Below are 113,515 nucleotides of genomic sequence, written 5' to 3' on the forward strand. Positions count from 1 at the left end.
TTATACTGCTGGAAATAGGTCTCCTGGAAGCGCTCGTGATCGCCCCAGACGGTGCGCATCTGGCCCGGCCAGCTGTCCTTGATGCAGAGCACGCCTTCGGTCGCGGTCTCGGGCAGTTCTTCGCCGGAGGTGGCATCCAAAATGACCGGCTGCACGCCGAAGAACGGTTTGGTCGCGGAGCCCGGCTTGGTCGGGATCGCGCCCGGCAGCGGGGTCAGCAGGTGACCGCCGGTTTCGGTCTGCCACCAGGTGTCGACGATGGGGCAGTTTCCTTTGCCGACCACGTCGTTGTACCAGTTCCAGGCCTCCGGGTTGATCGGTTCGCCCACGGTGCCCAGCAGTTTGAGCGAAGACAGGTCGTATTTCTCGACCCATTCGTTGCCCTGCCCCATGAGCGAGCGCAGCGCGGTCGGCGCGGTATAGAACTGGTTGACCTTGTGCTTTTCACAAACGGCCCAGAAGCGGCCTGCGTCGGGGTAGGTCGGCACGCCTTCGAACATCACGGTGGTCGCGCCGTTGGCGAGCGGACCGTAGACGATGTAGCTGTGACCGGTGACCCAGCCCACGTCGGCGGTGCACCAGAAGACGTCGCCGTCATGGTAGTCGAACACATATTTGTGGGTCAGCGCGGCATAGGCGAGATAGCCGCCGGAGCTGTGCACAACGCCCTTCGGTTTGCCGGTGGACCCAGACGTGTAGAGGATGAAGAGCGGATCTTCGGCGTTCATCGGACGCGGCGGGCAGTCCGGAGACGCGTGCTCCATCAGGTATTTGACGTCGACATCGCGGCCCTGCACCCAGGAGATCTGGTCGCCCGTGTGCTTGACGACGAGGCAGCGGACCTTGTCGGAGCAGTGCAGCAGGGCGGCGTCGGTGTTGGCCTTGAGCGGCGTGCGACGGCCCCCGCGCGGCGCGGTGTCAGAGGTGATGACGAGCTTCGCGCCACAGTCGTTGATGCGGTTGGCGAGCGCGTCCGGCGAGAAGCCGGCAAACACGATGGAGTGGATCGCACCGATGCGGGCACAGGCGAGCATCGCATAGGCGGCCTCGGGGATCATCGGCAGATAGATCACCACACGGTCGCCGCGCATCACGCCCTGCGAGAGCAGAACGTTGGCCATGCGGTTCACCTTGTCGGAAAGCTCCTTATAGGTGATGTGCTGCGCCGGTTCATTGGGATCATCGGGTTCGAAAATGATCGCGGTCTGAAGGCTGCGCTTGGCGAGATGGCGGTCAATACAGTTGGCAGAGACGTTCAGAACGCCGTCCTCATACCACTTGATGTCCACACGGCCGAAATCAAAACAGGTCTTCTTCACCTGCGTATACGGCTCCATCCAGTCCAGAACCTTCCCCTGCTCCGCCCAGAAACTCACCGGATCCTCAACAGAACGACGGTACATCTCGTCGTAGGTCGCGGCGTCGATATGCGCTTGTGACGCGAAGGATTCCGAGGGTGGGTAAGATTGGTCGCTCATAAAGTGCTCCTCCCAAAGCCTGTGCAGCCGCGTTTTGTGGTCTGCAGTGTCAACCGGCTGTCCCGTCCGGTTCGCCCGGGGACCTGCTCCGCCGGGTGGGAGGATATTCGGTCCTCATTGTCCGGACCTCAAGTGCTTCTTTTGGAGAAGAGCGTCTAAGACGTCAGTTTCTGAAAAAACACAAAAAACGGGAGGGCCACGGAGGTGAACACCTCCCGTCAGGATGCCAACTACTGGGGGTCAGATGGCGAGGTATTCGGCGCGCAGGGCCTCGTTTTCGAGGACTTCTTTGGCGCTGCCGTCATAGACAACACTTCCGGTGTCGAGGATCACGGCGCGGTCTGCGAGGTTGAGGGCGCGGACGGCGTTTTGTTCCACGAGAACGGTTGTGATGCCCTGATCCTTGATGATCCGGAGCGTTTTCTCGATCTCATCCACGATCACCGGCGCGAGGCCTTCGTAGGGTTCGTCGAGCAGGAGCACTTTGATGTCGCGGGCGAGTGCCCGAGCGATGGCGAGCATCTGTTGTTCGCCGCCGGAGAGCGTCACGCCCTCCTGTTTGCGGCGTTCGCGCAGGCGCGGGAACAGATCGTAGAGCCGGTCGAGGGACCATCCGACGGGCTCCACGATCTGTGCAAGTTGCAGGTTCTCTTCGACGGTGAGGCCGGGGATGATCCTGCGATCTTCGGGAACGAGCGCGATGCCTTTCACAGCGGCCTCATAGGAGGTCATCGTGTGCAGGTGCTCGTGATCGAGCCAGATTTCACCGTGGGTGACGGCTGGCTCGTCGAGACGGGCGAGAGCGCGCAGTGTCGAGGTTTTGCCAGCCCCGTTGCGCCCGAGGAGGGCGAGGATTTCGCCCTCATGGATGTTGAAGGTGACGCCCTGCACGATGTAGCTCTCGCCGTAGTAGGCGTGAATGTCCCATGCCGAAAAGAACGCGGGTGCGGTCGTGGCGTGGTTGGCGTTCGGGTTGAATGCTTGTGTCATATTCTGTCCTCACACCTGCTGAGTTTCGCCCAAGTAGGCTTCTTTGACTTTGGGGTTGCCTTTGATGTTGTCCGGCGTGTCCTCGACGAGCGGCGTGCCCTGTGCGAGCACGGTGATCCGGTCGGCGAGAGAGAACACCACGTGCATGTCGTGTTCGATGATGGCGATGGTGATGTCGCGCTTTTCCTTGATCTCCTTCAGAAGGGCGATCGTGTTGTTGGTATCAGCGCGGGCCATGCCCGCCGTTGGTTCGTCGAGGAGCAGGAGTTTCGGCTCCTGCACCAGACACATCGCGATTTCGAGACGCCGTTTGTCGCCGCGGGACATGGAGGAGGCGATCATGTCGCGTTTCTCCAGCATGCCCACGTCATCGAGCATGGCTTCTGCCTTGGCGATCAGGTCGCGCTCGTTCTCCATCTTTTCGACAGCATGGAGGCGGAAGGATCCGTCGCGTTTGGCAAAGCAGGGGATCATCATGTTTTCCATCACCGTGAGATCACCAAAGATCTCGGGGGTCTGGAACACGCGGGAAATGCCCATCTGGTTGATCTCGTGCGGTTTGCGGCCCAAGACACTGTTTCCGTTGAACATAACGGATCCGGTGTCGGGGATGAGCTTGCCGACGAGACAGTTCAGGAGCGTCGATTTGCCGGCGCCGTTCGGGCCGATGATGGCGTGAACCGTGTTTTCCTGAACGGAGAGGTTCACGTCACCGAGGGCTTGCAATCCGCCGAACCGTTTGCCCACGCCTTTGACTTCTAGAATACCCATTCGAATTCTCCTTACGCGACGTGTTTGCTGGCTTCGGGGCGGTGTTCCGGATCGGGATCGTCATACTTGTCGCGTTTCTGCGAGCCGTGTTTGATCCGTGTGGAAATCCGCTTGAGCCCTTCGACAAGACCACCAGGCAGGAAGGTCACGACGAGCATGAAGGTCACACCGAGGGTGAGGTGCCAGCCTTCACCGGTGAAGCGGGCGAAGACCCAGATCACGACGTCTTCGATGCCATCGGGCAGCCAGTGGAACCAGCCGTGCAGCACGGTTTCGTTGATCTTTGAGAAGATGTTCTCAAGGTATTTGATCACACCCGCGCCCAGAACCGGCCCCATCAGTGTGCCTGCGCCGCCGAGGATGGTCATGATCACGACCTCACCGGATGCAGTCCAGAGCATGCGGTCGGCCCCTGCGAGCGGGTCCATGGCAGCCAGAAGCCCACCGGCGAGACCTGCATACATGCCGGAGATGACGAAAGCGGCAAGGGTGTAGGGTTTCGGATCGAGACCGGTGTAGGTCATGCGCTGCTGGTTCGATTTCACGGCGCGGAGCATCATCCCGAAGGGCGAGCGGAACAGGCGGATTGCGACATAGAAGGCGATGATCGCAATGAGGGCGCAGAAGTAGAAGCCGACGTTGAAGGTGAACACGCGACCGAGGGCTTCGAGCTTGTAGGAGCTGTTCATCGCGATGCCGAAGATGTTGGTCACCGGCAGGGATGTTCCCTCCATGGCGCCATCGAGGATGCGCGGATCGTCGAGGCTCAGCTGCAGACCGGTTTCACCGTTCGTCAGCGGAGTGAGCACGGAGTAGGCCATTTTGTAGGACATCTGCGCAAAGGCAAGCGTGAGGATCGAGAAGTAGATCCCGGAGCGCCGGAGCGAGACATAGCCGATGGCGGCAGCAAAGAGGCCGGAGACGATCATTGCGAGCAAGATGGCCGGAATGACGTTCATCGTCAGGAGCTTCATCATCCAGACGGCCGCATAAGAGCCGATGCCGAGGAAGGCTGCGTGGCCAAAGGACAGGTAGCCCGTCAGACCGAAGAGGATGTTAAAGCCTACGGCGAAGATGCCGAAGATCGCGATTTTCTGCATCAGGTCCGGATAGCCGCCGTTGAATTGGGCGAGCTCGGAGCCTTCGGCAAAGGGTTGCAGGATGATCGGTGTCGCGATGGTGAGGGCGATCACGATCAAGAGGAAGGTGGTGTCTTTCTTGTTCAATCCAAGCATGTCTTACTCCTCCATCACGCCTTTTTTGCCCATGAGACCGCGCGGACGGGTCAGCAGGATCACAATGGCGACGAGGTAAATGATGATCTGGTCGATGCCGGGCAGGATGGACTTGATCGCGTTCATCGAAGCGAAGCTCTCAAGAATGCCCAACAGGAAGCCTGCGGCGACAGCGCCCGGTAGGGAGCCCATGCCACCCACAACCACGACGACGAAGCACAACACGAGGAAGTCCATGCCCATGTGGTAGTTTGGCGACAGGATCGGCGCATACATCACGCCCGCGAGACCTGCGACAGCGGCGGCGAGGCCGAACATAAAGGTGAAGCGGCGGTCGATGTTGATGCCCAGAAGGCCCACGGTTTCGCGGTCCGCCATGCCGGCGCGGACGACCATGCCGAAAGTGGTGAATTGCAGGAAGCTGAACACAGCGCCGATGACGACAGCAGCAAAGCCGAAATAGATCAGGCGCCAGTAGGGGTAGATGATCATGTTCGGATCGAACCCGAGCATTGCGCCAAAATCGAACGAGCCTTTGAACGCGTCAGGGGCAGGGGTCGAGATCGGGTTTGCGCCGTAGAAGTACTTGATGACTTCTTGCAGAACGATCGCGAGACCGAAGGTCACGAGGATCTGGTCGGCGTGCGGACGCTTGTAGAAGTGTTTGATCAGGCCGCGTTCCATTGCAAAGCCCACGGCGATCATGATCGGGATCGAGAACAGGATCGCGAGTGGCACCGCCCAGTCGATCAAAGCGCCGCCGAACTCGGGACCGAACCAGGCCTCGACATAGGGGGTTTTGATCTTGGCAGGGTTGCCGAGGAAGTCGAGTTTTTCCGGGTCGATGGTCTCGAAAGACCAATTGAGGATGCGCGATAGGGTCACTGCGCAGAAGGCACCGATCATGAAAATCGCGCCATGGGCAAAGTTCACCACGCCGAGGGTGCCGAAGATGAGCGTCAGGCCGAGCGCGATGAGCGCATAGGCCGAGCCCTTGTCCAGCCCGTTGAGCAATTGAAGAAGGATGGTTTCCATGGTCCCACCTGTTGGATGTTCCGAAGGGTTTCGGCCACGCCTTCCCAGCGCCCGCGACCTCGGGAGGTGCGGGGGAGGGAAGGGCCGGACACCTCGCGCGTCCGGCCGTCAATGTGTTGGGATGGGGTGTCCGCCGCTTTTGCGGTTCGAACACCCCGAGTTGCCTCTCGGAAGTCACGCGGCGCGGTCGATGCGCGACGTTTCTTCCGTGCGTGGGGTCGGCTTAGCCTGCGTTACAGGCGCCCAGTGCACCACCTGCGAACATCGGGTGATCCGGTGCGTAGGTGACTTGGGATGCCGGAGTGACTTCGACCACTTCGAGAAGGTCGAACTCGGACGTCGGGTTCTCTTTCCCGCGCACCACGAGCACGTCTTTGAAGCACTGGTGGTCATCGGCGCGGTAGAGGGTCTTGCCGTTGCCCAGACCGTCGAACTCATAGCCTTCGAGGGCTTCTGCGACGGCACAGGGGTTGAAGGATCCGGCACGGGCCACAGCGTCTGCATAGAGCAGGGTCTGCACGTAGCAGGTGTGTGCGGCCTGAGACGGCGGGAAGCCGTATTTGGTGCCGAAGGACTTCACGAAGGCTTTGGAGCCCTCATCTTGCAGCGACCAGTGCCAGTTGGTGGAGCCAAGAATGCCCTGGATGTTTTCACCTGCACCGCGGGCCATCAGACGGGAGAAGAGCGGGACAACAATTTCGAAGTTCTTGTTGTTGACCATCTTGTCGCGCAGACCGAACTGAACAGCGTTGGTGAGCGAGTTCACCATGTCGCCGCCGTAGTGGTTCAGGATCAGAACGTCTGCGTCTGTCTGCAGCACCGGCGTGATGTAGGAGCTGAAGTCCCCCGCGCCGAGCGGAGTGCGGACCTTGTTAACCGTGTTCCAGCCGAGCGCCTCGGTGGCGGCTGCGATGGATTCTTCCTGAGTCCAGCCCCAAGTGTAGTCTGCGGTGAGGTGATAGGCATTCCGGTCGGTGCCATAGCGTGCTGCAAGCACAGGCGCGAGCGCCGCGCCGGACATGTAGGCGTTAAAGAAGTGACGGAAGCCGTTGGCTTTCTTGTCTTTGCCGGTGGTGTCGTTGGAGTGGGTCAAACCGGCCATGAAGATCACGCCAGCTTCCTGACAGAGCCCCTGAACCGCGACAGCCACGCCGGAGGACGAGCCGCCGGAGATCATGATCGCACCATCTTTTTCGATCATGGATTTTGCAGAGGCGCGGGCCGCGTCGGATTTGGTTTGGGTGTCGCCGGTGACGAACTCGACTTTCTTGCCGAGGATGCCGTTTCCTTCGAGCGCCTTGGAGCTGAAGGTGTTCAGCATACCGCCATCGCCCATGCCGTTGAGGTGCTCGACTGCGAGCTGGAATGCGCGGAGTTCGTCTGCGCCCTCGTCTGCATACGGGCCGGATTGCGGCACGTTGAAGCCCAAAGTGACGGAGCCGCCCATCGGTTCGTTGGTGAATGCGTGTGCACCCGAGGTGAAAATGGTCGGCAGAGCAAGACCTGCGCCTGCGACAGCCCCGGTTTTGAGGACGCGACGGCGCGTCAAGTCGATGTTGGACATGAAAATTCCTCCCTGATGATTTATACGGAACGCCGCCCGAACGTCCTCCCCGATGTCCGCACGGCGCTCGTACCCTGTCACAAATGACTCTGTTAACAAGATATCCGTATTATTGGGGGGCTTAGGAAAATCCTTCAACAAGTGCTTTTAATTTAACAATTTTTCTGTTAAAAAATTCACGATACAATGGTATACATTGTAAACCGATTTTCCCGCAGGCGCAGAAATCCTATTTTGCGGTCGCGGAAAGGTCCTGAAATTACACCGGATTTCTTTTCGCATGTGAAGCATGAAATTGGGAGGCGAGCATGTCACGGTCTGCACTCACGGGCACCCGCATTCGCGAGCGGCGCACTTTGGAGGGGATCAAGCAGGCGGATTTGGCCCGCACGGTCGAAATCTCGCCCGCCTATCTCAATCTCATCGAACACAATCGCCGCAGAATCGGGGGCAAACTCCTGATCGACATTGCGCGGGCTCTGAACATAGAACCCTCCGCCCTGACAGAAGGCGCAGAGGCGCCTTTGATGGAGGGGTTGCAGGACGCGGCGAGCAAAATGCCGCAGCAGAAAGACGCAGGTGGCAAGGTGGCCCCAGCACCGGAGACCGCGCGGAGTGAGGAATTCGCGGGCCGCTTTCCGGGGTGGGCGGCGCTCGTGGTGGAGCAGCGGGACAGGATCACGGCCTTGGAGCGCCGCGTCGAGGCTCTCAATGACCGTTTGGCCCACGACCCGTTCCTCTCCGATAGTTTGCACGAAGTCCTCTCCACCGTGACGGCAATCCGGTCTACGGCGGGCATTCTGAATAACGCAGGCGAGATCGACCGCGACTGGCAGGCGCGCTTTCACAGGAACCTCTATGAAGACAGCCAACGTCTCGCGCAGGGGTCTCAGGCTCTTGTGAGTTATCTGGATAGTGTTGGGAAATCCGAAGACACGCTGTCCTCACCGCTGGAAGAGGTCGAAGCATGGCTCGCCGATCGAGACTTTTTCCTGCATGAGTTGGAGCAGGGGCAGATGCCGGATATTATGGACGCGCCTGCACTGCGCTCCGCATCGGCAAAACAGCTTGCGCGGCGCTGGGTTCTTCGCGCACGGGCCGAGGCGGAAAAGATGCCGCTCTCTATGGTTGAGGCGGTGGTCACGGAGCAGGGGCCTGATCCTGCAGCACTAGCACAAACTGCAGGTGTCGATTTGCCCGCGGCCATGCGCCGGTTGGCGTCTATGCCCGCCGGTGGCAGTTTTCCCCCGATTGGACTGGCTATGTGTGACGGTTCGGGTGCGCTCATCTATCGCAAGCCTCTGGACGGGTTTGCCCCGCCGAGGTTCGGGGCGGCGTGCCCCCTTTGGCCGCTCTATCAGGCGCTCTTGCGCCCGATGGTGCCGATCCGGCGCGTCCTCGAGCAGCACGGCCAGCCCCCGCGCAGGTTCTTGGCCTACGCCATCGCTCAGCCGCTCAAGCCTACGAGCTTTGAAGGGCCGGAGATTGTCGAAGCGACGATGCTCTTTATTCCGCTGGACCGCATCGACCTGACCCCGCGCGAAAACGAGGTGCTCGGCGTAGGCACGTCCTGTCGGGTCTGCGCGCGCACAAACTGTCTCGCGCGGCGGGAGCCCTCTCTGGTCCTCGAAGAACCCGAGGAGGGCTGAGCCTCGTGCCGGTTACTTCTGGATGCTCTCGAGATACATCGCGAGCGATAGAATGCGACCTCGTGTCTCGATAACGGCGCCGACTTCCTCCAGATCACCGGTGGTTTCGGTCATGAAGACTTCGCCATAGGTTGGCATGGTGCCACCGTGGGCCCGCACACCGGTGCGACCGTCGATCACATGGATGACGCGGAGCAATGGAAATTCACCTGGTGCGGCGACGTTATCCGCGGAAAGCTGCGTAAGATCGGCCGGCGTCATCGTGAGCAGTTCTGCAAGCGGGCCTTCACCCGTGCCATCCACACCGTGGCACGTCGCGCAGTACTGCGTGTAGAGCTTTTCCCCGATTTCCGGATTTTGCGCTGTGGCGGCCAAAGGCAGGCAAAGCGCGGCGATGTAAGTGAAAATGTTCAATGCTTTCATTTCCTTATCCTCCCCAGTAATTATATTATCAAAATAAGATCATTTTTAGAACGTGTATCCGTGAAACATGTTTCTTTGCGCAACATTGGAGTTGGGAGCCGGACTGAGGTCGATGGCCCGCCCGTCAGGACCATTGCGAGAATTGTTGTGGCGCTAGAGACGGTTCGGGCGGTTTTGACGCGGCGACACGCTCACAATTTTTTGACAGCGACGCGCCAAAGCGCCATAAGGTTCTGCACGTAAGGGGAGAGAGGTTATTATGGGGAAGCGCGTGCTCTTGATCGAGGACGAGCCGAACATCATCGAGGCGATTAGGTTCATCCTGTCGCGCGATGGATGGACGGTGGAGGTTCATTCCGATGGTGCCTCGGCGGTCGATGCAGTCGATCGCAAGCAGCCAGACATTGTCATTCTCGATGTGATGCTCCCGAACAAATCCGGTTTTGACATTCTGCGTGACCTGCGCGCGGCCCCTGAACACGCCGCACGTCCCGTGCTCATGCTCACGGCCCGCGGTCAGAAAAAGGACCGCGATATGGCCGAGGCTGCCGGTGTGTCGCACTTCATGACGAAACCGTTCTCGAATTCGGAGATGCTCGACGTCGTGCGTGGGTTGGCGCAGCAGCCAACGGATGGTGGCGATGCCTGAGAGGCGCATGCCCCTCTATCTCGCGCGCGCCTCTTACCGGCGGCGGCGTCTGATTGACGCGCTGCGACTTCTGCCCTTTTTGCTGTTCGGACTTTGGCTCCTTCCGCTTTTGTGGGGCGGCGCAGGGACCGATACGCCCGTCGGTGCAGGCGGACGGTCGTTCGTACATGTCTTTGTGGTCTGGGCACTTGGAATTGCGGTGGCTGCGTGGCTCGCGCGTCGTTTGCGCCGTGCGGAAGGACCCATTGAACCACTGAGCGCCAAGGATATTGCAGAGGCGCAAGAAGAGGGGCGCCGCTGATGCTCCGGTTCAACATTCTCGTCTTTGCCTGCCTGACCTACGCGACCCTGTTGTTCGTCGTGGCCTTCTGGGCGGAAAAGCGGGCTGAGGCGGGGCGTCTCGGCTGGTTGCGCTCTCCCATCGTCTACACGCTGTCGCTCTCGGTCTACTGCACGGCTTGGACCTTTTACGGGGCGGTTGGCTATGCGGTCAGATCGGGCCTCGAATTCGTATCGATCTATCTCGGTCCGTCACTGATGATGATCGGCTGGTGGTGGATCTTGCGCAAACTCGTCCGGATCGGACGCACACACAGGATCACCTCGGTCGCGGATCTGATTTCGTCACGCTACGGCAAATCTACGACGCTCGGGGTGCTGGTCACCTTGCTCGCGGTAATCGGAACAACGCCCTATATTGCGCTGCAACTTCAATCTGTTGCGACCTCTTTTGCGGTTTTCGGTGTCAATGATCCGACTGGCGCGGTGCAGACAGACCTCGACAAAACCGCGCTCTGGGTGGCGGCGGGGCTTGCGCTTTTCACCATTCTGTTCGGCACGCGAAACCTCGACGCCAACGAACGCCACCACGGGGTTGTGACGGCCATTGCATTGGAGGCCGTCGTCAAGTTCTTCGCGCTCGTCTGTGTCGGGCTTTTCGTCGTATGGGGCCTCACGGACGGATGGGGCGATCTGATCGACCGGATCGATGCGTCGCCTGTGTCGAGCCATCCGATCTCCGGCACGCGGTGGATCACGATTACGATGTTGTCCGCGGCGGCACTTATCACCCTGCCGCGCATGTTTCAGGTGCTTGTGGTTGAGAATTCCGACGAAAACCACCTGTTTACAGCGGGTTGGTTCTTTCCCCTCTACCTTTTCGGGATGTCGCTCTTCGTTATTCCGATTGCGGTCGTGGGACTTCAGGTTCTACCGGACGGGTCCAACCCTGACATGTTCGTGCTCACGCTGCCGCTTCATTATGATCAGCGTTTCCTGGCGACGTTTTCTTTCCTCGGCGGGTTTTCATCGGCGACGTCGATGGTCATCGTGGCCGCGATTGCGCTCTCTACAATGGTATCGAACCACATCGTGATGCCGATCTGGCTCAAGGCCCGCAAGGGCGGGGCGACGGTGTCGGGAGATGTGCGGTCTGTCGTGCTCTACGCGCGGCGGTTGTCGATTTTTGGCGTGCTGGCCCTTGGCTATCTCTATTTCCATTTCTCGGGCGGGTCCGAAGCGCTCGCCTCCATCGGGATGATTTCTTTCACAGGCGTGGCGCAGGTGTTGCCGGCGATGCTTGGGGGCATCTTCTGGCGCGGGGCGACGCGGGTGGGCGCGATCCTCGGAGTGGTGATCGGATTTGTGATCTGGGCCTATACGATGTTCTTGCCTTCCTTCGGCGAGGCGGCGGGGTTCACTGCTGAACTGATGGCCGAGGGGCCGCTCGGGATCGGGCTGTTGCGCCCGCAGGCTCTCTTTGGTGTGACGGGCGTCGATCCGGTTGTGCACGCAGTCGCGTGGTCACTGGCGATCAATACGCTCGTGTTCCTGCTCGGCTCGCTCTTTTCTTTCCCGCGTCCGGTGGAGCGACTGCAGGGGGCGCAATTCGTCAATGTGTTTGAGCATTCCGGCACCGCGCGCGGTTGGTCTCACGGGTTCGCGGAGACTGAGGACCTCTTGGTCATGGCGCAGCGTATTCTCGGTGCGAGCGAGGCGCAGGCGCTCTTTCATGCGGCGGCTGCTGAGCAGGGGAAAGAAGGCTACCTGCCCGACGCAACGCCGGAGTTCATAGAGCGTTTGGAACGCAAGCTCGCCGGGTCCGTGGGGGCTGCGACGGCGCATGCGATGCTCGCGCAGATCGCGGGCGGTGTTCTCGTGTCTGTCGAGGACCTTATGGCCGTGGCAGACGAGACCGCGCAGATGATGGAATATTCCAACCAACTGGAAATGAAGTCCGAGGAACTGTCCCGCACGGCCCGCAAACTCCGCGAGGCCAACGAAAAGCTCACGCAGCTGTCGATCCAGAAAGACGCCTTCCTAAGCCAAATCAGCCATGAGTTGCGAACGCCGATGACATCGATCAGCGCCTTCTCCGAAATCCTGCGATCTGCTGGGCAGGAGGGGGATCTCGACGCGGAGAGCCTCGAGCGGTTCTCGTCGATCATCCATGACGAGGCGCTGCGTTTGACGCGATTGCTCGACGACCTGCTCGATTTGTCCGTGCTGGAGAGCGGCTCTGTGAGCCTGAATTGGACCCGCACCAACCTGCACGATGTGATTGACCGCGCAATGGGAGCGGTGATGCAAGGACGCGATGGGGTCGGCATCCGGATCGAGCGAAACGAGTTTTCCGAACATATCGCGATGGAGACCGATGCGGACCGGCTCTCGCAGGTGTTCATCAACCTGATCACCAACGCCCGCAAATATTGCGATGCGGAGCAGCCGACGCTCAAAATTCAGGTGCGCAGGATCGGTCAGGATGACGTGCAGATTGACTTCATCGACAACGGCACCGGCATCCCGGCCGACAAACAGACCGTGATTTTTGAGAAGTTTTCGCGGATCACCGATCACGCAAAGGCAGGGAGTGCGGGTCTCGGCCTTGCGATTTGTCGTGAGATCATGGCCAATCTGGGCGGTACGATTGCCTATCTGCCGGGGCAGGGCGGAGCAGCCTTCCGGCTTGACCTCCCGCGCGTGCGGACGCGCTAACTCTTTCCCTTTCAACGATTTGTTTACCTTCTTCATGGAAAAAGAGGGACACGCCCGTATTCCTGAGGATGATGGTTTACCGCCATGCCTACCATCAGTTCCGACGCAGATGTCATCTCCGCGATGCGCCGCAAGGCGGGCAGCGGACGCCCCCCGCCCGAAGTGCAGCCGCTGTCACCGGAGAAGGCCTTGCGCCTCTCTATCGCAAAGGCAGCGGAGGCGGTCCTCGGGCTCGCTGTGCACGTCTGTGCGGTTGAGGAGCGCCGCGTGGTTCTGGCCGATTTGCAGGGTCTAATCCCTGCCTATGCGCTTATGGGACTGCTTGAAGGGCCGGAGCCGAGTTTCGGCCTTGCGGTTTTTGACCGGCCCACGGTGGCGGCGGTTGTAGAGCAGCAAACAGCGGGAAAGGTTCTGTCCCTGCCGCCGGAAGAGCGCGCGCCGACCGCGACCGACGCCGCGCTCTCTGCAGAGCTTTGCGACCATATCCTAACACTGTTCGAACAGGGCGTCGCGGACCTCACCGAACCGCCGCCCGTCTCTGGATTTCGCTATGGCGCGCAGTTGCAGGAGACGCGGTCCATTGCGATTGCCTTTGAAGATGTGTTCTACCGCGTGTTCCGCGTCGATCTTTCCCTCGGTTCCGTTGCCCGCGCGGGACAGATGCTCTTTGTGTTTCCGTGGGAGAAACCGCGCCCGCCAGTGACCGTTCCGGATGAAGAGACATTTTCGACGGCGTTGCAGTCCGTAGTGATGGAGAGCGAGGCGGTTTTGGACACCGTGCTCCACCGGATCGGACTCTCGGTCGGGGAGGTCATGACGCTTGAGGTCGGAGCGCAAATCCCGATCCCGCGCGAGGCGATCTCACAGGTCGAACTCCGCGCAGACGATAGGCTCGTGGCCCACGCGCGCCTTGGCCAAGTGAACGGAAAACGCGCCCTGCGGATTACAGTCACTGGCGATCTCGTGGATCAGGATCCGACCTCGATGGCGTCGGACATGGACTACGGGATCGAGACGCTGGTATCCGGGCCCGAGCCACTTGCGCCGTTGGATGTAGGGGGTCTCGGGCTTCCCTCAATTTGAGACCCTTTGCCGCGCATCACTGTGCTCTGTTGATGTGAATCAAGGCTCAATCCGCGTTTTCGGAGGATCATTTCTCTCTAGGAAGGTACTTCAGGAGGCGCGACATGATTGATCTAGACAGCAGAAGAGGCCAGCTTCTCGCGCGTAAAGAGGAACTCACAGTTCGTCTCCGGGAGATCGATGCAGAGCTTGATGCGCATCAGTCGAAAGACTGGGAAGAATTGGCAACCGAACGCGAAGGCGATGAGGTGCTTGAGGGGATGGGAGCCTCCGGCAAAGCCGAGATTGCGATGATTAATGCTGCATTAGAGCGCATTTCCGAGGGTGAATACGGTTTTTGTGCCGTTTGCGGCGAAGAAATCAGTGAAAAGCGCTTGGATGTGCTACCCTACACCCCTGTGTGCAAAGATTGCGCCGCGCGCAACGCCGCACGCAGTTAGAAAGGTCTTGCAAATGGGAGGTGCAAATGACCCGAGACAAACGTGTCGATCAGGAGATCGATCGCATTGTGGATGAAATCGTAGAGGACGAGAAAACTGCGGATGCGCTGAAGGACAAGCTGCATCACAGTTTCGATGCGTCTGACACCACATACGGACGTCCGGAGGCGAACACTACCGATGACGGTGATATGTGGGACAACATGCCGGTTTGAGCCTGTGTAAGTGTCCCATACAGTTGCGGGTGAAGGCCCGAAGGAGGAGCAATGGCTTTTGAAGCGTTGAAGGCGCAAGTCTATATGATCCTTGATGAAATCGCGGCGCGTCCGAAAGATCGTCACATCCTGCAGGAAAATCTGAGAGAGAAGCTCGCTGAACTATCTGCCCTCGGGCTGCCATTGCCGGAGGATCTTGTCCGGCTTGAAGCAGAGCTGGAACGGCAGGATGCAGACGAGGTCTATCCTGTGCGGTCTTGAGGATCGCATCTCTGTCTGAGGCTGATTTCAATTCTAAAAAACTGGAAAAAGAGGAGCTGTCTTGCCAAGCAAGGCAGCTCTTCGCATAATGTGCAAAAGGGTGTGGATAACCTGTGCAAAGTTTGCCCGATCCGGACGTGACTCTGTTGGGTCAAAGACGGAACTGAGGCCAATAAAACCACGCCCGAACTGGGGGCGAAAATGAGCAGCGCGGACCGAAGCAGATCGGACTGGAAATTGACGGCGGGTCAGCTCGTGCAATTCCTGAGAGAAGACCGCGTCGGTATCATCCGCCTGAATAATCTTCCGTCGAATATTCTGACGCAACCGCTGCGACAGGCCCTCTCGGACGCGCTGAAAAAAGCCATCAAAGATGACGGTGTCGAAGCGATCATCCTTACGGGGAGCGGAGCTTCGTTTTGTTCGGGCTTTGATCAGGAGGACCTGCTGGCTCGTGATCCGGAGCCGAGCCTGACCAGCCTCTGCGAACAGATTGAAATGTCGCCAAAGCCGGTGATTGCCTCTCTCCACGGCACAGTCGTCGAAGCAGGTCTCGCACTGGCGCTCTCGGCGCACTACCGGATCGCAGGGCGTGCAGTGCGTCTCGGGACGCCGGAGGTGACGCTCGGGCTCGTGCCGTCCGGCGGGCTAACGCAGCGATTGCCGCGCCTCGTCGGGGCGAAGGCCGCGCTCGATATGCTCCTTTCGGGCAAGACGATCACGGGCATGTATGCGCATGAAATCGGTCTCGTGGACGAGATCGCGACCCATCGGGGGCAAGAAGAGATCGTGTTTGCGCGAAATCTGCTCGCGGAAAATCGTGGGCCGCGACGGACGCGGGACAGTCAGGTGGGGACGGCGGACGGTGTGGCCTTCGCGCGCACCATTGCGACGCGGCGCGCCGAAGTGCGCAATGGCCGCATCGAAGCGCCGGAACAGATTGTAGCCTGCGTCGAGGCCGCGCTGCTCATGCCGTTCGACGTCGGTGTCGCACGTGAGGCCGTGGCCCGCGACGATTGCTTTGCCACGCCAGAGTCCCGTGCTCTCCGTCATGCGGCGTTGTCGGAACGGCGTGCGGCGGAATTGCCGGAGGTCGGTCATGTCTCGCGTCTGTCCGTACGGACGCTCGGGATTATCGGAACAAATGCTGCAGCGCTTGGCGTCGCCATGGCCGCGCTCGATAGCGAATTGAGGGTGCTTTTGATCGGGACGTCAGCGGCGACGCTGGAGCAAGCAGAGAACCTGTTGCGCGGCATTTACGCGCGAGCTTTGAAAGAAGGCCGCTTGCCAGAGCGTATCGTCGAAGCGCGGCTTGCATCACTCGAATGCAGTCTGAAAATCGCGAGTTTGTCCGAGGCTCAGCTCGTCTACGATCTGACCGGCATCGCCGTGGATCAGCGCGCGCGCTTGTTGGCCCGTGTAGAAGCAATACTTCCCGAAGAAATCGTTCTCGCGACGGGGGCAGACCGCGGTTTCGCGCGCCTTCGCAAGGATCTTGTGTATCCGGAGAGGTTCATAGGGATTCACACGTTCGCCCCTGCGCAAACAACGCGCGTGGCGGAGCTCGTCCGTCTCGAGGGCGTCTCGGACCGGACGCTTGTGACCGCGCACGGGTTTGTGCAGCGGATCGGGAAAATTCCTGTGACAGTCGGTGCACAAGACGGGTTGATCGCCAACACCCTGCAGGACGCTGGCCGCGCTGCGGTCGATGTGCTCATGTTGATGGGCGTGCGTCCGGCGCGGATTGATCAGGTGATGCGCGACTACGGATTTCCGATGGGACCGTGTGAGGTCATGGACACTGTTGGCCTCGTACGGATGCGTGGCGCGGTGCCGCAATATCTCTCCTCGCTTGGCCACGGAGGTCGTGCTGCGGGGCAGGGGTTCTACACTTACTCAGAGGACGGTCGCGGGTCTGATGATGTCGCAGAGACGGCGCTCGCGAAGTTACGGGAGCAGGCAGGCTTGCGTCCTGTCGCCCTGTCGCATCAGGAGATCGTGGAGCGGATTATACTTGCCGAAGCGAATGCCGGGGCCGGTCTATTGGAAGCTGGCGCCGTGTCTCGGCCCGAGGACATCGATGTGGTGATGATGCTCGCGAAGGGCTACCCACGCTATCGCGGCGGGCCGATGAAAGCGGCCGATATCATCGGGATTCTCGGGGCCGAAAAACGCCTCAAGGGATTCGAATCTGCGGCCCCTGATATCTGGGCGCCTGCGACACTCTGGCACACACTCTCGAAGAATGGCGCCAATTTCGAAAAAATGAACCAAATCTGACCTTTAAATAGGCATTTTGGGGGTGAAAACGGCCGGTTTCCGGCCCTTTTTGCGCGTCGGGCGCCTCGTCAATAACATGCTCTGACACCCCCTTGATCGAGATCAAAGTTTTCGCCGACTCGCTGTCCTATTCATTCTCTCGAGCGCAGTGATCCACACGTCAGCAGTCAGACGCGGACCACTGCATTCCTCCCGCGGGCACTCCTTCCGATCGCCCGCGCCGTATCCTGCCTTTTGTGCGTGGGCAGAATACCATACTGGCGTCGTAGGGTATGCGTTTCTCCTACGACGCCTCTTTTTTTTGCCCGATTGAAAAATCCGCGATGATGCCCGTTTGAGCATTCGTCCCTCGCTTTCCACATTCCCGTTATGCAGGTGCAGAAAACTGATCGGGGTCACAGAATCTTATGACATTCTGTCAGAGGGTTGCACCACACGGTTTTCCACCTCCTCCCATAAGGAAACGTCATGTCCCTCCCGCTCTCTGACGTCGCGCTTACCACACTTGCTTTGTCCATTGCCGGATCGCTCGGCCTGCTCTTCGGGCGGCTGCAAATCCGAAAGGTCGGTCTCGGGATCGGCGGCGTTTTGTTCTCCGGTATCCTGATCGGTCATTTCGCCTCACTTTGGGGCGTCGAGTTCAACGCCGAAGTGATGCATTTCGTCCGTGAGCTTGGCCTCATCCTCTTCGTCTACACAATCGGGATTCAGGTCGGTCCGAGCTTCTTTGCGTCTTTCGCGAAGAGTGGTTTGGCTTTTAACCTCGCGGCGGTCGGCATCGTCCTGACAGGTGTCCTGATGACGCTTCTGATCTTTGCTGTGACAGATGTGCCGCTACCAGTGTTGGTCGGTGTGATGTCGGGCGCCGTGACAAACACGCCGGGCCTTGGAGCCGCGCAGCAGGTGCTCGGCGATGTGGGCTTCGGAGCGTCTGATGTCGCGCTCTCGGGCATGGGCTACGCGATGGCCTATCCGTTCGGCATTCTCGGCATCCTGACATCTATGTTCGTGCTCAAGGCGCTGTTCAAGGTCGTGCTGGAACGAGAGGAAGCCGCCTATGAGGCGGAGACGAAGACAGGCGCGCAGTCGTTGCCCGCGATGGATATTGAAGTCACGAACGTGAATTTTGACGGTCGTGCGCTCTCAGAGGTGCCGAACCTGTTCGGGGAGGGGATTGTGCCCTCGCGTATGAAGACGGGCGGGGACCTCGTCGTGCCGACGCCGGACACGGTGCTCCATGTCGGGGACTGTCTCCATCTCGTTGGTCCGGCCGACCAGCTCGAAAGCATGCGTCTCGTTCTCGGGCGGGAGATTGATGTGCCGCTGACGACGAAGGGGACGAAACTGACATGGAAGCGCCTCGTCGTGACGAAGGAGAAGGTGCTCGGGCAGAGCCTGCGTCAGCTCGCCTTTCTCGAAGCTCATGGCGTCACAATCTCGCGCATCAACCGTGCCGGTGTCGAACTGCCTGCGGGGGCGTCTTCGAGCCTCGCGTTCGGGGATATCGTGACGGTCGTCGGTGCGCCGGATGATATCGAAACCGTCGCGCGGCAGTTGGGCAATGAACATGCGCGTCTGCAGGAGGTGCAATTCCCTGCGCTCTTTTTCGGAATCGCACTGGGTGTGATTCTGGGATCTATCCCGCTTGCGATCCCCGGTTTGCCTGCGCCGCTGAAACTTGGGTTGGCAGGTGGGCCGCTCATGGCCGCGATCCTGTTGGGGCGTCTGGGGCATTGGGGACCATTTACGTGGTATATGCCGCCGACGGCGAACCATGCGCTGCGAGAGTTCGGGATCGTGCTGTTTCTGGCCGTGGTGGGCATCGTTGCGGGAGACCGCTTTGTCGAGACCCTGATCCACGGCGACGGGCTCATCTGGATGGTCTACGGCATTCTGATCACGCTGACGCCATTGGTGATCGTCGGCGCGATTGCGCGGATTGTTGGCAAGATTAACTACCTGAGCCTCTGCGGTATCCTCGCTGGTGCGATGACCGATCCGCCTGCGCTCGCCTTCGCCGTGTCGATGAGCAAGACAGGCGCGGCCTCTATGGCCTATGTCGCGGTCTACCCGATTGTGATGTTCCTGCGTATCCTCGCACCACAGGTCATCGTCCTCATGCTGGCGAGCGGGATTGGCGGATAAAGAAAACCCCCGACTTTGGAAGGTCGGGGGCAATTATCTCTAAATAAGGCGAATTTCTTAGCCTTTGGCTGGAAGCGGCCCGATCATCATGACCATCTGGCGGCCTTCCATCTTCGGCATGTTCTCGACCTTGCCGATTTCCTTGATGTCTTCAGCCACACGTTGCAGCAGGTCACGACCGAGATCCTGGTGTGCCATCTCACGGCCACGGAAGCGCAGGGTGACTTTCACCTTGTCGCCCTTTTCAAGGAACTTGAAGACGTTGCGCATCTTGACTTCGTAGTCGTGCGTATCGGTGCCAGGACGGAATTTGACTTCCTTGATCTCGATGATCTTCTGCTTCTTACGCGCCTCAGACTCCCGCTTTTGCTGTTCATATTTGAACTTGCCGTAGTCCATGATTTTGCAAACGGGCGGCGTCGCGTTCGGAGAAATCTCGACGAGATCGAGGCCGGCCTCTGCTGCCATGTCCATGGCTTTTGCGGGGTGAACCACCCCTACGTTTTCACCCTCTGCGCCGATCAGGCGGATTTCCGGTGCGCGGATGCGTTCGTTGATACGCGGTCCGGTGTCACGGGTCGGCGGGGCATTATGCGGTCTGCGGGCTATGGGAAGCTCCTGTCTGTGGTTATAAATTAGGTTGCGGAAAAATAGTGCTTAATGCGCTGTCTTTCAAGACGCTTTCGGCGACTTCTTGCGCGGGGGGAAATACCTCTGTGGCATCCCCTTTAAACGGCAATCGGGCTGCTCCATATGACGCTGTGTTCTGGGCGATTGCCCAGTTTCAATAGGAAGGACCAACCAATGACCACCCGACTTTTGACCGGCGCACTTTTGACCGGGCTCGCGTTCACGCTTGCAGCCTGTAAGGAAGAGGAGAAAACCGCCGAGGAGACTTCGGCGCCATCCGTTATCGAGCAAGCCTCCGAGGCAACGACCGACGCTGCGGCAGCGGTTTCTGATGCTGTGAGCGACGCGGCCGAGGCCGTTTCTGAGACCGCGACCGACGCAGCAGAGGCCGCTGAACAGGCTGCGGCGGACGCTGCAGAGGCTGCGTCCGAGGCGATTGAAGACGCAACTGATGCCGCTATGGCGGCTGGTGAAGGCGCCGCAGAGGCTGCGTCTGAGGCGGCAGATGCGGCTGTGGACGCTGCGGTAGAGGCCGTGGAAGCCGCCGGCGAGGCGGCTGAAGACGTCGTGGATGCAGCAGGCGATACCGCGACGGCTGCCGAGGAAGAAGCTGTGCAAACCGCAGAAGATGCGGCAGAGATGGCAACTGAAGCTGCCGCAGATGCCGTCGACGCTGCAGCGGATGCCGCAAGCACTGTGGAAGAGACCATGACCGAAGAGACCGCGCCGCTTGATCGCGCCGCGATCGCCGAGGCGTTGACGGTCGAAAACTTCGATTTTGATCAGGCTGTGGAGGCGATCAATGCGTCCAATTTGTCTGAGGACGTGAAGGAAACGCTGATCAGCGGGCTGGACAAGGCGAAAGACACGCCGCAGCTGCTCGAAGCAATTCTGGAGCGCGCACGCGACCGTATGGGGCTCTGAGGTCCTGATCGCCTCACGCGAACAAAAGAAAACCCCGCCGAAAATTCGGCGGGGTTTTTTGTAATCCGGGGGGGATGACCGATCAGTCTACGAAGGCTTTCTCGACCACGTATTCCTTCGGCTCGGAGTTCGCGCCTTCGCGCAGGCCGAAACCGTCGAGGATTTTCATGATGTCCTTGTTGAACGCGAGGTTGCCGCAAACCATGCCACGGTCAGTTTCAGGGTTCATCGGGGCGATGCAGAGGTCCTCGAACACCTTGCCGGAGCTCAGGTTGTCGGTGACGCGGCCCATGTGGTGGAATTCCTCACGGGTCGTGGTCGGGTAGTAGCGCAGCTTGCCCTGCTCGATCTCGGAGAGGATTTCATCGGACTTGATGTGCTCCACCAGCTGGCGACCATACTCAAGCTCGGACACTTCGCGGCAGGTGTGCATCAGGATGACTTCGTCGAATTTCTCGAAGACTTCCGGTTCGCGCATCAGGGACGCAAACGGTGCGATGCCGGTGCCGGTGGCGAAGAACCACAGACGCTTGCCCGGAAGCAGCGCGTCAACGACGAGCGTACCGACCGGTTTGGGACGCAGGATGATCTCGTCACCCGGCTGGATGTGCTGAAGACGCGAGGTCAGTGGGCCGTCCTGCACTTTGATCGAGTAGAACTCGAGGTGCTCTTCCCACGACGGCGACGCAATGGAGTATGCGCGCAAAAGCGGTTTTTGCTTGCCCGTCTTCGGGTTCACATCACCCATGAGGCCGATCATGACGAATTCGCCGGAGCGGAAACGCAAGGATTGCGGGCGCTCTACCTTGAAGGAGAACAGGCGGTCATTCCAGTGTTTCACCTCGAGCACCTTGGCGGCGTCGGGCAGGGTGGGGACGGTTTTTGGTTTTGCTTCGGTCACGTGCATCACTTGGGGGCTCTGATCGGTCATCTCGGTGTCTCGCGCCATTTAAAAGAGTATTTCGCATGTGCCTTTGATCTAAATCAGAGGCTATTCAAGATACAGGCGCGGAGTTCGCGCCCTTTGTGGCCTTCTGACACCTGTTTCGCAAGCGCCATCTCTGCAAACGGGGGCAGACGCCTTTTAGCGGGCCTGCCGCAGTCGGGTCTGGTAGTCGTGCGCACGCCAGTCCGCACGGGCGAGCCATTGGGCCTCCGGCTGACGTTCTGCGAGGTCTTTGGAGACCTCAACCTCGTCAAAACCGGACCGGCGGGCCATCGCGTATTGATCGGCGATCACATGGCCGGTCGCACGCAGGCGGCCCTGAAAGCCGTTGGTGCGGAGCAGACGGCCGAGGGTGAACCCGCGCCCATCTGCGAAGGACGGAAATTCCACACGGATCGCAGGGGCATTCACGAACTCGGACAGGGTTGCCGGATCGGTGTCAGAGGCCAGAGTGACCCACTCAGCGTGATAATCCTCGGAGACAAAGCCCTCATCGCGGATAATTACGGTCATTTTGCTTCTCCTGTGATCGGTCCACGAACGAACTTGCCGTTCACAAAGTGGATGCCGCATTCTGTTTTTTCTTCACCGCGCCAGCGGCCCGCACGCGGGTCTTCCCCGTCTTTCACTTTCGACGTGCAGGGTGCACAGCCGATAGACGGATAGCCCTGTGCCACGAGCGGGTGGCGGGGCAGGCGGTTGTTCAGCATGTAGTCCTGAAGGTCGCTGGGTGCCCAATGCGCCAGAGGATTGATCTTGATCCGGCTGTCATCTTCGTTCTCGAAGAAATCGAGGGTGGCCCGCGTCGCGCCCTGAAAGCGTTTGCGACCCGTGATCCACGCATCAAAGTTTCCGAGCGCTTGTTGCAGCGGCACGGTTTTGCGCAGCTCGCAGCAGGCATCCTTGTCGCTCTGATGGAGCAACCCGTCAGGATCATGCGCCGCGAGTGTCGCCGGACGCGGGCGGATCCGGCGCACATCGCGCAGGTCCAAACGATCGATCAGCGTGAGCTGATAGTCGATCGTTTCCTGAAAGAGCATCTCCGTGTCGATGAAGATCACCGGCGTGTCCGGCTTCATCACCGAAATCATGTGGAGCAGGACGACAGATTCTGCGCCAAAGGACGACACGAGCGCAATCCGCCCCAACTCACGCTCACGGAGCGCGAGTTCGAGGACAGATGTCGCTGAGTGATGCTTGTAGCGCGCGTTGAGCCTTGCGACCCTGTCCGACACGGTGCCGAACTCGTCGCTGAGCGCGAGACTATGCTGCATTCGCTTTTTCCTTCGGGGCCGTCTCTTCTTTGGCCGGATAGAGCGCAGCCTTGAACGGAGCCATGCCAAGGCGGCGGTAGGCTTCGAGGAAGGTTTCGTCCTCATTCAGGCGCAGGGCCAGATAGGTCTCTACGATGCGCTCGATGGCCGGCACGATTTCGTCGTAGGCAAAGCCCGGTCCGGTGCGGTCGCCGATCACCATGGTCTCGGTGGCGTCGCCGCCGAGGGTGATCTGGTAGTTTTCGACGCCTGCACGGTCAAGACCGAGAATGCCGATGTGGCCGACGTGGTGGTGACCACAGGCGTTGATGCAGCCGGAGATCTTTATCTTGAGCTCACCAATGTCGTGCTCGATGCCAAGCTCTTCAACGCGGGTCGCGATGCCTTGAGCAACCGGAATGGAGCGGGCCGTCGCCAGCGCGCAATAGTCCATGCCGGGGCAGGCGATGATGTCCGAGGCGAGGCCGACGTTCGCGGTCGCGAGGCCCGTTGCCTTGAGGATCGCGTGAATGCGCGGCAGGTCAGATTTGTGGACATGCGGCAGGATCACGTTCTGCTCGTGGCTGATGCGCAGCTCGTCATGACCGAAGTCGCGGGCCAGACCGGCCAGCGTGCGCATCTGATCGGCAGACGCATCGCCCGGCGTGTCGCCCGGCTTCTTGATGGAGATCGTCGCGATGGCATAGCCGGTCGCCTTGTGCGCGGACAGGTTGGTGTCTGCCCAGGAACGGAATACCGGATCTGTCTCATAGGCTCGGTCGAATTCATCGGTCGGCGCATTGCGGAATGCCGGCGGCGCGAAATGCGTTTCGATTTCGGAGAGCATCTCACGGTCGATGCCGCCAAAAGCCGGTTTGATCTGGGCAAAGCGCTCTTCGACGCGGGCGCGAATGTCGTCGATGCCATGCTCGTGCACGGTGATCTTGATGCGGGCCTTGTATTTGTTATCGCGACGGCCGAGCAGGTTCCACACAGACACCGTGGCTTCGAGGTAAGGCAGAAGGTCCTCGAACGCGACCCACTCTTTGAGCACCTTGCCAACCATCGGCGTGCGGCCAAGTCCGCCACCGACGATGATCTGTGCGCCAAGCTCGCCGTCCTGCTCACGCAGGTAGATGCCAACGTCGTGGGCTTTGATCACAGCGCGGTCAGCGGTTGCGCCGGACACAGCGACTTTGAACTTACGCGGCAGGAACTGGAATTCCGGGTGATCGGTGGACCACTGGCGGATCAGCTCGGCCACCGGACGCGGGTCGGCAACTTCATCGGCAGCAGCACCGGCGAAATGGTCCGCGGTCACGTTACGGATCGTGTTGCCGGAGGTCTGGATCGCGTGCATTTCCACATCGGCCAGCTTTTCGAGAATAGCAGGCACATCCGGCAGCTTCGGCCAGTTGTACTGAATGTTCTGACGTGTCGTGAAGTGGCCGTAGCCACGGTCATAGGTCTCGGCGATGTAGGCGAGTTGATCCATCTGACGCGAATTGAGCGTCCCGTACGGGATCGCGACGCGGAGCATGTAGGCGTGCAGCTGCAGGTACAGACCATTCATCAGACGCAGCGGACGGAATTCATCCTCGGTGAGGCTACCGTCGATGCGGCGGGCGACCTGACCGGAGAATTGCGCAACGCGCTCGCGGACGAAAGCTTCGTCGAAGTCGTTATACTTATACATTGGCGGCGACTCCGTTGGTGGTTTCCTGTTTGCCGTGGAAATAGTTGGACGGGCCCGTGCGACGGAACTCTTCGCGGAAGTGCGTCGGTTCCGGACCATGCTCGCCGAGTTTCACGTCGGTGAGGTATGCGCCCACTACCATGCCGTCTTTGGACGCGGTCGCGAGAGCGGCCTCGGCGGCGTCCTGTTCCGTGAACGCGCGGGCTGCGCGCAGGTCGCGCACCCACTGTCCATCATGGGACAAATAGATGACATCGCCTTCGAGCAGGGCGTTTGCAGTGATGGCTTTGGGCGTGAATGGGCGCGGCATAGCTTTTTCCAACTTGCGATTTCTTGCGCTTAATTTAGAACATTATCCCAAGTTCGGGCTATGGGGTCGGACAAATAAGGATGATTGTTCCTCTCTGATGAGGGCGTCAGACCGGAATTCTGCAAATGCGAGGAAAAGCGAAATGGCATACCAGATCGACGCAATGGATCGGAAAATCCTGAGCGAGCTTCAGGCCGATGCGAGCCAGTCTCTGGACGAAATCGCCCGTAAAGTCGGTTCTTCCAAGACGCCTGTCTGGAATCGCATTCGTAAAATGCGGGAGACCGGCGTGATCGGCCAGCAGACCGTGATCCTCGATCCGGAAAGCCTCGGGCTTGAGGCCTGTTTCTTTGTCCTCGTGCGGACGAATGCCCATGAGGCAGGGTGGCAGGAGAAGTTCCTCCAAGTGCTACAACGACGCCCCGAAGTCTTGGAGGCACACCGCCTCGCGGGGGAGATCGATTACATCCTCAAAGTGCGCGTGAAGAACGCGAAGGCCTACGACGAGTTCTATCAGGCGCTCATCGGGGAAGTGTCGATCTACAACGTCACCGCGCTGCTTTCGATGGAAGAGATCAAGTCGACAACGGAATTGCCGCTCTGAAGGCAAACGTCGTCTTTTTCGTGATTTAAATACTCAAACGGTGCGCGGTTTGAAACCTGCGCACCGAGTGTATTTGTATATGAGTATTTGGGCCAAGAAGAAGACGGGGCCCTTACCGATTCCCCGACCGCGTGAACAGCCCCGCATCTTCCGCAGCTTTGCGAAGCGCGTTGGATTTGTTGACGGTCTCCTGGTATTCACCCTCGGGCGAGCTGTCGTAAACGACGCCGCCGCCTGCTTGAATGTAAAGCTTTTCGTCCTTGAGGACGGCGGTGCGCAGTGCGATGCACATGTCCATGTCGCCGCCTGCAGAGAAGTAGCCCACACCGCCACCATAGACGCCGCGTTTTTCCGGCTCCAGCTCGTCGATGATCTCCATCGCACGGACTTTCGGCGCGCCGGAGACTGTGCCTGCCGGCAGGCCCGCGAGCAGGGCGGAAAGAGCGTCTTCGTCGTCGCGCAGCTCGCCCACCACGTTGGAAACGATATGCATGACGTGGGAGTAGCGCTCGATGATGAACTCTTCGGTCGGGTGCACGGTGCCGATTTTGGACACTTTGCCCGTATCGTTGCGCCCCAGATCGAGAAGCATCAGGTGTTCGGCGAGTTCCTTTTCATCGGACAGCAGATCCTCTTCGAGGGCTTTGTCCTCCGCAGGTGTCGCGCCGCGTTTGCGGGTGCCTGCGATGGGGCGGATTGTGACTTCGCCATCGAAGACGCGCACGAGGATTTCTGGTGAGGCGCCGATGATCTGGAAGCCGCCGAAGTTGAAGAAGAACATGAACGGCGACGGGTTCGTGCGGCGCAGAGAGCGGTAAAGCGAGAAGGGCGGGAGCGGGAAGTCCTGTGTCCAGCGTTGCGCAGGCACGACCTGAAAGATGTCGCCGGCCTTGATGTATTCTTTCGCCTTCTCGACAGCAGCTTTGTAGCCTTCGTGCGTGAAGTTCGAGGTCGCCGGGGGGGCGACGTAGCTCTCACCGAGATCGTGGGAGGCCTCGGCAGGTGCGCGTTCCAGATCGCGCAGGGCATCCATGACGCGTTCTGCGGCTTGGGAGTAGGCAGCCTTAGCAGACAGACCGGTGTTGGCCCACGCGGGCGACACGAGGATCACGTCACCTTTGACGCCGTCGAGGATTGCAATCACGGACGGGCGCACGAGCACCGCATCCGGCAGGCCGATCGGATCGGGGTTCACATTCGGCAGGTGCTCGACCAGACGGATCATGTCGTAGCCGAGATAGCCGAAGAGGCCAGCCGCCGCGCCCGGAAGTTCGTCGGGAATGTCGATGCGGCTCTCGTCGATCAGGGCGCGGATGGAGGCGAGCGGGTCTTTGTCGTCTTTCACGAAGGCCTCGGCATCAAAGCGCGCGGAGCGGTTGATAGAGGCCTCGGTGCCATCGCATTTCCAGATCAGGTCCGGCTTCATGCCGATGATGGAATAGCGACCGCGCACTTCGCCGCCGGTGACAGACTCGAGCATGAAGGTGTCCGTGCGGGCGCCGCCGAGCTTGAGCATGATCGACACGGGGGTGTCGAGGTCAGCTGCAACTTTCGCGTACACCAGTTGGTTTTCGCCAGCCGAGTATCCTTTTTCAAAGTCTTCAAAAGAAGGAATGAGCGTCGCCATGTCGTCTGTCTTTCTTACTGCATCTGGCTGTGAACGGCGTTGAGCGTCACCTGATTGACTGTGACGCCATCACGCGCACGGAGCGCGTCTCCGAAAGCGGCTATCACGTCTGTCGCGGCACCTTGAGCGGCGGACGCGATGTAGCTCTCTGCGATGGCTGCGTTGTCTTCGGTCTCTTCCGGTGCCTCGATGGCTTCAAGGCGGGCAATCACGACGCGACCGTCGCCGGCGATGAGAGTGGTGCCGCCGGCCTGAAGGCCGGGCGCGAAAACGGCGTCCATAAAGCCGTCCGGCATCGTGGAGATAAAGTCCTGACGCGTGATCGCATCAAAGGTTTCGACCGGCAGGCCGAGCTCTGCAATCGGCTGACCTGCGGCGACGTCGGTCTCAAACGCTTCGGCACGGGCCATGAGCGCCTGTGTCAGGGCGTCTGCTTCAAAATCGGCTGCGACCTGATCGCGCACCTCATCCAGCGGCTTGACGGCGCTATCGACGATTTCATCGAGGCGGAGCGCGAAGACGCCGCCGTCGGAAAGCTCGATGATCTCCGGATAGTCATCACGCGTTACGGTGGCTGCGGCCTGTTGGAAAGCGGTGTAGGCGGCGATGCCCGCCTCGCTCTCGGTCGTCCAATCGACGGTCCCGAGTTCCAAATCCGTTTCTGCAGCGAGTTCTTCGAGCGTGTAGCCCTCTGCGAGGTCATTGTCGAAGAGTTCGATTTGATCCGCAATGAGGCGCGTTGCGGCATCCACGGACATCTGGCGCGCGATTTCTTCACGGGCTTCTTCGAATGGAACTTCGGTGCCTTCAAAGGTGCCGTTTACGCGGAACAGGGCGGGGCCGAGATCAGTTTCGACGGGACCGACCACACCAGTGCCCTCGAGTGCAAAGACATCATCCGCAGCAGAGCCAAGTTCGGTTTTAGACACATCGCCCATGTCGACGTCGAGCAGGTCCAGACCTCGCGCACTGACCTCATCCTCGAACGAGGTCTCTCCGGTTTCGATCCGCGCGGCGGCGGCGGCAGCCTCATCGCTCGAGCTGAACACAAGGCGTTCCACCAGACGGCGTTCCGGTTGGACGAAACTGTCGATATTCGCATTGTAAATTTCGAGCAGAGCGTTTTCGTCGAGGTCAACTTTGTCGCTCAACATCGCGGGTGTCAGCCATGCGTAGGTAATCCGGCGCGCTTCCGGTGCCGTGTAAGCCTCCGGATGCGTGTCATACCAGGACAGGATGTCGCTTTCCGAGGCGATCGGCGTGCCTGTCTCGAGGTTCTCCGCAGAGAGAATAGCCACGGACACTGTGCGGCGCTCGCCGAGCCAGTCGACGACAACCTGACCATAGGCCGGAGGCATCGTTACGCCGGTTGCCAAAGCCGCTGTCAGAATGTCACGCGCAGCGCTCTGACGAAGGTCTGCTTCGAAGTCCTGTTCCTTGAGGTTGTTACGGCGCAGGAGGTCTTTGTAGGTCGCTGTGTCGAACGATCCGTCAATGCCCTTGAACGCATCCATCGCGAGCAGTTCGCGGCGGACAGCCTCATCTCCGACTGACAGCCCGATCCGCGTCGTCTCTCCGTTGAGGGCAGCTTCTGACAGAAGCTGTTCAAGCACCTGCTGGCCAAGCCCGAATTCGACCGCTTGTAGCGCTGTGAGGGGCTGGCCTGTCTGGCTCTCGATGACATTGATCTGGTTCGAGAGGGCCGTCGCATAGGTGTTTGCGGAGATTTCTTCATCTCCGACGCTTGCGACGTTGGTCATGCCTCCGCTGAAGCCCACCGTGCCGAAGCCGAAGAGACTGACGGTCATCACGCCCAGAAGCCCGAATGCCACAATCTGTTTGCCGCTCGCCATATGCTTTTCTCCCGTTCAATTGGGCAACTGTGTAGGGGGTGAGACAGGGGAGGGCAAGGCGGATCAGAGCGCCAGAGCGGCCAATCTTTCGAAAAGCTGTGTGATCCCGGAGGTGTCGATATTCGCGAAGGCAATCCGGAGCTGTTTCTCCGCACGCGGGTCGCTCTTTGGCATAAAGCTCGTGCCAGGGAGAAGAAGGATGCCAGCTTCCTTTACGAGACGTGGTGCGAGTTCGGAGGAGGGGATATCGAACGGGTGCTCCACATAAGCAAAGAATGCGCCGCAGCCGAGGAGTTTCCAGCCCTTTTCTTCTAGCTGGGAAAAGCCCGACATGATGGCATCGCGACGCGACAGAATTTCCGCCCGTTCACCAGCAACCCATTCGTCGAGGTTGCGCAGCCCCCAGAGCGCCGCCCGCTGCGCGATCTGGTTGGGGCAAATGGTAACGGTGTCGAGGTATTTTTCGGTCTGATAGAGACGCTCTTCGGAGGCGATCACCGCACCGATACGATGCCCGGTCAGGCGGAAGGACTTCGAGAAGGAATAGAGATGGATGAGCGTGTCCTGCCAATCCGGTTGGCGGAAGAGGATGTGAGGCACGCCCTCACGGCTGTCGAAATCGCGATAGGTTTCATCCAGCACGAGCGCAATTTTATGCTCGCGGGCCAGTGCGTAGAATTTCGTCAGGAGTTCCGAAGGATATTCCACGCCACCCGGATTGTTTGGTGTAATCAGCACAATCACCCGCGTGCGCGGGGTGATCAGACGCGCGGCGGTTTCCAGATTGGGCAGGAGGTTGTCGCCCGTCGGCAGCGGCACAGCCGTGACGCCCGACATGTCGCACCACATTTTGTGATTAAAATACCAGGGGGTTGCGAGAATGATCTCATCCCCCGATTGCGCAAGCGTCGACATCACAGAGGTAAAGGCCTGATTGCAGCCGGAGGTCACGGCGACCTCACTGGGCTTGATCTCCGCATGATAGCGGTCGGTCCATCGGGTCGCGATTTCAGCGCGGAGTTCGGGTAGGCCGAGCACCGGCCCGTAGAGATGTGCTGACACGTCTTCGAGCGCGACACGCGCGATTTCTTGGCGCAGAGGTTCCGGCGGGGCCTCCATCGGGGCGGCTTGGGAGACGTTGATCAGTGGGCGTTCGGGCGGGAACTCCACCCCTTCGATCCAGCGTTTCGCGTCGACGATGGGGGACGCAAATGTGTGCTTCATATGAGTTGCGAGCGGTTCGACCACGGGTGCCTCCTGAATACGTTCTAGATCGAACTTAGGAACTGTCGGAGCCGATTCATAGATGCGATCACGCGATCACCCTGTGGTTGAGGTGGGGGGAAGATTTTCACTTGGTTAAATGCTAAGCAAACTGATCAAACTCTTTGCATACACGCACTGGTGAGCGGAAAGTGAGGTGGGTTTCGGAAGTTATTAACTATTTCTGCACGGCGGCGGCGTGTAATCGAACCTCATCGTCCCAGATTAAAAAAGAGCGGACGAGTCGAAGGCAGAAGACAGGCATCGTTTGTATTATCTGTTGTGATCTAAGAGGTTGAAATGGCAATTGAAACACCAACGGCGTCGCAGCGTGCGCACCTCCTGATGAAGGACCTGAACTCGGCAATTTCGGCCGCACGTGCAGGGGATTGGGTGCGCGAAGAGGCGATGACTGATCATATCCGAGATATTTCCTACTCGGTCACTCCACGTTACGCAGGGTATCAGCTCCGCTCGGCCTGTGGCGCAATTGATGCGGCACAGCGGTCTCAGGATCTTGAGGGCAGTCTTGCCTTTGCCGAACATGAAGTCGAGAAACTGCGCGATATCTTCTTGCGCTCCGGTTGCGCCTCCGACGCGGCATAAGTCATCGATTGCGTCCTCCGCGCAGGCTATCTGACATAAAAATAGGGGCCCGAAAGCCCCGTATTTTTTCGCGTCTTCGTGCGAGCGACCGGATCAATCCTGACCGCGATACGGTTTGACGTATTGCATCGCCATATCCCACGGGAAGAAGATCCATGTGTCCTGCGACACTTCGGTGATGTAGCTGTCCACCTGCGGGCGGCCTTTCGGCTTTGCGTAGACGGTTGCGAAATGCGCTTTGGGATACATGGAACGCACGAGTTCGAGCGTCTTACCGCTATCAACCAGATCGTCGATCACGAGAATGCCGGTTCCATCGCCCATCATGTCCTCGTCCGGAGAGTTGAGCACGACCGCGTCAGACTGGCTCTGGTGGTCGTAAGACTTCACGGAGATCGTGTCTACGGTGCGAATGTCCAGCTCTCGCGCGATGATCATCGCCGGAGCCATGCCGCCACGGGTGATGGCGACAATCGCACGCCACGCGCCGTCGTCGGGGCCTTTGCCGTCAAGGCGCCAAGCAAGCGCGCGGCTGTCGCGGTGAATTTGGTCCCAGCTGATGTGAAACCCTTTCTCGTGCGGAAGGCGGTCGGACATCTATGTAACTCCTCTAAACTGGCGATGCGGGCGAATTAGCCGAGCGCGATACGGGTGCCGAATAATGCAATGGCACCACCGAGCACGCGATCGGTCCAAAGCTTGGCTCGCCCATATGCTTGACGAGCTTTTTGCCGCGAAAAAAGCCGCGCGACAATCACATACCACAGGGTTTCGTCCAAAAAGACAAAAAAGACGAGCAGCGCTTTGACAATCGGCGCGGTCTCTGGCGGCACGAGACCTGCGAACACTGCGCTGAAGAACACTGCGGGCTTCGGGTTCGACATCTGCGTCAGGAGCCCGAGACGAAGCGCGTTCGCCAGCGATCTCGGCTGCGTGCCCGACGTATCAGGGTTCGGAAGTGGCGCGCATGCGTACCGGATCGTTTTCACACCGATCCAGATCAGAAATAGCCCGCCGATGATCTTGAGGGCGAGATAGGCGGAGGGGAACAGTTCGAACAGGAGCGAGAGGCCGGAGATCGCCGCCATTGCCCAGAGCGCCGCCCCGAGACCGAACCCCATCGCGAGACCAAAGGCAGGGCGGAACCCCTCCGCCGCCGAGAGCCGCACCGAGACGACGAAGGAGGGGCCGGGGCTCATGGCGGCCAACAGATGAATTCCGAGGATGGAGAGGAAAATGGTGAGGGTCATCGCACCTGTCCTAAATGCAAAACGGGAGCCCGAAGGCCCCCGTTGAAATAACTTTGTCCGAAGGCGCTGACTTAACCCTTCGTGATGTCCGGCGCGTCTACGGCTTTCATGCCCACGACGTGGTAGCCTGCGTCGACGTGGTGGGTTTCACCGGAGACACCTGCGCCCAGATCGGACAGGAGATAGAGCGCGGAGCCGCCCACATCGTCGATGGTCACGTTGCGGCGGAGCGGCGAGTTGTATTCGTTCCACTTCATAATGTAGCGGAAATCACCAATGCCGGAGGCGGCGAGAGTCTTGATCGGGCCTGCGGAAATGGAGTTCACGCGGATGCCGTCTTTGCCGAGGTCTTCGGCGAGGTAACGCACGGAAGCTTCGAGAGCGGCCTTGGCAACACCCATCACGTTGTAGTGCGGCATGACGCGCTCTGCGCCGTAGTAGGTCATGGTGAGCATGGAGCCGCCGTCGGTCATCAACTTCGCCGCGCGCTGTGCAACGGCGGTAAAGGAGAAGACAGAGATGTCCATCGTCAGGTTGAAGTTGGAGCGTGAGGTGTCAACGTAACGGCCGCGCAGCTCGCCTTTGTCGGAGAAGCCGATGGCGTGCACGATGAAGTCGATCTTGCCCCATTTCTCTTTAATGGCTGCAAACAGCGCGTCGATGGAGGCCTCATCAGAGACGTCACATTCCATCACGAAATCAGAGCCGAGGCGTTCTGCAAGCGGATCGACCCGCTTTTTGAGTGCGTCGCCTTGGTAGGAGAAACAGAGTTCCGCACCGTGTTCTGCAAGTGCTTTTGCGATGCCCCAGGCAATAGACTTGTCATTTGCAAGTCCCATGATCAGCCCGCGTTTGCCGTCCATCAATTTGGTCATGGTTGTTCCTCAACCCGCTTTGTCTGTAATTGAGGAAGGCTTTAGGGGTTTTCCATGGTCCGATCAAGTCTACGGAATTTCTTTCGTGACGTGACGTCATTGCGGAAACGCACACCCCATTCGCAGTAGGTTGGCGCCTCTTGTCGACTTTTCGCCCTAGGGGTAACCATTAAACAGACTGTGAAGGAGAGAGCAGATGGTGCCACGCAAAGGGATATTTGCCGGCGATAATCCGTTCGAGATTGCCCGTAGCTGGCTCGCGGAAGCCGAGGCCAAAGAGATCAACGACCCGAACGCGATGGCGATCGCGACGGTCGATCCGGATGGTTTGCCGAATGTCCGGATGGTCCTACTTAAAGAGATAGCGGATGATGCGTTCATCTTCTTCACGAACTACGAAAGTGCCAAAGGCACCGAACTCGACGCGTCAGGCAAAGCGGCTTTCGTGATGCATTGGAAGTCATTGCGGCGTCAGGTGAGAGTTCGGGGGCTGGTCACGCGCGAAAGTGATGAGGCGTCGGACGCCTATTATCAGTCCCGCGCTCTCGGGTCGCGCATTGGCGCATGGGCCAGCAAGCAATCGCGCCCTCTGAAATCGAAGGCGAGTTTGATGGAGGCGGTGACACGGGAAGGGCTCAAACACGGGCCAAACCCGAAACGGCCGCCGTTCTGGGGTGGGTATCGCATCGCGCCGGTTGAGATCGAGTTCTGGGCGGATGGAGAATTTAGGTTGCACGACAGGTTCCGTTGGCGTCGCGCAACTGTGAAGGATGACTGGGAAATTGTGCGGCTGAATCCGTGAACAAGTGTTTCGAAAGTAAGGGGAATTTTTCTATTATTTCGAAATTGTCTACAGTAGGGACTTGAACCTCCCCGCTGATTGTCACAGGGTCGCACTGGGATGAGGGGTGTACGCCCCAAGGAATTGGCTTCAGCCGGAGGGCTGGGGCCGTATGAGAATGAGAGAATGAATGTGACTGACTTGGGTGACGTGGTCTCGGGTTATGTGAAATGGTTTGACCCGACACGAGGCTTCGGCTTCGTGGTTTCGCATGACGGCGGCCCGGATATCCTCTTGCATGCCAATGTGTTGCGGAACTTCGGGCAAAGCTCGGTTGCGGATGCAGCCGAGATTCGCCTCATCGTTCAACGCACCGATCGTGGCGTTCAGGCCGTCGAGGTTTTGGAGATCGCACCGCCGTCGCAAGGGGCGGGGCATGTGCTTGAGGACCTTGAAGAGATTGACGAGGACAGCCTCAAGCTTCCGCTCGAACCTGCGCGTGTGAAGTGGTTCGACAAAGGCAAAGGATTCGGATTCGCGAATGTCTTCGGTCGTCCCGAAGATGTCTTCGTGCATATCGAGGTTCTGCGCCGCTCCGGTCTGGCTGACCTGATGCCGGGCGAGGCCGTAGGTCTTCGCGTGATTGATGGCCGTCGTGGCCGGATGGCTGCGCATGTGACCGCATGGGACGCAGCACTGCGTGAAGCTACGCAAGTTGCTCAGGATGAGGATGCCTGACATCACTCGGCCCTTTCTATGGGCTTTGGGCCTGTCGCTCCTAACGGGGGCGGCAGTCGCCGAGACAGCATGTCGCGCAGATGAAGTCATCATTACGGGTGACGGGCAGGAAACACGTTTCTCGGTGGAGATCGCCGATGACGCTGGAGAACGCTCTCTGGGTCTGATGCACCGTGAGGAGATGGCTCGCGGGCACGGCATGCTCTTTCTCTATGAAGAACCACAGCCGGTTGCGTTCTGGATGGCAAACACGCTTATCCCGCTCGATATGATCTTTGTCGATCATCGTGGTGTCGTCGTGAAAGTTCATGAAAATGCGGTGCCGCTGGACCGGACTCCAATTCCGGGGGGCGACTCGATTTTTGCTGTTCTGGAGATCAACGGCGGCTTGGCAAAGCCGCTCGGGATCGGTCCTGGCGATGTTCTGCGACACCCCGGCTTTGGCTCTGATGCCGCTGATCCATGTTCTGTCGAATAGGGCTTTTCATCCGCGTTCTTACAGGTTAGGAACGCCGCACGGTCGGGGCGTGGCGCAGTCTGGTAGCGCACCTGTTTTGGGTACAGGGGGTCGTGAGTTCGAATCTCGCCGCCCCGACCACTTTCCAAACATATGATAGTGAATGGCGCCGCTTGCGGCGTTTTTGTGTTTTCTCGCCACTTGTGAGCGTCGCGCGCCGCCTGTGCGTGTGCCTGACAAAGTGCCTGCGATCACCGTTTTGCGCGGACTGTGATTCTTTTTTCCGGGTCGAGCGGGGTTTCGAGGGATTCGGAGAGTTAGTGGCGCGGAAATCATCTCTAGGTTGTGTTTTGTCCCAATATACTTGGGACTTGCCCCCAATTTTCGCAGCAATTGCCTAGCTTTGAGCCACAACATCTAGTGTGCTGACAGATTGTGCAAGTGGGTCACAGATGCAGGTGCAGCGACGTTTTTTTGGGTTGTCCACATATCCACAGAAGCTCGTGTATAGAGTGAGATGGCTGCCTGAAAGGCATGGAAAACAAAGGAAAAATCCGACCTCGTGAAGTGGACGAATCGGAGGGGCTTGTGGGCAAATTCCGTCAATTGGTTTTTGGTATCTAAAAGGTAAAAAATGCCGTTGACCAAACGGGGGAGAACGCTGCACATTGTGGGAACCGGATGGGCGGCACACTACATTTAGTGGCTCTCACACGGTGAGGGGCAAGGGTCCCGTGGGAGATATCGAAACAGAGAGCCAGCGGGATCAACGCAGAATATGCGTAAATCCCGTTAAATTCGGCCAAGAGATACAGAGATATCCCGGCGGAGATCAGACCGTTCAGGACGTAAAACATGAGCCAACCGATTCTGCGTTTGTGCGGGGTCGGGCCAGTGGTTTTGTGCGTTTGAACAGAGGTCCTTCATCGACACGAGGCCACAACATGTAGCCACCTCTGGTAGTCGCAGGTGCCTGTGTCGGGGGCGTTGCGATCGGGTCGAGACAAATCGCGGGGCAGGTCAGGCATCGCGGTTTTACGGAGGTCAGGGGCCGAGGTTGAAAACCGGGTCCGTTTTAAAAAGGTTGGTCGGGGCACAATGAAGATCGAACGCAAATTTACGAAAGCTGATCAGGACGCATACGCGGCGCTGGAATTTTCCATCACATCTTCGGAAATTCGAAACCCTGACGGGACAGTCGTGTTCAAACTCGACGAATGCGAAGTGCCGTCGAAATGGTCGCAAGTCGCGTCTGACGTCATCGCCCAGAAATACTTCCGTAAAGCCGGCGTTCCCGCCGCTCTGAAAAAAGTGCGTGAGAAGGGCGTTCCGTCCTTCCTGTGGCGCTCTGTGCCCGACGAAGCCGCACTCGCCAAACTGCCGGAAGAAGAGCGTTTCACTGGTGAATCCTCTGCCAAGCAGGTCTTCGACCGTCTTGCAGGCGCTTGGGCGTACTGGGGCTGGAAAGGTGGCTACTTCACCTCCGAGGACGACGCACGCGCCTACTATGACGAAATGCGCTTCACTCTCGCGTCCCAGATGGGCGCACCGAACTCTCCGCAGTGGTTCAACACCGGTCTGCATTGGGCCTACGGCATCGACGGGCCGGGGCAGGGGCACTACTACGTGGATTACAAATCCGGTGAGCTGACCCGCTCCACCTCTGCTTACGAGCACCCGCAGCCGCACGCCTGCTTCATTCAATCCGTCGCCGACGACCTCGTGTCTGACGGTGGCATCATGGACCTCTGGGTGCGTGAAGCCCGTCTGTTCAAATACGGTTCCGGCACTGGCACGAACTTCTCGTCCCTCCGCGCGGCAAACGAAGCGCTGTCCGGCGGTGGTAAATCCTCCGGTCTCATGGGCTTCCTGAAAATCGGTGACCGCGCGGCTGGCGCCATCAAATCCGGCGGCACCACTCGCCGCGCCGCGAAGATGGTGATCTGCGATATGGATCACCCGGACATCGAAGAATTCATCAACTGGAAAGTCATCGAAGAGCAGAAAGTGGCGTCTATCGTCGCTGGCTCCAAAATGCACGAGCGCCAGCTCAACCAGATCTTTGATGCCATCGGTACTTGGGACGGCGCAGAGGCAGATGCCTTTGACCCCAAAAAGAACCCGTCCCTGAAAGACGCGATCAAGTCCGCGAAACAGGTCGCAATCCCAGAGACCTACGTCAAGCGCGTGCTCGATTACGCAAAGCAGGGCTACTCTTCCATCGAGTTCCCGACCTATGACACCGACTGGGATTCAGAAGCCTACGCTTCTGTTTCCGGCCAGAACTCCAACAACTCCGTCCGCGTAACTGACGCCTTCCTGAAGGCCGTCAAAGACGACGCCGATTGGGAACTCCTGCGCCGCACCGACGGCAAAGTCGCCAAGACCGTGCGCGCCCGCGATCTCTGGGACGACGTTGGCCACGCCGCATGGGCCTGTGCCGATCCGGGCATCCAGTTCCACGACACCATCAACGCGTGGCACACCTGCCCGGAAGATGGCGAAATCCGCGGCTCCAACCCGTGCTCCGAGTACATGTTCCTCGACGACACGGCCTGTAACCTCGCGTCCATGAACCTGCTGACCTTCCTCAAGGACGGCAAATTCGACGCTGAAAGCTACATGCATGCGACCCGCATCTGGACCCTGACGCTCGAAATCTCCGTGATGATGGCGCAGTTCCCGTCGCAAGAGATTGCGCAGCGGTCCTACGACTTCCGCACGCTGGGGCTCGGCTACGCCAACATTGGCGGTCTGCTGATGAACATGGGCTTCGGCTACGATTCTGATGAGGGCCGCGCCCTTGCGGGTGCTCTGACCGCGATCATGACCGGTGTCTCCTATGCGACGTCTGCCGAGATCGCAGGTGAGCTTGGCGCGTTCGACAAGTTCGAGAAAAACCGCGACCACATGCTCCGCGTCATCCGCAACCACCGCACCGCAGCTTACGGAAAAACCACGGGTTATGAAGGGCTTGAGGTCAAGCCGGTTCCGCTCGATCACGCCAACTGCCCGGATGCGCATCTCGTTGAGCTTGCGAAATCCTCATGGGATGAGGCTCTGAGCCTCGGTGAGAAAAACGGCTATCGCAACGCGCAGGTCTCCGTGATCGCGCCGACGGGCACCATTGGTCTCGTGATGGATTGCGATACGACGGGCATCGAGCCGGACTTCGCCCTCGTGAAGTTTAAAAAGCTCGCTGGCGGCGGCTACTTCAAAATCATCAACCGCTCCGTTCCGGCTGCGCTTGAGAAACTCGGCTATTCGTCTTCGCAGATCGAAGAGATCGTGTCCTACGCCGTGGGCCACGGCACCATCGGCAACGCGCCGGGCATCAACCACACCGCCCTGATCGGTCATGGTTTTGGTCAAGCACAGATCGACAAGATCGAAGCTGCGCTTCCGTCCGCCTTTGACATCCGTTTTGTCTTCAACCAGTGGACCCTCGGCGAAGAATTCTGCACCGGCACGCTCGGTATTCCGGCGTCCAAGCTGAACGATCCGTCCTTCGATCTCCTGCGCTCGCTCGGCTTCTCCAAAGCCGACATCGATGCAGCCAATGATCACGTTTGCGGCACAATGACGCTCGAAGGGGCGCCATTCCTCAAAGAAGAACACTATAACGTCTTCGACTGTGCAAACGCCTGCGGCAAAAAAGGCAAGCGTTACCTCTCCGTCGAGAGCCACATCACCATGATGGCTGCGGCGCAATCCTTCATCTCCGGCGCGATCTCCAAAACGATCAACATGCCGAACGACGCAACCATCGAAGACTGTCAGAAAGCTTACGAGCTGTCCTGGTCCTTGGGCACCAAAGCCAACGCGCTCTACCGCGACGGCTCCAAACTGTCCCAGCCGCTCGCAACCGCGCTGATCGAGGACGATGAAGAGGCCGAGGAAATCCTCGCCACCGGCACCGCTCAGGAAAAAGCGGCTGTTCTGGCCGAGAAAATCGTCGAGAAGGTCATCATCAAAGAGGTCGCACGCGGCCGCGAGAAGATGCCTGACCGCCGTAAAGGCTACACACAAAAAGCCAACGTAGGTGGCCATAAAGTCTATCTGCGCACAGGTGAGTATGAAGACGGCTCCCTCGGTGAGATCTTCATCGACATGCACAAAGAGGGCGCAGGCTTCCGCGCGATGATGAACAACTTCGCCATCGCTGTGTCCGTGGGTCTCCAATACGGTGTGCCGCTCGAAGAGTTCGTGGATGCCTTCACCTTCACCAAGTTCGAGCCCGCCGGCATGGTTCAGGGCAACGACTCGATCAAGAACGCGACGTCGATCCTCGACTACATCTTCCGCGAACTCGCTGTTTCCTATCTGGACCGCACCGACCTCGCGCATGTGAAGCCGCAGGGCGCAGCATTCGATGATCTCGACAAGGATGCGGCAGAAGGTGTGTCGAATGTGAAAGCCCCGTCTGAGGCGGCGTCTGCAAAGTCCATCGAAGTTCTGAAACAGATTTCTTCGACCGGCTACCTTCGCAAGCGTCTCCCGCAGGAACTCGTTGTTTTGCAAGGCGGAATGCACACGGGTGCGGTTGCGCTCGACGGCTCCATCGATGCGGAAACGGCGCTTCAGACCCTCGTGCCGGAAACCAAATCGGCGCCAGTCGCCGAGACGGCTCTGTCCACGGGTACAGTCTCTATGTCGGCCCGCGACAAGGCGAAAATGCAAGGCTATGAGGGTGATCCCTGTGGCGAGTGCGGCAACTACACGCTGGTGCGCAACGGCACCTGCATGAAGTGCAACACCTGCGGCGGCACCTCGGGCTGCAGCTGATCAAAATAGGATAGAAAAACCGCAATGGAACTCGCATTTCATATCAAAGGCCACACATGTGTCGCAGAACGTGTCGCAATGCGCGGCAACACGATCGAGGCCGATTTCGGGGCTGACATGGCAGGCGTTCTCAAAGACGCTTTCTATGGCGCCGATGTGGTCGCGGTTCCGGGGCTTTCGGTGACCTATTCTGTCCAACACCTGCGCACCGGACTGGCGCGCGGCTGCACGGCGACTTTTTCGGTGAACTCAAGCACGGGTCGCGTGTTGCACTAACAAGAATTTGTCCCGCCGCCCTCTACTCGGCGGGGCAGGGAACGCTCTTTCCGCCCCCCGGATGGAGCGTTCATGGGAGGGTTCGAAAGAATACCTTTTCCGGAGCGGATGCGTTCGCTCCAGACGCGGATCGGGCCGCAGGCATAAAATCTACCGGGCGGTATCAAATATGAGCCTGATTTCGCGAGACTGGAGGTCCCTAGGGGCCTCCTTTTTCTTTTGAAAAAATATCTGTAACGTATTGATACGCATAAAAAAGGCCCCGCTCGGGGGCCTTTTGGACTGTGATGTTGATTTGGCTTATTCGGCCTGACCGCGGGCCAGTGCCGCAACACCCGTCCGTGCGGTCTCAACGAGACCGAGAGGACGCATCAGATCGGCGAAAGCGTCGATTTTTTCGGATGTGCCAGTCATCTCGAACACAAAGCTGCCGAGCGTCGAGTCGACCACGTTGGCACGGAAAATCTCTGCGAGGCGCAGAGCTTCGATCCGCTTGTCGCCGGTGCCTTCGACCTTGAAGAGCGCCAATTCCCGTTCGATCGACGGGCCTTCGACGGTCAGGTCGTGAACTTCGTGCACGGGCACGATGCGGCCAACCTGTGCCTTGATCTGTTCGATCACGTCACGGGTGCCTGTGGTCACGACGGTGATGCGCGACAGATGGGTGTCGTGGTTCACTTCGGCGACGGTGAGGCTTTCGATGTTGTAGCCACGGCCGGAGAACAGGCCGATGACGCGGGCGAGAACGCCCGCTTCGTTGTCTACCAGAACAGCCAGCGTGTGCTTTTCGACCACATCGGCATGATAGTCGCGGAGGTCATAGGCGGAGTGGCTCGTGGAGCCCTGTTGGATGCGAAGAGCAGACATGTTCAACCCTCTCGGTTGGCCGCCATCATGGCGAGATCAGTGTTAAGATGCGCGATCATCCGGCGAGCCCCCATGTGGCGACCAGAGCGGCGACGATCGCGCGCAGTTTGTCGGCGAGGTGTTTCATTAAACCAGAACCGCCCCGTCAGATTTGATTGCGCCCTCCGTAGAGGCGTCGCCCAACAGCATTTCGTTGTGCGGTTTGCCCGACGGGATCATCGGGAAGCAGTTCTCGTGCTTCTCGACGAGGCAGTCGAAGATCACAGGACCGTCGTGCTTGATCATCTCCATGAGCGCGTCATCGAGATCTTTCGGATCGGAACAGATAATCCCTTTCGCGCCAAAGGCTTCGGCGAGTTTCACGAAGTCGGGCAGGGCCTCGGACCAGGACGAGGAATAGCGCTCGCCGTGCAGCAGTTGCTGCCACTGACGGACCATGCCGAGGCGTTCGTTGTTCAGGATCAGCTGTTTCACCGGCAGGCGGTATTGGATCGCGGTGCCCATTTCCTGCATGTTCATCAGCCACGATGCTTCACCCGCGACGTTGATCACGAGGCTCTCGGGATGTGCCAGTTGAACGCCGATGGAAGCCGGGAAACCGTAGCCCATCGTGCCCAGACCACCGGAGGTCATCCAACGGTTCGGGTCCTCAAAGCCGAGGAACTGTGCGGCCCACATCTGGTGCTGGCCGACCTCGGTCGTGACGTAGCGGTCCATGCCCTTTGTGAGGGCTTCGAGACGCTCCAGCGCATACTGCGGTTTGATCACGGTTTCGGAGTTCGTGTAGGACAGGCAACGCACTTCGCGCCATGCCTTGATCTGCTCCCACCATGCGGCGTGATCGGCGGTCTTGCGCCCGCGCGATTTCCACACCTTCAGCACGTCTTCGAGCACATGCCCAACGTCGCCCAGAACCGGTAGGTCCACGCGGATGATCTTGTTGATCGAGGATGGGTCGATGTCGACGTGCACCTTTTTGGAGTGCGGCGAGAAATCCTGAATGCGGCCGGTGATGCGGTCGTCGAAACGGGCGCCGATGTTGATCATCAGGTCACAGCCGTGCATCGCGAGGTTGGCTTCATAGGTGCCGTGCATGCCTAGCATCCCGAGCCAGTTCTCACCGGACGCCGGATAGGCGCCGAGGCCCATCAGCGTCGAGGTGATCGGAATACCCGTCGAGTCCACCAGTTCACGCAGCAGTTGGGACGCAGCCGGACCGGAGTTGATCACGCCGCCACCCGTGTAGAACACCGGACGCTCTGCCTTTTCCATCAGTTTCACCAGATCGGTGATTTCCTCGATGGAGGCTTTCATCTTCGGCTGGTAGTGGCTGACCTTCGCCTTCGCCGGCGGGGTGTATTCGCCGTCAGCAAACTGTACGTCTTTCGGCAGGTCGATGAGGACGGGACCCGGACGGCCGGAGCGCGCAACGTGGAATGCCTGATGGATGACGCCGGACAGCTCGTCCGTGTCCTTCACAAGCCAGTTGTGCTTGGTACAGGGGCGGGTGATGCCGATTGTGTCCGCTTCCTGAAAGCCGTCCGTGCCGATCATAAAGGTCGGAACCTGACCGGAGAAAACCACCAGCGGAATGGAATCGAGCAGCGCATCGGTCAATCCGGTCACGGCATTGGTCGCACCCGGTCCCGACGTCACCAGCGCAACGCCAACCTTGCCCGTGGAGCGCGCATAGCCCTCGGCAGCGTGAATCGCGGCCTGCTCGTGGCGCACCAGAATGTGCTGGATGTCGTTCTGCTGGAAAATTTCGTCGTAGATCGGAAGGACGGCGCCCCCCGGATATCCGAATACCGTGTCCACACCCTGATCCTTCAGGGCTTGAACAACCATTTTCGCTCCGGTCATCTGACGTGTCATCTTACTCTCCGTCTCACGCGTCATATCTGTGTGCCCGTTTTGGGCGGCTCGCAATGGACCGTTTGGTCAGTGCTCATAGAGGTTTCGGCTACAAAAAAGCCCCCGGAGTGAACTCGGGGGCGCATGGGATCCAATATGGTTTACCGTCACCGGCCCATGCGCGTCTTTCCTACTACAAGTACAATAGTGCCAATCATGGCAAACGATCCTTCGCTGTGTGTGCGGGGACATTATGTGCACCCGCAGAAGGCGTCAACCGCAAAAGGATGCCTCCCGTGAATAAAATGTCGCAATCAGGGGGTGTGCGCGAAATAATGTTAAAATGACTGACCTATTTGGGGGTGAGTTCCGGACACTTTTCTAAAGGTCTTGCTCTTTTAAACAGCCTCCTGGTTCCTTTCATCAATCCTTTACGCACCCGTCACATCTCTGTCGCGCGTCTTTGGCAACTATTCCGCCGACGGGACGCGCCGAAAATGAGCGCGCTCGCACGCACAAAATTTCCGAGCCAATGGAGCCAAAGATGAAAGATCAGGATATCGTAGACCTGTCTTGGGACGAATTTGACGAACTGCGCGACCCGCGCGCGTCGACCAATGATTTCGACGCTGTCGTAGAGCGCGCAATCTCGCGCCGCGGCTTCCTTGGCGGGGCGCTCGCATTCGGCTCCGGCGCGCTCGCGATGGGTGCTGGCCTCATGTCCTCCACGACCGCCGCCCGCGCGGACGGTCACATGGGTTTTGCGTTCAAGCCGATCGACATCGCCACCGACCACGACATCCACGTGCCGGACGGCTACAAGTGGAAAGTCCTCGTGCGCTGGGGCGACGCGCTCTTCTCCGACGCCGCGAATGCCTACTCGCCGGAAACCGGCGTGGACGTCTCCATGTCCGACCGCGTGTTCGGTGAAAACACCGACGGCATGGAAACCTTCGTCGATGGCGATAAGACCGTCCTCGCGATCAACTCCGAATACGTGAATCCGAAAATCAACCTGCCGGCCGCCTCCGAGGGCAAGCCGCAGTCCGCTGACGAAGTCATGATGCTCAAGAACATGCAGGGCGTGACCGTCATGGAAGTGGCTGACACCGGCAACGGTTTCGAGGTCGTCGTCGACAGCCCCTACAACCGCCGCATCACCCATGAGACCGTGATGACCATGGACGGTCCGGCGGCTGGGTCCGATCTCGTCAAAACCAACGCCGATCCGGAAGGCATGTCGCCCAAAGGCACCATGAACAACTGTGGGTCCGGTAAGACGCTCTGGGGCACCTACCTGACCTGTGAAGAGAACTTCAACGGCTACTTCGGTGCGACCGGTGCGTACGAAGAACGCGCTGACTTCAAACGCTACGGCATTGGTGGCGAAGGCCGCTATGCCTACGAGAAGTTCGACACCCGCTACGACCTCTCCAAAGAGCCGAACGAACCCTACCGCCACGGTTGGGTCACCGAGATCAACCCGCTCGACCCGTCCTCCACGCCGATCAAACACACCGCTCTCGGCCGTTTCAAGCACGAGAACGCCGAGATGGTGCAGGCCAACGACGGTCGTGTGGTGGTCTACATGGGCGACGACGAGCGCGGCGAGTTCATGTACAAATTCGTCTCCAACGGCACCTGGACCGAGGGCGGCTCCACCGAGGGTCTTCTGTCTGACGGCACGCTCTATGTCGCCAAGTTCAACGACGACATGACCGGCGCATGGCTCCCGCTCACACCGGAAACCACGGGCATGTCCATCGAGGAAATCCTCGTCTTCTCCCGTATCGCAGGCTCCAAAGTCGGCGCGACCACCATGGACCGTCCGGAATGGATCGCAGCCAACCCGCTCAAGTGCGAGGCCTACTGCGCCCTGACCAACAACAAGAACCGCGGCATCAAAACCAACGCTGGTGGCGATGAAACCCCGGTTGGCGGCCCGAACCCGCGCGAGGCCAACAAATACGGCCAGATCGTGCGCTGGACCCCGACCGGCGAAGACCACGGCTCCGAGACCTTCGCATGGGATCTCTACGTTATGGCCGGCAACCCGAACGTCCACGACAACGCCTATGGCGGCTCTGACAACGTCACCGCCGGCAACATGTTCAACTCGCCGGACGGCATGGCCTTCTCCTCCGACGGCTACCTCTGGATCCAGACCGACGGCGACGACAGCAACGAAGGCGACTTCGCAGGCCAAGGCAACAACCAGATGCTCGTGGGCAACACGGAAACCGGCGAAATCGCCCGCTTCCTCACCGCCCCGAACGGCGCAGAAGTCACGGGCCTGTGCTGGTCCGCGGACAAGAAAGTGGCTTTTGTGGGCATCCAACACCCGGGCGGCGCTTGGCCCGACGGCGCCGGCAAACCGCGCTCTGCCGTCATCTCCGTGTGGCGCGAAGACGGCGCCACCATCGGCTAAGCCGACACGGGATTTAACCCCCAAGAATTTTATCAGGCGAGGGGCGCGGCGAAAGCTGCGCCTCTTATTTTGTTAGGGAGAGCATTACGTTGATGGTTTCCTGAGCAGAACTTCTCGATGTTTCTTTCCATTTGCAAAGATTGGCCTTTGGGCTTGACTCAAATCTTAGCGGTTCCCATTCGTAGATCGTGTCGAGTTATTTCCCTTGTGAGAGGTTTTAAAATGGAACGTATTATAATTGTTCTGGTTTGCTTGTTCGCAGGCGCTGCCGGAAGTTATTTTTACTTTGATAATTCTACGACAACTGATGCGGAAGTTATAATTGGCGCCCCAAGTTACCAAAAATTTCTTAGAACAGCGACTGTTCCCACCTCTCTCACGATTATCGCAGTACACGAACGCGATAATGGAAATAATGCCGTCGCAATGGTCAAAGCCGAGGCCAAAACGCTGATCGGTGTAGATTTCAGTAATTTTGATTGGACCAGATTGTCAGGGGTCGGAACGTCTATAAATTCTAGCCATCTGGAAGGTGATGCAAAAATTCAGATTAAGGGCATTTTGCCGGACTTAAAGGTGGATTTGCATCTTGAAGACCCACATACGAGTGAAGTCAAAATCCTAAGCTATACGAGACATATTAAGGAGGAAAAACTTCGTGAGTTCGCAGAAGAGAAGAAAAGAGCACTGACGGACTGCATCCAAGATAGAGCTCTTTACCAAAAAGATATTCTAGAAGATGCAAAAAACACCGTGATTGCAATGCTTTCTGCGGTCATTCCCTCAAAGCCGAATGGCGAAAGCCTAGTTGAGTTCGATCTTTCATTCGGAAACGAGACCGAGTTTTTGGAGCGGGCACGACAGTTCGCTGATGGCGAGGTCGCAGAGTGTTCAGCAGGCATCTTCAAATACGATGAGTCTTAAAGCGCAATCACTGCACGCCGCCTCCATGTCCACGATCAGGGTCTCTCACAAATACCAAGCCACCACATAGGCCAGCTCTGCGCCCCGATAGATCGGCAGGGCGATCATGGACGTGTACCCTTTCGGCAGGCCCGTCCTAATTAGACCGAGCCTCATCCTCCTCCGTCCCCCCATGTTCCGCAGACCACACGCCAGCGGCTTCGACGGCCACCGCGGAGCTCGAGGGCAGGACGTTCAGGTAGCTCTCGGTGTCCTCGACCGGCACGGCTGCGCGTTTGACGATCCGGTAGGCGGCGTAGAGCGCGATTGCGACAAAGGTGACGCCGGTTACGAGCCAGAAACCGTTGGGACCGAGCGCCTCCATCACCGCGCCGGTCAGCAACGGACCCGCAATCGCGCCGACCCCGAAGGTGAACACCAGCCCTCCGGACGCAGCGGGCATTTCGTCCGGCGACAGCGTGTCATTCGCGTATGCGAGGAAGAGGGCGTAGAGCGGTGTCGTGACCCCGCCCGCGACAAAGGCCGTCGCCATCAAGAGCCAGATGTTGTCTGCCATGATCCAGCCAAAGCCGCTTGCCGCAGTGCCGATGGCGGCTGCGCCGAAAATGACCTTGCGCCGGTCGATTTTGTCGGAGAGCCAGCCAATCGGGTATTGGAACGCCAACACGCCCGCGAACAGCATGGCCACAAACAGCGCAATTTCGGATGCGCTCAGCCCGATCTGCGTGCCGAAGACCGCCCCCATGCCGGACTGTGTCGCGTAGATACACCCGAGCAGGAAAATCCCGACCGTGCCCAAGGGAGAGCTTCGGAAGAGTTTGCGCAGCGGCATCGGCTGTGCCACCTCGACCGCTGGCACTGGCGTGACCGACAGGAGAATGGGCGCGAACGAGATCGAGACGAGGATCGACGCCCCGATAAACAGAACCGATGTGGCAGCGTCGCCGAGGGTCAGAAGGCCCTGCGCGCCGATGATGCCGAAGGTCTGCGCCAGCATATAGGCCGACAATACCTTGCCTCGGGTGTCATTCGTCGCGGAGTGGTTGAGCCAGCTTTCCGCAGTCACATAAATCCCCGACATGCAGAACCCGATCAGGATGCGCAGCAGCGTCCACGCCCATGGCTCCGTCAAAAGGGGCAGGGCGATCAAGGCCGCTGACATGAAGCTCCCCAGCGCCGCAAACACGCGCACATGCCCCACACGGCGGATCATCTTCGGCGTGATCTGCGCGCCGGACAGGAACCCGATGAAATAGCCGGAGGTGACGACTGCCAGCTCGGTCGCCGAAAACCCTTCGATCGCGCCGCGCAGGCCGATGAGGGTGAACTGCATCCCGTTGCCGAGCATCACCAGAAGAATGCCGAGAAGGAGAGCCCAAATGCTCGTCAAGACAGATATCATGCGTGGTGCTTTCTGTTCGAGGCGCGTCAAAGCGATCTGCGCCTGTCTCTCGTCGTAAACGCAGGTTCAGCGCGTCGCTAGGATGAGAGCGACGTTAGCGCAGGACATTCTTTACGCTACGCGAGGGACGCCCAAGCACGCAAGACTTTGAGCTACCACAGACTGCTTCTGTGGTGTTCACCCCATCACCGGCGTTTCCAGCGCCTCCACCGTCTCGAAAATCTTCGCCCTGAGCCAGCGGTGGGACGGAGAACGGTCGTGTCGGCGGTGCCAGTAGAGACGGAGTTTCTGATTGGGGACTTCGACGGGCGGACGATAGATCGAGAGGCCCAGTTTTCCCGCCACGGCCTGTGCGGTCTGTCCCGGAATGGTGGCAATCAGGTCGCTTTGGGCGGTCGCGACGGCGACGGCGTGGAAATGGGGAAGGGCGAGGGTCACCCGACGCTCCCGACCCGCACGCGCGAGGCAAGTGTCCACGATCCCACTCAGACTCCCGTCGATGGACCGCAGGGCATGTTGCAACTCGCAAAACAGATCAATCGGCATCATATCCCCCGGCCGCACGCCAGCATCTACAATTTCCGGATGATCCCTGCGCGCCACCACGAGGAACTGTGACTCCATGAGCGCCGCGCTCGACACCCAGTCTGCCTGCATCTCCATATCCCGCTCGAGCGCCATGTCGATCATGCTGTCCCGCAAGAGCGTCGCCACATCCCCCGTCGCCCCCTCAATCATTCGAAGCGTGACCGCTGGCGCGATGTGGGACACGCGGGCAAAGAGGCGGGGCATCACCAGAGTCGCGAAGAAGTCTGCACCACAGAGCGTAAAGGCACGGTCCAACTCCGCAGGGTCAAAGGTCTCTTCGTCGTTGATCGCGCCTTCGAGATCACTCAGCGCCCGCTGGATCGTCTCCGCGACAATCTCTGCGCGCGGCGTCGGGATCATCTCGTTTCCGCGACGCACAAAGAGCTCGTCCGAGAGGTGATGCCGCAGACGCGAGAGCGCGTTGCTCACCGCAGGCTGGCTCAACCCGATGAGGTCGCCCGCCCGCGTCACGCTCCGTTCGCGCATCAAGGCGTCGAACACGCGGAGCAGGTTGAGATCGAATGACGCAAAATTCACGAGAGTGATGGACCCCATATCGTTTCAAAATTCGGTTCTGAGCGGCCCCTGAAGTATGAAGAGGATGGGGGGAATAAAACAAGCCCCACCCCATGAAACCACGGATCAATACCCCCGACAGGGCGCTAAAGAGGCGTCTGTCGGCACGGGAGAGGAGTGCGTTATGCCGAAACTTTGTGATGTAGAAGCCATCTGGATGCTGGGCGGAGTGTTCCGCAGCTTTCGTCAGGACGGAGCGCCCCCCGGCGGCACATACCTATTGGAGCAGGTTTTGCCGCACGGCTTCTCCCCTCCGCGCCATATCCACCATAACGAAGACGAGACTTTCTACATGTTGGCAGGTGAAATCAGTTTTCTCGTTGGTGACGAAATCGTCAAAATCCGCGCAGGTGATGTTTTATGCGCCCCGAAGGGCGTTCCGCACACTTTTGTCGTGACGAGTGAGGAAGGCGCCCGCATGCTCACGATTACGGATAAGGGGGAGTTCGAAGCGATGGTCCGCACGGCGGGACACGTCGCGGACTATGATGGATTGCCCCCGAATACGGGGGAACCAACCTCCGAAGACATTTTACGGCTCGAAGCGGCTTGCCGCGCGAATGGAATTGAAGTCGTCGGCCCCCCTTTGGCCGCCGCTGCATAACTGGAGACCTTTGGAATGACTGCATCTAAAATATCTTTTGCCTGTGCCCCCGTAATTGCCCTCCTGGGCATGGCATGGGGGATCGCCATGGCGATCAGCACGGACCACTCAACCGCCCCCGTGCACGCGCACCTCAACCTCTTGGGCTGGGTGTCGCTCTTCCTGATGGGCATCTACTACAAACTGCACGAAGAGATCGACGGCCTCTTCCTCGCCCGCATTCAGGCGATCATCTGGGCGGCCGCCTCCCTCCTGATCGCCCTCGGCATCGCGCTGATCCACATGAACAACCCCGTCGGCGACCCCATCGCCGCAGTGATGTCGATCGTGCTCTTCCTCGACATGATCCTCTTCGTCGTCCTCGTCGCAAAATCGCGGCAGTGAGAGGGGGCCTTTGCAGAGCGAACGATTGAGGCTTCGCTCTGCACTCCCCACTACTGGGTATCAAGGCGCTGTTTTGTGTCCCGAAATCGCCCTCCTGCGCAAATATGCTGCGTGCCCTCTGCATCTCCGCGCAATTTTAGGCGGAATTGTCGCGGCCCGGCCCCTTCAATCTTTCGTGTCCCCTCTGTAGGTTGCGCGCGATTTGGCGCGAGCCTCCTCCCTCGCGCGCCATATGGAGAGTGAAATTATGGACCGTCGTTCTTTTCTGAAAACTTCCGCTTTGGGTGGCTCTGCCGCTGCCGCTTCGACCCTTGCCGCGCCGATGTATGCGCAGGGCCGTCGCACGCTGACCATGGTGTGTTCGTGGCCGCGTGGTCTTGCTGGTGTGTGGGATGCTGTCGAGCGTTTCGTTGATAGCGTGAACACCATGTCCGAAGGCCAGCTGACCATTGACGCGCGGGCCTCGGGCGAGCTTGTGGGTGGTCTCGAGGTGTTTGACGCCGTGACCTCCGGTCAGGCTGACATCTACCACTCCGCTGAATACTACTTCATGGGTCAGCACCCGGCGTTTGCCTATTTCACCACCGCGCCGTTCGGCATGACCGCGCCGGAGATGGCTGTGTGGTACTACGGTATGGGCGGCATGGAGCTGCACCGCAAACTGGGTGAAATCTTCGGCATGCACACCAACATCGGCGGCCAGACCGGCGCGCAGGGTGGCGGTTGGTATCGTCAGGAAATCACCTCTGTCGAAGACTTTAAAGGCCTCAAACTCCGCATGCCGGGTCTCGGTGGCGAAGTGGTCGGCAAGCTCGGCGCCTCCGTGCAGGTGATGCCGGCGGGCGACATCTATCAGGCCCTGTCCTCCGGCGCCCTCGACGGCACCGAATGGGTCGGCCCGTGGTCCGATGAGCGTCTCGGTCTGCAAGAGGTCTGTGACTACTTCTATCCGGCTGGCTTCCACGAGCCGGGCTCCGCGCTCTCCGTGAACACCAACCTCGATGTGTTTGAATCCCTCACCCCGGGCCAGCAGCGCATCATCGACAACGCCGCGGCAGAAGCCAACCAGTTCGACTACGCACTGTTCCTCGCGAACAACGGCCCGGCGCTCCAGCGCCTGATCGCGGGTGGCACCCAGATCAAACAATTCCCGGCAGACGTATGGGATGCGTTCGGTGCAGCCTCCAAAGAAGTGCTCGACCAGTATATGGACGACGAAATCTTCGCAGAAGTCCGCGCCTCCGCAGAGGCCGCGATGGCCGCGACCTCCGGTTGGATGGGCCGCTCCGACAGCTTCTACACCCAACAGCGTAACCGCGTGCTCGGCCTCGACTGATCGGTCTGACAAGCAACAAAAAAGCCGCGCAGAGAGAACACTCTGCGCGGCTTTTCTATTTCGAAATGCAGCCGTGATCAGGCGGCGATATCTGCCTCGGAGACCATTGCACCCGTCAGGCCGGTCGCTTCGCGATACACTTGGGCTTCGTGCTTGGTCAGGGTCGGCAGGCCTGTTTTCTCATGGGCGATGTGCGCCTCCGTGAGATCGCCAAAACGCTCCTCAATCTCATTGCGGTCCCGCGCAGACAGGTTCTCGGACGAAACTTCGCCGAGGAACAGGCTCTCCACAGGTTGCCCGTTTGCGATGATGATCTCGTGCTCGTCAAGCAGCAGGTTATACCAGTGAATCCATTTGCCAGTTTCCTGCTCGGAAGCTTCGATCTCGGACAGGAACTTCGCGGGCGCAAAGGCCTGCTCTGTTCCAAAGAGCAACTCAACCTCTGCGCCGGAGAGTGCAACGCGGTGGTTGATCGACAGGTAGAGATCACGCGTCGGCTGGCCTTCGCCAAAGAAATCCGCCGGAATGCATCGCGGACGTGCGCCGAGTCGATCGGCAGATGCAGTCGTGCGGAACCGTTGATAGGTGACGTAGCGGATCGGCTTTTGCGCGCCTGAGGCCGTCAGGACGAGATCACCCTCTTTCAAGACCTCGATAGGGCGGTCGCCAAAGGGTGTACGGATCAGGGTGCCTTTGAGAAGGCAAATCGCAGTCGGCGTCGGCGTCGTAGTCGCATTATCAATGGCGACCGCGCCGTTCCCGAAGCTATTCATCTCGGCTTCGGTCGCATTGTCATTGGGTAGGAAGTACAGGCGCTGGTCTTTCCCTGGTCCATTGTAGTCGTAGACCGTGATAATGTAGACTTCGTGGCCTTCGTACTGGTCCGGTACTTTGCCCTCGTTTAACGGCAAAGTGCCTGAGACCTCGAATTCGAAATTGTACAAAACCCCGTTGATCTCGACCAGCGTGTCAGGATCCCCTGTACCATTCCCGGAGCTTTCTAGAATGAGGTCACCGTCCGCGCCGTCCGCCACAAAATTCAATTCAACGGCTGCATCGCTCTTGATGTTCAGAGCCGCGTTTTTTGCGTTAAGGCCGTCAGTTCTTGCCCAATACGTGGTGTCAAACGTTGCCATTTTGCCAGCCTACCAATTCGATTACGGATACTACGAGTTTCTCAGTGGAAATTGGCATTTTCAGGGCGTTTCTGTCCAGTCCTTCCTTAAATTTGGAGGGGATTTGTGTCTGTGAGCGCGGGACACCATGTCTCATGTCGCCGCTGCGCGGAGTGCGATATACTTTCTCGTGCGAATATGTAGATGACTTCGCGTTTTTGACCGATTTTTTTGCAAGGCCAGCGGCGACTTGCCGCCGCACTTCAAGAGAGGCGAAACAGAGGAGGGCCGCAGGATGTCGGACCATGTTTCCCGCCCGTTCCACAGTCTGCCTGACCCATGGCGATGGCACATCGGTGTCGCGCTCTTCGTCACGCTTTGGTGGATGCTCTATCGGCAACTTTCTCCGATTGCAGAATGGATCGTTGCCGCGATCCCCGTGGACCGTCACAGCCATACCGGAGAGGCGCTCGCGTTCTTCTTCTATGACGTGCCAAAGGTGATGATGCTCCTGACGCTCATCGTCTTTGCAATGGGGGTGGTGCGGAGCTATTTCTCCGCCGAGAAAACCCGCTCGCTTCTGTCCGGTCGGCGTGAAGGCATCGGCAATGTGTTTGCCGCAGGTCTTGGCGTGCTCACGCCCTTCTGTTCCTGCTCTGCCGTGCCGCTCTTCATCGGTTTCGTGTCAGCAGGCGTGCCCCTTGGCGTGACCTTCTCCTTTCTGATCGCAGCGCCGATGGTCAATGAGGTGGCGCTTGTTCTCTTGTTCGGATTGGTCGGCTGGCAGGTCGCGCTCACTTATCTCGCCTTCGGCCTCGGGATCGCGATTGCCGCGGGTTTTGTGATCGGTCAACTGCATCTCGAAGGCTGGCTCCAGGATTGGGTCCGCGACATTCATTCCGGCGCAAGCGCACCGGATATGCCGGAATGCGAGGGGCGCAGGATGGTGGATCGCTACCGCCTCGGGATTGAAGCGGTGCGGGAAATTTTCGGGAAGGTCTGGAAATGGATCTTGCTCGGGATTGCGATGGGGGCGTTGATCCACGGTTACGTTCCTGAAAACCTGATGGCCTCCATTATGGGCGCAGAGGCTTGGTGGTCCGTGCCCGCAGCCGTCGTTCTGGGCATCCCCATGTACACGAATGCGGCCGGCGTGATCCCGATTGTCGAGGCGCTTTTGGGCAAGGGCGCGGCACTGGGCACCGTGCTTGCGTTCATGATGAGTGTGATCGCCCTGAGCCTGCCGGAAATGATTATTCTCAAACAGGTCCTGACCTATCGCCTTATCGCCGTCTTCATCTGCGTCGTGGGGAGCGGCATTCTCGCCGTTGGTTTCCTGTTCAACCTGATCTTTTGAAAGGAGAGAAGTATGACCACCGTGAAAGTCTACGGGCCGGGGTGCAAGCGATGCGAAACCACCGCGCAGATGGTCCGCGATGCGGCGGCATCACTCGGGCTAGAGGTCGAGGTCGAAAAAGTCACCGACCCGAAATCCATCGCCATGGCAGGCGTCATGTCCACACCGGGCATTTCGATCGACGGCAAACTCGTCCACGCGGGCGGCCTGCCGGATAAAAACAAGCTCGAAGACTGGCTCTCTGCCTAACCCGCGGTCTTTTTCGTGATGCAAATACTCCCGCCGGAGGCGTTCCGCCATCAAACACGAGAGTAAAGGTTTCTACCGGCGTGCCGACAAAATTCCGACACATGTCCGACGTTCTGCTGACAGGCCGGAGGAGGGGGTTAAAACCGCCCCGTGCCCTGCAAAACGCCGTGCTCCATCGCATAGCGCGTGAGGCCTGCCGTGGAGGAAATTCCGAGCTTGCGTTTGATATTTTTCCTGTGAGTCTCGACAGTTCTGACAGAAATCTCAAGTGCCGCCGCCACCTCTTTGTTCGACTTGCCCTGAGCCAGTTCGAGAAGGATCGTCTGCTCCCGATCCGTGAGCGGCTCCCGCCCATCCCGGATCTTCGGCCCAATAGCCGCCTGAGCCCCGTCACACAAATACTGCTCCCCGCGCATGACAGCATCGATGGCGTCTTTGACGTCCTCCGTCGGGTTGTCCTTGAGCACGTATCCCATTGCTCCATGCGATAGAGCGGCACCGATGTATTCGGGGCTGTCGTGCATGGACAGGATCAGAATGCGCGTCCGCGGGCTGCGTTCGAGCAAAAGCTCGGTGGCTGTCAGTCCCCCCATCTGCGGCATATTCAGGTCCAGAAGCACCACGTCGGGCGCAAGATCAATGACCTGATCCACCGCCTCGCGACCATTGCTCAGGGTGCCGACAACTTCGATTTCGTCAAACGTTTCGAGGAGGGCGCGGATGCCCTCGGCGACCATCGGGTGATCGTCAACAATCAGAACTCGTGTCACATTTTCGGTCATCGGGCGTTTCCTATTTCGGATCTCGGGCGGTTTGACCCTGCGGGCGGGAGGATATGCTTGAGTGGGACGGTCGCGTCAATGGCGGTGCCGGGTGACAGGGCGGTAATGGTCAGTGTGCCGTCCAGTTGTTCCATACGCTCCGCCATGTTGCGAAGGCCAATGCCTCGACTGCTCTTTGTTCCGGCGACGGGATCAAACCCGCGCCCGTTGTCTGAAATCAGCAGGGTAGCGCCCTTGCGGTGACCGGCCAGTTTGATCGAGACTTCTGTGGCTGCGGCGTGGCGTTCGATGTTTGTCAGCGCCTCCTGCGCGATGCGGAAGAGCGCGATCCGAGCTTCTTCGTCGAGGCGATTGCGGAAGACAACTGTTTCAAGTTCGGTCGCAATCCCCGTTCGTCTTTCGAACTCCTCCGCGAGGGCCTGAAGGGCAGGGCCGAGGCCGAGATCGTCGAGCACGCCGGGCCGCAAATCCCGCGAAATACGGCGCACTTCGGAAATCGCGCCGCCGAGCATTTCGAAACTCCGATCGAGGCTCGCAGGGGCTTTGGGGTCTTCGTTTTTTAGCTGGCGCCGCGCGAGTTCGAGCGCATAGCGCACGCCCACGAGAATCTGGCTGATCCCGTCGTGCAACTCGCGGGCGACGCGGCCACGTTCTTCTTCCTGCGTGTCGAAAATCCGCTGCGTGAGCTCTTTCAGCTTCGCATCCGCGAGGCGACGTTCGTGGATCGTAATGCTCACGCCCGTCGCGAAAACCAGCAACACCGCCGCCATCGTAATGGCGCCGATATAGGCAAACGTGCGTCGAATACGCGTTTCCACCTCGGCGCGGGCGGCTGCAACCGAGGTCAGGACATCGTCAATAAATACACCGGTGCCAATCGCCCACTGCCAGTCCTGCAGGCCGATGACATAACTCATCATCTGGGCGTACTCGCCGGTGGAGGGTTTCGGCCAAAGATACGAGTGGTACCCGCCGCCGCGTTTCGCCAGTTCGATCAACTCGTCCACGATCGGGGTGCCTTCGGGGTCGGTGAGGCCGAGCCAGTTGCGGGTGATCAGGTCCGTCTGACGCGGGGCCACGAGGTTCGTGCCATCATAATCGTAGACGAAGAAATAGCCCTCTTTCCCGTAGGTCATCGCGGACAGTATCTGCGTGACCTTGGTTTTTGCCTCGGAATCGTCGGGCGGGGCAGGGTTGTATTCGGCAGTGATCGAGGCACGGGCGAGTTGGAGATAGTTCTGCAATTCCTGCTTTTTGGCCGAGATCAGCTGGCTCTCAAGTTCCGCGATCTCCATCTGGGCCATTGTCCGCGATTGATGCGCCACAACGAGCGCAATCGCCGCCACCGAGAGGATCAGCGGCACGGTGGCGAGCAAGAACAATTTGCGCGCATAGGTTAACTCCGGAAAGAGCCGGGTCATCGGGTGCTGGGATCCTCTGGACGATTTGTGCTCACAATAGCGGGCAGGGGAAGCGCGTCAATCATGCGGGAGCGGTTTGCGCGGTAGTAAAGTTACGTTTGGTCATGCAAAAAACTCACAAAAAATCGCAAACTGCGTAGTGTTGGGTATTTCCTCAGCGGGAAGCCGCCGATAACGTTAACGGACGATTTGGCCCAGCGTTCGCTTGTCCACTGATCTGTCTCTGTTTACGCCCGTGTCCGGGGAGCGGCTATTTGCCGTCACATTCGGGAGGGAATGCGTGCGGGAGAGACGGCGGCAGGGTGATGCGGGTTCGAAGACTTTAAAATCGCCATAGACCATCTTGGGAGGAAATTATCTATGGATCGTCGTTCTTTTTTGAAAACGTCCGCATTGGGCGGTGCTTCCGCTGCAGCAGCTTCCACGCTCGCTGCACCTATGTATGCGCAGGGGAAGCGCACCTTGACCATGGTTACGACATGGCCGCGCGGACTTGCTGGTGTGTGGGACTCCGTTGAGCGGGTTGCATCCTCCATCAGCGAAATCTCTGATGGCACGCTCACCGTTGAGCCAAAAGCGGCTGGTGAACTCGTCGGTGGCCTCGAGGTGTTCGACGCTGTGACCGCAGGTCAGGCAGACATGTATCACGGCGCAGACTACTACTTCACCGGTCAGCATCCGGCATGGGCCTACTTCACCACCGTTCCGTTCGGCATGACCGCTCCGGAAATGATGGTGTGGTACTACGGCATGGGCGGTATGGAACTGCACCACAACCTCGGCGAAATCTTTGGTCTGAAACCGTTTATTGCCGGTCAGACGGGCGCTCAGGGTGGCGGCTGGTTCCGCAAGGAAATCAAATCCGCAGCCGACTTCCAGGGTCTCAAGTTCCGTATGCCGGGCCTCGGTGGTCAGGCACTTTCCAAACTCGGCGCGTCTGTTCAGGTGCTTCCGGGCGGCGAGATTTACCAAGCGCTTTCCTCCGGCGCGCTCGACGGCACCGAGTGGATCGGTCCGTGGTCCGACGAAAAGCTCGGCCTGCAGGAAGTCTGTGACTACTACTACCCTGCCGGTTTCCACGAGCCAGGCGCAGCCCTTTCCACCGTCACCAACCTCGAAGTCTTCGAGAGCCTGACACCGGCACAGCAGAAAGCCATCGAAGTGGCTTCTGGTGATGCGCACCAGCACAACTACGCGCTCTTCATGGCGAACAACGGTCCGGCGCTCCAGCGTCTGCTTCAGGCCGGTGTTCAGGCCAAAGAATTCTCTGACGACGTCTGGGATGCTTATGGCGCGGCGTCCAAGGAAGTGCTCGACGGCTACATGGATGACGAACTGTTCGCGGAAATCCGCACCTCCGCAGAGGCCGCCATGGCAGCGACCTCCGGTTGGTCCGGTCGTTCCGACAGCGTTTACACCGCACAGCGTGACCGCGTGCTTGCAAACCTGAAGTAAGCCAATTCACTGAGAAAATGGAAAATGCGCGCGGGTTTCGCGCGCATTTTCGTCCTTTTCGCGTTGTCGTCCCTGCCGCAGAGGCGTAAAGCAGCGCGAATACTGAACAAACGATAAAACACTGGGAACGTGACGCGAAACGCGGATCGGGAAAGGGACAGACGAATGGAAGAGCAAGCCGGCACGTCTTTCCTGGGGCTGGTGGTGGACGCGGTGATCAGCCTCGTCGTTAACCTCGGACTCGGGTTCTGGCACATCATTCAAGCGCTGACGCATCCGGGCCTCTGGCTCGATTGGTCCAACAAGGAAAGCTTGTTGCGCTTTGTCTATTACGGCGGCTCGAAAGAGTTGCTGTTTGTGTTTATCGATCTGGTGATCATTATCTCCGTGATTGGGTTCCTGTATCGCCCCTTCCTCTGGGGGCTCGTGCGCGGGCTGGAGAAGATTTCCAACACGTCCGGTCGCATCGCAGCGTGGGCGGGCCTCGTTATGGTTCTGCAGCAGATCATGGTCGTGTTCCTCCAATCCATTTTCCGTCAGGGCGAAATCACGATTGCGCCCTTCGGCACCGGTTTTACCCAATCGGTTGGTTGGTTCTCCGAGAGCCTCAAATTCGAGAACGCTCTGGTCGTCGCGCTCTGTGTCTCTTATGCCTTTGTGCAGGGCAGCCACGTGCGCGTTGACCTCGTTTACGCGGGAGTGAGCCACCGTGCGAAACGCGTGATCGATATGTGCGGGTCGCTTTTCTTTATGCTGCCGGTTGCCTTGCTCACATGGATGTACGCCTGGTTCTTCCTGTGGCGCCATCTGATCACGCCGAAGGTCTCTGCCTCTGACGTGCTCGACCGGATGCTGATGAAGGCGCGGATCGTGAAATGGAACGTCGAAACCGTGTCCTTCTCGGCCAACGGCTTTAACGGCTATTTCCTGTTCAAAGTGCTGATGCTCTGCTTCCTCGTTCTGGTGATCCTGCAGGCGCTGGCCTTCTTCTACCGCTCCTACCTCGAATTCATTGAGGGCGAAGAGAGCGCAGGCAAATATCTCGACAAAGACACGCTCGGCGAAGGCGAAGAAGCCTTTGAAGGCACGCATTAATTCGGGCGAAGGAACAGACACATGCTTTTCGGACTTGATGGCGTAGAAATCGGCCTCATCATCGTATTCCTTTGCCTCTTCGGTGGTATTCTCACCGGCTTTCCGGTGGCGTTCGCCATTGGTGGTGCGGGGCTTTTGTCCTTCGGGATCATCGCGGCGCTCGATAGCGCGGGCATTCTCGTGCACGAGGCGATCGACTCGGGCTCTCAGGCCTATCGCGACCTCGTAAATTCGGGGGTTAATCCCGCGACGATCTCGCATTTCAGGTTCCCTGATTTGCCCACCTATGCGGAACCCTTGTTCCCCGGCGGATGGGAGCAGGCGGTTGATCGCAACCTGTCCTTCATCGTCAACCGTATGAACGAACGTGTGTTCGCGGGTGCCTCCATCGAGACGCTCCTTGCCGTTCTGATGTTTGTGATGATGGGGATCGTGCTTGAACGCTCCAAGATCGCAAACGACCTTCTGACGACGATGGCCCGCGTATTCGGTCCGCTTCCGGGTGGCCTCGCTGTGTCCGTCGTGATCGTGGGGGCCTTCCTTGCGGCATCTACGGGGATCGTGGGCGCAACCGTTGTGACGATGGGTCTTCTGTCTCTGCCGACCATGCTGCGTCACGGCTACTCGCCGCAGCTTGCCACCGGTGTGATTGCCGCTTCCGGCACGCTCGGACAGATCATTCCGCCGTCCATCGTGATCGTTCTCCTCGGTACGCTTGCAGGTGATCTCTATTCCGCAGCCCAAGAAGCCCGCGCGCAGGCCGTCGGCTGTACCGACGCGCTGACCTATCTTGGCGAACCGGCTGTTGTGTCCGTCGGCACGCTGTTTCAGGCCGCGATGCTGCCAGGGATTTTCCTCGCGGGTCTCTACGCGCTCTATGCCTTCGGCTATGCGATGTTCAACCCGTCCAAGGCGCCGCCGGTGCACCTCGAGCATACCCACCACGAGACGATCACGCGTCGTGAAGGTCTGCTGTGGTTCCTTGCTGTGCCTGTGATCCTGATCGGGGCGGCAATTGTGTCCGGGCAGGTCGGGTTCTCCGGCTCTCAACGGATTGTCGTCAACGAGTTTACCGAAGCCGGCGCAACCGCAAGCCTTCGCACCAACGTGTCTGACCAGTGTCAGGTCGCGATGATCGACCTGCACGGCCAAGAGGCTTGGGACACGGCTATCGCGGAACAACAGGCGATTGAGGCCTCCGGTGGCGTTCAGCAAAGCGTCCAGCGCACACCGGAACAGATCGAGGCTCTGACCATCGAAGTCGTCGAGAACGCCCCGAAGATCGGGTCCGGCCTCCTCACTGTGATGGTTCTGCTGGCACTCGTGATCGCGTTCGGTCGTGGTGTCGCGCCGCATGCAAACCTGACCCCGCTTCTCATCGGGGCAGGCGGCATCGTCGCGGTTCTCGCGCTCGACACATTGTTCGTCGGTCCGCTCACCAGCTCCGGCACAGCCTTTGTGATCTATGCGATCCCGTTCCTCGCGATCGCTTACGGTCTCAAAGCTGCAGCAGGCTATCTCTCTAAGAACGAGCTGTTCCGCGTGGTCTTCCCGCCGCTTGTTCTCATCGTGGCTGTGCTTGGCTCCATCCTTGGCGGTGTCACCAACCCGACGCCTGCGGCTGGTCTCGGTGCCGGTGGTGCGCTGTTGCTCGCGGCCTACCGCAAACTTGCGGATGAGCATAAGACCTCGAAGATCATTATTGGTGCTGCCTTTGCGGTCGTGGTCATGATCCTGATCGGCGCGAACTTTGACCTCCGGATTGGCCGTGGCGATGCTCCTTTCGAAGATTGGGCGGCCTACATCGTTGCTCTTGGCGCCTTCTACTTCGCGATGTTCGGCATCCTCTATGCTTGCTGGGTTCTCGTGCGTGACGGAACGCTAGGTATCGTGGTGCGTGAAACGGCGAAGGTCACGTCGATGGTCTTCACCATCCTCATCGGCTCCCAGCTCTTGAACCTCGTGGTTATCTCCTTTGGGGGCGAGCATTATATCCAGCAGTTCCTGCGGTCGTTCGACAACGAATTCACCGTGTTCCTGCTCGTGATGCTGGTGCTCTTCGTCCTCGGCTTTGTGCTCGACTTCCTCGAGATCATCTACATCGTGGTTCCGATCGTTGGTCCGGTGATTTACGGCGGCACGATGGATCCGAAGTGGGTGACGATCATGATCGCTGTGAACCTACAGACCTCGTTCCTCACCCCGCCGTTCGGCTTTGCGCTGTTCTACCTGCGTGGTGTGGCGCCGAAAGAGGTTACGACCGGGCACATCTATAAGGGCATCATTCCCTTCGTGCTCATTCAAGTGATTGGCATCGGTATGCTCTGGGCCTTCCCGGATATCGTGACCATCGTTCCGAATTTGCTGTCTCGCTAAGGCAGACGCAGAAACAGTCAAAGCCCCGCCAATTTGGCGGGGCTTTTTCGTTTGAGGGGGATTTCACTTGCTATTAGCAATATATCCGATAAAAAAAGTAAGATATTGCGAAATCTATCTGGAGACGCTCCAATGTCCTTTGAAAATGCCCGCCCGATTGACCGTCTGAAGCCTGATGCAGTTCATGATGGGGCGCAGCCCGTTGGGAAGTTGTCTCAGCTAAGCGAGCAGGGGCGGGTGGTCGTTACGCTTTTCCGTGGCTCTGACGCGCTCCTTTGGGGGAGCGATATGGGAAAGATTTTCGCCCAGATGATGATGGTCTTCGACCGCCATTCGCGACGCCCTCTCGTGCATCATGCAATGACGTGCGACTGTCTCGGGGCCGATGAAGCAGTGCTTGCCCAGTTCGTCCAGCACGCCGCCCGTGGCCAGCGCGAAGACGCCTGCCTCATGGCGATGCTTCTCGTCCGTGCCGACATCGCGCCTTTGGCCGTGTCGCTGGCAGAGCAATTGGGGCTCCTGATCGACACGACGCTCCGCACCGACCCACGTGCGATGATGGGCGCGGCGCTGCACTAACCCCAAAGGTAGAAGTCACAGTCTGCCGAGTGCCTCAGAACTCCGAAGAACTCGGTTTTCGTCCCTGCGTGTCCGGCAGGTCAATGTTTGCGACCTGCTGCGCAATCGGCTCTGACTCGAGCGGGTGGTTGTCCGGCGAATAGGACCCCGGATCGTCGAGTTGTTTCCACTCTCCGCCCTCATAGATCTCAAGCGCAGAAAAGCGCGCCTTGTATCCCATCTTCGGAGAGCCCGGCACCCAGTAGCCCAGATAGACATAGGGCAGGCCCGCTTCGCGCGCGATTTCGATGTGGTCGAGAATGACATAGGTCCCGAGCGAGTCCTTGGTCATCTCCGGTTTGTAAAAGCTGTAGACCATCGACAGCCCGTCATCGAGCAGGTCGGTGAGGCAGGTCGCCGCCAGTTCACGTTCATAGCCTTGAGCATCCGGAATATAGTATTCGATGACGCGCGTTTTGATCGGGGTTTCCTCAATCATCGCAGCGAATTCGAACACATCCATATCGGCCATGCCGCCATCCGCGTGGCGCGACTCGAGATAGTTCCGGAAAAGCGCGTATTGCGCCTCAGTTGCCCATGGTGAGGTAGCTGCGCGTTTGAGGTAGTTGTTCTTCCTGATCGCGCGACGCTGGGACTTTGACGGCTCGAAATCCGCCACACGGATACGTGCAGAAAGGCAGGCGTTACAATCGGAACACGTCGGCCGATACAGCACGTTTTGAGAGCGGCGGAACCCCTGTTTAGATAGGCTGTCATTGAGCTGATCTGCGTTCTCACCCTGCAGAGATGTGAACAGCTTACGCTCCATCCGCCCGTCGAGATACGGGCAGGGCTGGGGCGCTGTCACATAGAACTGCGGAGCGAGAGGAAGAGAGTGCCGCATAGCGTCAGTTGAACCGGAAAAGCCTTAAGGACGGGTAATGATTTAAGTTGAAGGTATCACAAGCCCCGAATTTTCCAAGTCTTTCGCATGTCAAAATCGTTCGGGCGTGCGAAAGGAGGGGGGAAAGGGGGGAACGTGCCCCCTCTTTCAGCATCAAAAGCGCGATGGACGATTGATCGCTGCAGTTCCGAGGATCAGGTCTCCGAGTCCCTGAGCGCGCGCCGTTGTGAGCATCAGAACGACCGAGACGACCTGCGCAATGAAGACGCCAAAAGCAATCGTGAAGAGCGTCGTGTGCAAAAGCGCCATACCGAAATCAAATCGTTCGCCGCGCGAGTCCCGAAACTCGATCCCCATGAGCCGCATCCCAAGAGTCGCAGAGGCGTTGGAGATGGTCACGACCCGATAGGCAAAGCCGACAACCGCAAAAAGTAGCGGGAAAAAGAAGATCGCCGTGAATGCGGTAAAGGGCACGATCAGCGCGGCGATGATCGTCGTGATGATGAGGTCCACGACAAAGGCGAACAGCCGCTTCGTCGGAACGGAGTCGTAAAACGCGGATTGCGTGTCGGGGTCAGGAAGGCCCCAGGGATCGTCGTTGTGATAGCTCATGTGTGTCATCATTGTGCCTCGTGTGAGTGCCCGCAAGCCTGCTTTGGACTTTTCCTCGCGGCTGCGGGCGAAAGGGGGGGATCATCCCGCCCGTGAGAGGATCAGGCCTCTTCTTTCTTGTCTTCGTCGCTGTCAACATCGACCGCTGCAGCACGTTTGGCGCGATCTTCCATGAACTCATCGAATTCGGCCTTGTCCTTTGCGGCGCGCAGGCGTTCGAGGAAACTTTCGAACTGCTGCTGTTCCTCTTCGAGACGTTTGAGCGTTTCTGCCTTGTAGGCATCAAACGCGCTGTTGCCGGACGGGCGTGTCGCGGTGCGCATGGCACGGTAGGTTTCAGAGCGGGAGGCGCAACGGTCGGCGCGGGAGGAAGAGCGGCTGCAAGAGAACATTTTTTTACCCCAGATCATGTAGGCGAGAAGAGCGAGGCCGAGCGGCCAGACGAAAATGAAAGCGAGAACCATGCTGGCGATCCAGGCACCTTTGCCTTTGTCGTCAAGCCAGCTCTCCGCACTGCGCAACCAACCCCACGGTTGGCTTTCGCGCGTCATGTGGATTTCTGCGTTGTGGGACATCTTTGAACCTTTGTGTGAACTTGGTGAACAGTTGGACGTCTTGGGTCTTTTGGACTTGCGGTGGCTTGGGATGTAAATCCCTTTCACATTACAAAAATGGGAGGGAAGGGCGTTTTGCGCAAGAGGTTATGTGAATGTTTTTTACATTAACTTTATTTAATAATAAATTTCAGTTATTTAGTCGATATAAAATTCTTGGATCAGGAGTGTTTCGGGGGCGTCAGGCGGTGAAATCCGCCTCTGTCGCGCCGGAAATCCGGAGCAGGTCAGCGGGGTCAATCTCGAAAATATGGCGCGGCGTGCCAGCGGCGGCCCAGACTGTGTCAAAGGTGGCGAGTTTCGGATCAAAGTACGCGTGCGGCGGGGTGAGGTGGCCGACGGGGGATACGCCACCGATGGCGAAGCCTGTAACTTTGCGCACCTCTTTGCCGTCGGCGCGCTCAAGCGGTTCACCCGCGACCGCCGCGGCTTTTTCAACGTCGACCTGATCGCCGCCAGCTGTGATGAAGAGACAGATCGCGCCGCTCTCCACGCCTTTGAAAATGATCGATTTCGCGATCTGGTCGATGTGGCAACCGGCCTGATCTGCGGCTTGCTGTGCGGTGCGGGTCATGCCGTCCATTTCGAGGATGTGAATCTCCAATCCGGCTTCTTTGAGCGCGGTTTCCACGCGTTTCAGACTTTTCGACATGAGAAGCTCCTTGTTTCGCGGCAAAAGACCATGGGATTTCCTCTTGCGCAAGCCTCTGAAAAGGCGTTGCTTTGGGTGAGGAGGACACCATGACAACTGAGACCCGCATCACCCGTTTGCCACATGCCTTTGACGCGGAGCGGGGGGCTGAGGCGCGAGCGGCTGTTCCCGATCTCACGGGCGATCTAGCCGCTCTCGTTGGTGGCACCGGAGGAAGCGCGCCGTATTTGCATGGGTTGGTTCTCAAGGAGTCTCAATGGCTTCCCGAAGCGCTCGCTGATCCGGAGGTGGCGCTCAAAGCGGAGATCGCGCGAATTGAGGCGCTCGCGCCGGATCAGGTCGACGTCGGTTTGCGCGTTGCCAAGCGCCGGGTCGCGCTTTTGGCGGCACTTTGTGATCTCGGCGGGATTTGGCAGCTCGCGGACGTGACCGGCGCACTTTCTTTGTTGGCGGATCGGGCAACCCATGTTGCGATCCGCGCGCATGTCGGGCGCGAGATTACAAAGGGCAAGATTCCCGGCCAGACCGAAGCGGATATCGAAAGTTGTGGCGGCATGTTCGCCCTCGCGATGGGGAAACATGGTGCGGGCGAGTTGAACTACTCCTCTGATATCGACCTCATTTGCCTCTTCGATGAGACCCGCTTTGACGGCGTGGACCGCATGGAGGCGCGCGCAGGCTTTATCCGTGCGACGCGCAAGGCCATGGCGAGTCTCTCTGATCTCAAGGAAGACGGCTACGTCTTTCGCACCGACCTGCGGCTTCGCCCCGATCCTTCCGTGACGCCTGTCTGTTTCGCGATGGATGCGGCGGAGCGGTATTACGAGAGTGTCGGGCGGACGTGGGAGCGGGCGGCCTACATCAAGGCGCGGACGTGCGCGGGGGATTTCGGGGCTGGTGAGCGGTTCCTCGACCACTTGACGCCGTTTGTCTGGCGCCGCCATCTCGACTTTCATGCGATCCGCGAAACCCATGACATGCGCCTGAAAATCCGTGCGCACAAAGGGTTGGGGCGGACGCTCAAGCTCGAAGGGCACAACATGAAGCTCGGCTATGGCGGCATTCGCGAGATCGAGTTCTTCGCTCAGACCCGCCAATTGATTGCGGGCGGGCGTGATCCCGATCTGCGGATCAGGGGCACGGTGCCTGCATTGGCAAAACTGGCAGAGAAGGGCTGGGTCGAAGAGAACGCCGCCGTTCAGCTCAGTGAGGACTATGTTGCGCATCGGGAGGTCGAGCATCGGCTCCAGATGCTCCGCGACCAACAGACCCATAGCCTACCGACCGCGCCAGAGGAATTCGACCGATTGGCCGCGCTCATGGGCAAGTCAGTTTCCGAAATGCGCGCCGAGATTTCCGAGCGCTGCGAACGTGTCAACGCGCTCACCGAGGACTTCTTTGCCCCCGGAGAGGCCGCGCCCGCGCCCGAGTTGTCGCGAGAGCAGAAAGACATCACTGACCGTTGGTCGACCTATCCCTGCCTGCGGACCCAACGTGCGCAGGATATTTTCGAACGCCTGAAGCCGGAGATGCTCCGCCGCATCCAGCAGCTCGACAAACCTGAAGAGGCGCTCGGCCATCTCGACGGTTTTTTGCGTGGGCTTCCGGCGGGGGTGCAACTCTTTGCGCTGTTTGAGGCGAACACTCAGCTCATCGATTTGATCGTCGATATTGTCTCCACCGCGCCGCATCTGGCGCAGTATCTTGCGCGCAATTCCAAAGTGCTCGATGCCGTGATCGGCGGTGGGTTCTTTTCGCCATGGCCGGGGCGAGAAGCCCTGACCCAACTGTTGGAGCGGGAGTTGAAAGAGGCGGGCGACTACGAGGGGAAACTCGACGCCTGCCGCCGGTGGGCGAAGGAGTGGCACTTCCGCGTCGGAGTCCACCAACTTCGCGACCTGATCACCGCCGACGAAGCCGGTGCGCAATATTGTGATATTGCGGCGGCCTGTGTCGCGGCGCTTTATCCCGAGGTCGTCGAGGAATTCTCGCGCAAACATGGCCCGCCACCGGGTCTCGGGGCCTGCGTGCTCGGGATGGGGTCGCTCGGGGCGGGGCGTCTGACGGCGGCCTCCGACCTCGACATGATCGTGATCTACGATGCACAGGGCGTTGATATGTCCGAGGGGCGCAAGCCGCTCCAGTCGCGGACCTATTACGCGCGTTTGACGCAAGCACTGATCACTGCAATGACCACCCAGACCGCCGAGGGGCGTCTCTATGAGGTGGACATGCGTTTGCGGCCTTCGGGGAAACAAGGGCCCGTCGCGACCTCGTTCGAGAGTTTCCAGACCTATCAAAGAACTGAAGCCTGGGTGTGGGAGCATCTCGCCCTCACGCGAGGTCGGACAATCGGCGGCGCGCCCAAGGTTCGGGAGGCCGTGGAAGCATTTCGGTCCGAACTCGTCGAAGAGATGAAGGACGAGGCGCGCATCCGCCGTGAGACCTGCGAGATGCGCGCGCGTCTTGCGGAGGCGAAGCCGGGCAGCATTTGGGATCCGAAAAACGGTCCGGGTCGCATGATGGATATCGAGTTGATGGCCGAAGCTGCTGCACTGATTGCGGGCAGCGCGGAGCAGGATGTCTATGCGCAACTCGGGGCAGGGCGTGCCTGCGGGTGGTTCCGTGCGGATGAATATGCTCTCTTGGTGGAGACCTATCGGCTTATGTGGCGGTTGCAATCTGCGGCGCGGTTGCTCACGGGCGGCGCGCTCGATCCGGAAGCGGTTGGTGCGGGAGGGCGTGCCTTTCTCCTCCGCTCCAACGGGGCCGTGAGTATGGATGCGCTCTCGGAGGAGTTGACGACGCGGGCGACGGCTGCGGCGGCAACTTTGACAGAGCTGCTTGAACGCCCCGTGCCACAGGATTAAGGGCAGGGCATGACAGAGCCAGATTTGCAGATTGATGAGAGCCTCGACCCAGGCGGGTTGATCCGGGAATCCTACCGGATCGAAAACCTTGGGCTGCCCGAGGCGCGGTCGATTTTTCTGGATTGGGCGATCAAACTGGAGCCTAGCCTGAAGCCAGTCATCGCGATCCGGCGTCTGCTCGCGATCTTGGAACCTCGTGCGCCTTATGACCATCCGATGAGCATCGTCTTGCGTGAAGGGCTCGGGAAATTGGCTGGGCCTGCTCAGCGACGGGGCGGCTCTCGCGCGCGCCGCCGCTGAGGGAGTTTGCTTAGCGCGGCAGAACTGCTGCTTCGCGGGCGAGGGTTTCAATGCCTGCCCAATCGCCGCTCTCGACCAGACCGGACGGAGCGACCCAAGAGCCGCCGACGCACATCGTGTTGGAGAGCGACAGGTAGTCATTCGCATTCTTCAATGAAATGCCGCCGGTCGGACAGAACTTCATTTGCGGGAGAGGCGCGCCGATGGCTTTGAGCGCGGGCGCGCCGCCATTGGCTTCTGCCGGGAAGAACTTGGCGACGGTGTAGCCGCGTTCGAGCAGTTTCATCACGTCAGACGCGGTGCATGTGCCAGCGAGCAGCGGCAGGTCGTTGGCCTCACATGCGTCGAGCAGGCGGTCCGTTGCGCCCGGAGACACGCCGAACTTTGCACCGGCGGCCTTGGCGGCTTCGACGTCTTCGGAGGTCAACAGGGTGCCAGCCCCGACAACGCCGCCTTCGATCTGCGCCATCTCACGGATGACATCGAGCGCCACTGGCGTGCGCAGGGTCACTTCGAGCGCGGGCAATCCGCCTGCGACGAGGGCTTGGGCGAGGGGGGCGGCATGGGCCACCTCTTTGACGACGAGAACCGGCACCACCGGGGCAAGCGCGCAGACCTCTGCGCATTTCAGGCTGGCTTCTTGCGGGGTCATGTCCGCTCCTTTTCGAGTGTGGTCTGGATGTTAGATGTGGGTCAGAAGAGAGAGCAGGCGCCCTCGGTCGCGGGGCCTGCGTTCCGACGGAAGTTTTCAAAGAGTTCGCGGCCGAGCCCGAAAGAGTTCGCGGTCAGGTCCACGGTGATGGCCTCACGATCTTCAAAGCCCTCTTCGAGAACTTCGAGTTCGCCGGTGGTCGCATTGACGCGCACCATGTCGCCGTCTTTGAGTTTCGCAATCGGACCGCCAGTGACGGCCTCGGGTGAAACGTGGATACAGGCCGGAACCTTGCCGGACGCGCCGGACATCCGCCCGTCGGTCACGAGCGCCACTTTCAACCCGCGGTCCTGAAGAACGGCGAGGGTTGGGGTGAGAGAGTGAAGCTCCGGCATGCCGTTGGCGCGCGGACCTTGGAAGCGGACGACGACCACGGTGTCCTCGGTGAATTCGCCGTTCTGGAATGCCGTCTTTACGTCGTGCTGATCGTGGAAGATGCGGGCTTTGGCCTCGACAACGTGGTGCTCGGGTTTCACGGCAGAGACCTTCATCACGCCGCGCCCGAGGTTGCCTTTGAGTTCTTTCAGTCCGCCGGTTTTCTGGAACGGATCGCTGGCCGGACGGACGATCTTGTCATTCGCGTTCTCGCGGTCGCCTTCAACAAAGGTGAGGACGCCGTCTTGGAGCTTCGGCTCTTTGGTGTAGAGCGAGAGGCCCGTGCCCGCGACAGTTTTCACGTCTTCGTGCAGAAGGCCCGCGTCGAGCAGTTCGCCGATCAGATAGGACAACCCGCCCGCCGCGTGGAAGTGGTTCACGTCTGCAAGGCCGTTTGGATAGACCTTTGCGAGGAGCGGCACAGCGTCGGAAATGTCGGAGAAGTCCTGCAAATCGAGGATGATCCCCGCAGCGCGCGCCATCGCGGGCAGGTGCAGGACGAGGTTCGTAGAGCCACCAGTTGCCATCAGGCCGACAATGCCGTTCACAAAGGCTTTCTCATCGAGGATCTGGCCCGCTGGCGTATACTCATTGCCCGCCGCAGTAATCTGAAGCGCGCGCTTGGTCGCCTCACGGGTCAAGGCGTCGCGCATCGCGGTGCCCGGATTGACGAAGGACGCGCCGGGGAGGTGCAGCCCCATGATCTCCATGAGCATCTGGTTTGAGTTTGCCGTGCCGTAGAAGGTGCAGGTGCCTTGGCCGTGATAGGCCTTCATCTCGCTGTCCATGAGTTCGCGACGGGAAATCTCACCTGTTGCGAATTTCTGGCGGACCTTTGCCTTTTCATCGTTGGTGATGCCAGAGGTCATTGGACCCGCAGGGATGTAGACGGTCGGAATGTGGCCGTAGGCGGCTGTGGCCATGATCAGGCCGGGAACGATCTTGTCACACACGCCCATGTAGACGGCGGCGTCGAAACAGTTGTGGGACATTCCGATCGAAGCAGACAAAGCAATCGTGTCCCGCGAGAACAGAGAGAGTTCCATGCCGACCTGACCTTGGGTCACACCGTCACACATCGCGGGCACGCCACCTGCGACCTGAGCAGTCGCGCCTTGGGCGCGGGCGACTTCACGGATGATGTCGGGATAATGCTCATAAGGTTTATGTGCCGAGAGCATATCGTTGTAAGCGGTGATGATCCCGATATTGGGCGCACGACCGTCGGCGAGTGTCTCTTTGTCTTCACCCATGGCCGCGTAGGCGTGGGCCTGATTGCCGCATGTCAGGTGCGCGCGCACTGGACCGGCGTCAGCCGCTTTGCCAATCATTTCGAGATAGGCACCCCGTGTATCTTCGGAGCGGGCGCGGATTCTATCGGTGACGGCTGCGATGGTGCTGTTCATAGACATGAGACGGCCTTTCAGATCCTTGGCATGTGCGGCGAGTATTTAAGTTAGCGCTAACTTTTTCGCAAACTAAGAGGTCCCCCGAGTTTTGTCCATGGTGAAGACGGTCGGAGTCATCTTAATTTCGGTGCTCTGCCCGAGATGTAGGGCCATTTTTCTATTTGGCAGGCGTGCAATTCGCTTTTTGCATGGAAGCTATGCATATTCCGTCCGAGGTTTGACATTTGTGCATGGCGGCTCTTCTGCATTAGCTCTCGTTTGGTCACGACCTATGACCTACATTCAAGTCAACGGGAGGAACAACGCAGGTGTTGTTCACCACGTGCTCGAAGAAAGAGCGCGGATGACAAATGGATAAGGTGATCCAAATGAAAGTAGATAACGGTTATATTGACGTCCAGGCGATCGCACACGAAGCGCAGGAAATGCGCGCTCAGATGGTGCGCTCGATGGTTGTTGCTGCAGCTCACTGGATGCGTGGCCTCTTTTCCCGCCATCGCGCGGCAGAAGCTGTCTGAACCACGATGTTCAACAGGGATACCATTTTGGTATCCATCACAAATTAGTGTATTTGAGGCAGCCGCTTAGGCTGCCTTAACTATTTAAGGGCATTTGCTGGACGTGAGTCTCTACGCCTAATATAGGTTGAGGGTAAAGTCGCGGAATTGCTTCGCGATGATCTCAATTCCGCCAGATTTTGTCATAATTTGGTGTGGAAAGTTCTATCACGCCATTGTTTTGAGGCAGCTATGAAAACATCACTAAAAATCGCGGTCGCATTTTCTCTGGCTGCCATTACGAGCGCTTGCACGACAGAGTCGTTAACTCGATCTCTCCCGTTCGAAGCTCCGTTTACGGGCGCGGAAGTCTCGGAGAACATGGTGACGCCTGACTTCCGGGTCCAGAGCCTCGAAGTCATCGTTCCTGAAGATTTGACGGTTTCTGAAGATAACACGATCAAGCCGCGGGTTGATATTGTTTGGCACGAGGATCCGTTCGGCAACCGCTATGCGCAGGTTCAGAGTGTCATGGAAGAGGGTCTTCGGATGGGGACCCGCACGCTGAGAGGCTCCCAGCCGGTGAAGGTTGAGGTCGAGTTGATCCGCTTCCACGCGCAAACCGATCGCGTTCGCTATTCGAAAATTCCCTCGGAGCACGAGATCGAATTCTACATGACGGTGACCGATGCACGTTCCGGCGAGGTTATCATTCCTGCGCGTTACGTGAACGCCACATTCCCTGCGTTCGGCGGTGAAATGGCGCTCGCCGCTGACATCGCGGGTATCACGCAGCGAAAGCGGATCACCGAGCGACTTTCGGATGTCATTGTTCAGGAACTGACCAGGCCAATTCCGGCACCGGCCACAATGTAGATCCTCTTTCCAGAGCGACAAAACAGAGATATGAGGGCTGCATGACGCAGCCCTCTTTTTCGTTCCCCACGATCCGCCTCAAACCGAAATCCAACGCCCGTGCCATTCGCCACGGCGCGCCTTGGGTTTATGACAATGAATTGGTCACTGACCGCCGTACGAAATCGCTCGCGCCGGGATCTTTGGCGATCCTTGAGGACGCAGATCGCAATTTCCTCGCGTTTGTTGGCGTAAACCCGAATTCGCGCATCTTCGCGCGGGTTCTGTCGCGTGATCCGGACGCCGTGATCGACCAGGCTTGGTTCGCGGCGAAGCTCTCTGTTGCACTCGCACATCGCGAAACGCTCTTTGATCAGCCCTTCTATCGCTTGGTCCACGCCGAAGCCGACGGGCTGCCGGGCGTTGTGATCGACCGCTTCGGCGATACCTGCGTTGTGCAGCCGAACGCGGCGTGGGCTGATGCGCTCATTGAGCCGCTTACCGCCGCGCTTCGCGAGGTGACCGGTGTCACAACTGTCGTCAAGAACGGGTCCGGTCGTGCGCGTGGTCTTGAGGGACTTGAAGAAACGGTAGATGTGCTCGCAGGACAGGTCGACGGCCACATTCCGGTGCCAATGAACGGCGCGACCTACATGGCGGACCTGATGGGCGGCCAGAAGACCGGTCTCTTTTATGACCAGCGCCCCAATCATGCGTTCACGCAGCGCCTTGTTGCTGGCAAGAAAGTGCTCGACGTGTTTTCCCATGTCGGCGGGTTCGCCCTCGCGTCGCTTGCGGGCGGTGCGGCTTCTGCGCTGTCCGTTGATAGCTCGGCTGCGGCGCTCGAACTCGCGGAAAAAGGCGCTGGGGCGATGGGGAAGGCGGATGCTTTCTCGACCCGCAAAGGCGACGCATTTGATGTGCTCGCCGCCTTGGCAGACGAAGGTGAAACTTTTGATGTCGTGATCTGTGATCCGCCGGCGTTTGCGCCGTCGAAACCTGCGCTCGAAAAGGGGCTACGTGCCTATGAACGTGTGGCGCGTATGGCCGCACCTTTGGTGCGGGATGGCGGGTATCTCGGGCTGTGCTCCTGCTCCCATGCGGCGGATCTCGAAAAATTCCGCACGGCCTCTAACCGTGGTATCGGCCGTGGTGTCGGGCATCTGGGCCGCTCCGCGCAGCTTATTCACACCGGATTTGCAGGTGCCGATCACCCGCTTATGCCGCAATTGGCGGAAAGCGGGTATCTCAAAGCGCTTTTCTACCGGATCACCTCGTGAAAGTTCTCCTCGACGCCTGTGTTCTGTACCCGACGGTGATGCGGGAGGTGCTCCTCGGCGTCGCGCAGCGTGGGCTTTACACGCCTCTGTGGTCGGCACGCATCCTCGAAGAATGGGCGCGGGCTGCGCGCAAAATTGGGCCGACTGGAGAAGCGCAAGCGCGGGGCGAGGTGGCGCTTGTTCGTGCGGCATTTCCGAAGGCTGAGGTGCGCCGCCATGAGGGACTGGAAGCCCGCCTTTACCTCAAGGATGAGAATGACATTCACGTCCTGGCCGCCGCGATTGCAGGCGGGGCGGATGCGATTGTCACAGTGAATGCACAGGACTTCCCGCGTCATGTGCTCGCAGAAGAGGGGCTGGAGCGGTGGGATCCGGATGGATTTCTCTGGCGGCTTTGGTCGGATCACCCTGATGCGGTGTCTGAGGCGGTTGAAAGCGTGCGACAGGAAGCCGAGCGCCTGTCAGGTGAGGCGTGGGAAACCCGCCGTCTCTTAAAGAAAGCGCGCCTGCCGCGTCTCGGCAAAGCACTCTCCTGAGTCGGGTCAGACCCACTTCGCTTCGTTGCTCTCAATCGCTGCAATCCGCTCTGCCGTTTTCGGGTGGCTCAGGAGCCATGCGGGACTTGAGGCACCGTGCGCGCCGGTGAGGGTTTCGAGCTTTTTGAACAGGTTTTTTTGTGGCTCGGTGCCAATCCCCGCCTTGATCAGAAGCGCGGTCGCATAAGCATCCGCCTCATACTCGTCATTGCGCGAAAGTTTCGCTGCGAGGAGACCCGTCACCCACGTCGCGATATACGCCCCGATCCCGGGCAGAACCCGAGACAGGATCATCGCAAGCGCGGTTCTGAGAGCGTTCTGTCCAGAAAAGTCGATCATCCGCCGTTTGCTATGTCCGAGCGCGACGTGTCCGAGTTCGTGGGCGATCACGGAGGCCATTTCCTCGGCGCTGATCTGGCCCAAGCGGAATTTGTCGTAAAACCCGCGTGTGATGTAGACTTTGCCATCGGGGGAGGCGAGTCCGTTCACGGGCTCAATCTCGTAGAGATAGACTCGCACACGCGGAAGATCGAGCGCCTGTGCCAATCGTTTGAACACGGGAGCAAGCTTTGGGTCGACCAGTTCCGAAGACCGCTCCGCCAACTCGCGCGTCGTGCGCCAAGCAGAGAAACGATACATCGCGAGGCCCCAGAGCAGGGCGAGGAGGAGCGGCGTGAATTTTAACATGCCGCTAATATGGGCATGTCTGGCGGCGAGGAAAAGGCCAGACCTGCGCCGCCGCTGTTTTACTGCTTACCTTCAATAGCCTTTTGTAAAGAGGCCCGTCAGGGGGCGTACTGCGTCAAACTGTCGGTCGCGCAGCGAGGGTAGGGCTTGTGCGGGCCGACCTGGACGCCATGTGAGGACTGCTGACAGCCCTGTCTCAGTCGTCTGACCCGCCCCAAGTGGGCTATCGTCATCAACGACGCTATAAATAGCACTCATTGTGAGATCGATTGGAGCGGTCTCGAAAGACCACGTGGCGCTGAGTGTCGCGGTGATGTCCCGCACGTCGAGCACGGCTTCTTCCAGATCATAGGCAGAGACACCGAAGCCGAGCGCGAGTTGATCCGATACAGCCGTCTCGAAACCGATGTCTCCGAAGATGAAATCATTCCCGCCGGGCGTATAGAGCCCGACACCCGTGCGCATGTGCATCTGGGTTGCGCCAGAGCCGAGGGCCCACATGCCTTCGATCCCGACCGCGCCCATGCCTGCAGAGGTGTCGTTTACATCCGTGTAGCTCGCGAAAAGACCGTACTTGGCGCCCTCCTGCGGCTGCATGTAAAGGTGGGCGGAGAGGGTGCCTTGCCAGTGATCGGAAAAGGATGTGGTCCCCAAATCGAGCTGGAGCCCGTGATGTCCGGTGATCGCATAATCGAGGGTGCCGTCGGCCATTGCGATGTTTTCCCCGCCCCAGCTCTCATATCCGAGCGAGGTTTGCGCGCCGAGAAATCCGAGCGTGTTTTCCGCAAAGGCTTGGAGCGGCGACAGAGAGATCACAGCCGCTGCGATCGGGAAGAGCGTGAAGTGTGTCATGGCGAAAGACCTCATCAGGGACGGCAAATGCGCCGCCATCAAATATCGAGGTCAATTTGGCATGAGTTTAGAGTTTAATAAAATGTTAACTTAACAATTGGTTAATGGAATGAGTTAATTTAAATTTTCACGATATTCGCTGAGCTTAGCGGCCGAGCAACTTCATGCCGCGCTCCAGCCCTTCAAGGGTCATGGGGACCATGCGGTCCTCAAAAATCTCGCGGATCATCGTGATCGAATGGGTATAGCGCCAATGTGCTTCCGGTACGGGATTGAGCCAGAGATGGTCCGGCCAGCTTTCGCGTGCACGGCTCAGCCAAACGGCGCCGGCCTCGTCGTTCCAGTGTTCGTTCGCGCCACCCGGAATGGCGATCTCGTAGGGGCTCATGGAGGCGTCGCCGACAAATATACATTTGTAGTCTTTGCTGTAGGTGCGCATCACCTCATGGGTCGGAATCTTCTCGCTCCACCGCCGCATGTTGTCGCGCCACACGCCCTCATATAAGCAGTTGTGGAAGTAGTAATATTCGAGGTGTTTGAACTCGGACCGCGCGGCGGAGAAGAGTTCTTCTACGATTTTGATGTGATCGTCCATCGACCCGCCCACATCGAAGAACATGAGCACTTTGACCGCGTTGTGCCGTTCGGGTCGCGTTTTGACGTCGAGGTAGCCGTGCTCTGCCGTCGCACGAATGGTGCCGTCGAGATCAAGTTCTTCATGCGCACTCGTCCGCGCCCATTTGCGCAGGCGCTTCATCGCGACCTTGATGTTGCGGGTGCCGATTTCGACGCTGTCGTCGAGGTTCCGGAATTCGCGCTTGTCCCAGACTTTCACGGCCTTGCGATGGCGGCTTTTGTCCTGACCGATGCGCACGCCCTCGGGATTGTAGCCATAGGCCCCAAACGGAGAAGTGCCGCCCGTGCCGATCCACTTGTTGCCGCCCTCATGGCGGCCCTTTTGCTCTTCGAGACGCTTTTTGAGCGTTTCCATGAGCTTGTCGAACCCGCCCATGGCTACGATCTCCGCCATTTGCTCGGGCGTCATGTGGCGCTCGAACTGTTTGCGAAGCCACTCTTCAGGGAGATCGAGCGCGTTCAGGACCTCTTCTGAGGAAATGCTCTCAAGTCCCTGAAATGCAGCGGAAAAGGCGCGATCAAAGCGATCTATGTGACGCTCGTCCTTGACCATGATCGCGCGGGCGAGGAAGTAGAATTCCTCGATGTCATAGGTCGCGATCCCCTGATCCATCGCTTCCAGGAACGCCAAGAACTCACGCAGGCTGACTGGAACCCCTTCTTTGCGCAGACTGTCAAAAAAGGGCAGGAACATCGTGTTAAATCCAGCGGTCAGCGACGACGCCGATAAACAGGCCGACAAGTCCGAAGATCAGTGCGAAGACCAGCATGTACTGAATTTTGTCGGCGCGGTTGCCATTGCGCTTGGAGGCAAGGCGCCAGCCCCAGGCCCCACCCAACACGGTCAGAATAATCCCGATCATTGCGCTCTTCTCCCTACGCCTTTCTTCGGACCGCTGTCGCTTTCCGACATCGCTCAACGCGCCAGCGCGGCAATCTCGGAAAGACGGGTCCGGACCTCATCGTCTTCGCCAAACCCATACCGTGCCCAGCCCAGACTGTCGAGATATAGGGTGCGCGCTTCTGCCGGTCGACCAAGTTTCAACAAAGCTGTGGATTCCGTCATGAGAAGAGACGACAGAAGAGCAGCATTCTCTGCGTCCTTCGCCGCGGGAATGGCTTCTGCGGCGAGTTCGTAGGCGCGGCTGTAATTGCCTTCGGAGAGGGCGAGCGCGGCTTGTTGCATGGAAACATGCGCGGCGTGAAACCGTGTTTCCGGACGTGATTTGAAGGTTTCATGCGCTCGGTTCAACGCCATGTAGGTCGCCGCGCGATCAGAGGCGACAGAGAGCCGCCCGTAGAGCATCCATGAAAATCCGGTGCGCGTGTCCTGCCAGTCGGACGCGGTTGCGATCCGGACGGCGTCAGAGGCCGCCTGTCGACGTGTCGAAAGAGCGCTGTCGCCAAGTGCGGTCAAAATAGCGGTTTGCCATGCCTCCGGCGTCGGCGCCGCGAGGGGCGTCGAGGTATAGCGACCTTTCGGATTGATGCGATCAAAAATGCCCGGGAGCGCGGCGGCGACCTCCGGCTTTTTCATGCCTGAACGCAGCGCGGGGTCATATGTGGCGCGCAGGATCATCATGTCGAACGGTGTCAGAACGGAGTGTATGTTGTCATCGTTGAACACCGAGTCGGGCAGTCGGAAAAGGTCGTTTAACGGCCCGAGGGCCTGGGCAAGCTCTTCGTGCAGGCAGTCACGGATTTCCTGTGGCGCTTCGTCATAAGGGATGAAAATCGCGATCCGCTCGCGCGTTTTTACTTTCGTCCAACTCACAGTGTCGCGGCGCGCTTTGGTAAAGTCTTGCCAGCTCGACACGTTCGGCACGACGATGCAGGCCGTATTGGGCGCGCGGCGCGCGAGGCGGTCTTTTGGAAGCGTCTCGATCGTGATCGACGCGTCCCGATTAGAGGAGACCCGACGGATCGAGAGGTCTGCCTCGGACTCGATCCGTTTGAGGACCAGACCGAGGTCATGGTTGAGCGACACCGGAATGTTGTCTCCGGTGACACGTATCGTGATCGGCCCCTCGAAACGGGAGAACTGCGGCAACTCGACGCCGGTTTCCAAGCGGAAGCTCAGGTCCAGAAAATCCCGCGCGAGCGAGGCATTTGATCGCGACAGCGGAGGAGGGGCGACCTCCTCGAAGAGCTTCATGGGGGGGAGCTCTGTGGCTGCCTCTGGCAGGGCCGCCGTATCATACCGCGCAACAGAGTAGTCGTCACACCCCGCCAAAAGACCGTAGCCAAGTGCCGCGGCGAGAAGAGGGCGCGTCAGGCGCGAAAGGCGTGCGGTCTCGAAAAATGTCATGAAGTCTGTCGAAAAAATGCGGAGGCCCCGAGCCTACCAAGTCGCAATTGATCCGTAAATCTTCTTTGAATTACAGGGCGCCAACCGGCGGAATTGCGTCAGCGCTGATATTTGATGAAGGGCGTGAGGGAGCCGATCCGGTCGTAGAGCTTGCGCGCGGTCTCATTGAAATGCTGCGTGGTCCAGTAGACGGCTGGCGTTCCGTTCTCATCTGCGAGCGCATAGACCGCCTCGATGAGGGCACGCCCCGCGCCTGTGCCGCGTGCGTCCTCGGACACGAAAAGGTCCTGAAGATAGGTGACATCTTCGACCCGCCAGTTGTGTGCGTGAAAGATGTAATGGACGAGACCAACCAGTTTGCCGTCTTTCTCAGCAACCAATGCCCCGCGCTCTGTGTGCTCGGGATCAATCAGGCGTCGAAAGGTGGTGGTGTAGACTTCCTCACTCACTTCGCTTTCATAGAAAGTGAGATAGCCAGACCAGAGTTCGCGCCACTCGGCTTCATCGGCGGCGGTCAGGGGGCGGATGTTCAACGTCATGGTCCGCTCCTAACGCCGCTGGCTGCGCGCCATAAAGGCGAGGCGCTCAAAGAGGGCGACGTCCTGCTCGTTCTTCAAGAGCGCGCCATGCAGTTTCGGGAGTGCATTGGCGCCATCGCGCGCGAGGTCCTCGGGCGAGAGATCTTCGGCGAGCAGAAGTTTGAGCCAGTCGAGCACTTCGGATGTGGACGGCTTTTTCTTGAGCCCCTGCGTCTCGCGGATTTCGTAGAACTGCGTGAGCGCCGTGGTCAGGAGCCGATCCTTGAGGCCCGGGAAGTGTACGTTCACAATGGCCTTCATCGTCTCCATGTCCGGAAAACGGATGTAGTGAAAGAAACACCGGCGTAGAAATGCGTCGGGCAGTTCCTTTTCGTTGTTCGACGTGATGATCACGACCGGACGCTGTTTCGCGGTGATGGTCTCGCCTGTCTCGTAGACGTGGAACGCCATCTTATCGAGTTCCTGAAGCAGGTCGTTCGGAAACTCGATGTCGGCCTTGTCGATTTCATCGATCAAAAGAACGACCTTTTGGTCGGCCGAAAACGCTTCCCAGAGTTTGCCCTTCTTGATGTAGTTGCCCACATCCTCGACACGCGGGTCGCCCAACTGGCTGTCGCGCAGGCGCGAAACAGCGTCGTATTCGTAGAGACCTTGCTGGGCGCGCGTGGTCGATTTGATGTTCCATTCGATCATGTCGAGGCCGAGCGCATTCGCAACCTGACGCGCGAGTTCTGTCTTGCCCGTGCCAGGCTCACCTTTGACGAGCAGCGGTCGTTCAAGCGCAATTGCTGCATTTACCGCCACTGTCAGATCACGCGGGGCTACATATTCAGCAGTCGAGGAGAATCTCATCACGGTTTTGGCCTGTATGTAAAGTCTTTGAGCCAGATCATAACGGGGCCGCGGAAAGGTGCAATACGAGGGTTTTTGTGTGGTGACATCCTTTACAAAACACGTTAAACGGGCGTCAAAATGGAGGTGGCCACATGGCTGACAATACCATGAATTTGACCAACGGAGTTGATGAGGTGAGCGAGATGAAGGCCGAGACCTTCCTGCCTGATGATTATCGTCCGGCTGAGGACGAACCTTTTATGAATGAGCGTCAGCTCGAGTATTTCCGCAGAAAGCTATTGGATTGGAAGGCAGAGTTGCTCGACGAGAGCCGCCACACAATCGAAGGCCTGCAGGACAGCACCCGCAACATCCCGGACATTACGGACCGTGCCTCTGAAGAGACCGATCGCGCTCTCGAACTTCGCACCCGTGACCGTCAGCGGAAGTTGGTTGTGAAAATCGACGCCGCTCTGCGCCGCATCGACGAAGGTGAATATGGCTACTGCGAAAAAACCGGTGAGCCGATCTCTCTGAAGCGTCTGGATGCCCGCCCGATCGCGACGATGACCTTGGAGGCGCAGGAGCGTCACGAGCGTCGCGAAAAAGTGCACCGCGACGACTGAGATTGACCAAGCGCGTCACCGAATGTGTCACAATGACCACGTGACGGCGCAGGGAAAGATATGGCAAAACACCGGGGCAATGCTCCGGTGTTTTTCATTTCAGACGATTGAATTTGCAGACAGATCAATCGGTGAGGACATGGCGGAGCCATCAGACAGAGGAGAGCGGGCATGTTGATCGGTGAGGACATCGGCATTCTTGGCGCAGGCGTTGCGGGATTGGCCGTGGCGCGGGCTCTTGCGCTTCGTGGTGCGAAAGTCACCGTATACGAACAGGCCCCCGAAATCCGCGAGGTTGGCGCAGGGCTGCAAATCTCGCCGAACGGTGTGCGGGTTTTGGCTGGCCTCGGTCTTGATCCGGTTTCGCGTGCGGTCCGTTCCAAAGGTGTTCGGTTGATGGACGGCTACATGGGGCGGGAGGTGCTCTACCTCGATCTCGCCGCCTATCGGCCAAACGACGATTTCCTCCTGATGCACCGCGCGGATCTCATTGATCTTCTTCATCAGGGTGCACGTGATGTCGATGTGGATATCCGCCTCCATCACAAAGTGGAAGACATAGACGGCGATGAAGATGGCGTTACGCTGAACTTTGAGGGCGGGGCGACGGCGCGTCATGGCATCGTGCTCGGTGCGGACGGGTTGCATTCGAAACTGCGCCCTATGCTCAACGGCCCAGCCAAACCTTTCTTCACCGGCCAGACCGCGTGGCGGGCGACCGTTCCGGCATTGGGCGGAGAGCCTGAGGTCGCGATGGTCCACATGGCAGCGGGACGCCACGTCGTTTCCTATCCCCTGCGCGGCGGGGAGATAATCAACATCGTTGCCGTTGAAGAGCGCTCGGATTGGATCGAGGAAGGCTGGTTCCACGAAGGCGACCCCGAGGAACTCCGCCGCAATTTCTCGAACTTCTGCCCTGGCATTACCGCGTTGCTCGGACGTGTGGAACAGGTTTCCCGTTGGGGCCTCTTCCGTCATCCGGTCGCCGTGCGCTGGCATTCGGACCGCACGGCGCTCTTGGGCGATGCGGCGCACCCTACGCTTCCGTTCTTGGCGCAAGGGGCTGTGATGGCACTCGAAGATGCGTGGGTCTTGGCGGACTGTTTGGGAAAGCTTCCGCTCGATCAAGCGTTGCCAGCCTATCAAATGTGCCGCCGCCCGCGTGTGACCCGCGTCATTGAGGCGGCGAACGCAAACGCGAGGAACTATCACCTCAGCGGGCCGAAACGGTTCCTCGGGCACACGGCCCTGCGCCTCGCCGGACAGCTCGCGCCGAAACAGGCGGTGGAGAAATTCGCGTGGCTCTACGATTATGACGTGACCGCCGAGTAGCGCCACGCGTTTCAGACATGAAAAACGCCGCACTCCCTCCGGAGGCGCGGCGTTTTCAATTCCATGTTTCAAACTCAGGCGTTTTCGAGCGCTGTGACGATGCCGGAGAAATCCGCAGCTTTCAGAGACGCTCCGCCCACGAGTGCTCCATCCACATTCGAGGTTGCAAAGATTTCGTCGGCGTTGGTGGGTTTTACAGAACCACCGTAAAGCAGCGGAATATCTGCTGCGCCGCCACCAAAACGGTCGCTCAGGGTCGCGCGCATGTCGTCGTGGACTTCGGCGATTTGTTCTAGTGTCGGGATTTTGCCGGTGCCGATGGCCCAGACAGGTTCGTAAGCAATGACGAGTTTTGCAAGATCAACAGAGTCAGGCAGGGAGCCCGCAAGCTGGCTACGGATCACAGCAAGAGTTTCACCGGCTTCGCGTTGTTCGAGGGTTTCGCCAACGCAGACGACTGCGACGAGGCCTGCCTCAATGGCGGCAACCGTCTTTGCTGAAATCAGCGCGTCGGTTTCGCCATGATCGGCGCGGCGCTCGGAGTGACCGAGGATCACATAGCCGCACCCTGCATCGACCAGCATCTCTGCGGAGATATCGCCCGTGTGTGCGCCTGAGGAGTTGGTGTGGCAATCCTGACCGCCAACGGCGACCTTTGAGCCTGATAGCGCGTCCGCCATTGCTCCGACGAGCGTGAAGGGCGGGCAGAGCAGGATATCGACGGAGGGCGCGGGGAACATCTCTGCGAGTGCGGTTGCTTCGGTCAGGCTTGCTTTCAGCCCGTTCATCTTCCAGTTGCCTGCCGCCAATTTGCGTGCCATGCGCCGCTCTCCTTTTGTCAATTTCCAGACTGGGTTGGCCGCATCATTGCAGCCAATGACCGACAGTCAAGTCTTTGACGGTCATGGGCGCATTGACATCGCTCAGTTTTTACAGAAATCGCGGGGAGGCTGGCTTCAGGCGTTGTCCGAAAGGCTTTCGTCGAACTTGATCGACTCGCCGCATCCACACTCATCGACTACGTTCGGGTTCTTGAACTTGAAGCCCGCTTCGAGCAGGGACACCTCATAATCGATCTCGGTGCCAAAGAGGAACATCTGCGCCATCGGTGCGATCATCACGCGGGCGCCGTCCTGTTCGACGACCTCATCCATCGGGTCGATCTCGGAGACATAGTCCATGGTGTATTCCATGCCAGCGCAGCCGCCCTTTTTCACACCAATGCGCAGACCCTTGGAGCCGTCTTTCTCCATGAGTTTCGCAATCTGCGCCGCCGCAACGGGGGTCATAGTCACTGCCTGTTTTCCGGGAATGCCGAACATGTGCGTGTCTCCTTTGGGCTCAATCTAGTGATTCAGCGGTTTAATTCCAAGCGGGAGACGCTGTGCGACGATGAACAATCTCGCGAGCGTCAAAAAAAGCGGCCTTTCGGGCCGCTTTTCGCATCTCCGGAATGGACCGGATTACATAAAGCCCAGTTCGAGGCGGGCTTCGTCCGACATCATTTCCATTCCCCACGGCGGGTTCCATGTCAGTTCGACGTCGACCTGTTTGACGCCGGGAAGCGGTTCGACCGCATCGGCGACCCAGCCAGGCATCTCGCCGGCGACCGGGCAGCCGGGCGCGGTGAGGGTCATGATCACACGGACTTCGTTTTCGTCATTGATCTCAATCGTATAGACGAGGCCCAGATCATAGATGTTGACCGGAATTTCGGGGTCGTAAACGGTCCGGCACGCCTCAACAATCGCTTCGTGAAGCGGGTGTTCCGTGCTCGACGGTTTGATCAGTGGGGTACCTTCAACGGGCCCGTCTTCTGGGGTCTGTGCCTGATCGCTCATGCGCGCTCTCCTATTTCCGACTGATCATATAAGGAATGGGGCGGGGAAGGTCCAGTGGTAGAGGGTCAGAACCCGCCCGATGCACAGTCCTTGATCGTTTTTGTCTGCTTGCCGCGTCGCTCTGCTCTCAGGATTTAAGACGCGATTTACGTGCAGGGGCTGGTCGCACGCGTCGTTCGATCATGTCGAACAGAGGTGCGGCGAGGTTCTTGCCTGTCGTCGTCTCCGCGCCCTCGAACCCCGGCGAAGAGTTGACTTCGAGCACCTTTGGCCCGTCCTCGGCGCGCAGGAGATCCACACCTGCCATCCGTAGGCCGAGCGCTTTGGCGGACCGGAGCGCTGTTTCGCGCTCTTCCTTCGTGATCCGAACCTTGGTCGCCTTGCCGCCGAGGTGAAGGTTGGACCGGAAGTCTCCGCCCGAGGACGACCGTTTGATCGCGGCGACGACCTTGCCGTCGATGACGACGCAGCGGATGTCCTCACCGGCGGCTTCTTTGACGAAGTGCTGAACGAGGAAGTTTGCTTTCAAGCCACGAAACGCCGAAATCACCGATTGCGCGGCTTTCTTCGTCTCCGCGAGCACGACACCGCGTCCTTGAGTGCTTTCCAGAAGCTTCACGATCAGCGGGGCCTGACCCGCGAGGGCGATCAGGTTGTCGGTGTCTTTTGGAGAGGCCGCGAACGCGGTCGTCGGCATGCCGATCCGGTGACGTGCGAGGATTTGGTGGGCCTGAAGCTTGTCCCGCGATTGGGTGATCCCCTCGGAGCTGTTCACGCAATAGGTGCCGATGGTCTCGAATTGGCGGATTACGGCGGTGCCGTATGAGGTGACGGAGGCACCGATCCGCGGGATCACAGCGTCATAGCGCGGCAGGCGCTTGCCATCGTAATAGATTTCCGGTGCGAGCGCGTTGATCGCCATGTAGCAGCGCGTGGTGTCGATGACTTCGACGACGTGCCCGCGCGCTTCGCCCTCATCGACGAGACGGCGGGTGGAATAGTTGTCAGGCTCTCGTGACAGAACAGCAATGCGCAAAGCACGCGGCGCACCGGTCCCGCGAATGGAGGCGCTGAAATAGACGCTATCGCTCAATTTGGGTTGGCAAAAGCTCTCGGACGGCTGCACGACCATATCGTCCATGATCGCCTGACGCCCGAGCAGCATCCGGTAGGCCATGTTGCCCCGATTGGTCAGCGTCACTTCGATGGGCCACGTTCTGTCGCCCATCTTGATGTCTGTCGAGATGACATAACGCAGTTCGGTTTCCCCGTTCGAAGACGTCACTTCGCGGCGGTCCACAACATCAGCGGAACAGGAAATAACGATGTCCTCGCGTCCCGGCACAGGGTGCACGTTGAAGCGCACCTTCGGCGCATCCGATTTGCCGAAGGGTTCAATCTCGAATGCGTGCAGGGCCGAGGTCTTGGCGCCTGTGTCCACTTTGACTTTCAGTGCGGGGAGGCCCAGCCCGGGGAGGGAAGCCCATTCTTCCCAGCCCAAGGTAAAATTCGGGGCAAGAGGCGCTTTGTCCGGCATAGGTCGATCTCACAAAATAGGGGGAAGCCGCGGGCAACACACTCCGATCCGGCCAGATGCGCCAAATGGCACCTCTTCGGCTCTATGACAAGAGACTTTGACAGTTTCGTAAAGGCTTTTCTTGGTGCGAAGAAAAACGGCGAATGTCCGACGCTTTGCCCGTAATTGTCTCGCTGAAGCGCATTTCAGAGCATGCAAGCGCAAACATTCGATCTTGCACCGTCAAACGTTTGGTCAAAGGCGCAGGTGGGCGCAGGCTAAAGCCCATAAATTGAGAATAGACACTGAACGGGGACGGAAGACATGAGTGAAGAAAAATTAATGCCTTTGGTTTATCAACTCGGAGACGTGCCGCCGCCGCCAAAAGCGGCTTTGGCGGCTTTCCAACACGTTTTGGCGTCCATTGTCGGGATCGCGACGCCGTCGCTGATTATTGGCGGGGCGCTCGGACTTGGCGAGTACACGCCCTATCTCATCGCGATGGCGTTTTTCGTCTCGGGTGTGGCGACCTTTATCCAGTGCAAGACGATCGGGCCTGTCGGCTCCGGTCTCCTGTCGCTACAAGGGACATCCTTTGCCTTCCTCGGCGCCATTCTCGCCGCGGGTTTCGCGGTCAAAGGGCAGGGCGGAACGCCCGAAGATATCCTCGCAATGATCTTTGGTCTGTGTCTCTTCGGCTCTCTGGTGGAGATCATTCTTTCCCAGTTCCTCGATAAACTGAAACGGATCATTACGCCGACCGTGACGGGTATCGTGATCACTGTGATCGGCCTGTCCCTCATCAGAGCGGGCTTTACCGATTTCGCAGGTGGCGCGCGGGCCGGTGAAGATCTCGGCAAGCCGCTTTATCTGCTCATGGGGTCGCTGGTTGTTGCGGTCATTCTCGTCATGACCTTTATCGGCAAACCCATGCTCCGCATCTCCGCGATCATGATCGGACTCGTTGTCGGAACCATCGTGTCGAGCTTCTTTGGTATGGTGAACTTTGGTGCGCTCGGGAACGCGAGCCTCTTTGCGCTGCCGATCCCGTTCAAATACGGCATTGATTTCGACTTCGGCCTCTTCGTGCCAATTGCCTTCCTCTATCTTGTGACCGCCATCGAAACCTCCGGTGACCTCACCGCAAACTCCGTGATTTCCGGCGAGCCGGTCGAGGGGCCGGTGTACATGAAGCGGATCAAGGGCGGTGTTTTGGGCGATGGTGTGAACTCCGCGATTGCCGCCGTGTTCAACACCTTTCCGAACACGACCTTTTCGCAGAACAATGGTGTGATCCAAATGACTGGCGTCGCCTCGCGGCATGTGGGGCTCTATGCGGGCGGTATTCTCGTTCTGCTCGGCCTCTTCCCGATCATCGGCAGCCTGTTCCTGATCATTCCCAAACCGGTGCTCGGTGGCGCGACGCTCGTGCTGTTCTCCACGATTGCTGTGGCGGGGATCCGCATCCTGTCGTCCGAAGAAATGAACCTGCGCCGCGTCTATATCATGGCGGTGTCCTTCGGCCTCGCGCTCGGTGTGACGCTCGTGCCGGACGCCACACAGAACCTGCCGACCTTCCTCAAACAGGTCTTTGCAGCGCCGATCACGCTTGCGGGTCTGTCTGCGATTATCCTCTCGCTCGCGATCCCAGAGGACGCGAAGGCGACGATTGAAGCGGCGGAGTAACCCGCCTCGATCCAGAGAACTTTGAACCCGCTCCAGCTTTGGGGCGGGTTTTCCTTTGTGCCTGAGCTTTGACGCCGTTGCGACCTCTCTGGTCGCGCGCCGATTTTGCGGGTAAATCCGGCCTATGACCCAAGACACCCAAACCCCGCGATTCTCCTTTTCACTCAACGCGACCGACGGCCGTGCCCGCACGGGTGTGATCTCCACGCCGCGCGGTGACATCCGCACGCCTGCTTTTATGCCGGTCGGGACGGCTGCGACCGTGAAGGCGATGATGCCGGAGAGTGTGCGGGCGACTGGGGCGGATGTTCTGCTCGGCAACACCTATCACCTGATGCTGCGCCCAACGGCGGAGCGGATCGCCAATCTCGGCGGGTTGCACAAGTTCATGAACTGGGAGCGCCCGATCCTCACCGACAGCGGCGGGTTTCAGGTCATGTCTCTCTCTGATCTGCGCAAGCTGACGGAAGAGGGGGTCACCTTCCGCTCTCATGTGGACGGGTCCAAGCACTTCCTGTCGCCGGAGCGGTCGATGGAAATCCAGAAGCTCCTCGGCTCCGACATTGTCATGTGTTTCGACGAATGCCCCGCGCTGCCCGCGGACCGCAAACGGATCGCGGAGTCGATGCGCCTGTCGATGCGGTGGGCGCAGCGGTCTAAGGATGCGTTCGGAGACCGTCCTGGCCATGCGCTCTTCGGGATTCAACAGGGCGGCCTAGAGAAAGATTTTCGCGAGGAAAGCGCCGAGGCGCTCAAAGAGATCGGGTTTGACGGATACGCCATCGGCGGCCTCGCCGTCGGTGAAGGGCAGGACCTCATGTTCCAGACCCTCGATTTCGCGCCTGAGTTCCTCCCGCAGGACAAGCCACGTTACCTTATGGGCGTCGGCAAACCGGACGATATCGTCGGGGCCGTAAAGCGTGGCGTCGATATGATGGACTGCGTGCTTCCGTCCCGTTCCGGCCGCACCGGTCAGGCATGGACGCGTCGCGGACAGGTCAACATCAAGAACGCCCGCCACGCCGATGATCCGCGCCCGCTCGATGAGCAGTGCACATGTCCGGCTTGCTCCAATTACTCGCGGGCCTACCTTCATCATGTGTATCGCAGCCACGAGATGATTTCAGGGATGCTGCTCACCTGGCACAACCTGCATTATTTCCAAGAGATCATGCAGGGGATGCGCGACGCGATTGCAGCGGGCACGTTCGAGGCGTGGGAGAAGGACTTCCATGACACCCGCGCGCTCGGAGATATCGAACCTGTCTGAGGAGGCCTGCGCCATAAAACCGTTTGTTCCGTTTCTCTCGCTTGGCCTTTTGGCCGCCACACCCGTTATTGCGGAGGAAAGCCTCTGCGGATGGACAGATGAGGCCAAAGTTGTCCGCGCCATTGCTGGAACATTTGACAGTGCCCTTGCGGTTCAGATCGAAGCGGACCTGCTCTCCACGCGCCAACTGGTCGACGATCGCGTGTCAGTTGAGGCGGACGGACATTTCACCGACGCCTTTCTCGACGAACTGCTCGGTGCGCCGCTCCCGCTGACGCTCGGGCCGGTCTTCTACGATGTCGATGCAGTTGATGACCTCTTGGAAACAACGGGCAGCGACTGGATTGCGGATGCGGTATCGCTCACACCTTGCGGGCCGGAGGGTCTGCCACAGCTCTCGGCGGCGTTCGAGGCCGGAGAGGGCCTCTATGGACAGGTGACCCTTATTCCCTATTTCACTGACAAGATCGTGATGCTGATCCAGATGGATTATCTCGGAGAGTGGGGGATGTCGGAGATCACGGGAACCGCGCTTCTCACGCCGAACGGGCTCGCGCCAGACGCTCAATCAACCGAATAACCGACCCGTGCCGTGGCGCACGCATTGCCAAGAATTCGCGCACATCTTCACTCTCTCTTCACTTCCCCGGATTATCTGTTGAATTGGTTTGATTTTCCGGCGCCCATGCGCGGGAAGAACCTCAAACACCGCCCCAGAACGGGACACTCCAGCCTCAGATCGTCGATTCCGGCCTTGCAGGTGCCGCCCATGAAAGGCAGACTGTTTCAAAAGCCGCAACTTGACTTGGTTGAAACGCCCCGTGGGTGCCCCCACATATAGTTACCAAGACAGGAAAGGATCGTAGGTTGCCGCCAATGCGGGGCCGGGTTCTTTTGCCAAGATAAGGAATGACTATGCACGAGCAAATCCAATCCTATCCCGTACTCCCGCTGCGCGATATCGTGGTGTTCCCCCATATGGTGGTGCCCCTCTTTGTCGGCCGCGAGAAATCGGTAAAGGCGCTCGAAGAAGTGATGAGTCAGGATAAACAAATCCTGCTCTCGGCCCAGATCGATCCGTCGGTTGATGATCCGGAAGAAGACGGCATCTACCGCGTTGGCGTTCTGGCCAATGTGCTTCAACTTCTGAAACTCCCCGATGGCACCGTGAAGGTGCTCGTCGAGGGCGAGAAGCGTGTGCGCCTGACGCAGTTCATCGAGAACGAAAATCACTTCGAAGCGGAAGTTGAACCGCTCGAAGAGACCGTCGGTGATGAAGCCGCTGTAGAAGCCCTCCTGCGCTCCGTGCGCGAGGAGTTCGAGCACTACGCCAAAGTGAAAAAGAACGTCCCGGAAGAGGCGCTTGTCGCCGTGTCCGAGAGCCGTGAACCTGCCAAGCTCGCCGACCTCGTGTCCGGTCATCTCGGCGTCGAAGTTGAACAGAAGCAACAGCTTCTCGAAACGCTCTCCATCGCTGAGCGCCTTGAGGCCGTGTACGGTCTGATGCAGGGCGAGCTGTCGGTTCTTCAGGTCGAGAAAAAGATCAAGACCCGCGTGAAGTCGCAGATGGAGAAAACCCAGCGCGAGTACTACCTGAATGAGCAGATGAAGGCCATTCAGAAGGAACTCGGCGACGGCGAGGATGGCTCTGACGAGATCACCGAACTCGAAGAGAAAATCGCGGCGACGAAACTCTCCAAAGAGGCCAAGGAAAAGGCTGAGGGCGAGCTGAAAAAGCTCAAAAACATGAGCCCGATGTCTGCAGAGGCCACTGTTGTGCGCAACTATCTCGACTGGATGCTGTCCATTCCGTGGGGCACGAAGTCGCGCGTGAAGAAAGACTTGGGGCGTGCCGAAGATATTCTCGACACCGATCACTACGGTCTCGAGAAGGTCAAAGAGCGCATCGTTGAGTATCTCGCCGTGCAAAGCCGCTCCCAAAAACTCAAAGGCCCGATCATGTGCCTCGTGGGTCCTCCGGGTGTTGGTAAGACCTCCCTCGGGAAGTCTGTTGCGAAAGCCACGGGGCGCGAATTCATTCGTATCTCCCTCGGGGGCGTGCGTGACGAATCCGAGATCCGCGGTCACCGCCGGACCTACATCGGCTCCATGCCGGGCAAGATCATTCAGGCCCTGAAAAAAGCCAAAACCACGAACCCGCTCATCCTGCTCGACGAGATCGACAAGATGGGGCAGGACTTCCGTGGCGATCCGGCGTCGGCCATGCTCGAAGTGCTTGATCCGGAACAGAACTCGACCTTCGTGGACCACTATCTCGAAGTGGAATACGACCTGTCGAATGTGATGTTCCTGACCACGTCCAACAGCTATAACATGCCGGGGCCGCTTCTCGACCGGATGGAGATCATTCCGCTCTCGGGTTACACCGAGGAGGAGAAATCCGAGATCGCGAAACAGCACCTGATCCCGAAACAGGTGAAGGCGCATGGCCTCAAAGCGAAGGAATTCGAGATTTCCGACGGCGCGATCATGGATGTGATCCGCTACTACACCCGCGAAGCGGGCGTGCGGAACCTCGAGCGTGAATTCGCAAAAGTCGCGCGGAAAGCTGTGACGAAGATCGTTCGCAAAGAGGTTGAAACGGTGTCTGTCAGCTCTGACAACATCGAGGACTTCCTCGGCGTGAAGAAGTTCCGTTACGGCCTCGCCGAGAAGGAAGATCAGATCGGTGTCGTGACCGGACTCGCCTACACCTCTGTCGGTGGCGATCTCTTGCAGATTGAGGCGCTCAAACTGCCTGGTAAGGGCCGGATGAAGACCACGGGTAAGCTCGGCGATGTGATGAAAGAGAGCATCGACGCAGCAAGCTCCTACGTCCGCTCCATCGCGCCGTCGATCGGTGTGAAGCCGCCGCTCTTTGACACGATGGACATCCACGTCCACGTACCGGATGGCGCGACGCCGAAGGACGGTCCGAGTGCGGGTCTCGCCATGGTTACGACCATCGTGTCGGTACTGACGCAGATTCCGGTGCGCAAGGATATCGCTATGACCGGCGAGGTCTCGCTGCGCGGGAATGCGACGGCCATTGGCGGCTTGAAGGAGAAACTCCTTGCGGCGCTTCGTGGCGGTATCAAAACGGTGCTGATCCCCGAGGAAAACGTCAAAGACCTCGCGGACATTCCGGACAACGTGAAAGAGGGGCTGGAAATCATCCCCGTGACCCATGTGTCCGAGGTGCTTAAACATGCGCTCGTCCGGACGCCGGAACCGGTAGAATGGGACGAGGCCGCCGAAGAGGCCGCACGTCTTGCGAAACTCGAGGTGAAGCCTGGATCGCAATCTCCGACCGCGCACTAACCGCATCGCAATTCAATCACCGAAAAGCCGGCCCTTTGGTCGGCTTTTTGATTTAATATCAGGCATCTGTGCGAGTTTTTGTAAATACGGTATGAACTTTGTCTTTGCGAACGTATTGGGGTTTGCGGTTGCTCTACCGAGCAGCCTAGGGTGCCTTAGTATGTAACCGAAGTGAGGTGAGGGCGTTTGATTGCTCCGCGCGGCATCCGAAGCAAATGCCCCGTTCTCACAGATGTAACGAGCGAAAGAATGACTATGAATAAGAAAGATATGATCGCGAAAGTGGCGGAAATCTCCGGCGTGAAGCGGTCTGATGCGAAGAAGGCCATGGAAGCCACGCTTCAAATTCTCGGCGATACGCTTCAGGAGGGGAACGGCCTAAATGTGCCTCCGCTTGGAAAGATGGCCGTGAACCGTCAAAAAGAGAGCGACGGTGCCTATGTGATCGTCGCGAAACTCCGCCGCTCCAAAGCGATGCTCAGCGATGAGCCGAAGGAAACGAGTGAAGACGCCGAGGCTGCGGAGGCGACGGCCAAGTGAGCCGTTTCGGCGGGTCGATGCTTCGGTGAAAAACCCTCTTGCACTCTCGAAACCCAAAGGCTAAACACCGCGCCACGGCGGGTGATTAGCTCAGTGGTAGAGCGCTTCGTTCACATCGAAGATGTCAGGAGTTCAAATCTCTTATCACCCACCATCCAGTTTCTAAAAGGCGTCCTGAAGAAGGGCGCCTTTTGCTTTTGTGCGGCGCGGGCGGGTCTTGCTCGGTGATAAACTCACAGACGGCAGGGCGCCGAAAGCGTCATAGAGGGAGCATGAAATTCATCGATTCCCTCCCGCTTCACACCCTGATCATGGCGTCCTTGCTGCTCGGCCTCGCGCCGTTCGTGCCGGAGCCACATCTTTGGGAAAAATTGAAGATGCTCTTCTCCGGCACGCTGGTGAAGCCGATCGACATATTCGATCTGGTCCTGCACGGCGGGCCGCTGATCCTCTTGGGGATCAAGCTGTCCCGCGGTCACTCTGCACCGGAAGAATAAAAAACGCCCCGCCAGTTTGTCCGGCGGGGCGCAATTTTTATTAGCTGTGATCAGGCCTTCGAAACTGCGTCCAGAATGCGGGCCCAGCTACGCACGCCTTTGTGGAAGTTTTTGAGGCCGTATTTCTCGTTCGGGGAGTGGATGCGGTCATCATCATCGGCATAGCCCACGAGCATCGAGTCGAGGCCGAGGATCGTGGTGAAGAAGCCCGCAATCGGGATGGAGCCGCCCATGCCTGCGAACACGGCCTCACGCTCCCATTCATCAGAGAGGGCGAGACGCGCGGCTTCGAATTCGGCGCGGGATGTGTTCATGACGGCCGCAGGAGAGCCGTCGAGGTCCTGGTTCCACGTCACTTTGGCGTCTGTCGGCAGATGCGCCTCGACATGCGCGCGCAGGTTTTCGCGAATGGCGTCGGGGTCCTGATCGCCAACAAGGCGGCAGGTGATTTTGCAATGTGCTTCGGACGGGATCACCGTTTTGGTGCCGGGTCCCTGATAGCCGCCCCAAAGCCCGTTGATCTCGAGCGTCGGGCGCGCCCATTGCTGTTCAAGGGTGGAGTAGGCGGTCTCGCCATGCGGGACCGTCATTCCAACGGAGGAGAGATAGTCCTGTTCATCAAAGCCGCAGCCTTTCCATTGCTCAAGGATCGGTTCCGGCACCTCGTGCACGCCGTTATAAAAGTCCTTGATGGTCACGCGACCCTCATCGTCGTGGAAGGTCGAGATGATTTTGGAAATCTCGCGCAGCGGATTGAGGGCAGGGCCGCCGTAATGGCCGGAATGCAGGTCCATGGTCGGGCCGGTCAGGGTAAACTCGTCTTTGAGCATGCCACGCAATTGTGAACAAATGGACGGCACACCGGGTGCTACCATAGAGGTGTCGCAGATAAGTGCGAGGTCGGCGGCGAGTTTATCTTTGTTGGCATCCATGAACGGGATGAGAGACGGGGAGCCGCTTTCCTCTTCGCCTTCAAAGAAGAAGGTGATGGTACAGGGCATTTCGCCATGCTCCGCGATCCACGCGCGGCAGGCCTCCACGAAGGTCATGAGCTGGCCTTTGTCGTCAGAGGCACCACGACCACGGATGACTTTGCCCGTCGGGCGTTCTTCGATGAATGGTTCGAACGGCGCGTGATCCCAAAGATCAACCGGATCAACAGGTTGCACGTCGTAGTGACCGTAGAATAGGAGATGCGGACCACCCGTGCCGATCTTGCCCCAGACCATCGGGTGACCCGGTGTCTCGCACAGTTCCGCTTCGGCGCCCAAGGATTTCAGGTCTTCGACAAGCCACTGTGCCGCTTTAAGGCAGTCGCCTTTGAAGGCAGGGTCGGTAGAGATCGACGGAATGCGGAGCAAATCCATCAAGCGCGCGAGGGCGTTATCGAGATCGCTATCAATGCGGGAAAGGACCGGATCGAGACGCGTGTTCATTATAGGAAACCTTTGAGATCATTTGTGATGTTTTGCCGCAGACTACTCCTCTGAAATCCAGTGTCCAGAGGTAGGGCATGGGTTGACATAGATCATTCTGAAAGGGTTTTTAGTCATTCTAAGAAGGTCGAAAGGCCGAGGTCTCGCAAATGCCCTCTTTCGTATGCCACTAAGGCATTATGTTGCGAAATGTGAATATATCTCGCAATTTTCAAATTAGGCAGTTAAAACAAGCAGACCAGAGACGCGCGAAAGGATCAAAAGTGGACTACACGGCTAAGCTAGAGGAAGCCCTGCAACGTTTGCATGATGAGGGTCGCTACCGCACCTTTATCGATATCGAACGTAAGCGTGGCCAATTCCCGCATGCAACGTGGACACGCGAAGATGGCACCCAGCAGCCGGTCACCGTCTGGTGCGGCAACGACTATCTTGGCATGGGGCAAAATCCGGTCGTGCTCGAAGCCATGAAAGAGGCCGTGGATAACGCAGGTGCCGGCTCTGGTGGCACGCGCAACATCTCTGGCACCACGGTGTATCACAAGCGTCTCGAAGCCGAACTCGCCGATCTTCATCAGAAAGAGGCCGCTCTGGTCTTTTCTTCCGCTTACATCGCGAATGACGCGACGCTCTCGACGCTGCCGACGCTTTTCCCGGGTCTGATCATCTACTCCGATGAGCTGAACCACGCCTCGATGATCGAAGGCATTCGTCGCAATGGTGGGGCGAAACGCATCTTCCGTCACAATGACGTTGCGCATCTGCGTGAGTTGCTCGCCGCCGACGATCCGAGCCTTCCGAAACTGATCGCGTTTGAATCGGTCTACTCGATGGACGGTGACTTTGGTCCGATCGAAGAAATTCTCGACCTGGCCGACGAATTCAATGCGCTGACCTACATTGACGAAGTTCACGCCGTTGGCATGTATGGTGCACGCGGTGCCGGTGTTGCTGAGGCACAGGGCCTGATGGGCCGCATCGACATCATCAACGGCACACTTGGCAAAGCCTTCGGTGTGTTTGGTGGTTACATCGCAGCCTCGGAGAAAATGTGTGATGCTGTGCGCTCCTATGCGCCCGGCTTCATCTTTACGACATCCATTCCGCCGGCAGTTGCCGCAGGTGCCGCAGCGTCCATCGCGTTCCTGAAAGGCGAGGGTGGTGTGAAGCTGCGCGAAGAGCATCAGACACAGGCGAAAATCCTGAAGACCCGTCTCAAGGCGCTCGGCCTTCCGATCACCGATCATGGCTCCCATATCGTGCCGTTGATCGTGGGCGATCCGGTGCACACGAAACTCATGTCCGACATGATGCTCGAACACTATGGCATCTACGTCCAGCCGGTGAACTTTCCGACCGTTCCGCGTGGCACAGAACGTCTGCGTTTTACGCCGTCTCCAGTGCACGGATCGGGTGAAATGGACCATCTGATCAAAGCCTTGGACGCGCTTTGGAGCCACTGTGCGCTGAATCGTGCCGAAATGGCGGGTTAACCCTCTTATCTACTGTGCGGCTCTGTAAACCATGTGGTAATGATTCCATAGAACAAGCGGCGAATCGTAGAAACAAGCGGGTCGCGTGTTCTTGGGGATGAGACCAATTTGGGGCAGTGCAATGATCAGGCGGTGGAGCAAACCACCTGTCGAGGAACAGGATCATCCGCGCGGGTTTGATGACTTCGAACTGCGCTTAGGCGATGTTATGCGCGGTGAACGTGCGACCATCGGTAAATCGCTTCTCGACGTTCAGCGCGAACTCAAGATCAAAGCCACCTACATTGCAGCCATCGAAAACGCAGATCCGTCTGTTTTCGAGACGCAAGGGTTCATCGCGGGCTACGTGCGCTCTTATGCGCGTTATCTTGGCCTCGATCCCGAGTGGGCATTTGCGCGGTTTTGTGAGGAAAGTGGCTTTTCAGTCGCGCATGGTATGTCGCCGGCGGCTTCGATCAAGCGGACGGCAACGACGGCTGCGGCTGCTCAAAAGACCGCTCCCAAGGATCCGTTTGCTGACCCGAACGCAACGTTCGTGCCGCGCGGGCAGGGGTTCTTTTCGCGCATCGAGCCTGGGGCCCTCGGGTCGACTGCGGTACTGCTCGGGTTGCTTGGCCTGATCGGCTATGGCGGTTGGTCTGTCTTGCAAGAAATTCAAAAAGTGACTCTCGCACCCGTTGAAGAGGCGCCGAGTGTCATGTCCGAAGTCGCGCCGCTCGGTGAGAGCACTCAAATGGCTGCGCTTGATGAAAGTATCGGCCTGGCGACGCCATCTGCCGAAGCTTTTGATCGTCTTTACCGTCCGCAGGCCCTTGATTTGCCTGTGCTCGTTCCGCGTGATGGTCCGATTGCGACGCTTGACCCGCGCTCCGTCGGTGTCTTGGCCGTGCCGCAGCCATCTGAATCCGAGAGCCGTCTTGAGGCGCTGTCGACCCAAATGGCGGAGGCAGCCCTGATCGAAGATGAGGTTCAGGTGACGGCTGAGGATGTGCCAGAGCTCGCGCTGGTCGCAGTTCTGCCGTCTTGGGTCCGTGTTCAGGCTGCCGATGGTTCTGTGATCTTCGAGAAAGTCCTCGATGCCGGTGAACGCTACGTCGTGCCGTCGATGGAGCAGGCCCCCGTTTTGCGCACTGGCAATGCGGGCGGGATGTATTTCTCCGTCAATGGTCAGGCGTATGGCCCCATCGGAGCCTCTGGCGTGGTTGTCAAAAACATCGCGCTGTCCGTCCCTGACGTGTCTCAGACATTCGCAGCGGTTGATCTCGACACAGATGCGCGCGTTGCCGACGCATTTGCCGTCGCACAAAACACCGCCGAATAATTTGCCTGCAAATGCAGATGTGATGAGGGGGCGCTTGCTCCCTCTTTTCGCATTCTCTATCTAGAGGGCAAGCAATCGAGAGAGGCCCCATGTCCCACAATCCTGTTCGTCCCTGGCGCAATATCGACCGCCGCGAGAGCCGCAAGATTTGGGTGGGCAATGTGCCTGTCGGGGGTGACGCGCCGATCTCGGTCCAGACGATGACCAACACGCTCACGCATGACGTGAAGGCGACGCTCGATCAGGTGATCCGAGCCGCCGACGCAGGGGCCGATATCGTGCGGGTGTCAGTGCCTGATAAAGAAAGCTCTGCCGCGCTCAAAGAGATCTGCCGCGAGAGCCCCGTGCCCATCGTGGCCGACATCCACTTCCACTACATGCGCGGGATCGAAGCCGCAGAGGCGGGCGCGGCCTGTCTCCGGATCAACCCGGGCAACATCGGCGATGAGAAGCGCGTCAAGGACGTGATCAAAGCCGCGCGGGACAACAATTGTTCCATTCGTATCGGTGTTAACGCGGGGTCGCTCGAAAAGCACCTTTTGGAGAAATACGGTGAGCCGTGCCCCGAGGCGATGGTCGAGAGCGGTCTCGATCACATCAAGATCCTTGAGGACAACGACTTCCACAATTTCAAAATCTCGGTGAAGGCGTCTGACGTCTTCCTGTCGGCCGCCGCCTATCAGGCGCTCGCAGAGGCCACGGATGCCCCGATCCACCTTGGCATCACAGAGGCCGGTGGCCTCATGTCCGGCACGATCAAATCTGCCATTGGTTTGGGGCAACTTCTCTGGATGGGCATCGGGGATACGCTCCGCGTGAGCCTCTCGGCTGATCCGGTGGAAGAGGTCAAAGTCGGCTACGAAATTCTCAAATCCCTCGGCCTGCGCCACCGCGGCGTAAACATCATTTCCTGCCCGTCCTGCGCGCGGCAGGGGTTTGATGTGATCAAAACGGTTGAAGAGCTTGAAAAGCGTCTGGAGCATATCAAAACGCCAATGAGCCTTTCGATCATCGGGTGCGTGGTAAACGGCCCGGGTGAAGCGCTCATGACCGACGTCGGTTGGACCGGTGGCGGGGCAGGGCACGGGATGGTCTATCTCGGCGGGACCCAGTCGCACAAAGAATCCAACGCGAACATGATCGAGCACATCGTCGAACAGGTCGAGAAAAAGGCCGAAGAGATCGAAAGTGCTCAGGCCGAAGAACCCGCCGAATGATCTCGGTCCGGCGCGCGTGTGGGCCGGTGCTTGTGCTGGGTCAATGAGCGATCCTTCCTCTTTTGGTAGCCTATAGAGGCCGTAGGGCCTCGCCTTGCGGCACCAAGGGAGGACATATCATGACGATTTTTCAATGGGGCCGCCGCCTTTTGGCTGGCGCTATTCTCGCATTCCCGCTTGCGGCAGCGCCGCCCGCACAGGCCGAAACGGTTATCGGATCAAATATCGACAGCCGCGTTCTGTTGGGGTTTGAGGTCGAGGGGGCCAAGCTTCAAGACATGATGCCGGAGGGCTGGACCGCTGTCTCATTCCCGTCCGGACCCACGCAGGGCGTGACGCTCCTGCTGTCGCTCGAAGACCGCTTCCTCGCCCGAGACGCGGACGGCGCGCCTAGGCCAGAGTGGAACAGCCGGACCGTGGCACTTCTGGCGCTCGGCAAAGGGGAGGCGGGCGTTCGGCTCTTTGTTTTGAAGGCCTATTCGTCACTCGAGGGGGAGGGATTCTTCGGGAATGCGACCTCTGCGAGTGTCCTGAGGCACACTGAAACTGATGGGCCCGCGTCGGGTGCACGGTCGCGTGTGGAGCAATGGAGCGCGGTCACAGCGACGGGAGAGGCGCTCACCGTCGATCTGGCGTTCCAGTCAGGGCGACCTGTGTGGGGAGAGCGGGAGTTGGCGGTTTATTCAAACATCGATCCGGATCGCGTGGTGCTCAACGCTTACGAACAGCTTGTCGATGTGGCGATGAGTGCCGCGATGGGAAAACCGCTCGATGGAACTCTGTCGATGACAAATACGCTTCCGGAATGGGCGGATGTTTTCGACGGCTCTGAAAGGCTTCGTGTTGTGATGGACATTCCGGTCTATGTCCGTACGCAGATGCTTCCGTAGGAGGCGTGGCGGCGATAGAGGGTCGCCGCCGCCCAAGCTCGGTTATTCGTCGCGCAGTTCGGCGACCAGTTCGACCATTGCGTCGTAGGGCACGTAGCCGCGTAGGAGCATGTCGCCCATCACGAAAGACGGCGTGCCGGAGATTTGCATCTGCTGTGCGAGCGCGTAGTTGGTCTGGATTTCGGTGTTGACCTCTTCGCTGTCGAGGGCGGCAAAAACGGCGTCTGCATCAATGTCGAGTTTCTTTGCGAGGCGGCGCAGGTAGCCTTCGGAAATGTCGGACGGTCCCGCCATCAGAGCGTGATGCAGCTCTTTGTATTCCTCTTCACCGACAACGTATTTCGTCGCGAGTGCGAACCGCGCGGCCAGAACGGAGGCGTCACCGAGGATCGGGAATTCTTTGATGATCAGTTTGATGTTGCCATCTTTTTCCATGAGCGCGTTGACGTCCGGATAGGCCTTTTTGCAGTAGCCGCAGCGGTAGTCGGAGAACTCCACCATCACGATATCGCCTTCGGGGTTGCCGTAGGCCACATCCCAGGAGGCATTGAAGATCTGATCGGAATAGGCCGCGATCATGTCTGCATCAGAGGCGGTCTGGGCCTCTTCCTGTTGCTGCTGGTAGAGCGCGTAGGCTTCTACGATGATGCTCGGGTTTTCGAGGATATAGGCCCGGACTTCTGCACCGAAGGCCTCCCTCTCCGCGTCGGACATGTTCTCGACGTCAAAAGCGGCAGCGCCAAAGGCAAAACAGGTGCTCGCAATGGCGGCCACGCCGAGGCGCAAAGCGGATTTCAGGAACATCGTCACTCTCTTTTCTCCCCATAGGAATATGTCAGCGCTTCTTCCCGAGCGCACCTTCACACGCGTCTACCACATCTTGGGCACGGTTCCACCCAACAGTTCCGTGACCGAGGGACGCACTGGCGCGTTGGGCTTGTGGAAGGGCCGCGGCGCAATCGCCGCGCAACAGATGTGCCTCGGAGGCATTGAGCGCAGCCATCGCCTCATTTCCTGCCTTTGCGTAGGCGCCGGCCAAATGACGGAGAAGTTTTGGATCATAGCTATCCCGCGCGCGGGCGCTCTCTAGCGCCTTGATCGCGGGATTCAGGTTCGACGCAGTGCCGGTTGCGAGAAGGGCCCGGCCCAGTCCCGCCTGAATTTGCGCGTTGCGCGGGGCCTTTTGCGCGGCGCGCTGATAGGCGCGGACAGCGGAATCGAATTCGCGGTTTTCCAAGAGGATTTGGCCCTGGAGTTCCGCGTAGAATGGATCGTCCGGACGTATCGACACGAGTTTGTTGATTGTCGAAATCGCCTGATCGCGATCCGGTAAACGGTGTAGCGCGACCGCGCGGCGCATGAGCGCAATGTCAGACGTGTCGGAGGCTTTCACACGTCGGAGGGTGAAGGACGGCGGACGTATGAAGGCCTCGAGTTTGCCACGTGCGCGGGCGTACCAATAATCAGCGCTTGCGTCCGGTTGACCGTTATTCGGAGTGGCGGCAACAAATCCCTGCAAAGCGCGGAGGCGGTCGCGGCTCAGGGGATGGGTGCGTGCATACGGGTCCTGACGGGCGGAGGAGAGCACCTCTTGGCCGCGGAACATGTCGAGCACGTCGACCATGGCCTGCGGTGGCACACCGGCGTTGGCCATAAACCGGATGCCCGCCTGATCGGCGGAGGCCTCTTGCGCGCGAGTATGGCCCAACAGCACGCCCTGCGCCGATCCTGCGACGCCCATGGCCATACCGGCCGCGCCAGAGGGCTCAGCCCCCGCCGCGAGCGCGGCACCTGAGAGCAGCAAGCCAAGGGCTGCAGTGCGGGTCGCCATATCAACTTGTCCGTAACGCTGCACGATGTGCCCGCCGGTGATGTGCGCCGCCTCATGGGCGATGACGGCCTGAAGTTCGGCCGCAGAGTCGAGACGAAGGATGAGGCCGGAATGGATGAATATGTGCGAATTATCCAACACAAAGGCGTTCGGGCTGTCGTCTGCGATGATCAGGATGTTCATGCGCGACGGCGATAGGCCCGCCGCCTCAAAGATCGGACGGGCGAGACGGCCGAGCGTATATTCAATATCCGGATCGCGCAGGATCGTCTGTGCCTGTGCGATGACAGGCATCAGTCCGATTATAAGAGCCGCACAGGCCCTGCGCACCATCCGTCGCATTGCAATTCCCCCTCTGGGCTGGCACAGATTTCGCCGAGAAAAGCATAGGAGCGCCCCGATGAAAACCTCGCAACGATCTGTGGTTGATCCCTTTATTGTGATGGACGTCATGGAAGCGGCGCGTGCCGCCGAGGAAGCGGGGCGTGACATCATCCACATGGAGGTCGGGCAGCCCTCGACCGGCGCACCGAAACTTGCGCGGGAGCGGTTGGTTGCCGCGATGGAGACCAATCCGCTCGGCTACACCGTCGGCTTGGGCCTGCCGGAACTGCGCAAGGAGATCGCGGCGCAGTATAAGACGCTTTATAATGTGGAGCTGGATTGGAACCGAGTGGTGATCACCTCCGGCTCTTCGGGTGCGTTCCTCCTCGCGTTCACGGCGCTTTTCGACGCGGGGGCAAAGGTGGGGCTGGGCGAGCCGGGCTATCCCTCCTATCGCCAAATTCTTTCTGCGCTCAACATCGAGCCGGTCGGCCTGCCAACGTCGCTCGAAAACCGGTTGCAGCCAGTGCCATCCGACATTCCCGACGGTCTGGACGGGCTCATCGTCGCAAGCCCGGGAAACCCGTCCGGCACGATGCTCGATCTCGACGCGATGAAGGCGCTGGTCGCGGCCTGTGAGGAGAAGGGGCTGACCTTTATCTCGGACGAGATCTATCACGGCATCCAATATGAAGGCCGCGCTGTGTCTGCCCTTGAGGTGACGGATGACGTTTATGTCATCAACTCGTTTTCCAAATACTATTCCATGACGGGTTGGCGCATCGGTTGGATGGTTGTGCCGGAGGACCATGTGCGCACGCTTGAGCGCCTCGCGCAGAACATGTTCATCTGCCCGTCCCACGCGGCGCAGGTCGCAGCACTTGGCGCTTTGGAAGCCCGCGAGGAATGCGAAGCCCATGTCGAGGTCTATGCCGAAAACCGCCGCCTCATGATGGAGGGGCTACCCAAGGCTGGTTTCTCCAAGATCGCACCGCCGGACGGAGCTTTCTTCATCTATGTCGATGTGTCGGACCACACCACGGACAGCAAAGCCTTCTGTGACGAAATCCTCGAAAAAGCGGGGGTTGCCGTGACACCGGGGCTCGACTTCGACCCGCGCCGCGGGGCGCAAACTCTGCGCTTTTCCTACGCGCGCTCGACCGAGGACATCCGCGAAGGTCTAGAACGGTTGACGTCCTTTATGGCGTCGAGGTTGCCGCGCGGGTAAGAGCGAGACTCAGTCTGCGTTGAGCGCCTTCAAGGTCTCGGGGCTCTGACTCTCGAGCCACTCTTTCATGCTCATTGAGTCGCTGTACAGGCTCTCGTAGTAGTGTTCCAAGAGGGCTTGGTAGCCGACTTGGATAAAGAGGATACGTTGTTTTTCAACCGGCAAATCCAAGGCCTTCGTTGAAAGTGACTGTCCGTTCATGGCCTTGTTCCACGCGGCGTCGAGCTGATCAGTCTTGCTGCTTTCAACCCCCTCAAGTTTAGCGATGTTGAGGAGAAGCTTGGCAAGTTCCAGGTTCGGCTCGAGATAGCGATCTTCGGTCAGCCGCATGCCAAGGTGATAGGCCGCCTCACCATATCCGCCTGCAATCGCGGCGTGGACAAAATAAAGTCCTGTCTCCTGGTCCATCGCAATGCCGTCGCAATCTCCCCGGATCTGGCAAAAGCCAAGGTTCGATTGAGAAACTGGATAGCCCATTTCGGCGGCCGTGACCAAATAGCTGACGGAGGCCAGCGCCATCCATTCATCGGTCTCTCCCGTCTCACAGTTGTCATAGACCCATCGTAACTCATGCATCGCGACGGGATCGCCGTTTTTTAGACCATCGCGCAACGTTTCGTAGGCAACTTCATCGCCCGCGCAGGTCTTGTCGCCGAGCTGGTTCATCGCCTCGCGTCGCGATTGCCATTTTTCCGGCAGCGGTTCTGCCATGGCAGGCGTGATAAGGAGGGCGGCGAGCAAGCTAGAGATCAAAAAACGCATTGGGGAGTGTCGGTCCTGTCTGAAATGAATTTCGGGGACTTTGTTGGGAAAATGTCATCAGGTCAAACGCTTGCGGTCAATGTGAGGTATTTCAAGAGACTGTGTCTGGTTTTTGTGCAAGGACATGGTATCTCATGGTCAAAAGATCGAATGAGGGCGTAATGCGGGCGTTGATTTTAAAAGCTATTCTGGCTCTGGTGCTGACCTTCGGCCTCTTGACGCTTCGGGCCGAAGCGCAAACCAGTGCGATGACGGCATTGGCGCGCGCCAACAGCGAAGAGTCGGCTTTGGTCGATCAGGGCGACAGTGTCGAGATGATGCTTCGCGTGTCGCAACCGGTGCCCTTCCGCATTTTTACTCTGGATGAACCACGGCGCATGGTTGTCGACTTTTCCGAAGTCGACTGGACAGGCTTTGACACCGATGCTTTCGATACGGCCTCTGGTGTGAGTGCCGTCCGCGTCGGTGGTTTTACACCCGGCTGGTCGCGCATGGTGATTGATCTCGCAGGGCCCTATGCGCTGGTCCATGCACAAATGTCGCGCGATGAAAACGGGGCAGTGTTGACCCTCAATCTCGATCCGACCGAGGCGGATGAATTTGCGCTCCACGCAGGAACACCGCCGGATGCGCAGCTGGTGCGGCGGAATTCCGACGACACGACAAGCGCACCACGTTCCGCGCGTTTCGGCGAGGGGCCGCTGCGGGTCGTGCTTGACCCTGGGCATGGTGGTATTGACCCGGGTGCCGAACGAGAAGACGTCAAAGAGGCAGATATCATGCTGACCTTTGCACGTGAACTCGAAGATGTTCTGAACAGAGCCGGCAGGTTCGAAGTCACGCTCACGCGGACTGCAGATGTCTTTGTCCCACTCGAAACACGGATTTCACTCGCGCGCGAGGCCGAAGCAGATGTTTTCCTATCGTTGCACGCGGATGCGATCGCAGAGGGACGTGCGGAAGGGGCCACAGTCTACACGCTCGCTGCGCGCGCTTCGGATACAGCGTCACAAAAGCTTGCGGAGCGTCATGATCGGGCAGATCTACTTGCCGGTGTGGATCTGAGTGCGACCGACGATGTGATTGCTGCGGTCCTGATGGATATGGCGCGCACCGAGACGGTGCCGCGGACGGACCGCCTTGCGGATAGTCTCGTGAAAGAATTGCAAGACTCCGTCGGGATGCACAAACGCCCCCGCCTTGAGGCCGGTTTCTCGGTGCTCAAGGCGCCGGATTTGCCATCCGTGCTGATCGAACTGGGTTTCCTCTCTTCGGAGAAAGACCGCGAAAAGCTCGCAGACCCGGCATGGCGCACAAAGGCGGCTTGGGCGATCCGCGATGCGCTCTTCCGTTGGGAGGACGCTGAAATCGCGCTTCAAGATAAACTTCGGAAATAACGCTCTGCGGTCCGCGATGTAATCGCGGGCATGCTGTGCGCGGCCCGTTCGGCAACGAACGTCAGTCGACGTGTTTTCGCGCCAGCCAGACCGAGTGCCCCTCGCAATCGGGGTCTTCGGGCACAAATGTGATCACGTCAATTTTGTAGCGGGCCATGACGGCGGTGTAGACTTCCGGTGCGAGAGAGGCATGATAAACCGTCTCGTTTTCTATCCTTCCGACGGCTTCGCCCTCGTCCGGCCCGGACGTGAAGAGGATGACGCCACCGGGCGCCAGATGTTTGTTGATCGTCCCGAACATCCGTTTTTGATCTTCGCCGGTGAGATGGAACAGGCTGTCCCAAGCGAGAATGGCGTCGAAGTCTTCGCCGAGGTCGAGCCCACGCATGTCCGCATGGATTGCACGCGCACGGGGGAGGTTCATCTGAAAGAGCGAGATCATGCTCGCGGCCCCGTCGACACCGGTCACTTCACACCGCCGATCGTAGAGATACTGGGAAATCGGGCGGCCAGAGCCGCAGCCGAGATCGAGAACGCGACGGCGGCCGTGATAATGGGGTGCATAGCCCAACATCCGGTCGAGCCAGCGACGCTCGATCAGAGTCTTGGTTCGCGCGATGTCAAAAGCGCGCGCCTGACGTTCGTAAGTGGGCAAAATGTCTTCCGGTTTCATACTTTGGCAAATACGCGCTCCACCGTTTCGCCACAAGAACCGGTGTTCACGAACGGCGCGTTTCTGCTCACATTTCCGAGGGGGATGTTTTGACCCGGGCGCATGGCCTGTATATGGAGAGACAAGCCCGTGCAACTTTCTCTGAGTCTGCGCGTTCAATGCTATGACAAGCTGGTAGGAAGTTACGACGTGCTCAGGTTTATCCTCTCCTTTTTCGGGACGATTTTTTCGTGGATCACCACGGGACTGTTCCTGATTGCTGTCGTGATCGGCGGCATTTTCTGGATGTATGGTCGGGATTTGCCGAACCACGAGACGCTCGCGCAATACCAGCCGCCGACGATTTCCCGCATTTACTCGGGCGAGGGACGCATCATCGACGAATTTGCGCGTGAGCGTCGTCTCTATACGCCGCCGGCAGAAATCCCTGATCTGGTGAAGCAGGCGTTTATCTCCGCCGAGGACAAGAACTTCTACAATCACAAAGGCTATGACCTTCGCGGGATGGTTGCGGCGGCTGTGACCGCTGCGCGGGGTGGTCCGCTTCGTGGTGCGTCGACGATCACCCAGCAGGTGATGAAGAACTTCCTGCTGTCGTCCGAACGGTCTGCGGAACGGAAGATCAAGGAACTCATCCTCGCGACCCGTTTGGAACAGTCGCTGAGCAAAGACGAAATCCTTGGTCTCTATCTGAACGAGATCGACCTCGGTGTGCGGTCTTTCGGCGTGACCGCAGCCGCGCAGAGCTATTTCAACAAATCCTTGTCTGAACTGGCGCCCGAAGAGGCCGCGTTCCTCGCGATCCATCCGAAGGCCCCGTATTCCTATAATCCGGCGAAGAACTACGAGGGCGCGCTCCAGCGCAGGAACTTCGTGCTGCGTGAGATGTATGAGAACGGCTACCTGACCCAAGTGGCTTATGAAGCTGCGCGTGCTGCACCGATCAAGACTGTGCAGACGGGCGATTATCCGTCCTACCGCGAGAACCTGCCGCCGCGCGATTACTTCACCGATGAAATCCGTCGTCAGCTGTCGAAAAACTTCGGCGAAGAGGAGTTCTTTGAGGGCGGCCTATCGATCCGTGCGACCATCGATCCGGAGATGCAGACCATCGCGGCGCATAGCCTTCAACGCCGTCTCGAAGAGATTGATCGCGGATTGCAGGTCTGGCGCGGCACGGGCGAGACGATTGATCCGACGACGCTCGACTCGGACGCATGGATTGACGCTCTGGCCGAGGTGCGCGTGGCGCGTGACATCACGCTCGACGGTAAATGGTATGTCGGGGCGGTCAAAGAGGTGGGCAATCAGTCTCTGACGGTCATGGTCGAGGATGGCGTGGGTGAGGTCTCCGTTCCGCGCGAGGACATCAAATGGATGCGCGGCTCTTTCGTCGATAATTTCACGCGCGGCGATGTGGTCCATCTGCGCCGCTTCACGTCCGGTGACAACGGCACGGGCGATCTCATCCGCTGGAGCCTGCGTCAGGTGCCGGAAGTGCAGGGTGCGTTCATGGCAATGGACGTTCAGACCGGCCGTGTGATTTCGATGCAGGGTGGGTTCTCCTACCAGAACTCCGTGTTTAACCGCGCCACACAGGCGACCCGCCAGCCGGGGTCTTCTTTCAAGCCGTTCGTCTATGCGGCGGCGCTCGACTCCGGTTTTTCTCCGGCATCTATCGTTGTCGACGCCCCGATCGAGATCAACACCCCCCAAGGTGTCTGGCGTCCTCAGAACGCGTCGCGCGAATTCTACGGCCCGACGCCCCTGCGGACGGGGATCGAACAATCGCGGAACCTGATGACCATCCGTCTCGCCCAAGAGGTCGGCATGGACGTCGTTGCGGGATATGCGGAGCGCTTTGGGGTCTACGACCAGATGGGCCAGTATCTCGCGTCCTCGCTCGGCGCAGAGGAATCCACCGTGTTCAAGATGGTTTCTGCCTACGCCATGTTTGCAAACGGCGGGGAGAAGGTGGAGCCGACCCTCGTGGACCGTGTGCAGGACCGATATGGCCGGACAATTTATCGCCATGACCAACGCGTGTGTGAAGACTGCGAAGTGGCGTCCCTCCAATCCGGTGTGGCACCGAAGATCGTGTCGAACCGCGAACGCATGATTGATGCCATCACGGCCTATCAGCTCACCTCCATGATGCAGGGCGTCGTGACACGCGGGACCGCTGCGGGCCGTGTGAATCTGCCGGTTCCGGTGGCGGGTAAAACGGGGACGACGAACGAAGGCAAAGACGCTTGGTTCATCGGCTTTACCTCCAACATCGTGGCAGGGTGCTACATCGGCTATGACACACCGCGCGCGATGCGCGGGGCCTCTGGTGGTGGCTTCTGCGGACCTGTGTTCAACAGCTTCATGCAGGAAGCCGTCAAGAAATACGGCGGCGGTAAATTCAAGGTCCCGCCGGGTGGTCACTTCATCAAAATCGACCGTTTCAGCGGCGCGCGCCTTTCTGACGATGCATCCGGACCCAACGTTGTAGCAGAGTATTTCCGTGACGGTGAAGAACCGGTGTTCGGCCTGACCTACGACGGCGGGTTCGCCATGGGGTCCAACCTGCCGCTCTATGAGGAAGCGGGCGGGTTTGTCGGTGACGGGATGCAAGAAGTGCAGACCAATTCGGGACAAACCATCAAAGTACCTGAAAAGGCGGATGTGAGCACCTTGTCGTCTGGTGGTCTTTACTAGAGCCCTGAACGTGACGGGAAGGCCACCTTTCATAGTTTGGCCCCCCTTGTGTCCTGACCTTCGGCGGCGTATCTGTCACCGAACCCGAAAACCTAAAGATAGGTGAGAGCCGTGCGCGCAGAGATTCAGAACATTGTTGGGAAAATCGAGAAATCCCTTGGGCTTTTGAAACAGCGCCTGGATTGGGAAACGGCTCCACACCGTCTCGAAGAGTTCAACGCGATGATTGAGGATCCGACCCTGTGGGACGATCCTGCGCGTGCGCAGAAACTGATGCGGGAGCGTCAGGTGCTTATGGACGCGATGAAGGTCGCGACCGGCATCGAGACCGACATGAACGACAACATCGAACTCATTGAACTGGGCGAGATGGAAGAAGATCAGGAAGTCATCACCGACGCTGAAAATGCGCTCAAGGCGCTCGCTGTCACCGCCGCCGAGAAAGAACTCGAAGCCTTGCTCGACGGTGAGGCTGATGCAAACGACACCTTCCTCGAGATCAACGCTGGCGCGGGTGGCACGGAGGCCTGTGACTGGGCGTCGATGCTACAGCGTATGTATGTTCGTTGGGCGGAGAAAAAGGGATACAAAGTCGAGCTTCAGTCCGAAGAAGCGGGCTCGGAAGCGGGGATCAAATCCTGTGCCTACAAAATCTCCGGTCACAACGCTTATGGTTGGCTGAAGTCGGAGAGCGGTGTGCACCGTCTCGTCCGTATCTCGCCCTTCGGCAAGGGCACGCGCGAGACCTCGTTTGCCTCCGTTTGGGTCTATCCGGTCGTTGACGACAACATCGAAATCGAAGTGAACCCCGCCGACATCCGCATCGACACGTATCGTTCGTCCGGTGCAGGTGGTCAGCACGTGAACACGACGGACTCCGCCGTCCGGATCACCCACGCGCCAACGGGCATCGTTGTGACCTCATCCGAGAAGTCGCAGCACCAGAACCGCGATATCGCCATGAAGGCCCTGAAATCGCGCCTCTATCAACTTGAACTCGACCGCCGTTCCGAAGCAATCAACGAAGCGCATGAAAACAAGGGGTCCGCAGGCTGGGGCAACCAGATTCGCTCCTACGTTTTGCAGCCATACCAAATGGTGAAAGACCTGCGCACAAACTTCGAGACCGCGAACACGTCTGGTGTGCTTGATGGTGATCTCGACGGGTTCATGGCCGCGACCCTTGCGATGAATGTCGCCGGTAAGTCGCGTGCGGATGCACAATCCGACGACTAAATCGCACATCCTCACTTTTTGAGAACTCGGAAAGGCGCCCGGTTGGGGCGCTTTTTCTTTTTGTAACAGTGGGTTGTAGGTCTTGTTGTCGAAAACTATTTCAAAAATTCATCTTTTAAACTGTGAATGTGACAAACTCACCGACAGATGCCGTGAGGATCTGCATACTCTTCCCAACAATGACGCGAAAAGCGACGCAACAAGGAAACGCACAATGATGAATCGCTCTGAGTCCCGAGCTTCCGCAAGAGGAGGCAACGCTCAATGACAGATGGAACCGTTACGGAATTTACGCCGCTGATCTCGTTGATCGGGGGTCTGATGATCGGCGCCTCTGCCGTCCTTCTGATGCTGCTGCGCGGCCGAGTTTTCGGTGCGACCGGCATTCTCGCGGGCTTCATGAGCCCGCAGGGGTCCTCAGATTGGGCATGGCGTGCGGCGCTGCTCTTCGGGATGGCGACTGGTCCGATCGCATATCTGATCGTGACCGGAGAGATGCCGGACATTCAGGTGCCTGTGTCGACCGGTGCACTGATCGTCGGTGGCTTCATCGTCGGGATCGGCGTGACCTACGGTTCCGGCTGCACCTCGGGCCATGGCGTCTGCGGTATGGCGCGACTGAGCCCGCGGTCCATCGTCGCGACACTGTCGTTTATGGTGTCTACAGCAGTCACAGTGTTTGTGATCCGTCACGTGATCGGAGGGGTGTAAGAGATGGCTTTGTTTCTAACCTATCTGATCGGCCTCCTGTTCGGGATCGGGATTTCGATTTCCGGTATGGCCAACCCTGCGAAGGTCCTGAACTTCTTTGACTTTTCAGGCACTTGGGATCCGTCCTTGATCTTTGTGATGGGCGGCGCGCTGATCGTGTCCTTCTTCGGCTACCGCTGGGTGTTCAAGAAATTCGAGACCCCCGCAGTCGAGCCGCGTTTCGTTCTGCCGACGTCCAAAGTGATCGACGTACGTCTCGTTGGTGGCTCGCTCGTGTTCGGTGTCGGCTGGGGGATTGCGGGCTTCTGTCCCGGTGGCGCCCTGCCTGTGCTCGGGTCCTTTGATCCGAACGTCTGGATTTTCTTTGTTGCCCTCGTGGCTGGCATCTTTGCCGCCAAATACATGATGAAACTGACGGCAGCGCGTGCTGCCCGATCCGCCTCCTGAGGCGGGAACCAAGACTTGAGAGGAGAGAGTCCCATGTCTTCTAACTATCCTGTCGATCTGACGACCCAGCCGGATGTGAAAGCATTCTTTGATCCGGCCACCTGGACGATTTCCTATGTCGTGAAAGACCCGGCCTCCAACTCCTGCGCCGTTGTCGATAGCGTCATGGACATCGACTATGCCGCTGGCCGCATCTCCTATGAGAGCGCCGACCAGATCATCGAGTATGTCAAAGAAAACGATCTCAAGGTCGAATGGCTGATCGAGACCCACGTTCACGCTGACCACCTGTCTGCTGCGCCCTACATTCAGGACAAAGTGGGCGGTAAAATCGGCATCGGCGAGAACATCGTCGTAGTTCAGGACGTGTTCGGTAAAGTCTTCAACGAAGGCACCGAGTTCCAGCGCGACGGCTCCCAGTTCGACCGCCTCTTCAAAGACGGTGACACCTATCATGTCGGCGAGATGCAGTGCTTTGCGATGCACACTCCGGGTCACACCCCGGCCTGCATGGTGCATGTGATGGGCAACGCGACCTTTACCGGTGACACCCTGTTCATGCCGGATGGCGGCTCTGCACGTGCCGACTTCCCGGGTGGGGATGCGGGTGTGCTCTACGACTCGATCCAGAAGGTTCTGGCACTGCCAGACGATATGCGCCTCTTTATGTGCCACGACTACGGCCCGAACGGCCGTGATATCGAGTGGGAAACCACCGTGGGCGCCGAGAAAGAGCACAATATCCACGTCGGTGGCGGCAAATCCAAAGAGGATTTCGTCAAATTCCGCACGGAGCGCGATGCCCAACTCGCCATGCCGCGCCTGATTATTCCCTCTCTTCAGGTGAACATGCGCGCTGGTGAATTGCCGCCGCCGGATCAAGACGGTAAGACTTTCCTCAAAGTTCCGGTCAACGGTCTCTGATTTGTCTTTCTCGACGGGTTGGGGGCGGGCGGTCCGGCCCCAACGCACGAGGAGACACTCATGGAATTCAACAAGATCAACGACGCCATCACCGTCAGCGGTCAGATCACGCCGGAAGAGGTGAAAACCCTCGCAGAGAAGGGCTTTAAAATCCTGATCTGCAACCGTCCGGACCAAGAGATCGGACCGGAGATGTCGTCCGAGGTCATGGCAGAGGCCGCCGCAGAGGCAGGGCTCGCCTTTCACTACCTTCCGGTTGTTCCGGGAATGCTCACGCAGGACCTCATTGAAGAGACCGCCCGCATTCTCGAAGCAGCAGAAGGTCCAGTTTATGCCTACTGCCGGTCTGGCACCCGCTCTTGCAACGTCTGGGGACTGTCTCAGGCCGGTAAAGAGGCCGCTGACCGCATCATCGAACAAGGCGCTGGGGCCGGTTACGACCTGAACGGCCTGCGTCCTCACTTGGGCGACTAAGCTTTCCACGATCTTCTCGTGCGGGGGCATCTACGCCCCCCTGTCTATAGGCCCTGAAAAGGGGCGCGCGAGGAGAACGGACAATGGAAATCAAAAAGATCACGGACGGCCTGTCTGTGTCCGGCCAAATTCAGCCGGAAGATATGGAAAAGCTCAAACGCCGCGGTTTCCGCGCGGTGGTGTGCAACCGTCCGGATGGCGAAGCCCCCGACCAGCCAACGCATGAAGAAATGGCTGCGGCGGCAGCTAACGCCGGTCTCGAATTCCTCTATCTGCCGGTCACTCCAGGGATCGTGACCGAAGAAACCGCGCAGGCCTTTCGTCAGGCTCTGACCGAATTGCCCGGTCCGGTTTTCGGTTATTGCCGCACTGGCACCCGCACCACGACGCTCTGGTCGCTCGCGATGGCGAAAGAGAAATCAGTCGTCGATATCCTCGCCGCGACCAAAGCCGCTGGCTACGATATGTCCGGTGTGGCGCGTCGGATCGCCAATGGCGGCGTAACTCCAACGGACTCCGTCGAAGATGCGAAATTCGATGTTGTGATCGTTGGCGGCGGGGCCGCAGGGATCGCCGTCGCGTCCTCGCTCAAGCAGCGCAAATCCGATCTCGAGATCGCGATCATTGACCCGTCCGATGTGCATTACTATCAGCCCGGTTGGACAATGGTCGGCGGCGGTGTCTTTGATGCGCAGACCACTGCGAAAACCATGGGCGGCCTGATCCCGCGCGGGGTGCATTGGCTCAAATCGGCCGTGGCTGCGTTCGAACCCAAAAACAACGCTGTGATCCTCGATGGATGCCGGGTCGTGAAATACGACCGCCTCGTCGTCTGTCCGGGGCTCAAGCTCGACTGGGACCGCATCGAAGGTCTTACAGATACCCTCGGAAAGAACGGCGTCACGTCGAATTACCGTTACGATCTCGCGCCTTACACGTGGAAGTTGGTGCAGGAAACCAAAGGCGGCAAGGCCATCTTCACCCAGCCGCCGATGCCGATCAAATGCGCTGGCGCGCCGCAAAAGGCGATGTATCTTTCTGCCTATGAGTGGGAACAGCGCGGCGTACTCAAGAACATCGACATCCAGTTCATGAACGCGGGCGGTGTGCTCTTTGGGGTGAAGGACTATGTGCCTGCGCTCGAAAAATATGTCGATCGCTACGGTATTGATCTCAACTTCTTCCACAACCTGAAATCCATTGACGGCCCCGCGAAGAAGGCGACGTTCACGGTCTCCAAACCGGACACTGAGCCGACCGAGGTCACTGTTGATTTCGACATGATCCATGTGGTGCCGCCGCAGGTCGCGCCGGACTTCATCCGCGTGTCGCCGCTCGCAGATGCCGCGGGCTGGGTCGATGTGGATCAGCAGACCCTCCGCCACGCGAGCTTTGACAACATCTGGTCGCTCGGGGATGTCATGAACGCGCCGAACGCCAAAACCGCCGCCGCCGCCCGTTTTCAGGCCGCTGTGGTCGCCGAAAACATGGTCTCTGATATCAACGGCAAATCGCCAGAAGCGGCCTACAATGGCTACGGGTCCTGTCCGCTCACCGTCGAGAAGGGCAAGATCGTTCTGGCGGAGTTCGGATATGGCGGCGCTCTGCTGCCGTCCTTCCCGAAATGGGCGCTCGACGGGACAAAACCGACCCGCCGCGCATGGTGGCTCAAAGAGCAGATCCTCCCGCCGATCTATTGGAAGGCCATGCTCCGCGGCAAGGAATGGATGATCAAACCTGAAAAGGTCTCCGCAAAATAATCGGCCTGAAGCGGGTCTCTCGATCCGCCTCGCGCACACGCATAATAAGGACGTTTCCCCGTGTCTCTTCAAAGCTCATTCGATCCCAAGAAACTCAAACGCTACCTGCCCATTCTGGACTGGGGATCGCGCTATAACGCGTCGACATTTGCCAATGACGGGATCGCCGCCATTATTGTGACGATCATGCTGATCCCGCAATCGCTCGCCTATGCGCTGTTGGCGGGTCTTCCTGCGCAGATGGGTCTTTACGCCTCCATCCTGCCTCTCGTGGCCTACGCGGTTTTCGGCACATCGCGGGCGCTCGCGGTCGGTCCGGTGGCTGTTGTCTCGCTTATGACAGCGGCGTCTGTGGGGAACATGGCGCTTCAGGGCACGGCGGAATATGCGGCAGCGGCGATCACGCTGGCGTTCTTGTCCGGTCTGATCCTGCTCGTGATGGGGATTTTCCGCCTCGGGTTCTTTGCGAACTTCCTGTCACACCCTGTGATTGCAGGCTTCATCACGGCGTCCGGAATTCTGATCGCCGCCTCGCAGGTGAAGCATATTTTCGGCGTGTCTGCGGGGGGACATACGTTGCCTGAGCGCTTGGTCCAACTGGCGGAGAACATTGGCGAGACCAACCTGATCACGTTGGTGATCGGTGTCGCGGCCACGGCGTTCCTGTTCTGGGTGCGCAAGGGGCTCAAACCTCTGCTTCTGTCCAAGGGTGTGTCGCCGCGTATGGCAGATATCGCGACGAAGGCCGGTCCAGTGGCTGCGGTCGTCGTCACCACGCTGATCACCTTTGTCTTCGGCCTGCACAATCACGGCGTCAAAATCGTGGGCGAGGTGCCGCGAGGTCTGCCACCGCTCACCCTGCCGCATTTCAGCCCGACGATCTGGTCGCAACTCTTCGGTTCCGCGATCCTCATCTCCATCATCGGCTTTGTGGAATCCGTATCGGTCGCCCAGACGCTCGCCGCGAAAAAACGCCAGCGCATTGTTCCGGATCAGGAGCTGATTGGTCTCGGCGCGTCCAACATCGCGGCGGCGGTCTCCGGCGGCTATCCGGTGACCGGTGGCTTCGCGCGCTCTGTTGTGAACTTCGATGCGGGGGCTGAGACACCCGCGGCAGGGGCGTTCAC

105 protein-coding genes, 2 tRNA genes and 1 pseudogene (1 of these 108 cut by a window edge) are annotated in these 113,515 nt (G+C 59.0%); 60 read left to right on the top strand and 48 right to left on the bottom strand.

The genetic code is table 11. The features are described from left to right. From acs to LA304_RS08560, 6 genes are all read right to left on the bottom strand, one after another. A partial coding sequence (gene acs / locus LA304_RS08535; protein ID WP_224502725.1) for an acetate--CoA ligase occupies window positions 1-1,478 on the bottom strand: 1,478 nt, incomplete at its 3' end. Between the two features lie 240 nt (window positions 1,479-1,718). After that, on the bottom strand, window positions 1,719-2,468 hold the full coding sequence (locus tag LA304_RS08540) for an ABC transporter ATP-binding protein (RefSeq protein WP_224502726.1): 750 nt from the start codon (window positions 2,466-2,468) through the stop codon (window positions 1,719-1,721). Between the two features lie 9 nt (window positions 2,469-2,477). Then, window positions 2,478-3,239, bottom strand: a complete 762-nt coding sequence (locus LA304_RS08545) for an ABC transporter ATP-binding protein (RefSeq protein WP_224502727.1) — start codon at window positions 3,237-3,239, stop codon at window positions 2,478-2,480. 11 nt (window positions 3,240-3,250) lie between these two features. Continuing rightward, window positions 3,251-4,474 (bottom strand): branched-chain amino acid ABC transporter permease, encoded by a 1,224-nt coding sequence (locus LA304_RS08550; RefSeq protein WP_224502728.1) that lies wholly within the window; start codon window positions 4,472-4,474, stop codon window positions 3,251-3,253. Window positions 4,475-4,477: 3 nt separating this feature from the next. Beyond that, entirely contained in the window at window positions 4,478-5,509 is a 1,032-nt protein-coding gene (locus LA304_RS08555; RefSeq protein WP_224502729.1) for a branched-chain amino acid ABC transporter permease, read from the bottom strand. A gap of 223 nt (window positions 5,510-5,732) precedes the next feature. Continuing rightward, on the bottom strand, window positions 5,733-7,073 hold the full coding sequence (locus LA304_RS08560) for a substrate-binding protein (RefSeq protein ID WP_224502730.1): 1,341 nt from the start codon (window positions 7,071-7,073) through the stop codon (window positions 5,733-5,735). Between the two features lie 308 nt (window positions 7,074-7,381). Between LA304_RS08560 and LA304_RS08565 the strand changes: the two genes are divergently transcribed. Further along, window positions 7,382-8,722 (top strand): helix-turn-helix domain-containing protein, encoded by a 1,341-nt coding sequence (locus tag LA304_RS08565; RefSeq protein ID WP_224502731.1) that lies wholly within the window; start codon window positions 7,382-7,384, stop codon window positions 8,720-8,722. A 12-nt stretch (window positions 8,723-8,734) separates the two neighbouring features. On the opposite strand, the gene LA304_RS08570 is transcribed toward LA304_RS08565, so the two are convergent. Continuing rightward, a complete protein-coding gene (locus tag LA304_RS08570; RefSeq protein WP_224502732.1) occupies window positions 8,735-9,145 on the bottom strand; it encodes a c-type cytochrome in 411 nt (136 codons plus the stop codon). Window positions 9,146-9,404: 259 nt separating this feature from the next. On the opposite strand from LA304_RS08570, the gene LA304_RS08575 reads away from it, so the two are divergent. The 9 genes from LA304_RS08575 (at window position 9,405) to LA304_RS08615 (ending at window position 19,215) form a co-directional block, all read left to right on the top strand. Continuing rightward, window positions 9,405-9,794: a response regulator transcription factor gene (locus LA304_RS08575; RefSeq protein ID WP_224502733.1), complete on the top strand. Its 390-nt coding sequence runs from the start codon at window positions 9,405-9,407 to the stop codon at window positions 9,792-9,794. A 7-nt stretch (window positions 9,795-9,801) separates the two neighbouring features. Continuing rightward, the gene (locus tag LA304_RS08580; RefSeq protein WP_396022181.1) at window positions 9,802-10,095 is read left to right on the top strand and encodes a hypothetical protein; all 294 of its coding nucleotides are present in this window, start codon (window positions 9,802-9,804) and stop codon (window positions 10,093-10,095) included. Next, window positions 10,095-12,791: an ATP-binding protein gene (locus LA304_RS08585; RefSeq protein WP_224502735.1), complete on the top strand. Its 2,697-nt coding sequence runs from the start codon at window positions 10,095-10,097 to the stop codon at window positions 12,789-12,791. Before LA304_RS08580 ends, LA304_RS08585 begins: the two co-directional genes overlap by 1 nt. Before the next feature lie 84 nt (window positions 12,792-12,875). Beyond that, window positions 12,876-13,874 (top strand): FliM/FliN family flagellar motor switch protein, encoded by a 999-nt coding sequence (locus LA304_RS08590; RefSeq protein WP_224502736.1) that lies wholly within the window; start codon window positions 12,876-12,878, stop codon window positions 13,872-13,874. Between the two features lie 104 nt (window positions 13,875-13,978). Continuing rightward, window positions 13,979-14,314, top strand: coding sequence for a TraR/DksA family transcriptional regulator (locus LA304_RS08595; RefSeq protein WP_224502737.1), 336 nt, complete (start codon window positions 13,979-13,981; stop codon window positions 14,312-14,314). 26 nt (window positions 14,315-14,340) lie between these two features. Beyond that, window positions 14,341-14,529, top strand: a complete 189-nt coding sequence (locus LA304_RS08600) for a hypothetical protein (protein WP_224502738.1) — start codon at window positions 14,341-14,343, stop codon at window positions 14,527-14,529. A 51-nt stretch (window positions 14,530-14,580) separates the two neighbouring features. Then, a complete protein-coding gene (locus LA304_RS08605) occupies window positions 14,581-14,790 on the top strand; it encodes a hypothetical protein (RefSeq protein WP_224502739.1) in 210 nt (69 codons plus the stop codon). A gap of 201 nt (window positions 14,791-14,991) precedes the next feature. Next, window positions 14,992-17,070 carry an enoyl-CoA hydratase-related protein gene (locus LA304_RS08610; RefSeq protein ID WP_224502740.1) on the top strand — a complete coding sequence of 693 codons (2,079 nt, stop codon included), beginning with the start codon at window positions 14,992-14,994 and terminating at the stop codon, window positions 17,068-17,070. Window positions 17,071-17,538: 468 nt separating this feature from the next. Continuing rightward, entirely contained in the window at window positions 17,539-19,215 is a 1,677-nt protein-coding gene (locus tag LA304_RS08615; protein WP_224502741.1) for a putative transporter, read from the top strand. 57 nt (window positions 19,216-19,272) lie between these two features. Here the strand turns inward: LA304_RS08615 and infC are convergent, their stop codons facing one another. Next, window positions 19,273-19,851 carry a translation initiation factor IF-3 gene (gene infC, locus LA304_RS08620; RefSeq protein ID WP_455423507.1) on the bottom strand — a complete coding sequence of 193 codons (579 nt, stop codon included), beginning with the start codon at window positions 19,849-19,851 and terminating at the stop codon, window positions 19,273-19,275. Window positions 19,852-20,019: 168 nt separating this feature from the next. Here infC and LA304_RS08625 point away from each other — a divergent pair, with 168 nt between their 5' ends. After that, on the top strand, window positions 20,020-20,769 hold the full coding sequence (locus tag LA304_RS08625) for a translation initiation factor 3 (protein WP_224502742.1): 750 nt from the start codon (window positions 20,020-20,022) through the stop codon (window positions 20,767-20,769). 82 nt (window positions 20,770-20,851) lie between these two features. Here LA304_RS08625 and LA304_RS08630 read toward each other — a convergent pair whose 3' ends face one another. From LA304_RS08630 to LA304_RS08650, 5 genes are all read right to left on the bottom strand, one after another. After that, window positions 20,852-21,700 (bottom strand): ferredoxin--NADP reductase, encoded by an 849-nt coding sequence (locus LA304_RS08630; protein WP_318010683.1) that lies wholly within the window; start codon window positions 21,698-21,700, stop codon window positions 20,852-20,854. A gap of 153 nt (window positions 21,701-21,853) precedes the next feature. Next, a complete protein-coding gene (locus LA304_RS08635; RefSeq protein ID WP_224502743.1) occupies window positions 21,854-22,228 on the bottom strand; it encodes a DUF934 domain-containing protein in 375 nt (124 codons plus the stop codon). After that, entirely contained in the window at window positions 22,225-22,989 is a 765-nt protein-coding gene (locus LA304_RS08640) for a phosphoadenylyl-sulfate reductase (protein WP_224502744.1), read from the bottom strand. The genes LA304_RS08635 and LA304_RS08640 overlap by 4 nt, the downstream gene beginning before the upstream one ends. Then, a complete protein-coding gene (locus LA304_RS08645; protein WP_224502745.1) occupies window positions 22,979-24,664 on the bottom strand; it encodes a nitrite/sulfite reductase in 1,686 nt (561 codons plus the stop codon). The genes LA304_RS08640 and LA304_RS08645 overlap by 11 nt, the downstream gene beginning before the upstream one ends. Beyond that, window positions 24,657-24,974, bottom strand: a complete 318-nt coding sequence (locus tag LA304_RS08650) for a DUF2849 domain-containing protein (RefSeq protein ID WP_224502746.1) — start codon at window positions 24,972-24,974, stop codon at window positions 24,657-24,659. Before LA304_RS08650 ends, LA304_RS08645 begins: the two co-directional genes overlap by 8 nt. A 142-nt stretch (window positions 24,975-25,116) precedes the next feature. Between LA304_RS08650 and LA304_RS08655 the strand changes: the two genes are divergently transcribed. Then, window positions 25,117-25,578: an Lrp/AsnC family transcriptional regulator gene (locus tag LA304_RS08655; protein ID WP_224502747.1), complete on the top strand. Its 462-nt coding sequence runs from the start codon at window positions 25,117-25,119 to the stop codon at window positions 25,576-25,578. A gap of 112 nt (window positions 25,579-25,690) precedes the next feature. On the opposite strand, the gene trpE is transcribed toward LA304_RS08655, so the two are convergent. From trpE to LA304_RS08670, 3 genes are all read right to left on the bottom strand, one after another. Then, window positions 25,691-27,205, bottom strand: coding sequence for an anthranilate synthase component I (trpE, locus tag LA304_RS08660; protein ID WP_224502748.1), 1,515 nt, complete (start codon window positions 27,203-27,205; stop codon window positions 25,691-25,693). A gap of 14 nt (window positions 27,206-27,219) precedes the next feature. Next, complete coding sequence (locus tag LA304_RS08665; RefSeq protein WP_224502749.1) at window positions 27,220-29,058, bottom strand: peptidylprolyl isomerase; 1,839 nt, start codon at window positions 29,056-29,058, stop codon at window positions 27,220-27,222. A gap of 63 nt (window positions 29,059-29,121) precedes the next feature. After that, a complete protein-coding gene (locus tag LA304_RS08670; RefSeq protein ID WP_318010684.1) occupies window positions 29,122-30,306 on the bottom strand; it encodes an aminotransferase in 1,185 nt (394 codons plus the stop codon). A 315-nt stretch (window positions 30,307-30,621) separates the two neighbouring features. Here LA304_RS08670 and LA304_RS08675 point away from each other — a divergent pair, with 315 nt between their 5' ends. Next, window positions 30,622-30,927: a hypothetical protein gene (locus tag LA304_RS08675; RefSeq protein WP_224502751.1), complete on the top strand. Its 306-nt coding sequence runs from the start codon at window positions 30,622-30,624 to the stop codon at window positions 30,925-30,927. A gap of 93 nt (window positions 30,928-31,020) precedes the next feature. On the opposite strand, the gene gpt is transcribed toward LA304_RS08675, so the two are convergent. The 3 genes from gpt to fabI form a co-directional block, all read right to left on the bottom strand. Continuing rightward, window positions 31,021-31,524 (bottom strand): xanthine phosphoribosyltransferase, encoded by a 504-nt coding sequence (gpt, locus tag LA304_RS08680; RefSeq protein WP_224502752.1) that lies wholly within the window; start codon window positions 31,522-31,524, stop codon window positions 31,021-31,023. A 35-nt stretch (window positions 31,525-31,559) separates the two neighbouring features. Then, window positions 31,560-32,177, bottom strand: coding sequence for a LysE family translocator (locus LA304_RS08685; RefSeq protein ID WP_224502753.1), 618 nt, complete (start codon window positions 32,175-32,177; stop codon window positions 31,560-31,562). A gap of 71 nt (window positions 32,178-32,248) precedes the next feature. Next, on the bottom strand, window positions 32,249-33,052 hold the full coding sequence (gene fabI / locus LA304_RS08690; protein WP_224502754.1) for an enoyl-ACP reductase FabI: 804 nt from the start codon (window positions 33,050-33,052) through the stop codon (window positions 32,249-32,251). 196 nt (window positions 33,053-33,248) lie between these two features. Between fabI and pdxH the strand changes: the two genes are divergently transcribed. The 6 genes from pdxH (at window position 33,249) to LA304_RS08720 (ending at window position 40,089) form a co-directional block, all read left to right on the top strand. Then, window positions 33,249-33,854 carry a pyridoxamine 5'-phosphate oxidase gene (gene pdxH / locus LA304_RS08695; RefSeq protein ID WP_224502755.1) on the top strand — a complete coding sequence of 202 codons (606 nt, stop codon included), beginning with the start codon at window positions 33,249-33,251 and terminating at the stop codon, window positions 33,852-33,854. A gap of 165 nt (window positions 33,855-34,019) precedes the next feature. Further along, window positions 34,020-34,571 (top strand): cold-shock protein, encoded by a 552-nt coding sequence (locus LA304_RS08700; protein WP_224502756.1) that lies wholly within the window; start codon window positions 34,020-34,022, stop codon window positions 34,569-34,571. Continuing rightward, a complete protein-coding gene (locus tag LA304_RS08705) occupies window positions 34,564-35,049 on the top strand; it encodes a DUF192 domain-containing protein (protein ID WP_224502757.1) in 486 nt (161 codons plus the stop codon). Before LA304_RS08700 ends, LA304_RS08705 begins: the two co-directional genes overlap by 8 nt. Window positions 35,050-35,092: 43 nt before the next feature. Further along, window positions 35,093-35,169 (top strand) — tRNA-Pro (locus LA304_RS08710). 957 nt (window positions 35,170-36,126) lie between these two features. After that, window positions 36,127-39,813 (top strand): vitamin B12-dependent ribonucleotide reductase, encoded by a 3,687-nt coding sequence (locus tag LA304_RS08715; RefSeq protein WP_224502758.1) that lies wholly within the window; start codon window positions 36,127-36,129, stop codon window positions 39,811-39,813. Window positions 39,814-39,837: 24 nt separating this feature from the next. Continuing rightward, window positions 39,838-40,089 (top strand): hypothetical protein, encoded by a 252-nt coding sequence (locus LA304_RS08720; protein ID WP_224502759.1) that lies wholly within the window; start codon window positions 39,838-39,840, stop codon window positions 40,087-40,089. Between the two features lie 300 nt (window positions 40,090-40,389). Here the strand turns inward: LA304_RS08720 and ilvN are convergent, their stop codons facing one another. Then, window positions 40,390-40,956 carry an acetolactate synthase small subunit gene (gene ilvN / locus LA304_RS08725; RefSeq protein WP_224502760.1) on the bottom strand — a complete coding sequence of 189 codons (567 nt, stop codon included), beginning with the start codon at window positions 40,954-40,956 and terminating at the stop codon, window positions 40,390-40,392. Between the two features lie 126 nt (window positions 40,957-41,082). Then, the gene (locus LA304_RS08730; RefSeq protein ID WP_224502761.1) at window positions 41,083-42,831 is read right to left on the bottom strand and encodes an acetolactate synthase 3 large subunit; all 1,749 of its coding nucleotides are present in this window, start codon (window positions 42,829-42,831) and stop codon (window positions 41,083-41,085) included. Between the two features lie 523 nt (window positions 42,832-43,354). Here LA304_RS08730 and LA304_RS08735 point away from each other — a divergent pair. Both LA304_RS08735 and LA304_RS08740 read left to right on the top strand, forming a co-directional pair. Then, window positions 43,355-45,238 (top strand): PhoX family protein, encoded by a 1,884-nt coding sequence (locus LA304_RS08735; RefSeq protein ID WP_224502762.1) that lies wholly within the window; start codon window positions 43,355-43,357, stop codon window positions 45,236-45,238. Between the two features lie 222 nt (window positions 45,239-45,460). Beyond that, on the top strand, window positions 45,461-46,162 hold the full coding sequence (locus tag LA304_RS08740) for a hypothetical protein (protein ID WP_224502763.1): 702 nt from the start codon (window positions 45,461-45,463) through the stop codon (window positions 46,160-46,162). Window positions 46,163-46,298: 136 nt separating this feature from the next. On the opposite strand, the gene LA304_RS08745 is transcribed toward LA304_RS08740, so the two are convergent. Continuing rightward, on the bottom strand, window positions 46,299-47,564 hold the full coding sequence (locus tag LA304_RS08745; protein ID WP_224502764.1) for an MFS transporter: 1,266 nt from the start codon (window positions 47,562-47,564) through the stop codon (window positions 46,299-46,301). Window positions 47,565-47,741: 177 nt separating this feature from the next. After that, on the bottom strand, window positions 47,742-48,707 hold the full coding sequence (locus tag LA304_RS08750; protein WP_224502765.1) for a LysR family transcriptional regulator: 966 nt from the start codon (window positions 48,705-48,707) through the stop codon (window positions 47,742-47,744). Between the two features lie 145 nt (window positions 48,708-48,852). On the opposite strand from LA304_RS08750, the gene LA304_RS08755 reads away from it, so the two are divergent. The 3 genes from LA304_RS08755 (at window position 48,853) to LA304_RS08765 (ending at window position 51,052) form a co-directional block, all read left to right on the top strand. Further along, entirely contained in the window at window positions 48,853-49,332 is a 480-nt protein-coding gene (locus tag LA304_RS08755; RefSeq protein WP_224502766.1) for a cupin domain-containing protein, read from the top strand. Between the two features lie 87 nt (window positions 49,333-49,419). Further along, window positions 49,420-49,716 (top strand): hypothetical protein, encoded by a 297-nt coding sequence (locus LA304_RS08760; protein ID WP_224502767.1) that lies wholly within the window; start codon window positions 49,420-49,422, stop codon window positions 49,714-49,716. A 247-nt stretch (window positions 49,717-49,963) separates the two neighbouring features. After that, window positions 49,964-51,052, top strand: a complete 1,089-nt coding sequence (locus tag LA304_RS08765) for a TRAP transporter substrate-binding protein (RefSeq protein WP_224502768.1) — start codon at window positions 49,964-49,966, stop codon at window positions 51,050-51,052. 77 nt (window positions 51,053-51,129) lie between these two features. Here LA304_RS08765 and LA304_RS08770 read toward each other — a convergent pair whose 3' ends face one another. Further along, complete coding sequence (locus tag LA304_RS08770; protein WP_224502769.1) at window positions 51,130-52,188, bottom strand: Hint domain-containing protein; 1,059 nt, start codon at window positions 52,186-52,188, stop codon at window positions 51,130-51,132. Window positions 52,189-52,462: 274 nt separating this feature from the next. Between LA304_RS08770 and LA304_RS08775 the strand changes: the two genes are divergently transcribed. Both LA304_RS08775 and LA304_RS08780 read left to right on the top strand, forming a co-directional pair. Next, window positions 52,463-53,524 carry a permease gene (locus LA304_RS08775; RefSeq protein ID WP_224502770.1) on the top strand — a complete coding sequence of 354 codons (1,062 nt, stop codon included), beginning with the start codon at window positions 52,463-52,465 and terminating at the stop codon, window positions 53,522-53,524. A 12-nt stretch (window positions 53,525-53,536) separates the two neighbouring features. Then, window positions 53,537-53,773 carry a thioredoxin family protein gene (locus LA304_RS08780; RefSeq protein ID WP_224502771.1) on the top strand — a complete coding sequence of 79 codons (237 nt, stop codon included), beginning with the start codon at window positions 53,537-53,539 and terminating at the stop codon, window positions 53,771-53,773. Window positions 53,774-53,910: 137 nt separating this feature from the next. Here LA304_RS08780 and LA304_RS08785 read toward each other — a convergent pair whose 3' ends face one another. Together LA304_RS08785 and LA304_RS08790 are read right to left on the bottom strand one after the other, a co-directional pair. After that, window positions 53,911-54,555 (bottom strand): response regulator transcription factor, encoded by a 645-nt coding sequence (locus LA304_RS08785; RefSeq protein WP_224502772.1) that lies wholly within the window; start codon window positions 54,553-54,555, stop codon window positions 53,911-53,913. Beyond that, the gene (locus LA304_RS08790) at window positions 54,552-55,976 is read right to left on the bottom strand and encodes a cache domain-containing protein (RefSeq protein ID WP_224502773.1); all 1,425 of its coding nucleotides are present in this window, start codon (window positions 55,974-55,976) and stop codon (window positions 54,552-54,554) included. Before LA304_RS08790 ends, LA304_RS08785 begins: the two co-directional genes overlap by 4 nt. Before the next feature lie 360 nt (window positions 55,977-56,336). On the opposite strand from LA304_RS08790, the gene LA304_RS08795 reads away from it, so the two are divergent. From LA304_RS08795 to LA304_RS08810, 4 genes are all read left to right on the top strand, one after another. Next, entirely contained in the window at window positions 56,337-57,431 is a 1,095-nt protein-coding gene (locus tag LA304_RS08795) for a TRAP transporter substrate-binding protein (protein ID WP_224502774.1), read from the top strand. A 165-nt stretch (window positions 57,432-57,596) separates the two neighbouring features. Further along, entirely contained in the window at window positions 57,597-58,526 is a 930-nt protein-coding gene (locus LA304_RS08800; RefSeq protein ID WP_224502775.1) for a TRAP transporter small permease subunit, read from the top strand. Between the two features lie 21 nt (window positions 58,527-58,547). Further along, entirely contained in the window at window positions 58,548-60,902 is a 2,355-nt protein-coding gene (locus LA304_RS08805; protein ID WP_224502776.1) for a TRAP transporter large permease, read from the top strand. Window positions 60,903-61,034: 132 nt separating this feature from the next. After that, window positions 61,035-61,481, top strand: a complete 447-nt coding sequence (locus tag LA304_RS08810) for a hypothetical protein (RefSeq protein ID WP_224502777.1) — start codon at window positions 61,035-61,037, stop codon at window positions 61,479-61,481. A 34-nt stretch (window positions 61,482-61,515) separates the two neighbouring features. On the opposite strand, the gene LA304_RS08815 is transcribed toward LA304_RS08810, so the two are convergent. From LA304_RS08815 to LA304_RS08830, 4 genes are all read right to left on the bottom strand, one after another. Continuing rightward, window positions 61,516-62,364: an arginyltransferase gene (locus LA304_RS08815; protein ID WP_224502778.1), complete on the bottom strand. Its 849-nt coding sequence runs from the start codon at window positions 62,362-62,364 to the stop codon at window positions 61,516-61,518. A gap of 153 nt (window positions 62,365-62,517) precedes the next feature. Further along, window positions 62,518-62,976: an RDD family protein gene (locus tag LA304_RS08820; protein ID WP_224502779.1), complete on the bottom strand. Its 459-nt coding sequence runs from the start codon at window positions 62,974-62,976 to the stop codon at window positions 62,518-62,520. A gap of 101 nt (window positions 62,977-63,077) precedes the next feature. After that, window positions 63,078-63,551, bottom strand: a complete 474-nt coding sequence (locus tag LA304_RS08825; RefSeq protein ID WP_396022182.1) for a DUF2852 domain-containing protein — start codon at window positions 63,549-63,551, stop codon at window positions 63,078-63,080. A gap of 220 nt (window positions 63,552-63,771) precedes the next feature. Further along, the gene (locus LA304_RS08830) at window positions 63,772-64,242 is read right to left on the bottom strand and encodes a YbaK/EbsC family protein (RefSeq protein WP_224502780.1); all 471 of its coding nucleotides are present in this window, start codon (window positions 64,240-64,242) and stop codon (window positions 63,772-63,774) included. Between the two features lie 89 nt (window positions 64,243-64,331). On the opposite strand from LA304_RS08830, the gene LA304_RS08835 reads away from it, so the two are divergent. Together LA304_RS08835 and LA304_RS08840 are read left to right on the top strand one after the other, a co-directional pair. Beyond that, a complete protein-coding gene (locus tag LA304_RS08835; RefSeq protein WP_224502781.1) occupies window positions 64,332-67,112 on the top strand; it encodes a [protein-PII] uridylyltransferase family protein in 2,781 nt (926 codons plus the stop codon). A 9-nt stretch (window positions 67,113-67,121) separates the two neighbouring features. Further along, the gene (locus tag LA304_RS08840; protein ID WP_224502782.1) at window positions 67,122-67,412 is read left to right on the top strand and encodes a hypothetical protein; all 291 of its coding nucleotides are present in this window, start codon (window positions 67,122-67,124) and stop codon (window positions 67,410-67,412) included. Window positions 67,413-67,422: 10 nt separating this feature from the next. Here the strand turns inward: LA304_RS08840 and eda are convergent, their stop codons facing one another. Both eda and edd read right to left on the bottom strand, forming a co-directional pair. Continuing rightward, a complete protein-coding gene (gene eda / locus LA304_RS08845) occupies window positions 67,423-68,064 on the bottom strand; it encodes a bifunctional 4-hydroxy-2-oxoglutarate aldolase/2-dehydro-3-deoxy-phosphogluconate aldolase (protein ID WP_224502783.1) in 642 nt (213 codons plus the stop codon). Window positions 68,065-68,105: 41 nt separating this feature from the next. Beyond that, the gene (gene edd / locus LA304_RS08850; protein ID WP_224502784.1) at window positions 68,106-69,911 is read right to left on the bottom strand and encodes a phosphogluconate dehydratase; all 1,806 of its coding nucleotides are present in this window, start codon (window positions 69,909-69,911) and stop codon (window positions 68,106-68,108) included. A gap of 365 nt (window positions 69,912-70,276) precedes the next feature. Between edd and LA304_RS08855 the strand changes: the two genes are divergently transcribed. The 4 genes from LA304_RS08855 (at window position 70,277) to LA304_RS08870 (ending at window position 73,076) form a co-directional block, all read left to right on the top strand. Further along, on the top strand, window positions 70,277-70,426 hold the full coding sequence (locus LA304_RS08855) for an RSP_7527 family protein (RefSeq protein WP_224502785.1): 150 nt from the start codon (window positions 70,277-70,279) through the stop codon (window positions 70,424-70,426). Between the two features lie 231 nt (window positions 70,427-70,657). After that, on the top strand, window positions 70,658-71,281 hold the full coding sequence (locus LA304_RS08860; protein WP_224502786.1) for a DUF6778 family protein: 624 nt from the start codon (window positions 70,658-70,660) through the stop codon (window positions 71,279-71,281). Between the two features lie 41 nt (window positions 71,282-71,322). Then, on the top strand, window positions 71,323-72,540 hold the full coding sequence (locus tag LA304_RS08865) for an RSP_2647 family RNA methyltransferase (RefSeq protein WP_224502787.1): 1,218 nt from the start codon (window positions 71,323-71,325) through the stop codon (window positions 72,538-72,540). Beyond that, the gene (locus LA304_RS08870) at window positions 72,537-73,076 is read left to right on the top strand and encodes an RSP_2648 family PIN domain-containing protein (protein WP_224502788.1); all 540 of its coding nucleotides are present in this window, start codon (window positions 72,537-72,539) and stop codon (window positions 73,074-73,076) included. The genes LA304_RS08865 and LA304_RS08870 overlap by 4 nt, the downstream gene beginning before the upstream one ends. A gap of 6 nt (window positions 73,077-73,082) precedes the next feature. On the opposite strand, the gene LA304_RS08875 is transcribed toward LA304_RS08870, so the two are convergent. The 7 genes from LA304_RS08875 to LA304_RS08905 all read right to left on the bottom strand — a co-directional run bounded on the left by LA304_RS08875 (window position 73,083) and on the right by LA304_RS08905 (window position 78,950). After that, a complete protein-coding gene (locus tag LA304_RS08875) occupies window positions 73,083-73,763 on the bottom strand; it encodes a M48 family metallopeptidase (protein WP_224502789.1) in 681 nt (226 codons plus the stop codon). A gap of 72 nt (window positions 73,764-73,835) precedes the next feature. Beyond that, window positions 73,836-74,615, bottom strand: coding sequence for a hypothetical protein (locus LA304_RS08880; RefSeq protein ID WP_224502790.1), 780 nt, complete (start codon window positions 74,613-74,615; stop codon window positions 73,836-73,838). 145 nt (window positions 74,616-74,760) lie between these two features. Beyond that, window positions 74,761-75,945: a vWA domain-containing protein gene (locus LA304_RS08885; RefSeq protein ID WP_224502791.1), complete on the bottom strand. Its 1,185-nt coding sequence runs from the start codon at window positions 75,943-75,945 to the stop codon at window positions 74,761-74,763. Between the two features lie 4 nt (window positions 75,946-75,949). Then, complete coding sequence (locus LA304_RS08890) at window positions 75,950-76,114, bottom strand: apolipoprotein acyltransferase (RefSeq protein ID WP_224502792.1); 165 nt, start codon at window positions 76,112-76,114, stop codon at window positions 75,950-75,952. Between the two features lie 53 nt (window positions 76,115-76,167). Beyond that, window positions 76,168-77,559, bottom strand: a complete 1,392-nt coding sequence (locus LA304_RS08895; RefSeq protein ID WP_224502793.1) for a DUF2927 domain-containing protein — start codon at window positions 77,557-77,559, stop codon at window positions 76,168-76,170. A gap of 98 nt (window positions 77,560-77,657) precedes the next feature. Beyond that, window positions 77,658-78,098 carry a GNAT family N-acetyltransferase gene (locus tag LA304_RS08900; RefSeq protein WP_224502794.1) on the bottom strand — a complete coding sequence of 147 codons (441 nt, stop codon included), beginning with the start codon at window positions 78,096-78,098 and terminating at the stop codon, window positions 77,658-77,660. 9 nt (window positions 78,099-78,107) lie between these two features. Next, the gene (locus LA304_RS08905) at window positions 78,108-78,950 is read right to left on the bottom strand and encodes an AAA family ATPase (protein ID WP_224502795.1); all 843 of its coding nucleotides are present in this window, start codon (window positions 78,948-78,950) and stop codon (window positions 78,108-78,110) included. A 185-nt stretch (window positions 78,951-79,135) separates the two neighbouring features. On the opposite strand from LA304_RS08905, the gene dksA reads away from it, so the two are divergent. Beyond that, entirely contained in the window at window positions 79,136-79,558 is a 423-nt protein-coding gene (dksA, locus tag LA304_RS08910) for an RNA polymerase-binding protein DksA (RefSeq protein ID WP_224503083.1), read from the top strand. Between the two features lie 171 nt (window positions 79,559-79,729). Then, entirely contained in the window at window positions 79,730-80,890 is a 1,161-nt protein-coding gene (locus LA304_RS08915; protein ID WP_224502796.1) for an FAD-dependent monooxygenase, read from the top strand. 74 nt (window positions 80,891-80,964) lie between these two features. On the opposite strand, the gene tpiA is transcribed toward LA304_RS08915, so the two are convergent. From tpiA to rimK, 4 genes are all read right to left on the bottom strand, one after another. Continuing rightward, a complete protein-coding gene (gene tpiA / locus LA304_RS08920) occupies window positions 80,965-81,711 on the bottom strand; it encodes a triose-phosphate isomerase (protein WP_224502797.1) in 747 nt (248 codons plus the stop codon). A gap of 135 nt (window positions 81,712-81,846) precedes the next feature. Further along, window positions 81,847-82,212, bottom strand: coding sequence for a HesB/IscA family protein (locus LA304_RS08925; protein ID WP_224502798.1), 366 nt, complete (start codon window positions 82,210-82,212; stop codon window positions 81,847-81,849). Window positions 82,213-82,353: 141 nt separating this feature from the next. After that, entirely contained in the window at window positions 82,354-82,731 is a 378-nt protein-coding gene (locus tag LA304_RS08930) for an SUF system Fe-S cluster assembly protein (protein WP_224502799.1), read from the bottom strand. Between the two features lie 127 nt (window positions 82,732-82,858). Next, complete coding sequence (gene rimK, locus LA304_RS08935; protein WP_224502800.1) at window positions 82,859-84,268, bottom strand: 30S ribosomal protein S6--L-glutamate ligase; 1,410 nt, start codon at window positions 84,266-84,268, stop codon at window positions 82,859-82,861. A 303-nt stretch (window positions 84,269-84,571) separates the two neighbouring features. On the opposite strand from rimK, the gene LA304_RS08940 reads away from it, so the two are divergent. The 7 genes from LA304_RS08940 (at window position 84,572) to LA304_RS08970 (ending at window position 91,561) form a co-directional block, all read left to right on the top strand. Continuing rightward, window positions 84,572-85,933, top strand: a complete 1,362-nt coding sequence (locus tag LA304_RS08940; RefSeq protein ID WP_224502801.1) for a nucleobase:cation symporter-2 family protein — start codon at window positions 84,572-84,574, stop codon at window positions 85,931-85,933. Window positions 85,934-86,057: 124 nt separating this feature from the next. Continuing rightward, on the top strand, window positions 86,058-87,203 hold the full coding sequence (gene tgt, locus LA304_RS08945; protein ID WP_224502802.1) for a tRNA guanosine(34) transglycosylase Tgt: 1,146 nt from the start codon (window positions 86,058-86,060) through the stop codon (window positions 87,201-87,203). Further along, a complete protein-coding gene (locus tag LA304_RS08950; RefSeq protein ID WP_224502803.1) occupies window positions 87,166-87,783 on the top strand; it encodes a hypothetical protein in 618 nt (205 codons plus the stop codon). Before tgt ends, LA304_RS08950 begins: the two co-directional genes overlap by 38 nt. A gap of 335 nt (window positions 87,784-88,118) precedes the next feature. Beyond that, window positions 88,119-90,524 (top strand): endopeptidase La, encoded by a 2,406-nt coding sequence (lon, locus tag LA304_RS08955; RefSeq protein WP_224502804.1) that lies wholly within the window; start codon window positions 88,119-88,121, stop codon window positions 90,522-90,524. 255 nt (window positions 90,525-90,779) lie between these two features. Then, the gene (locus tag LA304_RS08960; RefSeq protein WP_224502805.1) at window positions 90,780-91,064 is read left to right on the top strand and encodes an HU family DNA-binding protein; all 285 of its coding nucleotides are present in this window, start codon (window positions 90,780-90,782) and stop codon (window positions 91,062-91,064) included. A 79-nt stretch (window positions 91,065-91,143) separates the two neighbouring features. Continuing rightward, window positions 91,144-91,218 (top strand) — tRNA-Val (locus LA304_RS08965). 118 nt (window positions 91,219-91,336) lie between these two features. Further along, the gene (locus tag LA304_RS08970) at window positions 91,337-91,561 is read left to right on the top strand and encodes an RND transporter (RefSeq protein WP_224502806.1); all 225 of its coding nucleotides are present in this window, start codon (window positions 91,337-91,339) and stop codon (window positions 91,559-91,561) included. A gap of 50 nt (window positions 91,562-91,611) precedes the next feature. Here the strand turns inward: LA304_RS08970 and LA304_RS08975 are convergent, their stop codons facing one another. After that, window positions 91,612-92,997, bottom strand: a complete 1,386-nt coding sequence (locus LA304_RS08975; RefSeq protein ID WP_224502807.1) for a dipeptidase — start codon at window positions 92,995-92,997, stop codon at window positions 91,612-91,614. A 263-nt stretch (window positions 92,998-93,260) separates the two neighbouring features. Here LA304_RS08975 and hemA point away from each other — a divergent pair, with 263 nt between their 5' ends. From hemA to LA304_RS08995, 5 genes and pseudogenes are all read left to right on the top strand, one after another. Continuing rightward, window positions 93,261-94,490: a 5-aminolevulinate synthase gene (gene hemA / locus LA304_RS08980; RefSeq protein ID WP_224502808.1), complete on the top strand. Its 1,230-nt coding sequence runs from the start codon at window positions 93,261-93,263 to the stop codon at window positions 94,488-94,490. A gap of 208 nt (window positions 94,491-94,698) precedes the next feature. Continuing rightward, window positions 94,699-94,863: pseudogene (locus LA304_RS17940) on the top strand (helix-turn-helix domain-containing protein); the annotation flags it as partial. A gap of 63 nt (window positions 94,864-94,926) precedes the next feature. After that, window positions 94,927-95,811, top strand: a complete 885-nt coding sequence (locus LA304_RS08985; protein ID WP_396022184.1) for a DUF4115 domain-containing protein — start codon at window positions 94,927-94,929, stop codon at window positions 95,809-95,811. 89 nt (window positions 95,812-95,900) lie between these two features. Further along, window positions 95,901-97,028, top strand: coding sequence for a flavodoxin-dependent (E)-4-hydroxy-3-methylbut-2-enyl-diphosphate synthase (gene ispG, locus LA304_RS08990; RefSeq protein ID WP_224502810.1), 1,128 nt, complete (start codon window positions 95,901-95,903; stop codon window positions 97,026-97,028). Between the two features lie 119 nt (window positions 97,029-97,147). Beyond that, window positions 97,148-97,918, top strand: coding sequence for a hypothetical protein (locus LA304_RS08995; protein ID WP_224502811.1), 771 nt, complete (start codon window positions 97,148-97,150; stop codon window positions 97,916-97,918). A 42-nt stretch (window positions 97,919-97,960) separates the two neighbouring features. On the opposite strand, the gene LA304_RS09000 is transcribed toward LA304_RS08995, so the two are convergent. Together LA304_RS09000 and LA304_RS09005 are read right to left on the bottom strand one after the other, a co-directional pair. Then, entirely contained in the window at window positions 97,961-98,722 is a 762-nt protein-coding gene (locus LA304_RS09000) for a DsbA family protein (RefSeq protein WP_224503084.1), read from the bottom strand. 31 nt (window positions 98,723-98,753) lie between these two features. After that, window positions 98,754-100,091: a M48 family metalloprotease gene (locus tag LA304_RS09005; protein WP_224502812.1), complete on the bottom strand. Its 1,338-nt coding sequence runs from the start codon at window positions 100,089-100,091 to the stop codon at window positions 98,754-98,756. A gap of 58 nt (window positions 100,092-100,149) precedes the next feature. Between LA304_RS09005 and LA304_RS09010 the strand changes: the two genes are divergently transcribed. Beyond that, window positions 100,150-101,301 (top strand): pyridoxal phosphate-dependent aminotransferase, encoded by a 1,152-nt coding sequence (locus LA304_RS09010; protein WP_224502813.1) that lies wholly within the window; start codon window positions 100,150-100,152, stop codon window positions 101,299-101,301. 9 nt (window positions 101,302-101,310) lie between these two features. On the opposite strand, the gene LA304_RS09015 is transcribed toward LA304_RS09010, so the two are convergent. Then, complete coding sequence (locus LA304_RS09015; protein WP_224502814.1) at window positions 101,311-102,063, bottom strand: SEL1-like repeat protein; 753 nt, start codon at window positions 102,061-102,063, stop codon at window positions 101,311-101,313. Window positions 102,064-102,224: 161 nt separating this feature from the next. Here LA304_RS09015 and LA304_RS09020 point away from each other — a divergent pair, with 161 nt between their 5' ends. Next, window positions 102,225-103,460 carry an N-acetylmuramoyl-L-alanine amidase gene (locus LA304_RS09020; protein ID WP_224502815.1) on the top strand — a complete coding sequence of 412 codons (1,236 nt, stop codon included), beginning with the start codon at window positions 102,225-102,227 and terminating at the stop codon, window positions 103,458-103,460. Between the two features lie 61 nt (window positions 103,461-103,521). On the opposite strand, the gene LA304_RS09025 is transcribed toward LA304_RS09020, so the two are convergent. Beyond that, a complete protein-coding gene (locus LA304_RS09025) occupies window positions 103,522-104,133 on the bottom strand; it encodes a class I SAM-dependent methyltransferase (protein WP_224502816.1) in 612 nt (203 codons plus the stop codon). A 189-nt stretch (window positions 104,134-104,322) separates the two neighbouring features. On the opposite strand from LA304_RS09025, the gene LA304_RS09030 reads away from it, so the two are divergent. The 8 genes from LA304_RS09030 to LA304_RS09065 form a co-directional block, all read left to right on the top strand. Next, complete coding sequence (locus LA304_RS09030) at window positions 104,323-106,836, top strand: penicillin-binding protein 1A (protein WP_224503085.1); 2,514 nt, start codon at window positions 104,323-104,325, stop codon at window positions 106,834-106,836. A gap of 111 nt (window positions 106,837-106,947) precedes the next feature. Next, window positions 106,948-108,072 (top strand): peptide chain release factor 2, encoded by a 1,125-nt coding sequence (gene prfB / locus LA304_RS09035; protein WP_224502817.1) that lies wholly within the window; start codon window positions 106,948-106,950, stop codon window positions 108,070-108,072. Between the two features lie 264 nt (window positions 108,073-108,336). After that, window positions 108,337-108,783, top strand: coding sequence for a YeeE/YedE family protein (locus LA304_RS09040; protein WP_224502818.1), 447 nt, complete (start codon window positions 108,337-108,339; stop codon window positions 108,781-108,783). Window positions 108,784-108,786: 3 nt separating this feature from the next. Beyond that, on the top strand, window positions 108,787-109,230 hold the full coding sequence (locus LA304_RS09045; protein ID WP_224502819.1) for a DUF6691 family protein: 444 nt from the start codon (window positions 108,787-108,789) through the stop codon (window positions 109,228-109,230). Between the two features lie 33 nt (window positions 109,231-109,263). Continuing rightward, window positions 109,264-110,154, top strand: a complete 891-nt coding sequence (locus LA304_RS09050; protein ID WP_224502820.1) for an MBL fold metallo-hydrolase — start codon at window positions 109,264-109,266, stop codon at window positions 110,152-110,154. 60 nt (window positions 110,155-110,214) lie between these two features. Continuing rightward, the gene (locus LA304_RS09055) at window positions 110,215-110,628 is read left to right on the top strand and encodes a TIGR01244 family sulfur transferase (protein ID WP_224502821.1); all 414 of its coding nucleotides are present in this window, start codon (window positions 110,215-110,217) and stop codon (window positions 110,626-110,628) included. Window positions 110,629-110,711: 83 nt separating this feature from the next. Next, entirely contained in the window at window positions 110,712-112,388 is a 1,677-nt protein-coding gene (locus tag LA304_RS09060; RefSeq protein WP_224502822.1) for a bifunctional protein tyrosine phosphatase family protein/NAD(P)/FAD-dependent oxidoreductase, read from the top strand. Between the two features lie 60 nt (window positions 112,389-112,448). Next, window positions 112,449-113,515 carry the 5' portion of a SulP family inorganic anion transporter gene (locus tag LA304_RS09065; protein WP_224502823.1) on the top strand. It continues 715 nt past the right edge of the window, so the window shows 1,067 of its 1,782 coding nt (coding positions 1-1,067); its start codon is at window positions 112,449-112,451; the stop codon falls past the right edge of the window.

This window comes from Celeribacter litoreus, from assembly GCF_020165855.1.
Taxonomy (GTDB): domain Bacteria; phylum Pseudomonadota; class Alphaproteobacteria; order Rhodobacterales; family Rhodobacteraceae; genus Celeribacter; species Celeribacter litoreus.

What these genes read in the sequence shown, in the direction of transcription:
- ilvN (WP_224502760.1), bottom strand. Translation starts at nt 40,956, where the DNA reads ATGTCTGCTCTTCGCATCCAACAGGGCTCCACGAGCCACTCCGCCTAT.
- tpiA (WP_224502797.1), bottom strand. Translation starts at nt 81,711, where the DNA reads ATGGCACGCAAATTGGCGGCAGGCAACTGGAAGATGAACGGGCTGAAA.
- LA304_RS08790 (WP_224502773.1), bottom strand. Translation starts at nt 55,976, where the DNA reads ATGACCCGGCTCTTTCCGGAGTTAACCTATGCGCGCAAATTGTTCTTG.
- LA304_RS08610 (WP_224502740.1), top strand. Translation starts at nt 14,992, where the DNA reads ATGAGCAGCGCGGACCGAAGCAGATCGGACTGGAAATTGACGGCGGGT.
- LA304_RS09010 (WP_224502813.1), top strand. Translation starts at nt 100,150, where the DNA reads ATGAAAACCTCGCAACGATCTGTGGTTGATCCCTTTATTGTGATGGAC.
- LA304_RS09005 (WP_224502812.1), bottom strand. Translation starts at nt 100,091, where the DNA reads ATGCGACGGATGGTGCGCAGGGCCTGTGCGGCTCTTATAATCGGACTG.
- LA304_RS08815 (WP_224502778.1), bottom strand. Translation starts at nt 62,364, where the DNA reads ATGCGGCACTCTCTTCCTCTCGCTCCGCAGTTCTATGTGACAGCGCCC.
- LA304_RS08875 (WP_224502789.1), bottom strand. Translation starts at nt 73,763, where the DNA reads ATGTTAAAATTCACGCCGCTCCTCCTCGCCCTGCTCTGGGGCCTCGCG.
- LA304_RS08780 (WP_224502771.1), top strand. Translation starts at nt 53,537, where the DNA reads ATGACCACCGTGAAAGTCTACGGGCCGGGGTGCAAGCGATGCGAAACC.
- LA304_RS08650 (WP_224502746.1), bottom strand. Translation starts at nt 24,974, where the DNA reads ATGCCGCGCCCATTCACGCCCAAAGCCATCACTGCAAACGCCCTGCTC.
- LA304_RS08885 (WP_224502791.1), bottom strand. Translation starts at nt 75,945, where the DNA reads ATGTTCCTGCCCTTTTTTGACAGTCTGCGCAAAGAAGGGGTTCCAGTC.
- lon (WP_224502804.1), top strand. Translation starts at nt 88,119, where the DNA reads ATGCACGAGCAAATCCAATCCTATCCCGTACTCCCGCTGCGCGATATC.
- LA304_RS08970 (WP_224502806.1), top strand. Translation starts at nt 91,337, where the DNA reads ATGAAATTCATCGATTCCCTCCCGCTTCACACCCTGATCATGGCGTCC.
- LA304_RS08930 (WP_224502799.1), bottom strand. Translation starts at nt 82,731, where the DNA reads ATGAGCGATCAGGCACAGACCCCAGAAGACGGGCCCGTTGAAGGTACC.
- LA304_RS08700 (WP_224502756.1), top strand. Translation starts at nt 34,020, where the DNA reads ATGAATGTGACTGACTTGGGTGACGTGGTCTCGGGTTATGTGAAATGG.
- trpE (WP_224502748.1), bottom strand. Translation starts at nt 27,205, where the DNA reads ATGGCGACGCTCATTCCTTCTTTTGAAGACTTTGAAAAAGGATACTCG.
- LA304_RS08550 (WP_224502728.1), bottom strand. Translation starts at nt 4,474, where the DNA reads ATGCTTGGATTGAACAAGAAAGACACCACCTTCCTCTTGATCGTGATC.
- LA304_RS08905 (WP_224502795.1), bottom strand. Translation starts at nt 78,950, where the DNA reads ATGAGATTCTCCTCGACTGCTGAATATGTAGCCCCGCGTGATCTGACA.
- LA304_RS08630 (WP_318010683.1), bottom strand. Translation starts at nt 21,700, where the DNA reads ATGACCGATCAGAGCCCCCAAGTGATGCACGTGACCGAAGCAAAACCA.
- LA304_RS08590 (WP_224502736.1), top strand. Translation starts at nt 12,876, where the DNA reads ATGCCTACCATCAGTTCCGACGCAGATGTCATCTCCGCGATGCGCCGC.
- LA304_RS08570 (WP_224502732.1), bottom strand. Translation starts at nt 9,145, where the DNA reads ATGAAAGCATTGAACATTTTCACTTACATCGCCGCGCTTTGCCTGCCT.
- LA304_RS08800 (WP_224502775.1), top strand. Translation starts at nt 57,597, where the DNA reads ATGGAAGAGCAAGCCGGCACGTCTTTCCTGGGGCTGGTGGTGGACGCG.
- LA304_RS08720 (WP_224502759.1), top strand. Translation starts at nt 39,838, where the DNA reads ATGGAACTCGCATTTCATATCAAAGGCCACACATGTGTCGCAGAACGT.
- LA304_RS08865 (WP_224502787.1), top strand. Translation starts at nt 71,323, where the DNA reads ATGACGCAGCCCTCTTTTTCGTTCCCCACGATCCGCCTCAAACCGAAA.
- LA304_RS08840 (WP_224502782.1), top strand. Translation starts at nt 67,122, where the DNA reads ATGACAGAGCCAGATTTGCAGATTGATGAGAGCCTCGACCCAGGCGGG.
- eda (WP_224502783.1), bottom strand. Translation starts at nt 68,064, where the DNA reads ATGACCCCGCAAGAAGCCAGCCTGAAATGCGCAGAGGTCTGCGCGCTT.
- LA304_RS08555 (WP_224502729.1), bottom strand. Translation starts at nt 5,509, where the DNA reads ATGGAAACCATCCTTCTTCAATTGCTCAACGGGCTGGACAAGGGCTCG.
- LA304_RS08615 (WP_224502741.1), top strand. Translation starts at nt 17,539, where the DNA reads ATGTCCCTCCCGCTCTCTGACGTCGCGCTTACCACACTTGCTTTGTCC.
- LA304_RS08755 (WP_224502766.1), top strand. Translation starts at nt 48,853, where the DNA reads ATGCCGAAACTTTGTGATGTAGAAGCCATCTGGATGCTGGGCGGAGTG.
- LA304_RS08735 (WP_224502762.1), top strand. Translation starts at nt 43,355, where the DNA reads ATGAAAGATCAGGATATCGTAGACCTGTCTTGGGACGAATTTGACGAA.
- LA304_RS08675 (WP_224502751.1), top strand. Translation starts at nt 30,622, where the DNA reads ATGGCAATTGAAACACCAACGGCGTCGCAGCGTGCGCACCTCCTGATG.
- LA304_RS08775 (WP_224502770.1), top strand. Translation starts at nt 52,463, where the DNA reads ATGTCGGACCATGTTTCCCGCCCGTTCCACAGTCTGCCTGACCCATGG.
- LA304_RS08665 (WP_224502749.1), bottom strand. Translation starts at nt 29,058, where the DNA reads ATGGCGAGCGGCAAACAGATTGTGGCATTCGGGCTTCTGGGCGTGATG.
- LA304_RS08705 (WP_224502757.1), top strand. Translation starts at nt 34,564, where the DNA reads ATGCCTGACATCACTCGGCCCTTTCTATGGGCTTTGGGCCTGTCGCTC.
- LA304_RS08545 (WP_224502727.1), bottom strand. Translation starts at nt 3,239, where the DNA reads ATGGGTATTCTAGAAGTCAAAGGCGTGGGCAAACGGTTCGGCGGATTG.
- LA304_RS08640 (WP_224502744.1), bottom strand. Translation starts at nt 22,989, where the DNA reads ATGCAGCATAGTCTCGCGCTCAGCGACGAGTTCGGCACCGTGTCGGAC.
- LA304_RS08715 (WP_224502758.1), top strand. Translation starts at nt 36,127, where the DNA reads ATGAAGATCGAACGCAAATTTACGAAAGCTGATCAGGACGCATACGCG.
- tgt (WP_224502802.1), top strand. Translation starts at nt 86,058, where the DNA reads ATGACCCAAGACACCCAAACCCCGCGATTCTCCTTTTCACTCAACGCG.
- LA304_RS08575 (WP_224502733.1), top strand. Translation starts at nt 9,405, where the DNA reads ATGGGGAAGCGCGTGCTCTTGATCGAGGACGAGCCGAACATCATCGAG.
- LA304_RS08820 (WP_224502779.1), bottom strand. Translation starts at nt 62,976, where the DNA reads ATGAGCTATCACAACGACGATCCCTGGGGCCTTCCTGACCCCGACACG.
- LA304_RS08975 (WP_224502807.1), bottom strand. Translation starts at nt 92,997, where the DNA reads ATGAACACGCGTCTCGATCCGGTCCTTTCCCGCATTGATAGCGATCTC.
- LA304_RS09045 (WP_224502819.1), top strand. Translation starts at nt 108,787, where the DNA reads ATGGCTTTGTTTCTAACCTATCTGATCGGCCTCCTGTTCGGGATCGGG.
- LA304_RS08655 (WP_224502747.1), top strand. Translation starts at nt 25,117, where the DNA reads ATGGCATACCAGATCGACGCAATGGATCGGAAAATCCTGAGCGAGCTT.
- LA304_RS08750 (WP_224502765.1), bottom strand. Translation starts at nt 48,707, where the DNA reads ATGGGGTCCATCACTCTCGTGAATTTTGCGTCATTCGATCTCAACCTG.
- LA304_RS08760 (WP_224502767.1), top strand. Translation starts at nt 49,420, where the DNA reads ATGGCGATCAGCACGGACCACTCAACCGCCCCCGTGCACGCGCACCTC.
- LA304_RS08985 (WP_396022184.1), top strand. Translation starts at nt 94,927, where the DNA reads ATGTCGCCGGCGGCTTCGATCAAGCGGACGGCAACGACGGCTGCGGCT.
- LA304_RS09050 (WP_224502820.1), top strand. Translation starts at nt 109,264, where the DNA reads ATGTCTTCTAACTATCCTGTCGATCTGACGACCCAGCCGGATGTGAAA.
- LA304_RS09015 (WP_224502814.1), bottom strand. Translation starts at nt 102,063, where the DNA reads ATGCGTTTTTTGATCTCTAGCTTGCTCGCCGCCCTCCTTATCACGCCT.
- LA304_RS08685 (WP_224502753.1), bottom strand. Translation starts at nt 32,177, where the DNA reads ATGACCCTCACCATTTTCCTCTCCATCCTCGGAATTCATCTGTTGGCC.
- LA304_RS09055 (WP_224502821.1), top strand. Translation starts at nt 110,215, where the DNA reads ATGGAATTCAACAAGATCAACGACGCCATCACCGTCAGCGGTCAGATC.
- LA304_RS08960 (WP_224502805.1), top strand. Translation starts at nt 90,780, where the DNA reads ATGAATAAGAAAGATATGATCGCGAAAGTGGCGGAAATCTCCGGCGTG.
- ispG (WP_224502810.1), top strand. Translation starts at nt 95,901, where the DNA reads ATGTCCCACAATCCTGTTCGTCCCTGGCGCAATATCGACCGCCGCGAG.
- LA304_RS08940 (WP_224502801.1), top strand. Translation starts at nt 84,572, where the DNA reads ATGAGTGAAGAAAAATTAATGCCTTTGGTTTATCAACTCGGAGACGTG.
- LA304_RS08625 (WP_224502742.1), top strand. Translation starts at nt 20,020, where the DNA reads ATGACCACCCGACTTTTGACCGGCGCACTTTTGACCGGGCTCGCGTTC.
- LA304_RS08810 (WP_224502777.1), top strand. Translation starts at nt 61,035, where the DNA reads ATGTCCTTTGAAAATGCCCGCCCGATTGACCGTCTGAAGCCTGATGCA.
- LA304_RS08925 (WP_224502798.1), bottom strand. Translation starts at nt 82,212, where the DNA reads ATGTTCGGCATTCCCGGAAAACAGGCAGTGACTATGACCCCCGTTGCG.
- LA304_RS08900 (WP_224502794.1), bottom strand. Translation starts at nt 78,098, where the DNA reads ATGACGTTGAACATCCGCCCCCTGACCGCCGCCGATGAAGCCGAGTGG.
- LA304_RS08950 (WP_224502803.1), top strand. Translation starts at nt 87,166, where the DNA reads ATGACACCCGCGCGCTCGGAGATATCGAACCTGTCTGAGGAGGCCTGC.
- LA304_RS08580 (WP_396022181.1), top strand. Translation starts at nt 9,802, where the DNA reads ATGCCCCTCTATCTCGCGCGCGCCTCTTACCGGCGGCGGCGTCTGATT.
- gpt (WP_224502752.1), bottom strand. Translation starts at nt 31,524, where the DNA reads ATGTCCGACCGCCTTCCGCACGAGAAAGGGTTTCACATCAGCTGGGAC.
- LA304_RS08880 (WP_224502790.1), bottom strand. Translation starts at nt 74,615, where the DNA reads ATGACACACTTCACGCTCTTCCCGATCGCAGCGGCTGTGATCTCTCTG.
- LA304_RS09060 (WP_224502822.1), top strand. Translation starts at nt 110,712, where the DNA reads ATGGAAATCAAAAAGATCACGGACGGCCTGTCTGTGTCCGGCCAAATT.
- LA304_RS09000 (WP_224503084.1), bottom strand. Translation starts at nt 98,722, where the DNA reads ATGTTCCTGAAATCCGCTTTGCGCCTCGGCGTGGCCGCCATTGCGAGC.
- dksA (WP_224503083.1), top strand. Translation starts at nt 79,136, where the DNA reads ATGAAGGCCGAGACCTTCCTGCCTGATGATTATCGTCCGGCTGAGGAC.
- edd (WP_224502784.1), bottom strand. Translation starts at nt 69,911, where the DNA reads ATGTCTATGAACAGCACCATCGCAGCCGTCACCGATAGAATCCGCGCC.
- fabI (WP_224502754.1), bottom strand. Translation starts at nt 33,052, where the DNA reads ATGACCAAATTGATGGACGGCAAACGCGGGCTGATCATGGGACTTGCA.
- LA304_RS09025 (WP_224502816.1), bottom strand. Translation starts at nt 104,133, where the DNA reads ATGAAACCGGAAGACATTTTGCCCACTTACGAACGTCAGGCGCGCGCT.
- LA304_RS08595 (WP_224502737.1), top strand. Translation starts at nt 13,979, where the DNA reads ATGATTGATCTAGACAGCAGAAGAGGCCAGCTTCTCGCGCGTAAAGAG.
- LA304_RS08995 (WP_224502811.1), top strand. Translation starts at nt 97,148, where the DNA reads ATGACGATTTTTCAATGGGGCCGCCGCCTTTTGGCTGGCGCTATTCTC.
- LA304_RS08565 (WP_224502731.1), top strand. Translation starts at nt 7,382, where the DNA reads ATGTCACGGTCTGCACTCACGGGCACCCGCATTCGCGAGCGGCGCACT.
- LA304_RS08830 (WP_224502780.1), bottom strand. Translation starts at nt 64,242, where the DNA reads ATGTCGAAAAGTCTGAAACGCGTGGAAACCGCGCTCAAAGAAGCCGGA.
- LA304_RS08600 (WP_224502738.1), top strand. Translation starts at nt 14,341, where the DNA reads ATGACCCGAGACAAACGTGTCGATCAGGAGATCGATCGCATTGTGGAT.
- LA304_RS08645 (WP_224502745.1), bottom strand. Translation starts at nt 24,664, where the DNA reads ATGTATAAGTATAACGACTTCGACGAAGCTTTCGTCCGCGAGCGCGTT.
- LA304_RS08805 (WP_224502776.1), top strand. Translation starts at nt 58,548, where the DNA reads ATGCTTTTCGGACTTGATGGCGTAGAAATCGGCCTCATCATCGTATTC.
- LA304_RS08765 (WP_224502768.1), top strand. Translation starts at nt 49,964, where the DNA reads ATGGACCGTCGTTCTTTTCTGAAAACTTCCGCTTTGGGTGGCTCTGCC.
- LA304_RS08740 (WP_224502763.1), top strand. Translation starts at nt 45,461, where the DNA reads ATGGAACGTATTATAATTGTTCTGGTTTGCTTGTTCGCAGGCGCTGCC.
- LA304_RS08540 (WP_224502726.1), bottom strand. Translation starts at nt 2,468, where the DNA reads ATGACACAAGCATTCAACCCGAACGCCAACCACGCCACGACCGCACCC.
- LA304_RS08825 (WP_396022182.1), bottom strand. Translation starts at nt 63,551, where the DNA reads ATGTCCCACAACGCAGAAATCCACATGACGCGCGAAAGCCAACCGTGG.
- LA304_RS08585 (WP_224502735.1), top strand. Translation starts at nt 10,095, where the DNA reads ATGCTCCGGTTCAACATTCTCGTCTTTGCCTGCCTGACCTACGCGACC.
- LA304_RS08915 (WP_224502796.1), top strand. Translation starts at nt 79,730, where the DNA reads ATGTTGATCGGTGAGGACATCGGCATTCTTGGCGCAGGCGTTGCGGGA.
- LA304_RS08795 (WP_224502774.1), top strand. Translation starts at nt 56,337, where the DNA reads ATGGATCGTCGTTCTTTTTTGAAAACGTCCGCATTGGGCGGTGCTTCC.
- LA304_RS08895 (WP_224502793.1), bottom strand. Translation starts at nt 77,559, where the DNA reads ATGACATTTTTCGAGACCGCACGCCTTTCGCGCCTGACGCGCCCTCTT.
- LA304_RS08770 (WP_224502769.1), bottom strand. Translation starts at nt 52,188, where the DNA reads ATGGCAACGTTTGACACCACGTATTGGGCAAGAACTGACGGCCTTAAC.
- LA304_RS08730 (WP_224502761.1), bottom strand. Translation starts at nt 42,831, where the DNA reads ATGACACGTCAGATGACCGGAGCGAAAATGGTTGTTCAAGCCCTGAAG.
- LA304_RS08745 (WP_224502764.1), bottom strand. Translation starts at nt 47,564, where the DNA reads ATGATATCTGTCTTGACGAGCATTTGGGCTCTCCTTCTCGGCATTCTT.
- LA304_RS08855 (WP_224502785.1), top strand. Translation starts at nt 70,277, where the DNA reads ATGAAAGTAGATAACGGTTATATTGACGTCCAGGCGATCGCACACGAA.
- LA304_RS08560 (WP_224502730.1), bottom strand. Translation starts at nt 7,073, where the DNA reads ATGTCCAACATCGACTTGACGCGCCGTCGCGTCCTCAAAACCGGGGCT.
- pdxH (WP_224502755.1), top strand. Translation starts at nt 33,249, where the DNA reads ATGGTGCCACGCAAAGGGATATTTGCCGGCGATAATCCGTTCGAGATT.
- LA304_RS08890 (WP_224502792.1), bottom strand. Translation starts at nt 76,114, where the DNA reads ATGATCGGGATTATTCTGACCGTGTTGGGTGGGGCCTGGGGCTGGCGC.
- LA304_RS08860 (WP_224502786.1), top strand. Translation starts at nt 70,658, where the DNA reads ATGAAAACATCACTAAAAATCGCGGTCGCATTTTCTCTGGCTGCCATT.
- LA304_RS08785 (WP_224502772.1), bottom strand. Translation starts at nt 54,555, where the DNA reads ATGACCGAAAATGTGACACGAGTTCTGATTGTTGACGATCACCCGATG.
- rimK (WP_224502800.1), bottom strand. Translation starts at nt 84,268, where the DNA reads ATGCCGGACAAAGCGCCTCTTGCCCCGAATTTTACCTTGGGCTGGGAA.
- LA304_RS08835 (WP_224502781.1), top strand. Translation starts at nt 64,332, where the DNA reads ATGACAACTGAGACCCGCATCACCCGTTTGCCACATGCCTTTGACGCG.
- LA304_RS08605 (WP_224502739.1), top strand. Translation starts at nt 14,581, where the DNA reads ATGGCTTTTGAAGCGTTGAAGGCGCAAGTCTATATGATCCTTGATGAA.
- LA304_RS09040 (WP_224502818.1), top strand. Translation starts at nt 108,337, where the DNA reads ATGACAGATGGAACCGTTACGGAATTTACGCCGCTGATCTCGTTGATC.
- LA304_RS09020 (WP_224502815.1), top strand. Translation starts at nt 102,225, where the DNA reads ATGCGGGCGTTGATTTTAAAAGCTATTCTGGCTCTGGTGCTGACCTTC.
- LA304_RS08635 (WP_224502743.1), bottom strand. Translation starts at nt 22,228, where the DNA reads ATGACCGTAATTATCCGCGATGAGGGCTTTGTCTCCGAGGATTATCAC.